This is a genomic window from Thermus sp. LT1-2-5, from assembly GCF_040363165.1.
In the GTDB taxonomy this organism is placed as follows: domain Bacteria; phylum Deinococcota; class Deinococci; order Deinococcales; family Thermaceae; genus Thermus.
The window spans coordinates 53,538-161,317 of record NZ_BSRG01000006.1 but is presented as its reverse complement, the minus strand read 5'-3'; the positions used below and the strand labels follow the sequence as shown (position 1 = coordinate 161,317).

The following is a 107,780-nucleotide window of genomic DNA, read 5'->3' as shown; positions in this document are numbered from 1 at the left end:
GCTTCTTCGTGGGCCACTTCTTCCTCCCCAAAGGGGAAGAGGCCCGGGTAGAGGAGTTTTTTTCGGCTCTCAAGCGGGAAGGGCAACGCCTGGGCGTGCGGCCCGTGCACTTCCGCCGGGGGGAGGTAGTGAGCGGGGTCTTGGGCCCCGTGGGGCGGCGCACCGAGCCCATCTTCCTCCAGGTGGCGGGGCTTTCCCCGGATGGGGATGGGCCCTTGTGGGAGCTTGGGCTTCGCCTCGAGGCCCTCTTCCCCGTGCACGTGGTTTCCCTTTCCACCCACAGCGTGGTCTACAAGGTGCGGGGGGCGGCGGAGCTATTAAAGCGCTACTACCCGGAGCTTTCCCGCCCCGAGTTCAAGAGCACCATCGCCTTGGGGCATAACCGCTACTCCACCAACACCCTTTCCACCTTTGAGCAGGTCCAACCCTTTGGGCTCTTGGGCCACAACGGCGAGATCAACACCATTGAGCGCCTGAGGCGGGAGATGGACTATTTGGGCATCCCCCGCACCGGGGGCTCGGACTCCCAGGACCTCAACCGCATGCTGGAGGGGCTTATCTACCGCTACGGCCTCTCCTTGCCCGAGGCTATGGACCTGGTCTTCCCCCCGGTGTTGGGGGAGGTGAAGGCCCTGCCCGAGGAGCTCCAGGACCTTTACCTGGCCCTCAGGCAGCGCTTCGGCCCCCTGGCCCAGGGGCCTGCCGCCCTGGTGAGCCGCCACCGGGACGAGGCGGTCTTCGCCACGGACGCCATGGGCCTAAGGCCCCTTTGGCAGTTTGAAACCCCCTACGAGATCGTCTTCTCCTCCGAGCGGGGCGTCTTTAACGCCGAGGAGTTCGTCAGCGAGCCCAAACCCCTGGCCCCGGGGGAGAAGGTCTACCTGCGCCTCACCCCCGAAGGCCCCAAGGTCCTGCCCTTTGACCGCCACCAGCGCCAGGTTTTGGAAAGGACCCTGGCCCGCACCCCGCTGCAGGGCTACCGGGTCCACCTGGCCGGTCCCATCCGCCAAGCCCCGCCCCCCGTGGCTGGGGGAAGCGGGGTGGAGGTGGAGGAGAAGCCCGCCCCTCCCCCCTTGGGCCTGGAACGGGCCTTCGGCTGGGACCGCTGGGACGGGGCTTACCTGGAGGCGTTGGCCAAGACGGGCAACGAGCCCATCGGCTCCTTGGGCTACGATGGCCCCCTGGCTGCCTTGAACCCAGAAAAGCCGAACCTGGCCGAGTTCTTCAAGGAAACCGTGGCGGTGGTGACCAACCCCGCCATCGACCGGGAGCGGGAGATCGAGCACTTCTCCACCCGCACCCTCCTGGGCCGCCGCCCCTTGCCCGATGGGCGGGGTGGGGGAGAGGTGGTGGAGCTCCTCGTACCCATCGTCCTCGAGTCCGACCCCGGCTTGGCCGAGGCCTTCGGTACCCTGACCCTGGCCGAGGTGCGCGCCCGCTTCCGGACCAAGACCCTGGTGCCCCAGTTCACCGTGGAAGAAGGCCTCCTGGCGGGGCTCAAGCGCCTGGAGGAGGAGGCGGTGAAGGCGGTGGAGGAGGGGGCCGAGGTCCTTATCCTCTCCGACCGGGAGGCCTTCCACGGGGGGGTGTGGATCGATATCGGCCTGGCGGTGGCGGCGGTGAACCGGGCCCTCCTCAAGCGGGACGCCGAGGGCATCGCTCTACGGCGGCGCACCTCGCTTCTCGTCCACTCCGGAGGGGTGCGCAACCTGCACGACGTGGCCTTCCTTCTGGGCCTGGGGGCGGAGGCGGTGGCCCCTTGGCTTCTGGAGGAAAAGGCCCGGGCCCTGGAGGGGCGAAAAGGGGTGGCCAACGCCCTCGAGGCCCTGCGCAAGGGCCTGGAGAAGGTCATCTCCACCATGGGCATCCACGAGCTCCGGGGCTACGGGAGGATCTTCAGCGCCATCGGGCTTAAGCCTGAGCTGGCGGAGTACTTCGGCACCCGCAACTTCCTGGGCTCGGATGCGGCGGGCTACGGCTTCCTAGAGCTGGAGCGCACCCTTTTGGAGCGGGAAGGCTTCCTGCGGGCGGAAAAGGTGCTGCCCGCCAAGGACTTCCGCTTTAACCCCAGGATCTACAAGGCGGCCCAGGAGGTGGCCTCGGGCCAGGCCCCTTACAGCCACTTCCAGGAGAAGGTGCACTCCCTGGAGCGGGAAAGCCCCGTGGCCGCCCGGCAGCTCCTGGAGGTGCGCTTCCCCGAAAAAAGCGACGTTTCCCCGGAGGAGGTGGACCTCTCCGTGGGGGGGCACTCCCTCCCCTTCCTCATCAGCGCCATGAGCTTCGGCTCCCAGGGGGAGGCTTCCTTCCGCGCCTACGTGGAGGCGGCCAAGCGCCTCAATATGCTCTGCATTAACGGGGAAGGTGGGGAGATCCCCGACATGCTGGGCAAGTACACCCATTGGCGGGGGCAGCAGGTGGCCTCGGGCCGCTTCGGCGTCCACGCCTACATGCTCAACTCCGCCAGCGTCATCGAGATCAAAATCGGCCAGGGGGCCAAGCCGGGGGAAGGCGGCCACCTGCCCGGCAAGAAGGTCTCCGCCAAGGTGGCCGCCGCCCGCAACGCCGTGCCCGGGGTGGACCTCATCAGCCCCTCCAACAACCACGACCTTTACTCCATCGAGGACCTGGCCCAGCTCATCGAGGAGTTGAAGACCGTTAACCCCAAGGCCCTGGTGTCCGTGAAGGTGCCGGTGATCCCCGGCATCGGCACCATCGCCGTGGGCATCGCCAAGGCGGGGGCGGACGTCATCACCCTCTCCGGCTTTGAAGGGGGCACGGGGGCGGCCCGGCTCCACGCCCTTAAGTACGCCGGCCTTCCGGTGGAGCTGGGGGTGCGGCGGGCCCACCGGGCCTTGGTGCGGGCGGGCCTAAGGGACAAGGTGGAGATCTGGGCCGATGGTGGGCTCAAGACCGCCTATGACGTGCTCCGGATGGTCCTCCTCGGCGCAGACCGGGTGGGGATGGCCACCATGGCCATGGTGGCCATCGGCTGTACCATCTGCCGCGGCTGCCAGCTGGACACCTGCCACGTGGGCATCACCACGCAGATAGAGACGGTGGAGGAAGCCCTGGCCCACGGCCTCAAGCGCTTTGTGCCCCAGGACCTGGACCGGGCGGTGGAACACCTGACCCGTTTCTTTGGGGCCATGGGCGAGGCCCTAAGGGAGATGGTGGCCGCCTTGGGGGCCCGTTCCCTAAGGGAGCTTCGGGGACGCTCGGACCTCCTCTACCAGCGGGACCACCTAGAGGAGCTGGACCTCAGCTACTTCTTCGCCCCGGTGGAGGAGCCCGAGTGGCTCAAGGACACCTCGGCCCACGTGCTTCGGAAGCCCCTGAACCAGCTTACCCGCACCATCACCGAGGTGGTCATGGGGGCGTACGCCCAAGGGGGGAGGCGGCTTTTGTTCCAGGAGGGTCCCGTGGACTCCACGGACCGGGCCCTGGGCGCCCATTTGGCAGGGGAGATCGCCCGCAGGCGGCTATACGGCAAGGGCTTTGACGCCGAGGTGGAGCTCCGCTTTGACGCCGGGAGCATCGCTGGGAATGGCCTGGCTGCCTTCAACGTGGACGGGATGAAGGTGGTGGTGGAGGGCGGGGCCCAGGATGGGGTGGCCAAGAGCGCCTTCGGCGGTACCGTGGCCGTGCTCAAGGGCAGGAACCCTTACGGGGCCTACGTGGACGGTTCCGTGGGCAAGAGCTTCGCCTACGGGGCCATCGGCGGCCTCCTCATCGTGGAGGGGGTGGCGGATAGCCGCTTCTGCATCCGGCTTTCCGGGGCGGACGTGGTCTTGGGCGGGGAGCCGGAGCGCCCCTTGCGGGACGATTTGGGCAACCTGGCGGCCCGGGCCCAGGCCAAGGGCTTCGCCTTTGAGTACATGACCCGGGGTAGGGCCCTCGTCTTGGGGGACCCGGGGCCTTGGATCTGCTCCGGGATGACCGGCGGAAGGGTTTACCTGCGCCACTGGCCGGAGATGGGCCTTACCGAGGAGGCCATGAAGCGCCGCCTGGCCAAGGGGGCCAAGGTGGCGGTGAAGCCCCTGGACGCCCGCGGGGTGGAGGACGTGCGGGAGCTCCTTTCCGCCTACATCGCCGTGCTCCAGGAGGCCAAGCGGGAGGAGAAGGCGAAGCGCTTGGCCAAGCTTTTGGAGAACCCGGCGGAGCACTTCCGCATGGTGGAGCCGGTGAACCAGCAGGTGGAGCAGGGGGTGAGCACGGAGTAGCGCAGGTCTTGGACCCCCCGGGGCCGGGGGGTTCTCTTTTTCCGGTAGAGGCGGTACATTTGTCCCGTGGACCCCGGGGACCTGCTTGCCCTCCTAAAGCGCCGCACCGGTTTCACCGAAGCCCATGCCCGGCTTTTGGCCGAGCTGGGGCAGGTGATGACCCCCATCGCCCCTGAGGTGGCCTTGGCCTTTTACGACTACCTGGGGCGGGACCCGGAGCTTTCTGAGATCCTCCACGCCGTGCCGGGGAGGGTGGAAAGGCTTTACGGCACCTTCGCCCGCTGGTACGGCGACCTTTTCTCCGGCGCCTATGACCGCGCCTACGCCGAGGGGCGTAGGCGCATCGGCCTGGTGCACGCCCGGCTCGGCATCGGGCCTAGGGCCATGATCCCCGCCATGGGCATCGTGCAGGAGCTTTCCCTAGAGCACCTGCGCACTGCCCTTAGGGGCCCCGAGGTTTTTGCGGCGGTGGAGGCCTTTGAGAAGATCATCGCCATAGAGATTGGGCTTATCGAGGAAAGCTACCTCGAGGCCCTCTCCCTGGGGCTGTCCCTGGGTTACCGGGACCTTAAGGAGGCCCTGTCCCAAGGGGCGGCGGCCCTGCTTTCCTAAGGCTCCTTGGCCAGGTCGTTGAAGCGCACGTGCTGGGCGTGGAACTGGAGCTCCACGGTGCCGGTGGGGCCGTTCCGCTGCTTACCCACGATGATCTCCGCCACCCCCGCTTTCTCCGAGTGGGGGTTGTAGTACTCGTCCCGGTAGATGAACATGACCAAGTCGGCGTCCTGCTCGATGGAGCCCGATTCCCTTAGATCGGAGAGCATGGGGCGCTTGTTGGGCCTGGCCTCCACCGCCCGGGAGAGCTGGCTTAGGGCGATCACGGGCACGTTGAGCTCCCGGGCCAAGGCCTTGAGGCCGCGGGAGATGGCGGCGATCTCCTGCTGGCGGTTTTCCCCTTGCTTGCCCCCCCCGGGCCCGGACATGAGCTGCAGGTAGTCGATGATGAGGAGCCCCACCCCGTGCTGGTTTTTGAGCCGCCTGGCCCGGGCCCGAAGCTCCATCAGGGTGAGGTCGGGGGTATCGTCGATGTAGATGGGGGCTTCGGAGAGGCGGCCCGCCACGTCCACCAGTCGGGAGAAGTCCCGGTCCGAGAGTTGCCCTAGGCGTACCCGGTTCATGTCGATGCGGGCCTCGGAGCACATCATGCGCAAGGTGAGCTGGGCCGCAGGCATCTCCAGGGAGTAAATCCCCACCCCCACCCCCTCCTTCAAGGCGGCGTGCTGGGCGATGGTGAGGGCGAAGGCGGTCTTGCCCATGGCGGGGCGGGCGGCGATGATGTTGAGGGAACCCGGGGACAGGGTGCCGATGAGCTGGTCTAGCTCCTTGAAGCCCGTGCGCACTCCGGCCACCTCGCCCTTGTTCTGGAACAGGGCCTCGATGTGCTCGAAGGTCTCGTGGACGAGTTCCCGCATGGCCCGGGCCTCGGTGTCCGTCTGGGTCAGGGCCACCTCCAAGATCTTTTTCCCGGCCGTGTCCAGGATCTCGTCCAGGCTGCCCGCCTCCTCGTAGGCCAGGCGCATGGCCTCCCCCGCCGCTTGGATGAGCTTGCGCAGGGTCCACTTCTCCGCCACGATGCGGGCGTAGTGCTCGGCGTAGGCGGCGGTGGGGGTGGCCTCGGAAAGCTGCACCAGGTAGCTTAGCCCCCCCACGCCCTCTAGCTCGTTGCGGCGGGAAAGCTCCTCCGCCAGGGTCACCAGGTCCACGGGCTTGCCCTGGTTCCTCAGGGCTTGCATGGCGGTGTAGATCCGGCGGTGGGCCTCGGCGTAGAAGGCCTCGGGGGAGGGAAGGAGGCCTTCCAGTTCGTCCAGGACGTCCGAGTCCAGGAGGATGGCCCCGAGGACGCTCTGCTCCGCCTCGAGGCTATGGGGGGGAATACGCCCTTCGGGATAACCCGGCAACTGGCCCATAAGCCTTACCAGGCTACGCCCAACCCCCCGCCGGGCGCCAGGGGACTTCCCTTGGGGGAAGGATTGCCTCTTTTCCGCTTCTCAGGGGGGCGGGGTAGGGTAGGGATGTGCCCTGGCTTGCCTTTTTTCTTCTCCTCACCGCCTGCCGGGCCCAGGAGCTACCTCCCGACTACGCCCTCTTGCAACGAGGGGGCGTGGCCGAGCTCCGCCAGGTGGCCCTGGCGGGGGAGGGGTACGCCCGGATGCTGGCCGGCTGGCGCCTGGTGGAGCGGGAGGAGGTTCCCTTAGGGGAGCGGGCGGAGTACGCCTGGCGCTACGCCCTCTTCTTGGAGGGGGCGAGGGCCTTTGCCCCGGGCTGGGAGGCCAAGGCGGCCTGGCGGGTGGCGGCGCCCCTTCTGGAGGCGGCCCGGGACCCCCGGGCCTTTTCCGCTTGGGAAAGGCTTCTTCCCGAGGAAGAGGCGGTGGCGGCCCTCCTGAGGCTTGGGGCGGGAGAGAGGCTTTGGGAGGCTTTGTTCCGGGGTCGGGCCTACGAGGCGCTCCTGCAAGTCCTGCCCCCAGGGGCGAGGCCGGACCTGAGGGCCCAGGCTCTTTTCCGCCTGGGCCGGTACCGGGAGGCCCTTGCTTCCTACCAAGCCCGGGCCGAGGCGGACCCCCGGGGGTTTTTGGGGCTGGGCTACGCCCTTTGGCGCTTGGGCCGAAGGGAAGAGGCCTTGGCCGCCTTCGCCCGCTACCCCCACCCAGAGGCCCGCTACGCCCAAGGTAGGGTCCTGGAGGAGCTGGGCCGGGTGGAGGAGGCCTTGGCCTTCTACCGGCAGAGCAACCCCGAAGGGCTTTGGCGGGCCACGGCCCTCTTGGAGCGGCTCGAGCGTGCGAGGGAAGCCCTTCCCCTTTACCTGGAACTCGCCCGCACCCCAAGCCCTTACGCCGACGACGCCGCCTTGCGGGCCTATCTCCTGGCGGGGGCCCTGGGGGATGCCGGGGCTCGAGAGGCGGCCTGGAACCTGCTGGAAGGGGGCCTGGGCCTCCTGGCGGGCAAGGCCCCTAAGCCCCCGCCTCCCCCGCCCCCTGCGCCCCCTCCGCCGGAAGCGGCCCGGGTGGAGGCGCTCCTTCGGGCGGGGGAGGAGGCCTGGGCCCAGGGCGAGGTCCGCTACCTCCTTTGGCAGAGGCTCGAGGCCTGGCCCCACCTGGTTCCCCTCTTCTACCGCTTGGGCTTGTACCGGGAGGGCATCCGGGCCGCCTGGCCCACCACCCTTGCCTACCCCCGGGCTTATCGGGCTTGGGTGGAGGCGTACGCCCTTAAGGAGGGGCTAGACCCCGACCTCCTCTTTGCCCTCTTGCACGTGGAAAGCCGCTTTGACCCCCAGGCGGTGAGCCCCACGGGGGCCTTGGGCCTGGCCCAGTTCCTAAGGAGCACTTGGGCCGACGTAGCCCGGATGCTGGGGGAAGCCCCGGCGGACCCCTTTGACCCGGAAAGCGCCATCCGCTACGCCGCCCGCTACCTGCGCTGGCTCTTGGATAGGTGCGAGGCCTTGGGTTTAGCGGACATGGAGCGGCTCGCCTGCGCCATCACCGCTTATAACGGGGGCATCGGCTACACCTCCCGGGGCTTGGCCCGGGAGGGGAGCTTTTTCGCCTTCCTCCGCTTCCAGGACCGGGACGAGCCACGGGAGTACCTGGGGAAGGTCCTTTCCGCCTACGCCGCTTACCGGGCTATTCCTTAGCCTGGCGGAGCCCCTGCTCCGTCCAGGCGATGAGGGGTTTCAGGGCGAAGGGGGCGAAGAGGGTGGTGAAGACCACCATGAAGAGCACGATGGCGTACTCCTCCTCGTTCACCGCCCCCGCCGCCAGGCCCAGGGCGGCTACAATGAGCCCCACCTCGCCCCGGGGGGCCATGCCCACCCCCACGGTGAGGGCGCTCCGCACCCCTTGGGTGAGGGCGCCCAGGAAGCCCCCCAGGACCTTACCCAGGATAGCGATGAGGGTCACCACGCTCCCCGCCACCAAAACAGCGGGGGAGAGGAGGGCGGAAAGCTCCAGCCGTACCCCCACCATAGCGAAGAAGATGGGGGCAAGAAAGCTTTCTACAGCGAAGATGGGCTCTTCCAGGCGATACTTCTCCCGGATCTCCGAAAGGAGCATCCCTCCTAGGAAAGCCCCCACGATGGGGGCCAGGCCGATGCTGGCAGCCAAGGCGGCCATGCCCACCCCAAGGGCCAGGGCGAAGCCCAAGGGGCTTCCCACCGGCAGGCGCTCCAAGGGGAGCCGGACGAAGAGGGTGGAGAGAAAGATGGCGGCCCCCACGAAGAGCACGGAGAGAAGGATGAGGGTGAGGATGGCTCCGGTTTCCACCTGCCCGGTCTTGGCCACCCCGTTGACCACGGCCAGGACGATGAGCCCCAGCACGTCGTCGATCACCGCCGCCCCTAGGATGATGCGGGCGTAAGGGCGGGCAAGGACTCCTAGTTCCTGCAGGACCCGGGCGGTGATGCCCACGCTGGTGGCCACCAAGGCGGTGCCCAGGAAGAGGGAGGGTAGGGTGGCAAAGCCGATCTGTAGGCCAAAGAGGTACCCCCCGAGGAAGGGAAGGATCACCCCTAAGATCGCCACCAAAAAGGCCTCCTTGCCCACGGCCAGGATGTCCCTGAGCCTCGTTTCCAGCCCCACCATGAATAGGAGGAAGATGGCCCCGAGCTCCGCTAAGAACTCCAGGATCTCCCCTTCGTGGACTAGGCCCAAAAGAGAAGGCCCCACCAGAACGCCCGCCAGGACCTCCCCGATGACCACGGGTTGGTTCAAGCGCCGGAAGAGGAAGGCCATGACCTGGGCGGCCAAGAGGAGGTAGAAGACCTCTAAGAGGTGCTCTGCTCCGTGCATCAGAACCCCCTTAGGAAAAGCTTCAGAAAATCGCTCCGGGTGAGGATGCCCACCACCTTGTTCTCCCGGTCCACCACCGGCAGGTGGCGCACCTCGGTGGTGAGGAGGACTTCTAAGGCTTTCCCCGCCGGGTCCTCCGGGTGAACGTGGGGCAAGTCCGTGCGCATCACCGCCTTCACCGGGGTCTTCTGGTAGCGGCGGTAGATTTCCTGCAAGAGGCGCTCGTCCACCCATTCCCCGAAGAGTTGGAGGGCTTCCACATCGGAGAAGGGGATGTTCTCGGGCCGCGGTAAGAGTTCTTCCACCTGAAGAAGCCCCAGGAGGTGTCCTTCCCGGTCCACCACCGGCAGGCTCCCGTAGCGCTTTTCCAGGATGCGCCGGGCCGCCTCCTCCAACGTAGCCTCGGGCCCAATGGTATCCGGGCCTGGGGTCATGAGCTCAGCTACCCTCATGGGCCCGAGTTTACCAACGCCGCCACCTCCAGGCCAAGCGGGGTGCTAGGAGGACGCCGTAGACGAAGCCTCCCAAATGGGCCCACCACGCCACGCCCGGGAGGCCCAAAAGCCCTTGGAGGAGCTGGAGGAAGGCCCAGTATCCCAGGTAAAAGCTGGCGGGCAGGGTGACAAAAAAGGGGAGGAGGATGAAGAGCACCGACACCACGTAGGCCCGGGGGAAGAGGACGTAGTAGGCCCCAAGCACCGCAGAAACCGCTCCGCTGGCCCCGATCATGGGCACGGAGGAAAAGGGGGTGAAGACTCCTTGGGCTAAGGCGGCAGCCACCCCGCCCAGGAGGTAAAAGAGGAGGAAACGCCCGTGGCCCATTCGGTCTTCCACGTTGTCCCCGAAGACCCAGAGGAACCACATGTTGGATAGGATATGAAAAAAACTCCCGTGGAGGAACATGCTGGTGAGAAGGCGGTAGCCCTCTCCCAGGGGGTCAGCGAAGAAGAGGGCGGGGATAAAGCCCAAGGCATAGGCACTTTCCTCCAGGCCCACGGAAAGCTGCCAGAGAAAGGCTAGGGCGTTGGCGAAAACCAGGCCCTTGACCACGAGGGCGGGCCTTCGCGCCTGGTTGATGTCGTAGAGGGGAAACAAGCCTAAGGCCTCCCGGCTTTGGGTTCCTGGCGGTAGGGTAGGGGCACGTACTGGACGCTGGGCTTACCGCCTTGGGCTTGGGGATAGAGGTCCATGAGCTCGTAAACTTCCAGGGGCATTTCCGTGGATACGTTGAGCCCCAGGGCCCGGGCCTGGGCCACGTCGATGGGGTAGTCGTGGGTCCAGGTTCCTTGGGAAAGAAGGTGGGCTGCCTCCTCCGCCTTCTCCTCGGGCATGCGCTTGAGGAGAAGGTTCTTCACCGTGGCCTTCACCTGCTTGAGGGCCTTTTCCGCCACGTCCGCCAGGATTAGGGTTTGGTCGTCTATCTCCGAAAGGGGCTTTTTCTCCAAAACCTTGAGGATGCTCGCCGCTGGGTACTGGCCGAGCTGGGGGTCCACCGGGCCTAATACGGCGTTTTCATCCATGACGATCTCGTCTGCGGCCAGGGCGATGAGGGTGCCCCCAGACATGGCGTAGTGGGGGACGAAGACGGTCACCTTGGCCGGGTGGCGCAAAAGGGCCTCGGCGATCTGTTCCGCCGCCAGGACCAGGCCCCCTGGGGTATGGAGGATGAGGTCGATGGGCATGTTCTTGTCCGTGAGGCGGATGGCCCTTAGGACCTGCTCTGAGTCGTCGATGTTGATATAGCGGCTGATGGGGATGCCCAGGAAGCTCACCGCCTCCTGGCGGTGGATAAGGGTGATGACCCGGCTTCCCCGTTTCCTCTCCAGCTCGGCGATTTTGCGGGCCCTGGCCCCCAGGAGCATCTGCTGTTGGAAGTAGGGGGAGAGGGCCGAGAGGATGAAGAAGAGCCAGAAGAGTTGGAAAAAGATGTCCATGGTTGACCTCCGAGAAGGAGTCTACCAAGGAACTTAGGGTAAAGCGCCTATCCAGGCCTCGAGGGCGCCATGCGCTTGGACTTTGGCGCTTTGGGGTAGAAGCGTTCCCCAACCTCGGGGGCGTAGCGGATCAGGAGGGCGCCCAAGGGGATGGAAAGGAGCACCAAAAGCACCGCCACCTGGGCCACCAGGGGGTAGCCTTGGGCCAGGGCCAGGCTTCCCAGGACCAGGTTGAACTCGCCCCGGGGCACCAGGTAGAGGGCGCTATAAAGCCGCCGCTTGCGCCCAAGCCCCGCCCGTGCCCCGCCCAGGTGGTTGAGGGGCAGCTTGAGGACGAGCCCCAGGACCACGAGCCCCACCGCCAAGGGGGTGAGGCCCTTGAGGAGCTTGAGCGCCTCCGCCCCCACCACCAGGAAGAAGAGGGCTACCCCCAGGTCACGCACCGGGCCAAAGAGGTGCTCTAACCGCTCTCGGAGGCCAAGCCCGGCGGCGATGACCCCGGAGAGGAAGGCCCCCACACCTTCCGAGGCCCCAACGGCGTGGAAGAGGAGGGCGGTGCCGGCGGTGAAGGCGGCGCCCAAGAGGAGGACGAGCTCGTCAGAGAGCCCTTCCATGAAGCGGACGAGCCTTGGGCCCAGGTAGCGGGCAAAGAGGAGGTAGAGGGCGGCCAGGGCCACCCCGCCCAGGAGGCCTCCCGCCCCGTGCCCGCCCAAAAGGGCCAGGAGGAGGGCCACCACCAGGTCCTCCAGGACCAAGACCCCCAGGACCGCCTCGCTTTCTGGGTTGGCGGCCCGGCGCAGGTCGATGATGAGCTTGACGATCACTGCGCTGGAGCTCACGTAAAGCACGCCCGCCAAGAGGGCAGCGCCCCTTAGGTCAAGCCCAGCGAGAAGCCCCAGGACAAACCCCAAGGGCAGGGCCAAGGCGTCGTAAAACCCGGCCCGGGTGACCTTTCCGGAAAGCTCCTTGAGGCGGTCCGGGCCGAACTCCAACCCCACGGAGAAGAGCAGGAGCAAAAGCCCCAAGGAGGGCAGGGGCTCGAGCTCCTCCACGGGAAGCCTTTCCCCCACTAAAAGCCCGGCGAGGAGGTAGACGGGAAGGGGTGGGAAGCCGAAGCGGTGCACCAAGGCAGCCCCCAGGGCTAAGAGCCCGGCGGCCAGGGCGAAGGCTTCCACCGAGGGGTGCATTAGAGGCTCCTCTTCAGGGCTTCCACCGCCTCGCGGCTTCCCGCCACCACCAGGGTGTCCCCCACCTCCAGGGTGACCTCGGGGCCCGGGTTGGGGATTAGAGGGGCCCCGGGCCGGTCCACGGCCAGGAGGTGGGCCCCGGGGGGCAAGGGAAGCTCCCCCACCTTCCGGCCTGCCAGCCTCGAGCCAGGGAGGACCTTGATCCACTCGATCACCTTGGCCCCCAGCTTGCTCTGGGTGTCCCCCACCGCCTCGGGGTGGAAGAGGACCCCGGCCAGGATGGCTCCCAGTTCCCGGGCCTCCTCGTCGGTGAGGTCCAGGGTGGCGGTGGGCTCGTCCTCCTCCCCGGCCTCGAAGTACTGGAGTTCCCGCTTGCCCGAGTGGTGGACCACGATGACGAGCCGATCCCCGCTTTGCACAGTGACGGTGAACTTGCGCCCCACGCCGGGGAGCACCACCTCTTCCACCTTCATCGTGCCCTCCTTGGGGAAAACTGCACCGCCAGGGTGCGCCCCGCCACCAGGCTCAGGATCCCCAGGGTCCAGAGGAAGAGGTCCAAGCCCGAGAGCTTTTCGGCAAAGAGGAGGAGGAGAAGCTCCCGCAAGGCTAGGGCCACCCCGATCTCCATCAGGACCTCGAGGCGCACCCGTTCCAACTCAAAATATTCCACAAAGACCCGGACAAGTTCCAGGACGATGATCAAACTCAATACGTTGGTGACGAGCTCTTTAAGGCCCAGACGCACCGTGGGTTCGCTAAGGGTAAGGCCGAGCTCCAAAAAGGTGCGCCCCACCCCCACGAAGAGGCCCACCAGGAGGGCCACCACCACCAGGTTGAAGACCAGGCGGGTGGCCCCCCGGTAAAGGGCGAGAAGGGTTTCTTGCATGGCTAGAGGAGGAGGTTGAAGACCCGCTCCGCCCGCTCGTGGTGGGGGGGTTGCGGGTTCTTAAGGGCGGGGTCCAGCTCCTTGAGGGTGCGGGCGTAGGCCACCACCAAGGCTCCAGCCAGCTCGGGGAGGAGCTGGCGCACGTCCTCCGCCACCTCTAGGTCCAGAAGCGGCAAGGCGGCCAGGGCGTCCAAGACGGGCTTGAGCTCCAAGGTGGTGTCCATCTGACGAAACTCCTTCAGGGTTTCCTGGAGGCCCTTGGGGATGGGAAGGTCAGGCTCAAGGATGAGGTCCCGGCCGTTGTACTTGGCGTTCCGCTCCGCCACCACCAAGAGGTCGTAAAGCTTGTTGCGGAGGAAGTCGGAAAGCCGCTTGAGGTCGTTTTTGTCCACGTCTAGCCCCGCCGCCAGGCGGAAGAGCCTTTCAAACTCCGCTACCTTCATCAACATGGTTATCCCTCCATGTGCTAGGATAAAAGATTGCGTGTAGATTTATCAACTTTATTGATAAAGAGATACCCCGCCGTAAGGCGGGGCATCCCCTAGGCTTCCTGCACGGGGATCTTCACCGGGGGTTCCGCAGGGCGCTTCTCCCGCGGGATCCGCACCTCCAAGACCCCTTTGCTCAGGCGGGCCGTGATGCCCTCCTTCTTGGCGTCCTTGGGCAGGAGGTAGGCGCGGTAGATCTTGCCGTAGACGATTTCGGAGAGGTGTTTGGTGCGCTTTTCCTCCTGCTTTTCCCCCTCAATCACCAGCTGGTCCCCCTCCAGGCGCACCTCCAGGTTTTCCGGGCCGAGGCCCGGCACCTCCACCTTGAGGAGGTAGTGGTCCTCGTGCTCGGAGAGCTCCGAGAGGGGCTCCAGAGTTTCCACCTCCTGGAAGGCCTTTTCTAAGGCTTCTTCAAAGGCCTTGCGCACCCGGTTCCTGCCAAAGGGCCAAAGCTTTTCCAGCATCCTCCACCTCCCTCAGGCCAGATAGGGCCTCAGGCGCTCCTCGAGGACCCGCTTGGGGCTCGCTCCCACCCAGGTGGCCACCGGGTGGCCCCGTTGGAAGAGGACCAGGGTGGGGATGCTCCTTATTCCATAGCGGGCGGCGAGGCCGGGGTTCTCGTCGGTGTTCACCTTCACCACCTTGAGCTTGCCGGCCTGCTCCTGGGCCAGGGCTTCCAAAACGGGGGCCACCATGCGGCAGGGCCCGCACCAGGGGGCCCAGAAGTCCACCAGGACCAGGGGCGCCCCCGCCACCTCTTCTTGGAAGCGTTTCTCGTCCGCCGCCACGATCCAGGGCAAGGGGGCTTTGCAGGCCCCGCAGACCGGGACCTGGCCGGGCGGGGGCGTCCCTAACCGGTTTTTGGCGCCGCACTTGGGGCAGACCGCCAGCACGGCTACTCCTGCCAGCCTCCCCGGAGGAGCTTTTCCGTCTCCTCCTTGTGCCGGGTTTCCTCGGAGAGGATCTCCTGGAGGTCGTTGGCCAGGCCGTAGTCCCCGAGGGCTTCGGCCTGCTTCATCCGCTCCACGTAGCGGGCAATGGTCTCCTCTTCCGCCCGTAGAATGGCCTCCAGCATGGCCCGGGGCGTGGTGGCCTCGGGCACAGGGGCGGGCACCGTGGTGGGCTTGCCTCCAAGGGCGGCGATCTTGTCCGCCAGGAACTGGGCGTGGCGGAGCTCGTCTTGGATTTCTGCCAGGAAGAACTCCTTCAGCTCCCCCCTGTGGATGCCCGTTACGGTGGCGGCATAGGTGACGTATTGGATGATGGCCTGGTACTCGTGGGCGAGGTCCTGGTTGAGGCCTTGGATGAGGCTTTCCTTGTCCATGCTTCACCTCCTAAGGATGAGGGGTGGCCCCCCTCACTAGGGTTAACTAGCGTACGTTCCCCGTCTCCAACTTCTTCGCCTTTAGGTCCAAGAGGCTGAACTCCCCTTCGGAAAGGTCCCCGGGGACCACCACCCAGCTCGCCCCCAGCATCTCGTGCTTCTGGCCCTTGCCGGCCACGATGGCCAGGAGGGGGTTGTGGGTCTTGATGAGGTGGGCCACCTCGTGGGAACCTCCCTCGCCCAGGCCCTTGTGGTAGGGCATGGTGTGGAAGAGGAAGATCCGAGGGTAGTCCTTGAGCTCCCAAAGGGTTTTTAGGTGGTACTCCGCCACCCAGGCGGGGTAGCGCAGGGCCTCGTGCTCCTCGGGCTCGCCGTCGTCGGCGATGGTCCCGCCCATCCCCGCCACCAGGTAGGGGCCCTTCCAGAAGGTGAAGGTTTCGTGGACGCTCCGCATCTCGGGGCGGACCAGCTCGATGTTGGCCGCTTCCCGCAAGTACTCCCAGATGGGGGCGTCCTCGGGGCCGGGGATGTAGGCGGTGGGCAGGTGCGCCTCGGCCAGGATCCGGAAGAAGGTGGCGTAGTCCCGGCTTTTCGCCGTCTTGGGCATGAGGTTGCCGATGACGGCGATGGCGTCCGCCCCCGTGTCCGGGGCCACCTTAACGAACTTTTCCAAGGCCTCGAGGTCGCCCATGGGGTTAGAGGTAGCGAGGATGTACCGAACCGTGCGCCGCATACCTCACCTCCTCACTCCACCTGGACCTGGATCTTCTTAGGCCGCGTGGCCTCCGCCTTGGGTACCAAAAGGTGCAGGACCCCGTGGCGGAACCGGGCCTGTACCCGGGAAAGGTCGTAGGTGCTGGGGACGTTGAAGCTCCGGGCGAAGGTGCCGTAGGGGCCTTCCAAGCGGTGGTAGGTTATTCCTTCCTGCTTTTCCAAGGGGCGCTCCGCCTTCACGGAGAGCACGCCCTCCTCCGCCACCACCTCCACCTTCTCGGGCTCCACCCCGGGGAGGTAGACGAGGAGGTGGAGCCCCTCGGTGTCCTCCACCACGTCCACGGGCGGGGCGTAGACCCTAGGCCCTTGCCCTTGGGGCGAAAAGGCCCGCGCTAGCCTTTCCTGCAACTCCTCCAGCTCCCTGAAAGGATCAAACCGAACCATACCTCACCTCCTTACCACCTCAAGAGCGCGGCCATCCCCCCGCGCTCAAGAAGCCGTTTTTCCGCCTCGCCGCGCACGAACTCCAGCTTGGTGGCGTAGCCGGCGGCGAGCTCGGGCAACACCACGGCCAGGGGCTTGGCCTCTGGCCGCCCGCAGGCCGAGAGGGCCTTGGCCTCCTCGGCGAAGTAGGAACCATCGCAGGCGTAAACCCCCTGGTCCAGGGTCCAGGGAAGGACCCAGACCTCCACCCGCCCCTCCTGCACCCTCTCCAGCACCTCGGGGCCGAACACCGCCTTGGGATAGGCTTCCTCCAGGTGCTTTAGGAGCTCTACCTCTTTGGCCCGCTCGATGGCCACAAGCTCCGGCTCCAGCCGCTTCAGGACCTGGCCCGGGGTGGCGTTGGGGTGGGGGAGGGAGGGGAGGAGGGCCACCGCCTTCTCCTTCAGGCGCTTGGGCAGGTAGCCCAAGAAGAGCTTGGTGTGCTCCTCGGGGCCCATGAGGACGAGGCGGGTAAAGCCTCGAGCCTCCACCAGCTTTTCCAGCTCATGGGCCAAGGCCTTGTAGAAGCGTTCCTCCCAGGCCTCGAGGCGCTTGGCGAAGAGGTCCTGCCCCGCCCCGCCCCGGGAGATGCCCGCCAGGTTGAAGCGGCGCCCCGGGGCGTCCAGGGAAAGGCGGCGCCAGGCCTCGGTGTCCAGGGCCAGGAAGGCGTCGTGGACCTCCTCGATCTCCCCCAGGAAGACCTCGAAGACCCGCCAGCGCTCCTGGTCCACGTAGACCACGCCGTAGCGCTCGTACTCATCCAGGGCGTAGACCAGGGGCAAGAGGAAAGGCTCGCCCCAGTGGGCCAAGGCCCCGTCGGTGAGCAGGCGGTTTTCCTTCTCGTCCAGGAAATGGGTCCTCACCCCGCTCACCAGGGGGAGCTCCACCTGAAGGAGGAGGACCTCAAAGAGGTCTTCCCCGGCGAAGAAGACCGCGGTCTTGGCCTCCAGGACCTGGTTCTTCAGGACCTCCAAGACCCTTTCCGACAGGTCCTCCGGCACCTTGAGGGCCTTCATGGCGTCCTTGGCCCGGAGGGCGTAAGCCCGGGAGGCGTTTTCCGGCTTGGCCGGGTTCACGTCCAGGTACAGGGAGAGCACGGGACCTTCCGCCTTGCCGATGACCTCACGTAGCCTTTGGATTTCTGCCTTGGTGATCATAGGTTCCCTCCGATAAGCGCCACCGCTTTCCGCACCGCTTCCTGGTTCAGCCTTTCCTCCTGGCCGAGCCGGGTGAAGAGGGCTTCCAGCTCGGGGTCAGGAAAGGTGCTCTCCAGGTAGTAGGTCCGGTCAAACCCCTCCTCGGAAAGGAGGCGGAGCATGGCCTCAAAGCCTCCCTCCTCCGCTTTGGGGGCGGGGGGCAGGGAGGCCCCCCGCTTCCGCAGGGCCTCGGCGATGGCCTCGGCGTGCGCCCGCTCCCGGGAGGCCACCTCCTGGAGGAGGGCCTGGATGTGGGGGTAAGGGACGCTTTCCGCTGCCCGCTCCGCCCGCAGGGCGTCTAGGAGCTCGTCTTGGTAGGCCTGCCTGAGCACCTCCAGCGCATCCATACCCTACCTCCTTTAGGCCTGCACCCGCTCCGGGGTGCGGAAGACGAGACCCTGGGGCGTGGCGTCCACCACCACCTTGTCCCCTTCCTTCACCTCCCCCGCCAGGATCCTCTTGGCCAAGGGGGTTTCCAGCTCCCGCTGAATCACCCGCTTCAGGGGCCTGGCGCCGAAAACGGGATCGTAGCCCCTTTCCGCCAGGAAGTCCTTAGCGGCCTCGGTGAGCTCCAGGCTGATGCGCTTTTCCGCCAGCCGGGCCCGGAGGTTTCCAAGCTGGATCTCCACGATGGCCCGGATCTGCTCCCGGGAAAGCGGCCGGAAGACCACGATCTCGTCCAGGCGGTTCAGGAACTCGGGGCGGAAGTGCTTCTGCAAGACGGCAAAGACCTCCTCCCGGATCCGTTCGTAAGGCAGGCCCTTTTGGATGCCCTCCAGGATCAAGGGGCTCCCCAGGTTGGAGGTGAGGATGATGACGGTGTTGCGGAAGTCCACGGTGCGCCCGTGGCTGTCCGTGAGGCGTCCGTCATCCAGGATTTGCAGGAGGATGTTGAAGACGTCAGGGTGGGCCTTCTCGATCTCGTCAAAGAGGATGACGGTGTAGGGACGGCGCCGCACCGCCTCGGTGAGCTGGCCCCCTTCCTCGTAGCCCACGTAGCCGGGCGGGGCCCCGATGAGGCGGCTCACCGCATGCTTTTCCATGTACTCCGTCATGTCGATGCGCACCATGGCCTCCTCGGTGTCGAAGAGGGTGGCGGCCAGGGTCTTGGCCAGCTCCGTCTTGCCCACCCCGGTAGGCCCCAGGAAGAGGAAGCTCCCGATGGGGCGGTTGGGGTCCTTGAGCCCGGCCCGGGCCCGGCGGATGGCGTCGGCCACCGCCTGAATGGCCTCCTCCTGGCCCACCACCCGCTTGTGGAGCTCCTCCTCCAGGCGCAGAAGCTTCTCCCGCTCCCCTTCCAAAAGCCGGGAAACGGGGATCCCCGTCCAGCGGGAGACGATCTCGGCGATGTCCTCCTCGGTGACCTCCAGGCGCACGAACCTGGCCCCCCGAAGCTTCTCGGAGAGGGCCTCCACCTCGGCCTCGAGGCGGGGGAGTTCGCCGTAGCGCAGCTCCGCTGCCCGGTTCAGGTCGTACTGGCGCTCGGCCATCTCAATCTGGCGCCGCACCTCGTCCAGGCGCTGTTGCGCCTCGCGGAGCTTCTTCAGGATCTCCCGCTCCGCCTCCCACTCCGCCCGCAGCTTCTCTATTTCCTTGGTGAGCTCGGCGATCTCCGCCTCGATGGCCTTGAGGCGCTCTTGGGAGTCCGGGTCCTTCTCCTTCTTGAGGGCCTCCCTTTCTATCTCCAGCTGGAGCTTCTTCCGCTCCAGGGCGTCGATCTCTTCCGGGGCGCTCTCCAAGGCCATGCGGAGGCGGGCCGCCGCCTCGTCGATGAGGTCGATGGCCTTGTCGGGGAGGCGCCTTTCCGGGATGTAGCGGTGGGAAAGGACCGCCGCCGCCACGAGGGCGGGGTCGGAGATGCGCACCCCGTGGTGGACCTCATACTTTTCCTTGATGCCCCGGAGGATGGAGATGGTGTCCTCCACGCTGGGCTCGTCCACGTAGACGGGCTGGAAGCGGCGCTCCAGGGCGGGGTCCTTTTCGATCTCCCGGTACTCGTCCAAGGTGGTGGCCCCGATGAGCCTGAGCTCCCCCCGGGCCAAGGCGGGCTTGAGCATGTTCCCGGCGTCCACGGCGCCTTCCGCCTTGCCCGCCCCCACCACGGTGTGGAGCTCGTCGATGAAGAGGATGATCTCCCCTTGGGACTGCACCACCTCCTGGATCACCGCCTTCAGGCGCTCCTCGAACTCGCCCCGGTACTTGGCCCCGGCCAGGAGGGAGCCCATCTGCAAGGAGATGATGCGCTTGCCCTTGAGGCCCTCCGGCACATCCCCCTTGACGATGCGCTGGGCCAAGCCCTCCACGATGGCGGTCTTCCCCACGCCGGGTTCGCCGATGAGCACGGGGTTGTTCTTGGTGCGGCGGAGGAGGATCTGGATCACCCGCCGGATCTCCTCGTCCCGGCCGATCACGGGATCTAGCTTCCCCTCGGCGGCCATCTGGGTCAGGTCAATGCCGTACTGTTCCAAGGCGTTGTAGGTGCTTTCCGCATGTTCCGTCTGCACGGTCTTCCCTCCTCTTAGCTCTTGCAGGGCTTTCTTTAGGGGTTCTAAGCCGGGAAGCCCGGGGGTGGCCTCGCCCAGGGCCAGGACCAGGATGTCCAGGGCCACGAAGCGGTCCTTGAGCTCCGCCATCAGGGCCTCGGCCCGGTTAAAGGCCCCGGAGAGGCGGCTGGTGAGGTACTGCCCTCCTTCCGCCCCTTCCACCTTGGGCAGCCGGGCGAGCTCTCGTTCCTGGAGCTCTTTGAGCGCTTTGGGGTCGGCCCCCGCCTTCTCCAGAAGGCGCCAGGCAAGGCCCTTGGGGTCCTTAAGGAGGACCACCCAGAGGTGGGGCAGGTCGATGGCCTGGTGCTTCATCTCCCGGGCCAGGACCTGCGCCTGGGCTAGGGCTTCGCGGGCGGCTTGCGTCCAGCGTTCCAGGTTCATACCCCTTGCCTCCTGCTAGCCTAAGCGTATCACTTGACATGCATATTGTCAAGAAGATTGAAAAGAGAGAAACGAAAATGAGGCGAAGCCGGCGTCAAGGATTGGCGGGGAAGGGAACGCTTTGTCTGGAGTTTAGCAGAAAAGGGGCGGTAAAGATGTCCCGGGGCCTAGCGCCTTTCCAGGATCTCCACCACCAAGGCGGCCCCGATGAGGTTGGCCCCAAGGTCCTTGCGGATGCGCTCGGCCTTGGCCATGCGGTGGAGGTCTTCCCGCCGGAAGTACCAGGTGCCCGCCATCACCACAGGTTCCACGAAGCCGATCTCCACGTAGGCCCGCACGGCCCCCAGGGAGAGGCCGTACTCCGCCAAGGCCTCCAGGGAAAGCCACTCGCTACGCGCGAGCATAGTACGCCTCCGCTAGCTTTTTCCAAAGGGCTTCCTCCTCGGGGCTAAGGCGTTCGGGGATGGTGAGGCGCACCTCCAGGTACAAATCCCCCCTCCCCGAGGGGCCAGGGAAGCCCTTCCCCTTTAGCCGTAGCTTCCGGCCCGCCTGGGTCCGGGGCGGGATGGTGACCTCCACCGGGCCTTCCAGGGTTTCCGCCCGCACCTTGCCCCCCACCACGGCGATGGGGGCGGGGACGTCCAAGGTGGCGTAGAGGTCGTTCCCCTCGAGGCGGAAGGTGGGGTGGGGGAGGAGGCGCACGTGAAGGAGGAGGTCCCCCGGGGGCTCCCCGGGCCCGCCCATGCCCGGCACCCGGATCACGCTCCCTTCCTGCACCCCCGGGGGGATACGCACGGAAACCCGGCGGCCACCCACCTCCAAGACCCGTTCCCCCCCGTGGAAGGCCTCCTCCAGGGTGAGGGGGAGCTCGGCCCGCACGTCCCGGCCCCGCCTCCGGCCCCTGCGGCCAAAGAGCCCCCCACCGAAAAGCTCTTGGAAGAAATCGGAGAAGTCCTCCACGTCGAAGCCGGAGAAGTCGTAGCCGCCGGGGGGAGGGGGCGGCGGGGGCGTGGTGGTGCCGTAGGTATCGTAAATTTTCCGCTTTTCCGGGTCGGAGAGGACGGCGTAGGCCTCGTTGATCTCCTTGAACTTCTCCTCTGCCTCGGGGCTTTTGTTGACGTCAGGGTGGTACTGGCGGGCCAGGCGCTTGTAGGCCCTTTTGATCTCCTCCTGCGTGGCGTTTTTGGGGACGCCCAGGATGGCGTAGTAGTCCTTCATGGTCTACTCCACGCCCTCTTCCTCCGGGCTCTTCTCCTCGCCCACCGCCACCCGGGCCGGGCGCACCAGGGCCTCTCCCAGGCGGAAGCCCCGCTGGAAGACCCGGGCCACCTTGCCCGGCTCCCCGGGGAGCAGGCCGATGGCCTCGTGGTAGCGGGGGTCGAAGGCCTGGCCTTCCCCGGGCACCTCCTCCACCCCGAGCCCAGCCAGGATGCGGAAGAAGCCTTCCCGCACCGCCTTGACCCCCTGGAGGATGCTCTCCGGCCTGGCCTCGGCGAACTCCAAGGCCCGCTCCAGGTCGTCTAGCACGGGGAGCAGGGCCCGCACCGCCTTCAAAACCCCTTCCCGCTCCCGAAGCCTGAGCTCCTCCTCCATGCGCTTGCGGTAGTTGTCAAAGTCGGCGAGGAGGCGCAGGTACTGGTCTTTAAAGCGCTTGAGCTCCTCCTCGGCGGCTTGGAGCTTTTCCTCCAGGGCCAAGGCTTCCTTTTCCACCGCCTGGAGGTCGCGCTCCAGGGTGTTTTCGTTCCGTTCCTTCTCCATCCTGCCTCCTGGGGTGCTGGGCCCCGCCCCTAAGGGCGGGGCCCCTTAGGGCTTGGCCTTAGTCGGCCGGCTTGTACTCGGCGTCAATCACGTCGTCCGGGCCTTTGCCGCCGGTTGTGGCCCCCTTCTCGTAGGCCTCCACCGCCTTGAGGAGCTCCTCGGTGGCCGCCTTGAGCTCGGGGTCGGGGGCGTCCCGTTCCACCAGTTCCTTGGCCTTCTGGATGGCCGCCTCGAGGCGGGCCTTGGCCTCAGGGGTGCCTTGCTTCTCGGAGAGGACCCTTTCCGCCTGGATGCGGGCGGAGTCCAGGGTGTTCTTGAGCTCGGCGTGCTCCTTGCGGCGGCGGTCCTCCTCCGCGTGGCGCTGGGCCTCCTCGATCATCCTTTGGATCTCCTCCTCGGAGAGGGTGGTGGTGTTCTGGATGGTGATGGAAGCCTCCTTACCCGTGGACTTCTCCCGGGCGGTCACGTGGAGGATGCCGTTGGCGTCGATGTCAAAGCAGACCTCAATCTGGGGTACCCCTGCGGGCATGGGCGGGATGCCTTCCAGGCGGAAGCGGCCCAGGCTCTTGTTGTCGGCGGCCATGGGGCGCTCGCCCTGGAGGACGTGGATCTCCACCGCGGTCTGGTTGTGCTCGGCGGTGGTGAAGATCTCGCACTTGCGGGTGGGGATGGTGGTGTTCCGGGGGATGAGGACGGTCATCACCCCGCCCTTGGTTTCCACGCCCAGGGAGAGGGGGGTGACGTCCAGGAGGACCACGTCCCGCACCTCGCCCATGAGGACCCCGGCCTGGATGGCGGCCCCCATGGCCACCACCTCGTCGGGGTTCACGGAGCGGTTGGGCTCCTTGCCCAGAAGCTCCCTCACCACCCGTTGCACCGCGGGCACCCGGGTGGCCCCGCCCACCAGGATCACCTCGTCAATCTGGCTGGGGGAAAGCCCGGCGTCCTTCAGGGCCTGCTCCACCGGGCCCCGCAGGCGCTTCAGGAGGGGTTCGATGAGCTCCTCGAACTTGGCCCGGGTGAGCTTCTTCTCCAGGTGCAGGGGGGTCTTGCTGGCGGGGTCCAGGGCGATGAAGGGGAGGCTGAGGGTGGTCTCCGTCATGCTGGAGAGCTCGATCTTGGCCTTCTCCGCCGCTTCGATGAGGCGTTGCAGGGCCTGGCGGTCCGCCCTGAGGTCCACCCCGTACTCCTTCTTGAACTCCTCCGCCACCCAGTTGACGATGGCGTGGTCCATGTCGCTGCCGCCCAGGTGGGTGTCCCCGGAGGTGGCCTTCACCTCGAAGACCCCCTCGCCGATCTCCAGGATGGTGACGTCAAAGGTGCCGCCGCCCAGGTCGAAGACCAAAACTGTCTCGTTACCCTTCTTGTCCAGGCCGTAGGCCAAAGCGGCGGCGGTGGGCTCGTTGATGATGCGCAAGACCTCGAGGCCCGCGATGCGCCCGGCGTTGGCCGTGGCCTCCCGCTGGGCGTTGTTGAAGTAGGCGGGCACGGTGATCACCGCCTTGGTGATCCTCTCCCCGAGCTTCTTGGAAGCGTCCTCCACCAGCTTGCGGAGGATCATGGCGCTGATCTCCTCGGGGGTGTAGAGCTTCCCCTTCACCTCCACCCGCACGCCGCCGTCGGGCCCCGGGACCACCTTGTAGGGGACCCGCTTGGCCTCCTCCTGCACCTCCTCCCAGCGGCGGCCGATGAAGCGCTTGATCTCAAAGATCGTCCCTTCCGGGTTCAAGACCGCCTGGCGCTTGGCCATGCGGCCCACCAGGGTTTCCCCGTCCCGGAAGGCCACCACGCTGGGAGTAACCCGCTCCCCCTCGGCGTTTTCCAGCACCACGGGCTTGCCGCCCTCCATCACGGCGATCACGCTGTTGGTGGTGCCCAGGTCAATGCCCACTGCCTTAGCCATACCTCACCTCTCAACCCTAAGCATAAAGGGCCCCATAAGGATTAGTCAAGAGAGTTGAGCAAGGTTATGTCATGGTGCCGCGGGCTACCCTGAAGCCTGGCCTTGCGTGTACCCTAGAAGAAGACATGTCCCGGTTTCCGTTGAACTTCCTGGTTTTCGTCCTGGGCTTGCTCCTCTTGGCCTGGGCCTTCAGCCTGGCGGGTACGGTGGGGGGCGGTGGGGGGGCGGTGAACTACACCACCTTCCTCGAGGACCTGCAGGCGGGCCGGGTCAAGGAGGTGGTGGTGCGGGCCGGGGACACCCGCATCCAGGGCACCTTGGTGGACGGGTCCTCCTTCACCACCTACGCCGCAAGCCCTCCCGACAACGCCACCTTAGAGTCCTGGACCCGGCGGGGAGTGAGCGTGCGGGTAGAGCCGCCTCAGGGGCAAAGCCCCCTGGGCTTCCTCTGGCCCCTGTTGCTGGTGGGCCTTCTCATCGGGGCGCTTTTTTACTTTTCCCGCACGGGCAGGGCCGGCCCTTCCGATTCCGCCTTTAGCTTCACCAAAAGCCGGGCCAAGGTGCTCACCGAGGCCCCCAAGGTGACCTTCAAGGACGTGGCGGGGGCCGAGGAGGCCAAGGAGGAGCTCAAGGAGATTGTGGAGTTCTTGAAAAACCCCGCCCGCTTCCACGAGATGGGGGCCCGCATCCCCAAGGGGGTGCTTCTGGTGGGCCCTCCGGGGGTGGGGAAGACCCATATCGCCCGGGCGGTGGCCGGGGAGGCCAAGGTGCCCTTCATCACCGCCTCGGGCTCCGACTTCGTGGAGATGTTCGTGGGGGTGGGGGCGGCCCGGGTGCGGGACCTCTTTGAAACCGCCAAGCGCCACGCCCCCTGCATCGTCTTCATCGATGAAATCGATGCGGTGGGCCGCCGGCGGGGGGCCGGGGTTGGGGGCGGGAACGACGAGCGGGAACAGACCCTGAACCAACTCCTGGTGGAGATGGATGGGTTTGAGAAGGACTCCACCATTATCGTGATGGCGGCCACCAACCGCCCCGACGTCCTAGACCCCGCCCTTCTCCGTCCGGGCCGCTTTGACCGCCAAGTGGCCATCGACGCCCCGGACGTTCGAGGGCGGGAGCAGATTTTGCGCATCCACGCCCGGGGTAAGCCTTTGGCGGAGGACGTGGACCTGGCCCTTTTGGCCAAACGCACCCCTGGCTTCGTGGGGGCGGACCTGGAGAACCTCTTAAACGAGGCCGCCCTGCTGGCCGCCCGGGAAGGGCGGAAGAAGATCACCATGAAGGACCTGGAGGAGGCGGCGGACCGGGTGATGATGGGTCCGGCCAAGAAAAGCCTGGTCCTCACGCCCCGGGACCGGCAGATCACCGCCTACCACGAGGCGGGGCACGCCTTGGCCGCCCACTTCCTGGAACACGCCGACGGGGTGCACAAGGTGACCATCGTCCCCCGGGGGCGGGCCTTGGGCTTCATGATGCCCCGGCGCGAGGACATGCTCCACTGGTCTAGGAAGCGGCTTCTGGACCAGATCGCCGTGGCCTTGGCGGGGCGGGCGGCGGAGGAGCTGGTGTTTGAGGACGTCACCACGGGGGCGGAGAACGATTTCCGTCAGGCCACGGAGCTGGCCCGGCGCATGATCACGGAATGGGGCATGCACCCTGAGTTCGGCCCCGTGGCCTATGCGGTGCGGGAGGACACCTACCTCGGGGGGTACGACGTGCGCCAGTACTCCGAGGAAACCGCCAAGCGGATTGACGAGGCGGTGCGCCGCCTCATCGAGGAGCAGTATGCCCGGGTAAAGCGCCTCTTGGAGGAAAAGAGGGAGGTCCTGGAGCGGGTGGCGGAAACCCTTCTGGAGCGGGAAACCTTGACTGCCGAGGAGTTCCAAAGGGTGGTGGAGGGCCTTCCCTTGGAGGAGGATAAGCCCGAGGAGCGGGAGGAAAAGGAAGCGCCCCGGGTGGTGCCCAAGATCAAGCCGGGCGGGGCCTTGGGCGGGGTCTAAAGGATAAACCCAGGGGGCTTGTGCCCCCTGGGGGAAGGGAATACCTACTTCTTGACCTTCTCCTTGAGGGCCTTCCCCGGCTTGAAGGCGGGGTACTGGGTGGCGGGGATCTTGATCTTCTCCTTGGTGCCGGGCTTCACGCCGGTGCGGGCCTTCCGCTTGCGCACCTCAAAGGTGCCGAAGCCGGTGAGCTGCACCTTGTTGCCGGCGGAGAGGGCCTCTTCCACCTTGGCCAAGAAGGCGTCCACCGCCGCCTTCACGTCCTTCTTCTTGAGGCCCGTGGTGGAGGCCACCTGGTCCACCAGATCCGCTTTGGTCACCGTTTTCTTTGCTGCCATTCTTCACCTCCTTCCTCTTTTCCCTTCCGCAGGGACTATATCACGCCTGAAAGCTTTTGCGCAATAGCCTGACCTATTTCTATCACTATATATAGCAATGTGTGATAACGGAAGCATTGGCTCTAGCGGTACTCGGGGGGGAGAAGTTCCCGTACCCTGGCCTCTATCTCCCGGGTCAGGTTTTCTAGCTCCTGGCGGGAAATCCGCTCCGCCCTTGGAACGAAAATGGGCTTGCCGTAGACCACCCGGATGGGCCGGCGCAGGCGGAAGAGCTTGCGGCCCACGGGCCAGGCCCGGTCGGTGCCCACCACCGCCACCGGCACCACGGGGCTTCCCGTGCGCAGGGCGATGGCCGCCACCCCGGTCTTGAAGGGCTGGAGCTTGCCGGTGCGGCTGCGGGTGCCCTCGGGGAAAATGCCGAAGGCCATCCCCCTTTCCAGGGCGCGGAGGGCGCTTTTGATGGCGAAGAGGTCGCTTTGCCCCCGTTCCACGGGGATGGCGTAAAGGTGGGGAAGGAGCCAGGCGAGCAGGGGGAGGCGGAAGACGTCGGCCCGGGCCAGGAAGCTCACGGGGCGCTGCACCCCGGCCCCGATGGCGATGGGGTCCAGGATGGAGAGGTGGTTGGCGGCCAGGATCACCGGGCCTTCCTGGGGCACGTGTTCCGCTCCCTCCACCCGGTAGCCGAAGAGGGTGTGCAGGAGGAAGCGGGCCAGGTACCAGGCGGCCCGGTAGACGGGGTTAGGCTTTGCGGCTTCCACGAGGTTAGTCTAAGGCGGCCAGGGCCCGGCCCGCCTCCAGGTGGGCAAGGCGCAGGGGCTCGGGCAGGCGGAAGCGGGTGGGCAGGCGCTTCACGAAGGCCAAGGCCTCCTCCAGGCCCACGCGGTGGCCCGGGGAAACGTAAAGGGGCTTTACCCCGGTGCGGCTCCGGTAGGCGTAGCCGATGGGGCGGCCGTCGGGGGCAAGGAGGCGCACGGCGCTTCCCGCCTCTTGGGGCAAGGGCCCTTCCAGACGGCCGAAAAGAAGGCTCTTGGCCACGCCGATGCTGGGGAGGTCCAGGTGGACCCCGAGGTGGCTGGCGATGCCCAGGCCCCGAGGGTGGGCGATGCCCTGGCCGTCCACCAGGAGGACCTCGGGGGGCTCGGGAAGGGCCTTGAGGGCCTCCAGGTAGGCGGGGGCCTCGCGAAAGGAGAGGAAGCCAGGCACGTAGGGGAAAAGGGACTCTTCCGGCACCCGGCCTTTGCCCACGAACAAGGGGCCCTGTTCCAGGTGGTAGAGGAGGGCCACGGCCACCAGAGGTTTGCCCCGCTTGTGGGAGGCGTCCAGGGCGGCGAGGCGCTTTTTGCCCTCTAGGCTTCCGGAAAGGACCACCCGCTGGCGGAGCGCCCGCTGCAGGGCCATGGCCGCCTCGAGGCTCTCTGGCCTAGGGAAAGGCGGCACCTCCATCAGGTGATCTCCCGAAGCCTTTCCAGAACCTCCTGGTCCGAGGGGTCGGCGCCGTAGAGGAGGGCCAGGTAGTAGGCGGTCCAGGCCAGGCGGTACCAGAGGGCCATGGCCTGGGCCAGGCGGCTTCCCTCTGGGGGAGGCACCTCGGCGATGGCGTCCACCCGGGTTTCCAGGATCTCCTTGGCGAGCCCGGCCGCTTCTCCTCCGCCCAGGAGGACCGCCGCCAGGGGGTCGCCTTGCTCGTGGCGGGCCTCGAGGCCGGTGAGGAAGAATTCCAGGGCGCTAAAGGGAGGGGTGAGGGAGAGGCTTTTGCCGATGCGGGCGAAGAGGCTTTGCGCCGCCTCCTCCAGGGGGCGGAAGAAGGGGCTATAAAAGAGGGGTAGCCGCTCCAAGAGGGTGTAGGCCAGGAACTTGGCGGGGTTTTCCTCCAGGGGGATCTCGGGGGTGAGGCGGCGCCTTTCCGCCAAAAGGGCCTCGTCCACCTCCCTTAGGGCCGCCTCCTCTCCCGTGGCCAAGAGGAGGAAGCGCAGGTAGCGGTAGGGGCTCAAGGGGCTTGGGGGCAGGTGGACGTCCACCCCGGGGCGGAAGCCCACCCGCACCACCCTGACCTGCCCCGACTCCGCCAACACCCCCATGGCCGCCGCCTCCCCCAGGTCGTAGCCCCCTTCCAGGAGGAAGAGGGTGCCGGTTTCGGTCCAGTCGGGAAGGCCCAAGGCCTTGGCGGCGAAATGGGCCTCCCCGTAGGCCAGGGCGGCGTAGGGAGCGGGGTAGGCCTCCTGGGGCACGGGCCCGGAGCCCACCAGGTCCCTGAGCTCCAGGGCTAGCCCCTGGCGGTCCACCAGATAGGTTTCCTCGCGGTCCAGGTCGCGCATACCCCTTATGCTAACCCCCATGCGGCCCTGCCCGCCCAAACCCGTGGCCCGCATCTGGGGGGGAAGCGCCTTGGGCTATGGCCCGGGGATCGGCGAGGTCTGGCTTTGTGAGGAACCCCTTTTGGTGAAGCTTTTGGACCCCGTGGACTGGCTTTCCGTCCAGGTCCACCCGCCCCACGGCTACGCCCTTCCGCTGGAGGGCAAGCCTGGCAAGTACGAGGCCTGGTACGTGCTTGCGCCGGGGGAGATCGTCTACGGGTTTTCCCGCCCCGTGACCCGGGAGGAGGTGGCAGAAAAGGCGCAGGCGGGCACCCTGGACGAGGTCCTAAACCGGGTGCGGGTGGAAAGGGGCCAGGTGGTCTACCTCCCCGCAGGGGTGGTCCACGCCCTGGGGCCAGGGGTGCGGGTTTATGAGGTCCAGACCCCCTCGGACCTCACCTACCGCCTGTACGATTACGGCCGCCCCCGGGAGCTCCACCTGGAGAAGGCTCTCGAGGTGGCCCTTCTAGAGCCCACCCCCATCCCCGAGGCGGCTTCTGAGCCCGTGGAGGGAGGGGAAAGGCTCCTGGCCACCCCCTTTTTCCACCTCTTCCGCTACCCCTTGCGGGGGCGGCTTTGCCTCCGCCCCGACGCCCCCCTGGTCCTCACCCTCCTGGAGGGGGAGGCGCGGCTTGGGGAAGAGGCCCTGAGCCCCCCCGCCACCCTCCTCCTGGCGGCGGGGGAGGAGGCCGCCTTGGAGGGGGAGGGAGTCTTCCTCGGGGCTAGCCCGAAAGGCGGCTAAAGAGGTCCTGGAGCTTAGGAGAGGGCCCTTCCCCAAGCTCTTCCCAAAGCCGCTTGCGGTAAGCTTCCAAAAACCGCCGGGCCCGGGCCCTTTGCCCCCTCTTCAGGCAGGTTTCCACCAGGAGGGTAAGGGCCTCCTCGTCCAGGGGGTCTAGCTCCAAGAGGCGCTCCAGGTAAGGGGGCTCGCCCTGCTTGAGGAAAAGGGCCCGCACCCGGTGGAAGACCTCCTCCCGCCTGCGGTCCAGAAGGGGGTGGTCTAGGCCGGGGAAGAGGGGCTCTTGGTAAAGGCGTAGCGCCTCCTCGGCCCTCCCCTCCGCCAAGGCCCTTTCTAGGGCGAAGAGGTCTGCCTCCACCCGGGAAAGGCCCGCCTCCAGGAGGTAGGTGGGCACCCCCCAGGGCTCCAGGACCTTCCTGAGCCGAGCGAGCCAGACGTTGAGGTTGTTGAGGGCGGCCTCCTCGGAGAGGTCGGGCCAGAGGGCGAAGGCCACCTCCTCCCGGGGAAGGCCCAGGAGGAGGAGGGCGAAGACCTCCTTGGCCTTGCCCTTGAGGGCCACGGGGCCCAAGGGGCCCTCCAGGCGGAACCGCCCCAGGACCTCCACCCGCAAGGGGGGGATCTCCCCGTGGCGGAGGAGGATGGCTTCCCGGGGGCCCAGGCGCAGGACCTCCTCCAGGGGGTAGGCCCGGGCGAGCTCGGGGCGGTGGCGCGGCAGGAGGGAGAGGGGGAGGAGGCCGGGGAGGATGCGGGTCCCCACCTGGGTGAGCTTGAGGAGGGCGTCCAGGTCCTCTTCCTTTCCCATAAGGCGGTAGCGGGCGGCGTGCCAGTAAAGCCGCTCCTCCCGCTCCTCGGGGTAGGGGGGGAGGAGGCTTGGGTCGCGCTTGAGGAGGGCCAGGGTGAGCCTGGGGAAAAACCCTTCTAGCCCCTCCACCAGGCTTGGGTCTCCCCGAAGCTCCGCCAGAAGCGCCCTGCCCCGGGCCACCAGGTACGGGTTTTCCCAGAGCTCCGCCTGGGCCACGAGGCGGGCGAGGGCCTCGGCGTCCCCCTCCAGGTGGGCGAGGAGCAGGGCGGCCTCGAGGGCGGCCAAGGGGTTCCCGGGAGCCTCCTTGGCCCGCTTCAGGTACGCCCGGGCCCGCTCCCTTTCCCCCAAGAGGAGGTAGAGCCGCCCCAGGTCCCGCAGGTGGCCGGGGAGGTTGGCGTGGGTGTAGCTAGGGGAAAGCCCAAGCTCCTCGAGGGCGGCGATCCGCCCCAGGAGGTCCCCTTGGAGCTCGAAGCGCAAGAAGGCCAGGTTGGTGAGGGGGGCGGCGCGGTAAGGGCTACCGGGGGGAAGGCGCCTTAGGGCCTCCTCCAAAAGCCCCGCAGCCTCCAAGGGCTTTCCCTCCTCGTAGGGCACGCGGGCCACGTCGTTGAGGAAGCGCCCCGCCAGCTCTCCCGATACCCGGTCTAAAAGGGCCAGGCCCCGCTCCAAGTAGGCCCGGGCCCGGGAAAGGTCCTTCCCCAGCCGGGGCTCGGCCAGGTAGTAGGCGAGGTGCCCTAGGGCGATGAGGGCGATCTGCGGTTCCTCCTGCAAAAGGCCTTCCAGAAGGGAAAACCCCTCCTTCCTGCCGCACTGCAAAAGCGCCTCCCCCAGGCGTAGCCTGGCCCTGGCGCCCCCCGTTCGCAAAAGCCCTTCCCAGGCCAGGAGTCGCTCCGCCGGGAGGTTGATCTGGAGGGGGTTTTCCAGGAGGGCGAGGAGGTCCTCCCTAAGCCCCGAGGCGGCGCAGGCCTCCGCAAGGAGCTCCGGGGGAAGCCGGGTTCCCGCCTCCCGCACCGCTTTCTGCACCTCGGGGAGGAGGCTTCTTAGGGCCATCTCCCGCATGAGGTCGTGAAGGCGGAAGCCCTCGGGGGTGAGGCGCAACAGGCCTTTTTGGAAGAGGCTTTCCGTGGCGGGGGTGGCGTGGGCCTGGGGGAGGACGGGAAGGGCGGCGAGGAGAAGCCCTTCTCTGAACTCGGCCTCGCTCAGGCTTTCCCTTAGGCCCTGCAGAAGGGCCTCCGCCTCCGGGGGCCGCCCCGTGAGGGCGGCGAGGAAAAGGGGTAGGGGCCACCCTCCCGTGGCCCGGTGGGCCTCCTCCCACCCCTCCCGGCCCCCGAAAAGGGCTTGGGCCTCCTCGGGGGTAAAGGCGAGGTCCTCGGGCCCCAAGCGCACCAGCCTCCCCTCGGCCAGGAGCTTGGGAAGCTCGGGGTAGGGTAGGGGTTTGCGGCTGGCCAGGACCAGGAGGCAGGGCAGGGTGCGGAGGAGGGGGGAGAGGTTCTCCTCCCCCGTGAGGTCCTCCAGCACCACCAGGGTGGGCGCCTGCCGGAGGGCCTCGAGGACCGCCCCCCAGGGGGCGCCTTCGGGCAGGCCCAGGCCCCGGGCCAAAAGCACTCGGGGCTCCCCCAAGAGGGCGCTTCCCCACAGGGTGCGCATCCCCAGCCTTGCCGCCAGTTGCCCGGCCAACACGCTCTTGCCGAAGCCCGCCGGCGCCTGCAGGTGGAGGACAAAGCCCACCTCCTCGGGCAAGCGGTCCAAAAGGCGGCCCCGCTCCAAGTACACCGGGCTTTGCCAGGAAAGGGCCATGCTTGCCCCCCATTCTAGGAAACCCGTTCCCATCTTCCAAGCCTCACCCTTGACCGAACGCCCCTTCCCGCCCAACACTAGGGGGCATGGACCGCGCCCACCTGGACCTCAGGCCCTCGGGCCCCTTGCGGGGGGCCTTAAGGGTGCCCGGGGACAAGTCCGTGACCCATCGCGGCCTCATGCTTCTCGCCCTAGCGGAGGGAGAGGGAAGGCTCCTTTACCCCCTCAAGGCCGGGGACACCCTCTCCACCGCCCGGGTCCTCGAGGCCTTGGGGGCGGAGATTGCCGAGGAAGGCCCCCACTTCCGGGTGCGGGGCCGGGGCCTGCGCCTGAAGGAGCCCGAGGACGTCTTGGACTGCGGCAACGCCGGGACGCTCATGCGCCTTGTCCTGGGGATCCTGGCCGGGCAGGAGGGGCTTTTCGCCGTCCTGACCGGGGACGCCTCCCTGCGCCGCCGCCCCATGGGGCGGGTGGTGGAGCCCTTACGGGCCATGGGGGCCAAGGTGGAGGGGCGGGAAGGGGGAAAGAAGGCTCCCTTGGCGGTGCGGGGGGCGCCCTTGCAGGGCATCCCCTACACCCTTCCCGTGCCCAGCGCCCAGGTGAAGAGCGCCCTCCTCCTCGCCGGCCTCTTTGCCGAGGGCGTTACGGAGGTGGAGGAGCCCCTGCCCACCCGGGACCACACGGAAAGGCTTTTCCGCCACTTTGGCCTGCCCCTTTGGGTGGAGGGGAACCGGGTCCGGACCCGCCGGACGGACCCTTTCCCCGCCCGGGACCTGGTGGTGCCGGGGGACTTTTCCTCCGCCGCCTTTTTCCTGGTGGCGGCCCTCATCACCCCTGGCTCGGAGGTGGTGGTGGAGGGGGTGGGCTTGAACCCCACCCGCACCGGGCTTTTGCGGGTCCTTTCGGACATGGGGGCGGATCTGGAGTGGCGGGTCCTGGAGGGGGAGGCGGGGGAGCCCGTGGGCTACATCCGGGCCCGGTATAGCCCCTTAAAGGGGGTTTCCGTGGACCCCGCCCTCATCCCCCTCATGGTGGACGAGGTGCCCATCCTGGCCGCCGCCGCCGCCTGGGCGGAAGGGGAGACCTTCATCCCCAACCTTTCCGAGCTCCGGGTAAAAGAGTCGGACCGGGTGCGGGCCATCGCTCACAACCTGAGGGCCTTGGGGGTGGAGGTGGAGGAGGGCCCGGACTGGCTTAGGATCCAAGGCGGTGGGGTGCGCGGCGGGGAGGTGGAGCCCTTCCACGACCACCGCATCGCCATGGCCTTCGCCGTGGCGGGCCTCCCCGTGGGGGTTAGGGTTTGGGAGCCGGAGTGGGCGGAGATCTCCTACCCGGGCTTTTTCCGGGACCTCCTTGGGCTATGCGGGGCATCGTGACCCTCGATGGGCCTTCCGCCTCGGGGAAAAGCTCCGTGGCGAGGCGGGTGGCGGAGGCCCTGGGGGTGCCCTACCTTTCCAGCGGCCTCCTCTACCGGGCGGCGGCCTTCCTGGCCCTGAGGGCCGGGGTGGACCCTAAGGACGAGGCCGGGCTTCTTCGGCTTCTCCAGGCGCACCGGGTGCGCCTGGTGCCGGGGCGGGAAAACCGGGTTCTGGCGGATGGGGAGGACCTCACGCCCTTCCTTCACACCCTCGAGGTGGACCGGGTGGTCTCGGAGGTGGCCCGCCACCCGGGGGTGCGGGCCTGGGTGAACGAGCGGCTCAAGGAGGTGCCCCCGCCCTTCGTGGCCGAGGGCCGGGACATGGGCACCGCGGTGTTTCCCGAGGCCCCCCACAAGTTCTACCTCACGGCAAGCCCCGAGGTGCGGGCCAGGCGGCGGGCCCAGGAGCGGCCCGAGACCTATGAGGCGGTGTTGCGGGACCTCTTGGCGCGGGACGAGAAGGACCGGGCCCAAAGCGCCCCCGCCCCCGATGCCCTCGTCCTGGACACCAGCGGCATGACCCTGGACGAGGTGGTGGCCTGGGTCTTGGCCCACCTGAAGGACTAGCCATGGTGCCGGGGGCCAAGGCTAGGCCAGTGCAGGAGTTCCTCAACGTTCTCCTCTTCCGCCCCCTGGCCCACCTCCTGGTGCGCCTCCTCCTTCCCACCCCGGTGCGCCCTCCCCACCTGGTCCTCCTCCACACGGGCCTGGTCCTCCTCGCCGCCGGGCTCCTTTACCGGGGCGAGGACCTTTGGGCAGCCTGCCTCCTCCAGCTCAAGACCGTGCTGGACAACGCCGACGGGCAGCTTGCCCGGCTTCGGGGGGAGGTGAGCGCCTTGGGCCGCTATTTGGACACGGAGATGGACCTCCTGGGCAACCTCGCCCTCTTCCTGGCCCTGGCCCTGCGCACGGGGGAGGGGGAGAAGGCGTTCCTCGCCTTTGTCGTCTTCACCCTGGTCCAGTCCTTTGACTTCAACCTGGAAAGGCTTTACCGGGAGGCGCGGGGGCTTCCCCTTCCCGAGGAACCCCCGGACCCCGAAACCCCCCTTCTCCGCCTCCTTCGGGGCCTTTACGCCCGCCTCTTCCTCCCCCAGGACCGCGCCATCCGGGCCTTGGAGCTTTCCCTACAGAGGCGCTTGGGCCTGGACCCCTTGCGCTTTTGGGACGAGGGGGCCTTGGCGGGGGTGGTGAACCTGGGGCTTAGCACCCAGCTCTTCTTCCTCGGGGTGTTCCTCCTCTTCCACCAGCCTGCGGCCTACCTCACCTTCGTCCTCCTCCAGGCCCTGTATCTTGGCCTTGGGTACGTATGGAGGATCGCCCGCAGTATCCCATCCCCACGGTGGGGGCCCTAGTGGAGCAGGGGGGTAAGGTGCTCCTGGTGCGCACCGCCAAGTGGCGGGGCCTTTGGGGGGTACCGGGGGGCAAGGTGGAATGGGGGGAGAGCCTGGAGGAGGCCCTCAATCGGGAGTTCCGGGAGGAAGTGGGGCTTCGCCTGAGTGCAGCCCGCTTGGTTTTGGTGCAGGAGGCCATATTCAGCCCGGAGTTTTACCGGCCCACCCACATGCTCCTCTTCAACTACATTGCCCAGGCCGAGGGGGAGGTGAGGCCCAACGCAGAGATTTTGGATTGGGCCTGGGTAGCGCCGCAGGAGGGGTTGCGGTATCCCTTGAACACCTTTACCCGGGCGCTTCTGGAGAGGTATCTGGGATGAGGGTCGCCTTGGTCACGGGAAGCGCAAAAGGCATTGGCCGGGCCATCCTCTTGGCCTTGGCCAAGGAGGGGTTCCACGTGGCCGTGCACTACCGCACCTCCCAGGGCCTGGCCGAGGCCACCCGGGCCGAGGCGGAGGCCTTGGGGGTGAAGGCCATCACGGTGCGGGCCGACCTCACCCGGGAGGAGGAGGTGGCGGGCCTCGTGGAGGAGGTGCGCTACCACCTGGGGGGGGTGGGGGTCCTGGTGAACAACGTGGGGGATTACCTCTACAAGCCCATAGAGGAGGTTTCCTTGGAGGAGTGGCGCTGGATTATGGACACCAACCTCACCGCCACCTTCCTCCTCACCCAGAAGGTTCTCCCCCTTATGGTGGCCCAGGGGTATGGGCGCATCGTCAACCTGGGCTACGCCGGGGCCACCCACCCCATCGCCCGGCCCCACATCACCCCCTACGCCATCGCCAAGATGGGGGTGGTCCTTTACACCAAGGCCATCGCTAAGCGCTTTGCCTCGGCGGGGATCACCGCCAACGTGGTGGCCCCCGGGGTGGCGGAGAACTCCGTTTCCAAGCCCCTTCAGGAGATCCCCATGGGGCGGCTCGCCCTCCTGGAGGAGGTGGCCCGGGCGGTGCTCTTCTTCGTGCGGGAGCCCTACCTCACGGGGCAGGTCCTCGAGGTGGCGGGGGGGTGGAACCTGTAGGATGGGCTTCGTGGACGGGAACGCCCCTGACCCCAAGTACTGGGAAAAGATGCGGCTCGTGGCCGAGGTCCTGAAGGCGGTGGAGGGCCCCATCTACATCGCCACCCACGTGGACCCCGATGGGGACGCCATCGGGAGCTCCTTGGGGCTCTATAGGGCCCTCAAGGCCTTGGGCAAGGACGCCCGCTGGGTGGCCGAGCCCCCCCGCTTCCTCCGCTTCCTCCCCAAGGAGGAGGAGTACTCCGACCCCGTGGACCAGCTTCCCCCCGGGGCCACCTTGGTGGCCTTGGACAGCGCCGACCCCTCGAGGGTGGTGGGGGTGCCGGTGGAGGGGTTCGTCATCAACATCGACCACCACGGCACCAACCCCCGCTTCGGCCAGCTTGCCGTGGTGGACCCCTCCAAGGCGGCCACGGCCCAGATGGTCAAGGACCTCATCGACCTTCTGGGGGTGGCCTGGACGGCGGAGATCGCCACCCCCGTGCTCACCGGCATCCTCACGGACACCGGCAACTTCCGCTTCGCCAACACCACCCCCGAGGTGCTCAAGGTGGCGGCGGAGTTGGTGGGCTACGGGGTGAAGCTGGCCGAGCTCACCGACCGCCTGCAGTTCCGCCCCCCCTCCTACTTCCGCCTTATGGGCCAGGTCCTCTCCACCGTGGCCTTCCACTTCGGGGGGCTTTTGGTCACGGCCCACCTGCCGGAGGAGGCCAAGCGGGAGGAGGAGGACTCCGACGACTTCGTGGGTCTGATCCGCTACGTGGAGGGGAGCGTGGTTTCCGTCTTCCTGCGCAAGCGGGAGGAGGGGGTGAAGGTGTCCATCCGCTCCCGGGGCGGGGTTTCCGCCCAGAACATCGCCCTGAAGCTGGGAGGCGGGGGGCACGTGCCCGCCGCCGGGGCCACCTTGAAGGGGGTGGACCTGGACCGGGCCTACGAGCTGGTGCTGGAGGCGGTCCAGGAGGAGCTCAGGCGGGCGGGGTACCTTTAACCGCTTAGGCCCCGTACTTCAATAGCCGCCCGGCGTGGGCCAGGAGGAGGGGCATGAGCTCCACCCCACGCAGGTGCCCTAGGCTTCCTCTTAGCGCCTCTCCCTCCGTGAAGCGCCTGGCCTCGTCCCGCCGCAGGTAAGGCCCGTGGAGGAGGAGGGGCACGGGGTGCCAGGAGTGGGCCTTTAAGAGGGCGGGGGTGGAGTGGTCCCCGGTGAGGGCCAGGACCACAGGCTTTAGGGCGAGGAGCTCCGGCAAAAGGGCGTCAAAGCGCTCGATCTCCGCCACCTTGCCCCAGAAGTCCCCGTCCTCCCCTTTGGCGTCCGTCTTCTTGAAGTGGAGGTAGAAGAACTCGTACCGCTCCCAGTGCTCCTTGAGGGCCTTGAGCTTCCCCTCGTGGGCGTCCCCCTCCCCCTCCACGGGGAGGACCTCCATGCCCACCAAGGCGGCGAGGCCCTTGTACATGGGGTAGCTGGCGATGGCGGCCGCCTTCAGGCCGAAGACCTCCTTTAGGCTCGGGAAGCGGGGTTTCTTGGAGGCGCCCCGGAAGAGGGCCCCATTGAGCCGGGGCTCGTCCTTTAGCACCTCACGGATGCGCTCGGAGAGGAGGTTGACGATCTGGGCGGTCTTGGCGGAGGCCTCGTCCAGGGCCTTGGCTGCCAAGGGGGGAAGCCCCGCCTTCTGGGGGTCGGTGTCCGTCACCCCATCGGAGAGGCCTTCTCCCCGGAGGATCACCAAGAAGCGGTGCTCGCTTTCCGTGTAGAAGTGAACCTCCACGTCCGTTATCCGGGGGATGGCCTCCTGCAGCTTGGCGATGACCCTTCGGTTTTCCTCGGTGGACGGCCTTCCCGCCCGGCGGTCCACCACCTTCCCTTCCTGGTCCAAGGTGGCGAAGTTGCCCCGAAGGGCCACATCCCCTTCCCGGAAGTCCGCCCCCAGGCCCAAGGCGCTCAGGGCGCCCCGGCCCACCACGAAGCGGAAGGGGTCGTAGCCGAAGAGGGCCAGGTGGCCGGGCCCTGAGCCCGGGGCGAGGCCCGTATACACGGGGGTGAGAAGGCCCAAGGCGCTTTCCTCGGCCAGGCGGTCTAGGTTCGGGGTCTTGGCAGCCTCCAGCTCCGTGGGTCCTCCCGGCTCCAAGGGAAGCCCCCCCACGCCGTCTAGCACCACCAGGAGGATCTTGCCGCCAGGTTGGTGGAGTTCCTGGAAGATGGGAAAAAGCTCCATGGCGCCATTTTACTGGGGTAAGATGGGCGGGTATGGCGAAGGAGAAGGGCCTAACCCCGCAGAGCCAAGACTTCAGCGAGTGGTACCTCGAGGTCATCCAAAAGGCGGAGCTGGCCGACTACGGGCCGGTGCGGGGCACCATCGTGGTCCGCCCCTATGGCTACGCCATCTGGGAGAACATCCAGCAGGTCCTGGACCGCATGTTCAAGGAAACGGGCCACCAAAACGCCTACTTCCCCCTCTTCATCCCCATGAGTTTCCTGAGGAAGGAGGCGGAGCACGTGGAGGGGTTTTCCCCGGAGCTGGCCGTGGTGACCCACGCCGGGGGGGAGGAGCTGGAGGAGCCCTTGGCGGTGCGCCCCACCTCGGAAACGGTCATCGGCTACATGTGGTCCAAGTGGATCAAGAGCTACCGGGACCTGCCCCAGCTCTTGAACCAGTGGGGGAACGTGGTGCGCTGGGAGCTGCGCACCCGGCCTTTCCTGCGCACCAGCGAGTTTTTGTGGCAGGAGGGGCACACCGCCCACGCCACCCGGGAGGAGGCGGAGGAGGAGGTGCGCAGGATGCTGGGGGTCTACGCCCGCCTGGCCCGGGAGTACGCCGCCATCCCGGTGGTAGAGGGGATGAAAACGGAAAAGGAGAAGTTCGCTGGGGCCGTCTACACCACCACCATCGAGGCCATGATGAAAGACGGCAAGGCCCTCCAGGCGGGCACGAGCCACTACCTGGGGGAGAACTTCGCCCGGGCCTTCGACATCAAGTTCCAGGACAAGGACCTGCAGGTGAAATACGTGCACACCACGAGCTGGGGGCTTTCCTGGCGCTTCATCGGGGCCATCATCATGACCCACGGGGACGACCAGGGGCTCATCCTCCCTCCCCGGCTCGCCCCCATCCAGGCGGTGATCGTGCCCATCTACCGGGAGGAGAGCCGGGAGAGGGTCTTGGAGGCCGCTTACGGCCTCAAGCGCCGCCTGGGGGAGGCGGGGGTTCGGGTCCACCTGGACGACCGGGATCAGTACACCCCGGGCTACAAGTTCCACGAGTGGGAGCTCAAAGGGGTGCCCTACCGGGTGGAGCTTGGCCCCAAGGACCTCGAGGCGGGCGAGGCGGTGCTGGCAAGCCGCCTCGGGGGGAAGGAGAGGGTTTCCCTGGAGGCCTTGCCTGCCCTATTGCCGAAGAAACTAGAGGAGTTCCACGAGGCCCTGTACCAAAGAGCCTTGGAATTCCGCCAGGCCCACACCCGCAGGGTGGACACCTACGAGGAGTTTAAGGAGGCGGTGCAGGAGGGGTTCGCCCTGGCCTTCCACTGCGGGGACAAGGCCTGCGAGAGGCTCATCCAGGAGGAGACCACCGCCACCACCCGCTGCGTGCCCTTTGAAGGGGAGCCGGAGGAGGGGGTTTGCGTGCGTTGCGGAAAGCCCGCCGCCTACGGCAAGCGGGTGGTGTTCGCCAAGGCGTACTGAGATGCGGGTCGTAGGGCGCAGGGTCTACTGGCGTTGGTACGGGGAGGTGCTGTTGGAGGGGGGCGTTTTCCTGCGCATGTCGGGGGATGTGGCCAAGTGGCTTCGGCCCGGGGACCGGGTACGCCTTGCCACCGGGTTCAAGAAGCCCCTCTTGGGCTTTGACGAGTATGCCCTGGAGGGGGCCTTCCCCATCTGGCCCCCCTTTAGCCGGGACCTGGTACACGTGCGGGAAAGCCCCTTGGGCCAGGAGGTCTACCGCTACCGCCTGCGCGTGCGGGAGGCCACCTACGAGGGGGACTTTGAGGCCATCGCCGAGCTGGAGCAGTTCCACTACGCTTCGGAGAAGGAGGTGGTGGCCCTTTGGGTCTGCACCCAGTGCCACAAGACCCTTCTCGCCAACGCCAAGCCCCTTTGCGACTGCGGCGGGGAGGCGCGGCTCAAGGAGATCCGGGGCTCCACCCCAGCGAGCCGCTTTTTGGTCCTGGAGCTTGTGGAGCGCCTCCCCTTCGAGCCCAAAATCCTGGGCTACCTGCGCCTGGACCCTCCCATCCCCCGCATGCACCGCAAGACCCCAGAAGGGGTGGAGCGGGACATCCGGGAGAAGATTTTCCCCAGGGACTGGTTCCACCCCACCTACGAGGGGGGAAGGGACTGGGAGGCGGCCCTGGACCGGGTCCACACCGCCGCCGCCCGCATCGCCCGGGTGGTGGTCCACCCCGATTACCGCTCGGAGGGCTTCGGCGGCCTTTTGGTGCGCATGGCCCTGGAGTGGGCCCGGGAGCGGGGAGCCCCGGAGGGGAGGCGGGAGAAGCACCTGGTCTACACCGTCGCCCAGATGGCCCGCTACCACCCCTTTTTTGAGAAGGTGGGCTTCCGGTATCTCTTCGATACCGCCTCGGGGCGCCCCGTGCTCTTTTACCCTTTGACCGAGGAGGCCCAGGCCTATCTGGAGCGTTTCCTTCAAGAAGACCCCCTGGCCCGGGCCCATGGGGGGCGGCTCTTCCAGCCCCGGTTTGGCCGGGTGGAGGGCCTAAAGGGGCCCATACGGCTCCAAGGGGTCCACAAGGCCTACCGGAGCCACCTGGACCTCAAAGGGCTCTCTCCGGAGGTGGCGGAGGCCTTGGCCGCCTTTGGGGTAAAGGCCCGGGTGGTGGAGCGGGCGGTCTTGAGGGGGGCGGAGCTGGAGATCCCCCCGGGGAGCCTGGCGGTCCTGGCGGGGGCGAGCGGGGCGGGGAAGACCACCCTGCTCCGCCTCCTTTTGGGCGAGCCCCCGGACCTGGGCCAGGTGAGGGTGCCCCCGGGGCGGCGGGTAGCCTACATCCCCGGGGAGCGGGAGGTGGAGCTGGGGGAGGAGGCGGTCCTCGAGGCGGTCTACCGGAGGCTAGGGGACGTGGGAGCGGCCATCGAGGTCTTGAACCGCGTGGGGCTTTCCGACGCCGTGCTTTACCGGGCCAAACCTAAGGAGCTTTCCACGGGGCAAAGGGAGCGCTTCCGCTTGGCCCTCCTTCTTGCCCATCGGCCAGACCTCCTCCTCATCGACGAGTTTGCCGCCCATCTGGACGTGCCCACCGCCCGCCGGGTGGCCTTGGGCTTGGGCAAGCTTTGCCGGGAGGCGGGGATCACCCTGGTGGCCGCCACCCACCGCCCGGAGGTCATCGCCGCCTTGGACCCCGACCTTCTGGTCTTCGTGGGCTACGGGGGGCTCACCACGGCACCTCGGAGAGGTCCACGAACATGACCCGGCCCTTGCGCTGCGGGACCCATAGGGGCTTCTCGTACCGGAAGGCGTTTTCCAGGACCCAGGCGTAGAGGGGAGCCCCTTGGGCGTAAGCCCGGAGAAAGGCTTCCTCGGCCAGGTGCTTTTCCCCGTGGGCCAGGAGCTCCTCCACGCTAAAGGGGCCTTCCACCCCCACCAGGTCCGCCTGGCCGATGAGCCTGCCCTGGGCGATGATGCCCAAGGGCCCTCGGTGGCGGGCGTAGCGCTTGCGGATCTCCCAGGTCTTCTTGCCGTCCACGATGAGGCTAGCGTAGGGCTCGCGCACGATGAGGCCGATTTTGGGCCTTTCCACCCTCTCATTGTAGAGTGGAGGGCGTGGGTTGCCCCAGGGAAGGGCAAAAGGCGAAGAAGGCGCGGGCCTTGGAGATCCTCAAGGCCCTCAAGGCGGCCTATCCCGGTGCCCGCACGGAGCTTAGGCATAGTAGCCCCTTCCAACTGCTGGTGGCCACGGTCCTTTCCGCCCAGGCCACGGACAAAAGCGTGAACGAGGCCACCCCGGCCCTCTTCGCCCGCTTCCCCGACGCCAGGGCCCTGGCGGCGGCCACCCCGGAGGAGGTGGAGCCCTATATCCGGCGCATCGGCCTCTATAAGACCAAGGCTAAGAACCTGGTGGCCCTGGCGAAGCGGCTTGTGGCGGAGCACGGGGGGGAGGTGCCGCAGGACAAGGAGGCCCTCATGCGCCTTCCCGGGGTGGGCTGGAAGACGGCCACGGTGGTCCTGGGGGCCGCCTTCGGCATCCCCGGCATCGCCGTGGACACCCATGTGGCCCGGGTAAGCCGGAGGCTTTGCCTCACGGAGGCCAGGCGCCCGGAAAAGATCGGGGCCGATTTGGAGAGGCTTTTCCCCAAGGAGGACTGGGTCTTCGTCCACCACGCCCTGGTGCTCCATGGCCGCTACGTCTGCACGGCGCGGAAGCCCCGCTGCGCCGCTTGCGTCCTCGCTCCCTTTTGCCCAAGCCGGGAGGATTAGGCCAAGGAGGTTTTCGGTGAAGGGGATCTCCCCCGCCTACCGTTTTGTGTTGGCAAGTTTCCTCTGGTCCTTCGGGGGCAACTTGGTCTATTTTTTTCTCAACTTCCACCTCGAGGCCCTGGGCTACACCCGGGCCCACATCGGCTACGCCCAGGCCCTGCTCCTCCTCGTGGGGGTGGTCTTCGCCTTGCCCCTGGCCTACCTCATCCCCCGCCTGGGCTACCTGAGAAGCCTCTACATGGCCTTTTTCCTGGCGGTGGGAAGCGGCCTTCTTCTGGGCCTTGGCCTTTTGGTCTTCCCCGCCCTAGGGGGGTATGGCCTGGCGGGGGCGCTGTTGCAGGGGGCGTCGGCGCCCCTCATGGCCCGGCTTGTACCCCCAGAAAGACGGGTGGCCCTCTTCAGCCTGCAGGCGGCCCTAACCACGGCGAGCGGCTTTTTCTCCACCCTGCTCGCTGGCTTCCTCTCCGAGTGGGTGGGGGCGCGGCACGTGCTCCTCTTTGCCCTTCCCTTCTTCCTCCTGGCGCTGCCCTTGCTACGGGGCTTGCCGGAAGGGGAGGGGAGGCTTCCTAAGCTTCGCGGGCGCTTTGGGGTGTGGCTTAGGCTTTTGCTACCCCAGGTGGTCATCGGCTTTGGGGCGGGGCTCGTCATCCCCTTTTTGAACCTTTACCTGAAGGAAAAGTTTGGGCTCACCTACGGGGCCACGGGGCTTGTCTTCGCCCTTTCCTCCTTGGCCACGGGGGGGGCGATGCTCCTCCAGCCCCTTTTGGTGCGCATGGTGGGGAAGCTCGGGGCTATCGTCTGGGTGCAGGCCCTTTCCCTTCCGTTTCTAGCCCTTTTGGCCTGGGCCCCCTGGCTTCCCGTGGTCACCGTGGCCCTCTTGGTGCGGGGGGCCTTGATGAACGCTGCTGGGCCCGTGTACGCCGCCTTGGTGATGGACTACCTGCCCGAGGAGGAGCGGCCGGGCTTCTTCTTGCTGGAGTCGGGGCTTTGGAGCCTCCTCTTTGCCCTGGCCAGCGCCCTTTCCGGCAAACTCCAGGCGGCCATGGGGCTTGCCGCTTTCCATTACCTCTTCGGGGCCACCTTGGCGCTTTACGCCTTGGGCATCGCCCTATGGCCCTGGGCCTTCCAGCAAAAGGCCCCGCCCACGGGCGGGGCCTCGGGGGGAAAGAGCGGCTAAGGTTGGGTGTAGGAGTTGGCATCCGATGCCGCCTCCAGCTCCAGGGCGAGGCGGCGGTCTATGAGGTCAAAGCCAAACCCTTGGGGAATGGGATCCGCTGCCAAGAGCTGGTTTAGGGGCTTGTCCGTGCCCAGGGCTAACGCTTGCCAGCCTACCAGGTCCCCGCTGGTGGGCTTTAGGGCGCTGAGCCCGGCCACGCCCGTGGGATCGGGAAGGGCGTAGGTGCTCCCGCTCAAGGCTCCTTGGCTCACGAAGTGCTGCCAACGGGAGCTCGTGGGCCAGGTCAGCTCCAAAAGATAGCCCCTCAGGCTGATCCCTGCGGAGAAGCCGCTTGCGGAAAGGCCCTGGAAGGTGGGAAGGTCTCCTGGGACCGGTGGGGACACGCTGGGGCTAAAGGTGAGGCTTGGGGCGCTGAGGTTCACCGTGGCGGGGAGGCTCGAGGCGGGAATGCGCCTTAGGGCTGCGCTGTTGCCGCTGAAGGTCAGGACTTGGTAAAGGTCGTTTGGATCCGCGCTGGGTTTGGGGAAGGTGTTGCCCGAGCCTAGGGACACGTTTACCTCCTTGCCCAGGAGGTTGGCTTGGGCGGGGTTGGCGGTGCCAAAGGTGGCGCTCACTGGGCTCACGCTGATCTGGGGAATGCTCGTGGTGGTGGGGGTGATGGTGAAGAAGCCCCGTCCGAAGTAGTAGGTACCGCTCACTTCTCCGAAGATGGCCACCTCTCGGTTCGGGCCCACGGGGACGCGGAAGGAGTTATCGATGTCGTTGACCACGTTGTCTCCTCCCTCGTCCAAGAAGGGTGCCCCGCTTGTGGCCGAGTAGGCCGCGGCCGATCCTCCGTTGAAGTCCTGGCTGCTGGTGTTGTCGTCGGTTTGGTTAAGGTTGGCCTCCGGGCCCGCGTAGGCGGAGGGGCAGCGGGCCTTGAAGGCGGTGGCCTCCGCCAAGGTGAGCTCGTAGCTCAGGGCAAGCACCGTGCCGCTTAAGGTGCCGAAGTAGGGGCAACGAAAGACCACGGTGTAGCGGTCCTGCCCCGCGGGGACGGTGAAGGTGTAGGTCCCAGGCCCGCTTTGGCTCAGGGGCTGGAAGGAGCCATTTCCCACCCGGTAGGCGGCGGCGGTGGCGTTGATGGGTTCGTTCAAGCCGTTCACCAACGCCACCTGGACCTGGGTGCCGCTGGGGCCACCCCCGTTGCAGGCAGCGAGGACGAGGGTGCCTCCAAGGGCGAGGGCCTTCCAAAACCTTGCCGTCTTCCTCTTCATTCGGGATCACCTCCCGGCCCTTAGGGGAGCAAAGGGGGCGTGAATGGGGCCTGAACGGGGGATGAATAGGGGATGAATAGAGGAGCGGTAGTATAGGAACATGCGCCTTCTCCGCACCCTGGGCGGGCCAGAGCTGGAGGGGGTGGGGTTTGGCCGGGAGAAGCCCCTGCTCCTGTTGGCCTATTTAGCGGTGGAGGGGCCCAAGCCGCGCCGCCATTTGGCGGAGCTCTTTTGGCCTCGAGCCCGGGACCCCCTCAACAGCCTGGCCGTGGCCTTGGTGCAGCTTCGGCCCCTTGGGGTGGTGACGGGGGAGGAGGTCTTGGCTGCCCGGGTGGACCTTGACCTTCCCTTGGTGTTTCAGGCCCTTAGGGAAGGGAAAGTGGAGGAGGCCTTGCGCCTATACCGCGGGGCTTTTCTGGAGCGCCTTACCCTAAAGCTCTCGGAGGAGCTCGAGGAGTGGGTGTGGCGCAAGCGGGAGGAGGTGGCGCGGAAGGTGGCCCGGGGGGTCAAGCGGGCGGCTTTGGGCCTGGCGGCCTTGGGCTTTGTGGAGGAGGCAGAGGTCCTTTGGGAGCGCCTCCTTTCCCTGCCTGGGCTTCTTGAACCGCCTCGCTTGCCCCGCCTGGATAAGCTCCTTCTGCCCGAGGAGGAGCGGCGGGCCTTTTTCCGCCTATACCTAGGCGGGGAGACGCCCGGAGGGGAAACCCTTGCCCGCCTGAGGCTCCGAGGCCTTGTGGACGCCAAGGGAAGGCCCTTGCTGAGGCCTCCCTTGAGCCTCGAGGCCCAGGAGGAAGCCCTGGAACTGGCGCGGGGGCGTCCCCTGCGGGAGGCGGTGCACCTCTACCGCCTTGCCCCTTCCTTACTCCGGGGGGAGGACCTATCGCGGGCGGTGGAGGCGTTTGTGGCGGAGGCGAAGGCACTTCTTCCCCGCAACCCCAAGGTTGCCTTGGACCTTCTGCGGGACGCTCCTGACCTTCCCCCCCTTCGCCTGTTGCGCGTCCGGGCTTTGGAGCGGCTTGGGCGCTTCCGGGAAGCCCTGGAGCTCTTGGCGGACCTTCCCGAAAGCGAGGAAGTGCGCCTTTTGAAGGGCATCATCGCCTTTCGGCTAGGGCGGCGCCAGGAGGCCTGGCAGGCCCTGGAGGGCATAAGGGGGGTTTCGGCGGAGGCCTGGAACCTTAGGGGGTACCTGCTCCTCGGGGAGGGTAAGCCCCTGGAGGCGGCGGAAGCCTTTGCTCGGGCGGCGGTGCGTTTCCTGGCTCAGGGGGAGGAGGAGCGCTACGCCGGGGCTTTGGGCAACCGCGCCCTGGCCTTGGCCGAGGGCCAAGCGGCCAGGGAGGCGGTGGAGTGGGCCTTCCAGGAGGCCCTTTCGGGGGCTAAGGGAACCTTGGCCCGGGCCCGGCTGCTTCTCAACCTAGGGGTCTACCGGGAGCGGCTCGGCGATTTTGCTGCTGCGGAAAGCCTCTACCGCGAGGCCCTGGACCTGGGGGAGGAGGGGGGTAGCCTCGAGGTTCTGGGGCGAGCCTGGAACAACCTGGGAGCCCTGTACCACCGCCAGGGGCGACGGGAGGAGGCGGAGGAAGCCTACCGCAGGGCCCTTCTCCTGGCCCAGGAGGCGGGGGAGATGGTGCTGACGGCCGCGGTCCTGGCCAACCTGGGGGAGCTACGGGGGGAAAGGACCTTTTTGGAGGAGGCGGTGGCCCTCCTGCAAGAGATCGGACACGAGTCCCTTGCTGAGCGGTACCGAGAGCGCATGGTTCGCCTCGCGCCGTAGAATTCTCCTATGGAGACTAAGCCTGCACCCGAGATGCCCTGGGGCCTGGTGGGAGGGCTGTTGCTCCTTTTGGGTGGTGCCCTTCTCTTTACCCTGGGCCTTCTTAGGGAAAGCGCCACACCCCTTCCCCCGGGGGTCCTCCATCCGCGCAGGGCTTTGGTGGGCGAGGAGGTGCGCTTCGGCATCGGGGACATTTCCCCGGAAAGGGTTCGGGTCACCGTGGACGGCGTGGAGGCGCCCGTGGTGGAACGGCGGCCCGGGGAGGTGCGCTTCCGCGTCCCCCAGGTGCCCGGAGGGAAAAGACGGGTTGTGGCCCGGGGAAGCCCTGCGGTGGAGGCGGAGCTTGTGGTCCTGGGCCGGGTGGTGCGGGAGGAGGCCCTTCTCTTCCTACCGGAGGAGAAGCCCCTCCGCCTGCCCCCAGGGTTCCAGGTGGTGGAGGAGCAGCGCCTAGGGGAGTGTGGTCTGCGGCTTTATCGGCTTAGGGTGGAGGGCCTTCCCCTGGGTTTGGCCCTGGAGGCCCTCGAGGCTCAAGACCCCGCGTACAAGGCGGATCCGGAAAGCCTTTGGTCCTTGGACCAGGAAGGGGCGGGGATCGCCGGGGCGAGGGGCTTTTGGGCTAGGGGTGTTCGGGGAGGGGGCGTGACCGTGGCGGTACTGGATACAGGGGTAGAGCCCTTCCCCGGGGGACGCTTCCTGCCGGGATACGATTTCGTGGAGGGCGATCCCCTTCCCCAGGACGGCTTTCCCGGTGGACACGGCACGCAGGTGGCCTCCTTGGTTTTGGAGGTGGCGCCGGAGGCCAGGATCCTGCCCCTAAGGGTGTGCGACGAGCGGGGGGTGTGTCGGGCGAGCCGCGTGGTCCAGGGGGTGTGCTACGCCTTGGCGGGGCCTAGACCCCTAGTCCTCAACCTGAGCCTGGGCGGGGAGACGCCGGTGGAGGTTCTGGAGGCTGTGTTGCGCCGGGCCTTGGCGGAGGGGGTGGGGGTGGTGGCGGCGGGAGGCAACCAGGGGCCCCAGGGGCCGGCCCACTACCCCGCTGCCTTGGATCTGCCTGGGCTTTTGGCCGTGGGGGCGTTGGATGCGCGCTTAGAAGGGCCTGCTCCCTTCAGCACCTGGGGTGCGTACCTGGACCTCCTCGCTCCAGGGGAGGGGGTGGCCTGCCGGGGGCCGGGCGGGGTGGGGGCGGTGTGCCGAGGAAGCTCCTTTGCCGCGCCTTGGGTTGCGGGTGCTTTGGCCCTTCTGATGGAGGAGAGGCCGGGTATGGACCCCAAGGGATACGAGGATCTTTTGAAGGCTTGGGCCCGGCCCCTTCCCTATCCTCCTGAGGCGGTGGGAGCAGGGGCTTTGCGGCTCCCTTAGACTTTTGGGTATGCGCACGAACCTTAGCGTGGAGGAAGCCTTAGAGCTGGTTTTGGCGGAGGCTCGAGGGGAGCTAGGGGTGGAGGAGCTTCCCTTGCGGGAGGCCTACGGCCGGGTCCTGGCCGAGGACCTGGCCTCCTTGGTGGACCACCCGGACCAGGACGACACCGCCATAGACGGCTACGCCTGTCGGGAGCGGGATACCCTTGGGGCTTCCCCGGAAAACCCCGTGCGCCTGAGGGTCATCGGCGAAGCCCCGGCGGGCAGGCCTTTTGCGGGAAGGGTCGGGGAGAAGGAGGCGGTGGCGGTCTACACGGGGGCTCCGCTTCCCTCCGGGGCCGACGCCCTGGTGCGGGTGGAGGACACCAGGCGGGAAGGGGACCACGTCCTCCTCTTCGCCCCGGCGAGCCCCAAGGACATCAGGCCCAAGGGGGACGACCTGAAGCGGGGGGAGGTTTACCTGCGGCGGGGCGACCTCCTCACCCCCGGGAGGCTCGGCCTGGCGGCGGCCATGGGCTACCCTCGCTTAAAGGTCTTCCGCCGGCCCAGGGTGGGGATCCTCTCCACGGGGGACGAGGTGGTGGAGCCGGGGGAGGCCTTGCCCTTTGGCGGGGTGTACAACTCCAACGCCTACAGCCTGTTGGGGTTGGTCCTCGAGGCGGGAGCCGAGCCCGTCCTCCTGGGCAAGGTGGCGGACCGCCCTGAGGAGGTTCTGGCCCGGCTGGAGGGGGCGGGGCCCTTGGACCTCCTCCTCACCTCGGGCGGGGTTTCCATGGGGGAATACGACGTGGTGCGGAGGGTCTTGGAGGAGCGGGGCGAGGTGGTCTTCTGGAAGGTGAAGCAACAGCCTGGGGGGCCCCTGCTCCTGGCCCGGCTTGGGGAGCTCCCGGTTTTGGGCCTTCCGGGAAACCCCGTGTCCAGCATGGTCACCTTCTTCCTCTACGGCAGGCCCTTCCTCTTCCGGCTCCAACGGCGCAATGACCCCCCGTACCGCCCCCTCAAGGCCAAAGCCCTTACCCCCTTTAAGGGGGCCAAGGGCAAGAAGGTCTTCCGCCGGGGGGTGCTCTCCTTTGAGGGGGGGCTTGCGGTGCGCACCACGGGCAACCAAAGTAGCGGCGTCCTCCGCTCCATGGCCTTCGGCAACGCCCTGGTGGTCCTCCCCCCGGACCAGGACGCCCCCGAGGGTGCGGAGGTGGAGGTCCTTCCCTTGACATTCGTGCTCTAGTTCACTAGACTTAAAAAGTTTACGGGCTTTACCCCTCTCCTTTTCGGGCGCGGGTGGGGCCCGGGAAGCGAGTGAGAATGGAGTTCAAAGACTTTCCCCTGAAGGAAGAGATCCAGGAAGCCTTGGCCCGGCGGGGCATCACCGCCCCAACCCCTATCCAGGCGGCGGCGTTGCCCTTGGCCCTGGAAGGCAAGGACCTCATCGGCCAGGCCCGTACGGGCACCGGCAAGACCCTGGCCTTCGCCCTGCCCATCGCCCAGGCCCTGGAGCCGAGCCCGGTGCGGGGGCGGAAGCCCAGGGCCCTGGTCCTCACCCCCACCCGGGAACTGGCCCTCCAAGTGGCGGGGGAGGTGAGCGCCGTGGCCCCCCACCTGAAGGTGGTGGCGGTCTACGGGGGTACCGGCTACGCCAAGCAAAAAGAGGAGCTGGCCCGGGGAGCGGACGTGGTGGTGGCTACCCCGGGGCGGGCCCTGGACTACTTAAAGCAAGGGGCTCTGGACCTTTCTGAGGTGCGCATCGCCGTCTTGGACGAGGCGGACGAGATGCTTTCCATGGGCTTTGAGGAGGAGGTGGAGGCCATCCTTTCCGCCACCCCGGCGGAGCGGCAGACCCTCCTCTTCTCCGCCACCCTGCCTTCTTGGGCCCGGAGGCTCGCCGAGCGGTACATGAAGGCCCCCGTGGTCATCAACGTGGTGCGGGAGGAAGGGGTCACCTACCAGGAGGAGGCCATCCTGGCCCCAAGCGACCGCCTGGCCCTCCTTTCCGATCTCCTCTACGTGAAGGCGCCGAAGCGGGCCATCGTCTTCACCCGTACCAAGGCGGAAACCGAGGAGGTGGCCACGGGGCTTCTGCGCCTTGGGCACCCTGCCCGGGCCATCCACGGGGACCTTTCCCAGACGGATCGGGAGCGGGTGATGCGGGCCTTCCGCGAGGGGGAGGTGCGGATCCTGGTGGCCACGGACGTGGCGGCGCGGGGTCTGGACATCCCCGAGGTGGATCTGGTGGTCCACTACCGCTTGCCCGACAAGGTGGAAACCTACCAACACCGCTCCGGCCGGACCGGGCGGGCCGGGCGGGGGGGCGAGGTGGTGATCCTCTACGGCCCCCGGGAGAAGCGGGAACTCGCCGAGCTGGAGCGGGCGGTGGGGCGTACCTTCAAGCGGGTGAACCCCCCCACCCCCGAGGAGGTCCTGGAGGCCAAGTGGCACCACCTCTTGGCGCGGCTGGCCCGGGTGCCGGAGCGGGACTACAAGCCCTACCTGGACTTTGCCGGCCGCCTCTTCGCCGAGGGGCGGGTGGAGGTGGTGGCGGCCCTCATGGCCCTTCTCTTGGGCGGGGCGCCCAAGGAGAAGAGCCTCCTTACGGGAGAGGAGGGCTGGCTCACCTTCAAGGCCACGGGGCCCAGGCTCACCCTGCCCCGGCTGGTGGCGCTTTTAAAGGAGAAGGGCCTCGAGGTGGGAAAGATCGCCCAAGGAGAGGAAGGGTTCTACGTGGACCTCCGTCCCCAGGACCTGCCCCGGCTGGCTGAGGTGCAGGGGCTCAGGCTGGAAAGGGCCAGGCGGGTGGAGGCCCTGCCCGAGCCTCCACCTAACCGACGTCGGGTGCGGGGTTAGGCCCCTTGAGGGACAAGGCTTGGCCCGCCACCATCAGGTACACCGCTTCTGCCGCTTCCGCCAAACGGGCGTTCACCTCCCCCAGGAGGTCGCGGTAGCGGCGGGCCAAGGGATGGGCAGGGACGATGCCCATACCCACCTCGTTGGACACGGCGATGACCCGCTTGCCGCTACGGTGTACTGCCTGTAGGAAGCGCTCGGCCTCCGCCAAGGGGTCCAGGCCCTTTTCCAGGAGGTTGGACACCCAGAGGGTAAGGCAGTCCACCACCACCGTGGGGTGGCGGGCCTTCCCTAGGGCTTCCGCCAGGGCGATGGGCTCCTCCAGGGTTTCCCAGGTGGGGGGGCGCTCCTCCTGGTGGCGGCGGATCCGCGTAGCCATCTCCTCGTCCCGGGGCTCGGCGGTGGCGATGAGGCTGGCGTGGGGGCCAGCGAGCCTTTGGGCGAAGCGGCTCTTGCCGCTTCTTGCCCCTCCCAGGAGGAGGACGAGGCCGGGCTCAGGGGGCGGGTCGGGAAGGCCGGGGCTCACCCCCTTTGGTGCCCCTTGGGCAAGCCCCAGGCTCCGGTGGAGGTGGGTGAGGTCCAGGTGGGCCTCGAGGGCGTCCGCCAGGGCGTCTAGGGCGTCTTCCAGGGCCTGCGCCTCCCGGCCGAAGAGGGCCCGTTGCACCCCGGGGTTTTCCAATAGGCCGTGGAGCCAGGTGGCGAGGAGGCTTCCCTCCTGGTGGAAGAGGGGCAGGCCCTCCCCGTGGTGGATCTCGTAGCCCCGCACCCTTAGCCCGTTGAGCCGGGCCCAGTACCCACTGAGCCCCGCTATGGCCACCTCCTTCCCCTCCACCCGCTTTTCCCGGCGCATGCGCACCCGGTAGGGGAGGAGGCCAAGCCCAGGGAAGAACCCCTTTTCCTCCACCCCCTCCTCGTCCAGGATGGCCTCGGCCAGCATCTCCGCCCCGCCGCAGACGGCGAGGAGGGGCCTGCCCGCCTCCAGGTGGCGCCGGAGGAGGGGCAGGAAGCCCCGGAGCCAGGGGAGGTCCCGGGCGGGGAGGCGGCTTCCCGGAAGGATCACGAGCTCGGCCCCTTCCGCCTCCTCGGGGCTTCGGGCGTAGACGGGGCGGGCCAGCTCGGCAAGAGGCCAGAACTCGTCCAGGTTGGAGGCGTGGGGGTAGCGGAGGATGGCCACCTTGGGCCCATCCCCGGCCCTAAGGCGGTGGCGGAACCCATCCTCCTCGGGGAACTCCAGGGGGAGCATGGGAAGGGTTCCCAGGACCGGCACCCCCGTCCAGCCCTCCAGGAGGCGGTAGGCGGGGGTGAGGAGGGAGAGGTCCCCCCGGAACTTGTTGAAGGCGAAGCCCACAAGCCTCTCCCGGTGCTCCCCCAAAAGGGCCCAGGTGCCGTAAAGGGCCCCCAAAGCCCCCCCTTGGTCCACGTCCGCCACCAGGAGGGCCTTGGCCCCGGCCCACTCCGCCACGCCGAGGTTGGGGAGGTCGGGCCAGAGGTTCCGCTCCACCGGGCTTCCCGCCCCCTCCAGCACCAGGAGCTCGTACTCCGCCAAGAGGCCCTCCAGGGCCTCCCGCACGGGCGCCTCCAGGTGGGCCTTCCGCTCCCTCCAGGGCAGGGAGGAGAGGAAGGGGTCCACCTGGCCCAGGACCACCACCTGGGCCCCCTGCTCCCCGAAGGGCTTCACCAGGATGGGGTTCATCCGCACCTCGGGCTCCACCCCCGCCGCCAGGGCCTGGAGCCACTGGGCGGTGGCCAGCTCCCCGCCCCGGGCCACCCGGGCGTGGTTGGCCATGTTCTGCGCCTTGAAGGGGGCGGCCTTGAGGCCGAGGCGGCGGAAGTGGCGGAGAAGCCCGGCGGCGAAGAGGCTTTTCCCCACCCCGCTTCCGGTGCCCCAGATCGCAAGGGCCTTAGCCCGCAAGGCGCACCTCCAACGTTCTAGCCTCGGCGCGCCGCTTTTCCAGGCTCATAGATGGGTACCGCCTCCCGCAGGACCCCAGCCAGGAAGGGGAGGGCCTTTCGCTCCGCAAGCTCCTTGGGGGTGAGGACCAAGGCCTTCACGGGCGCAAAAGCGTCTTGGAGGAGCTCCGACACCCGCCCGATGCGCTCTAGGCAGGGAGGTTTCCGCCACCCCCAAGAGGTCCAGGTCGGAGCGGGCCTCCGCCGCGCCCCGGGCGTGGGAGCCGAAGCGGTAGAGCCCTTCCAAAGCGAAGGCTTCCTTCAGCCGCTTCGCCGCCTCCTCCAGGTAGGCCCGAAGCTCCGCCCGCACGCCCTTAGTCTACCCGAGCTGCGGCGAGGACCTGCTTTAGGGCCAGGAGGAGGGCCTCGATGGCCTCCTCCTTTTGGGCGGAAAGGCGGAGCCACTCGGGAAGCCCGAAGCTGGTGCAGTCCCGCACCCGGAGGCCCCTTTCCCTCAAGGCCAAGGCCACCTCCGTGGCCCTTCCCACCCGCACCAGGAGGAAGTTGGCGGGGCTTTCCCGCACCTCGAGGCCGAGTCCCTTGAGCCCCTCCGCCAGGAGGCGCCGCAGGCGGAAAAGCTCCTTTTTGCTCTCCTCCAGCCAGGCCTGGGCCTCGAGGTCCAGGTGGCCGAGGAGGAGAGCCTCCCCGTAGACGGAAACGGGCCAGGAGGGGGCGAGGTGCTGGAAGCGGGTGAGGTCCAGGGGGGCCACCAGGTAGCCCGCCCGCACCCCCGTGAGGCCGTGGGCCTTGTTGGGACTATAAAGCCGGAAGGCTTCCCGGGGGAGGGGAGGGGGGTTTTCCGTGAGGGGATGGTAGGCGAGGTCCAGGACCAAGGCCCCGCCCGCCCGCTTGGCCGCCTCCTCCAGGAAGGGGTAGACCTCCCCCGTGGGGTTGTTGGGCACGCAGAGGAAGGCCAGGGAGCTCTTGGGGAGGAGGGCGAGGAACTCCTCGGGGCTTTTGGCCTCCCAAAGGGGGAGCTCCAGGGCCCGCGCCGCCCGGGCGTACTCGCTGAAGGTGGGGGGAAGGAGGAGCATGGGCCCCCGCAGGTAGCTCCAGCGGGCCAGGCGGTGGATGAGCTCGCTCGTCCCCGTGCCCACAGCCACGTTCTCGGGGGCCACCCCGTGGGCCGCCGCCAGGGCCTCCCGGAGCCTGCGGTAGAGGGGGTCGGGGTAGCGGCTCGGGTCCGCTCGCTTCAGGTGGGCGAGGATCACGGGGTTGGGCCCAAGGGCGTTGGCGTTGGTGGAGAAATCGTAAAGGGGCTCGGGGCCCCCGTCGGGCCCCCCGTGGATGGGCCTTAGCACGTCGTCCAGCATGCTCCCCATGGTAGGGAAGAACCCGGGGCGAGAATGGGGCCTGGGCTAAGGGTGAAGGCGCGGCGGGCAAGGAGGGGCCCTGGAGCAGGCAGCCCCGGCTAGGCGCCTACCCGAGCTCCCCGGCCAGGGCCAAGAGGAGCCCCACCCCGTAGCCCAGGCTCCCCGCCAGCCAAAGGGCTCGGCGCGTGTGGGAGGGTGTGGGGGAGGGGGCCTCGAGGTTCAGGGCGTAGACCCCCCGCTTGCGGAGCCGCACCCTAAGCCGAAGGGCCAAAGCGGCCATGGGGAAGCCGGCGTTGGGGGAGGGGGTCTTCCGGGCCTCCCGCCAAAGCCGGGGCCAAAGCCCTGGGGGGCAGAGGAGGAGGGCGGTGAGCCGTGCCGGGAGGAGGTTTAGGAGGTCGTCCATCCGGGCGGCGAAGGCTCCCTTGGCCCCGTGCTCCGGGTAGCCCCACATGGCGTCCGCGGTGTTGGCGTAGCGGTATAGCGCCGCCCCGCCTAGGCCCCAAAGGGCGTAGTAGAGGAGGGGGGCCACCAGGCTATCGGAGAGGTTTTCCGCTAGGCTTTCCAGGGCCGCCTCCCGCACCTCCTCCGGCGAGAGGTCCTCCGTCCTGCGGCTTACGATGCGGGAGAGGCGCTTGCGGGCCTGGGGGAGGCCCTCGGCTAGCGCCCTTTCCACCCCAAGCACCTCCTCCAGGAGCATCCGGAGGCTAAAGAGAGGCTTCAGGAGGAGGCCCAGGAGAACCCACCCCAGGGCCAGGGGGCGGAGGAGGAGGTCCAGGAGGAAGGCGGGAAGGGCAAAGAGGAGGGCCCCCAGGGTCCAGTAGAAGGCCCCGGAGCCAAAGCCCCGAACCCGCTTCCAGGCCCAGGCCAAATACCGCCCCATCCAGACCACGGGGTGGAGGCGGGCGGGGGGCTCCCCCAGGAGGGCGTCCAGGAGGAGGGCCAGGAGGAGGCTCACAGGAGCTCGGCGTAAAGCCCCACCACCGGCCCCACCACCAGGAGGGCGGGGGAAGGGAGGCCTGTGCCCAGGTCCGGGAGGTCCCGGATCCGTCCCAGCCGCACCTCCTCCCCTGGCCAGCCCACCCGGGCCAGGAGGGCCAAGGGGGTTTCGGGGGAGAAGCGTTCCAGAAGCCGCTCCTTGAGCCCCGCCAGGGCGTGGAGGGGCATGAGGAGGACCAGGGTGTCCGCTTGGGGCAGGGGAAGGGTGGGGTCGTGCCCCGTGGCCACGGCGAAGCTCTTGGCCAGGCCGCGGAAGGTGAGGGGTAGGCCCAGGTTGCTCAAGGCCCCCACGGCGCTCGTTACCCCAGGGATCACCTCAAAGGGGATGCCCGCCCGCCGGAGGGCCAGGGCCTCCTCCCCGCCCCGGCCGAAGACCATGGGGTCTCCCCCCTTGAGCCGGGCCACCACCTTCCCGGCCCGGGCCAGGGCGATAAGCCTTTCGATGATGGCCTCCTGGGGGGTTTTTTCCCCGTACCCCTCCTTGCCCACAGGGATCCTCTCCCCCTTGGCCAGGGCCAAGACCCCGGGGTGGACCAATCGGTCGTGCAGGACCACCTCCGCCTCCTCCAGGGCCCTGAGGGCCCTTAGGGTGAGGTGCTCGGGCCCCCCAAATCCCGCCCCCACCAGGTAGACCTTGCCCCTCATCCCCGCCTTCTCGGGAAGAGGCGGTGGAGCCTATGGTGGAGGGCGTCCAGGTCCTGGTAGAAGGCTTCCGCCTCCGCCCGTAGGGCTTGGAGCCGGGCCAAAGCGGCCTCGCTCGCCAGGAGGAGCCCCCGCCAGTAGGGCTCCTGGGGCTCTTGGGCCGCCCTCTCCTCCAGGCGGAGGAGGGCCTCCCGCAGGGCGGCCTCGAGGGCGGGGAAGGTTTTGGCCTCGGCCAGCTGCCGGATCTCGGGCCGTTCCTCGAGGACGGGGGCGAGCTCCTCCCGCTCGTGGGCGAGGTCGTGGGCTTCCTTCTCCAAAAGTTCTCCTAGGGCAATCCTAAGGGCCGAAAGCTCGTGGCATGCCATCTAGATCACCTCCAAAAGTCTGGGCGCAAAGATCTCGCCCCCCTCCAGGTGCGCCTTCCGGAAGGGGAGCACGTCCTTGGGTTCCATGCCCCCGTAGACTACCCCCTCGGGGTAGGCCAGGAGGATGGGCCCCTTGCCGCACCGCCCCAGGCAAGGGGTGGGGGTGAGCTGCACCCAGGGGCCGAGGTCCTTAAGCCCCTCCTCCAAGGCGCGGAGGAGGGCCAGGGCCCCGGCTTCCCGGCAGGCCTCCCCCGTGCAGAGGAGGAGGTGGGTGAAGGGCCCGTGGGGGTGGCGCCCCGGGGCGAAGAGGGCGTGGCGCAGGGCGCGCAGCCCGGCGATCTGCGCCTCCCGCCGGGGAGCAAAGCGGCCCACGGGGAAGCGGAAGCGGCAGGTGTCGCAGGGGGCGTAGCCCCCCTCTAGGGCCTCCCGGTAGCGGTCCACCAGGGCCTCGAGGAGGGCGGGATGGCCCATGAGGGGAGGGAGCACCTCCAGGGCAAGCCCCTCCGTCCGCCTTAAGAGGCGTTCTTCCACCACGCCGCGGAAGAAGAGGTGGGGGAGGAGGTAGACCCGCCGGGGCCTAAGCCCGGCGAGGCGCAGGAGGGCCTCCCGGGGGGTAGGGCGGGCCTTGGCGGCGTAGGCGGGGAGGGTGGGGATGCCCGTGGCCTCCTCCAGGAGGCGGGCCAGGGCGGCCCCCTCCGCGTTGGCCCCGGGGTCCGAGCCCCCCCGGAGGACTAGGAGGGCGGCGTCTTGGGGAGTAGCCCCCCGCCGGCGAAGCCGCTCCGCCCAAAGCGCCACCAGGGCAGGGTGGGTCCCGAGGGGCCGGGCTAGGCGGAAGCGGGCCTCGGGGTAGCGGGCCCTTGCCGCCTCCAGGGCTAGGGGCAGGTCCGCCTTGAGGTGGCCGGCCCCCAGGAGGAGGAGGGGGAGGACCACCCCGCCTCCCCTTGCCGCCAGGGCCAGGGCGGCCTCGAGGAGGGTGGGCCGGTCGTGCTCGATGAAGCCCAGGTGGACCTCCGTCCCAAGCCGCCGCGCCAGCCCCTTGGCCAGTCCCCGGGCCAGGGCCTGGGCCCTTCGGTCGGGGGAGCCGTGGGCGGCGAGGAGGATCACGGCAGGGCCTCCTCGGGGATCCGCAAGGGGAGGACCCCCAGGGCCAGGGTGAGGTTGCCCCGCTTGGTCTTTTCCACGAGGAGCCTCGCCCCCTCCGCCAGCACGGCCGCTTCCGCCACGCCCCATAGCCCCGTGTGCCGGAAGACCACCTCCGAGGGGTTGGGGATGGGCTGGGCGTTCAGCACCTCAGGGGGGTGGAAGCGGAGGGGAAGCCCCAGCTCTTGGGCGATGGCCAGAAGCCCCGCCTCGTCCTGCTTTAGGGTGGCGGTGGCGAGTCGGGCCAGGGCCTCGAGGGCAACCCCCCTTTCCTCCAGGAAGCGGAGGACCTCCTGCCGGATCTCCTCCAGGGGGGTCCCCCGGTTGCAGCCGATGCCCAGGACCAGGGCGGGGGGGTGGGCGAAGAGGGCGGGGACGGGGAGGGGAAAGGGCTTCCTCACCGTGAAGAGGACCATGCCCTCCACCCCTTCCGGCTCCGGCCTGGAAAGGAGGCGCAACGTGGGGTAGCGGGCCAGGGGGCTCAGGTCCACGCAGTCGGAGTAGAAGCCCACGGGCCTCCCGTCCACCAGCAGGGCGGAGACGTCCTTTAAGGGCCTCCAGTCCGGTACCCTCGCCGCCAGGGCCTTGGCCAGGAGGTCGGGGGCGGGGAGCGCCAGGCTGTCCGTGCCCGTGGTGAGGACCGCCTCGCCCTCCAGGGCCTCCGCCAGGTAGCGGGCGAGGGGGTTGGCCCCCCCGAGGTGCCCGGCGAGGAGGGGGACGAAGTAGCGTCCCCTGAGGTCCACCACCAAAACGGCGGGGTCCACCCGTTTGTCCAGGATGAGGGGGGCGATGGCCCTCAGGACGATCCCCGCGGCCATGACGAAAACGTGCCCGTCGTGGAGGGCCCAGGTCTTGGTGAGAAGATCGCGGATGGGCTCGTCAAAGAACCGGGCCTCCACGAGCCCCCGGTACTTCCCCGCCGCGTAGAGGGTGCTCCCGGGCAGGGCCCGGTGCACTGCCTCCGCCACCTTGAGCCCCGGCAGGGTGAGGGTGTACACCGCCACCCGCTCCGGCCGCAGGGGGCCCACCTCAGCCATCCCGCCTCCGCAAGGAAAGCCCTGGCGTCTCCCCCGGCAGGGGTTCCCCCGTTTCCAGGTCGTACTTGAGCCCGTAACCCCTTGGGGTGAGGAGGGTGCCCTCAAAGAAGCGGCTATAACGGTTCCCGATGACCACGGTGGTGAGCATGCCCGCCTCCGCCTCCTTGAGCCCCGCCAGGGTGGTGAGGGTCACCTCCTCCCGCTTCCGGTAGGCGCTTTTGACCAGGGCGGCGGGGGTTTCCGGGGGGCGGTACCGGAGGAGGATCTCCGCGCTTTTTCCAAGCTGCCAGGTGCGCCGTTTGCTCTGGGGGTTGTAGAGGACAACCACGAAGTCCCCTTGTCCTGCGGCGTGGAGGCGCCTTTCGATGAGGGGCCAGGGGGTGAGGAGGTCGGAGAGGCTGATAAGGCAGGTATCGTGGGCCAGGGGGCTTCCGAGGAGGCTCGCCACGGCGTTGGCCGCGGTGACCCCAGGGATCACCTTGAGGAGGAGCTCCTGCTCCTTCCAGGCGAAGTGGCCTGGCAAGCCCACCCCCCCGTCCACCCGGTGGAACCCCCTCTCCTCCATGAGCTCTAGCACGGGGGCGGCCATGCCGTAAATCCCGGGGTCTCCCCCCGAGACCAGGGCCACCCGCTTGCCGGAAAGGGCCCGCTCCAGGGCCTCTTCCGCTCGGTCTAGCTCCTCCGTCATGCCCTTGCGCACCACCTCCTTGCCCTCCAAAAGCCCCATTTCCTCCAGGAGCTTGATGTAGGTGCTGTAGCCGATCACCACCTCTGCCCCTTGCAACGCCTCCTTGGCCCCTAGGGTGAGGCCCGGAAGGTCGCCGGGGCCCACGCCCACCAGATAGAGTTCTCCCATCTTCACCTCCTGTAGCGGTGCCGGAAGTCCGGGTCGTAGAGCCGGCTCCGCACCCCCCTTGCCCGCAAGGCCTCCCCCACCAGGAAGACGGTGGTGTCCCGGGCGGGGAGGCGAGCGAGGCCCAGGAGGTCCGTGAGCCCCACCTCCTCCCCCGCCTGCCCCACCCTGTGCCCGAAGAGCACGGGGGTGTCCGGGGCCAGGCCCGCCTCCAAAAGCTCCCGGGAGAGCCGCCTCGGGTGCATGCCCGAGAGGTAGATGGCCAGGGTGAGGCCCTTGGCCGCCAGGCTTTTGGGGTCTTGGCCCTCGGGGACAGGGGTCCGCACCCCAAGCCGGGTGAAGGCCACCGCCTGGGCTACCTCCGGGGCGGTGAGGGTAAGGCCTGCCCGGGCCGCCAGGGCGAAGGCGGCGGTGACCCCAGGCACCACCTCCACCCGCACCCCCAGGGCCTCGAGAGCCTCCTTCTCCTCCAGGAGGGTCCCGTAGAGCCCGGGGTCCCCCGAGTGGAGCCGCACCGCTTTCCCCTTTCCCGCCTCCTCCCCCAGGAGGGCTACGATCTCCTCCAGGACCATGCCCTTGGAGTCGGCGAGCCGCGCCTGGGGGGCCAGGGCCTTGAGGGCCTCCTCGGGGAAGAGGCTACCCGTGTAGAGGACGAAGCGGGCTTCCTTCAGGAGCCTCGCCCCCTTCACCGTGAGGAGCTCGGGGTCCCCCGGCCCCCCGCCCACCACGTGGACTACCCTTTCCATTCTTCCTCCTGAACCTCCCAAAGCCCCACCAGGGTCCAGTAGTCCCGGCTCACCCCTTCCGCCTCCTCCAGGGGAAGGACCTTTTCCCCTTCCAGGCCGAGCCGCAGGAAGGCAAAGCCCCTCCGTCCGGGGAAGGCCCGCCGCAGGGCGGCGAGGTCCTTGGCCTTGTAGACGAAGACGCTCTGGAAGCGGGCAAGCCCCTCCGGGTCTACCCCCTTGAGCCCCGTAACCGCGGCGAACCCTCCCTCCCCCAGGGCGATGGGCCGGAGGACCCGGGCGGCGGCCAACTGGTGGGCGCTGATGCCGGGGACGGCCTCCACCGCGATGCCTTCCAGGTAGGGGAGGAGGTTCAGGGGGGAGGCGTAGAGGAGGCTGTCCCCCAGGACCAGGTAGCCCCCCTCCCCGTGGCGGGCCAGGGCCTCGAGGATGGTCCTCGCCGCCTCCCGCCGCGCCGCCTCCCGGGCCTTGGGGTCGTGCCCTGTGAAGAGGGGGAGGGGGACGAGGGGCTTGCCGGGGGGGATGTGGGGCCGGGCTATCCGCAGGGCCAGGGGCTCCCGCCCCTCCTCCTGGGGGTAGAAGAGGACGGGGAGGCGCTGGATGAGGCGGAGGGCCCGCAGGGTGATGAGCTCGGGGTCCCCGGGGCCCACGCCCAGGAGGTAGAGCCTCATGCGCCCTCCTTGGTGGCGGCGAGGAGAAGGGTGGGGTTTTGCGCCTCCAGGCGGCGGTAGGGCCCCAGGGGCACCACCCGGCTCGCCTGCACCTGCACCCCCTCCACCCCAAGCCCCCTTTCCCGGAAAAAGGCGTGGGCTTCCAAGAGGTTTTCCAGGGTGATGGCCGCCACCACCAACCTCCCCCCAGGCCGCAAGGCCCTTAGGCTTTCCTCCAGGATCCCCCGCATCTCCCCGCCGCTTCCCCCCACGAAGACGGCATGGGGGGCGGGAAGGCCCCTTAGGGCCTCGGGGGCCTCCCCCCGGACCAGGACGAGGTTGTGGGCGCCGAAGCGGCGGGCGTTTTCCTCGATGTGGGGCCAGGACTCGGGGTTTTTCTCCACGGCGTAGACCTGGCCCCAAGGGGCGAGCCGCGCCGCCTCGATCCCCACGCTTCCCGTGCCGGCCCCGATGTCCCAGAGGATCCCGTCCGGGGGAAGGGCGAGGAGGCCCAAGGCCAAAAGCCGCACCTCCCGTTTGGTGATGAGGCCCCGCTTGGGCACCCGCTGCTCAAAGGCCTCGTCGGGGAAGAAGCCCAGGCGGGGAGGGAGGGGGCCCTGGGCCTCCAGGATAAGGACGTTGGGGTCCAGGAAGCGCTCTTGGACCACGGCCTCGAGGCTCGGGAAGCTCCGTACCCGCTCGTCCTCCTCCCCGAGCCTTTCCGCCACGTGGGCCCGGAAGGGCCCGACCCCCATGGCCAGGAGGGCCTCCGCGATCCGGGCGGGGGTGTTCTCGGGGTCGGTGTAGATCACGGAAAGGGGGGAGAGGGAAACCTCCAGGAGCACCCCCCCAAGGGGCCTGGCGTGGAGGGAGAAGAAGCGGGCCTCGTCCCAGGGGAGGCGGAGCCGGGCGAAGGCCTCCTGGAAGGCGGTGGGGGCGGGGTGGATCTCCGCCTCGGGGAACCGCTCCAGGACCCTCTTGCCGATGCCGTGGAAGAGGGGGTCCCCCGAGGCCAGGAAGGCCACCCTCTTCCCCGCCCGCACCCGCGCTTCCGCCTCCCGGAGGAGGGGCTCCAGGGGGCCCTTCAGCGGGAGCTTCTCCCCCGGGTGTTCGGGGAAGTGGGCCAGGTGCCGCGCCCCCCCGACGAGGACTTCCGCTTCCTCCACCCGCCGCAGGGCCAGGAGGCTCATCCCTTCCCGGCCACGGGCACCTAGGCCGATGAGGTAGACCACGGCTAACCCCCCCGGTAGGCCTTGGAGGTGTCCACGCCTCCATCGGCGGCGAGACGCAACAGGGCGTGGAGCGCCGCCACCACCAAGGTGGAGCCCCCCTTGCGCCCCTCGGTGACGATCCAGGGTACGGGGGCTTCCATGAGGGCCCGCTTGGCCTCGAGGACGTTCACGAACCCCACGGGCATTCCCAGCACCAGGGCGGGCCGCGCCCCCCGCCGGACCGCCTCCACCAGGGCCAGGAGGAAGGTGGGGGCGTTGCCCACCCCCACGATGGCCCCTTCCAGAAGGCCCCTTTCCTCCGCGTACCGCACCGCCGCCTCGGCCCGGGTGCCTCCGGTGGCCTTGGCCCTTTCCACCACCTCGGGGTGGGAGAGGAGCTCCACCACCTCGTTGCCGAAAAGGCGGAGGCGCTCAGGGTTGAGGCCGCAGGCGATCATGCGGGCGTCCACCAGGATCCGCGCCCCGGCCATGAGGGCCTTGAGCCCCGCTTCCACCGCCCCTGGGCTAAAGCGGGTGAGCTCCTTGTACTCGAAGTCGGCGGTGGCGTGGATCATGCGGCGGACGATGGGCCACTCCAGCTCGGAGAAGCCGTGGAGCCCGGCTTCCTCGTCCACCATGCTGAAGCTTTCCTCTTCTATGGCCCTGCCCTTTTCCGTCATCTGGTGGGCTGGGTTCCTTTGGGCCTTGATCAGGTCATCCACGGTACACCTCCCGGTCCGGCCAAGCGGCGAGGCACCGCCCCTCGTCGAAGTCCGTCAGGGCCACGCTCACGAAGGGGCGCGGGCCAATATAGGCCTGGAGCTTCTCCTGCGCTAGGCGCACCAGGTTCAGGAAGAAGCGGTCAAGCCCTTCCTCCAGGGCGAGCTCCAGGAAGCGGCGGGCGGTGGCGGCCCCTTCCGCCTCCTTAAGGGCCCGAGGGCTTGCCCCCGCTTCCTTGAGGAGGCCCAGGAGCATGGGTAGGTTCACCTCGCCGCCCGCGGCGTGGGTCATAGTCTTGCCGTCGGCCATCTTGGATACTTTTCCGATCATCCCCACGATCCGCACCACTTCTATCCCCACCTTCCGCGCCGCCCTGAGCACATCCCCCACGAAATCCCCCATCTCTATGAAGGCCATCTCGGGAAGGTGGGGAAGGAGCCTTTGGGCGAAGCGCTCGCTTTTTCCCCCGGTGGTGGCGGCGATCTCCAAAAGGCCATTGGCCCGCGCCACCCCCACCGCCTGGACCACGCTCATGCGGAAGGCGCTGGTGGAGTAGGGCTTTACCACCCCCGTGGTGCCAAGCACGGAGAGGCCCCCCAGGATCCCAAGCCTAGGGTTGAGGGTTTTTTTGGCCAGCTCCTCCCCTCCAGGGATGGCGATGGCGATGGCCAAGGGGCGGTCCGTCGCCTCCCGCACCGCCTCCCAGATCATCCGCCGGGGCACGGGGTTGATGGCGGGCTCCCCCACGGGCACCCCGAGCCCGGGCTTGGTCACCACCCCCACCCCTTCGCCCCCCTCTATTTGGTCTGCGCTGGCGAAGCGCACGTAGGCCTGGATCTCCGTCCCGTGGGTCACGTCGGGGTCGTCCCCGGCGTCCTTGATCATCCCCACCAAAACCCCATCCCCCTTCCGCTCCAGGCGGAAGACCTGGAAGGGCTGCCGCCAGCCTGCGGGAAGCCAGATGTCCACCACCTCCGGGGCCTCCCCCAGGAGAGCCAGGGCCGCGGCCTTGGCCGCGGCAGCGGCGTTAGCCCCCGTGGTGAAGCCGATGCGGCTTCCCTTCTTGTCGCGGGGCGGGGGGTAGGGGTGGCTCATGCCGGGCGCAGGGCGTAAAGCCTCAAGGAGACTAAAAGCCCAAAGAGGCCCAGGCCCAAGGGGAGGGCGAGGGCCTCGAGGTCCAGGGCCAAGAGTTCAGCCGCGGCCAGGAGGAAGGCCACCGCCACCACTGTCCAGCCCAGGAAGCGGCTCGCCCGCCTGGCCCGCTCCGAGTCGTGGGCTAGGTTCTGCAGGCGGCTTGCCAGGAACCCGTCCACCCCGTCCACCAGGAGCATCCCCAGGGTGAAGAGGAGTCCCAGGCGCAAGGGGGAAAGTTCCGCAGAAAGGGCCAGGGCGGAGAGCTGGCTAGCTGTTTCAAACCCCAAGCCGAAGAGAAGGCCGAGGAGGAGGGGGTGGAGGAGGGGAAGGCGGGCAGGCGCCCTTTCCTCGGGTCTGAGGAGGCGGTACAGGTTAAGCCCTCCCACCAGGAGAAGGAGCAGGGGGGGGAGGTGGAGGGCCTCCAGGTCCACCCGTTCCAGGAGGGCGGCGGCGGGGAAGGCCAGCAGGGTGACCACCCCACCGTGCCCCAGGGCGAAGAGGACGCCGTTATAGGGGGAGGGGCGCACCCGGGAAAGCCCGTCCACTGCAGCCAGGTGGTCGGGGTCCACGCCGTGGCGCATCCCTAGGGCCACGGCCAAAAGATCCAGGCCCGTCATGGGGTCCCTCTATGTGTACGGGAAGCTACAGGCCTAAGCCGAGGACCAGGTTCTCTTCTCATCCTTGCCTCCTTTCGCCCCTGCTCGGGGGCAGGTGAGGCGCGGGCTAGGGCGGGTGTTCGGGCTTCCGGCCAATGAGGAGGGGCCTTAGGTATGGGCCGGTTACCGTTGCGGCACAGCGCCGGACTTTCACCGGTCTTCCCCCTTTTATGCCCCAAGACATCCGGGCCTTGGGGCGCCCTAGCCGCACGGGCCCCGCTAAGGGGCTTGCCCCTGTTTTACTTCGGCGGAGGTTCCCCGTCAATGGTTGGTGTCAAGACCTTCCCCAGGACCCTTTGGGGCCAATCCACCACCACGGCGCTTCCCAAGGGCACGAGGCTGTCTTCCCCCAGGGCCCGGAGCACCGCCCGCACCACCCCCCCGTGGGTGAAGAGGAGGGCTGACCCCTTTAGCCCTTCCAGGAAGCGGAAGACCCTTTCTTGAAAGGCCTCGAGGCGCTCCCCCTCTGGGGGCGCAAACCCTTGGAAGCGGAGGAGGGCCTCCTTGTGGACCGCCTCCAGTTCCTCCCAGAAAGCCCCCTCCAACGCCCCGAAGTGGATCTCCCGCAGGGCGGGGCTAGGAATGGGGGCGAAACCCGCCAGGGCCGCCGTTTCCAGGGCCCGCTTGAGGTCCGAGCTAAAGGCGGGCAGGGGCGGGAGGAGGCCCCTGAGGGCCCTCGCCTGCTTCCTCCCCAAGGGCGTGAGGGAGAGGTCGGTCCAGCCCAAGAGCCTCCCCTCCCGGTTCCAGAGGGTTTCCCCGTGGCGCACGAGCCAGAGCTCCACGGGAAGAGTGTATAGTAAGGGCCATGGATCGGGGTATTTTGGAGGAGGCCCAAAAGCGTATGGAGGAGCTCACCAAGCCGCCCCGTTCCCTGGGGTACCTGGAGGAGGTGGCGGTGCGCCTGGCCGCTATCCAGGGCCGGGTGAAGCCGGAGCTTGGCCGGGGGGCGGTGGTGGTGGCCGCCGCCGACCACGGGGTGGTGGCGGAAGGGGTTTCCGCCTACCCCCAGGAGGTCACCCGGCAGATGGTCCTGAACTTCCTCCGGGGCGGGGCGGCCATCAACCAGTTGGCCCTGGCGGCGGACTGCGAGGTGTACGTGCTGGACGTGGGGGTCAAGGGGGAGCTTCCCGACCACCCCCGGCTCCTCAAGCGCAAGGTGCGGGAGGGGACCCGTAACTTGGCGGCGGAGCCCGCCCTCACCCGGGAGGAGGCGGAAAGGGCCCTCCTGGCGGGGCGGGAGGCGGCGCGGCGGGCCCTGGCGGAGGGGGCCACCCTCCTCGCCGCCGGGGATATGGGCATCGGGAACACCACAGCCGCCGCCGCCCTCACCGCTGGGCTCTTGGGCCTTGCCCCTGAGGAGGTGGTGGGTCGGGGGACGGGGGTGGGGGAGGCGGGGCTAAGGCGCAAGCGGGAGGCGGTGGCGAGGGCCCTCGCCCGCCTTCGCCCCGGGATGGACCCCTTGGCGGTGGCGGCGGAGCTTGGGGGCCTCGAGCTCCTCGCCATCGCCGGGGTGTACCTGGAGGGCTACGCCCAGGGGGTGCCCCTGGTCCTGGACGGCTTCCCCGTGACCGCTGGGGCCTTTTTGGCCTACCGCCTGGAGCCCGGGCTCCGGGACCACCTCTTCGCCGGCCACCTCTCCCGGGAGCCCGGCCACCGCCACCTCCTCGAGGCCCTGGGCTTGAGGCCCCTCTTGAACCTGGACCTGGCCCTGGGGGAGGGGACGGGGGCGGTCCTCGCCATGCCCCTCCTCCGGGCTGCGGCCCGCATCCTGCACATGGCCACCTTCGCCGAGGCGGGGGTTTCCCGGGGCCTGTAGGTGTTGCGGGCGCTTCTCGCCGCCTTCTCCCTCCTTTCCGTCCTCCCCGTGCCCGTGCCGCTCCAGGCGGAGGACTTCCGCCGCGGGGTGGCCTTCTTCCCCCTGGTGGGCTACGCCCTGGGGGCTTCCCTCGCCCTCCTCGCCCTCCTTCCCTTGCCCCCGGGGCTTTTGGCGGCCCTCCAGGCGGCCTCCCTCCTCGGCCTCACGGGGTTTCTCCACCTGGATGGCCTTCTGGACGCCGCCGACGCCCTTTTGGGCCACCGCCCCCGGGAGGAGAGGCTTCGCATCCTCAAGGACCCCCACCTGGGGCCCTTCGCCTTCGGGGTGGGGGGGCTTTACCTCCTCCTCCTCTGGCAGGCCCTGGGGGCGGGGCAAGACCCCCTTTTCCTCCTCCTCTTCCCGGGCTTCGCCCGCTTCGCCTGCCTGCCCTTCCTCCACCGCTACCCCCTGTTGGGCCCGGGGATGGCGGCCGCCATACGGGGGGGGCCCTGGGGGCTTGCCCTCCTCTTGGCCCTCCCCTTTCCCCTCCTCTTCCCTCTGCCCGCCCTTTCCGCCCTCCTCGCCGCCTTCCTCGTGGCGCGGCTCGCCCTGGCCCGGCTCGGGGGGGTAAACGGGGACATCCTGGGGGCCATGATCGCCTTGGCGGAGCTCTCTTCCCTGCTAGGCTATGCCCTATGGAAGAGCCTCGGCGTCTAAAGCCCTACGCCAGGCCCCAGGGGGAGCGGCGGGGGCTTCTCATCGTTTACACCGGGGATGGCAAGGGGAAAAGCACCGCCGCCTTCGGCCTGGCCCTGCGGGCCCACGGCCGGGGCCTGCGGGTGCGGGTCTTCCAGTTCCTCAAGCACGCCACCGCCCGCTTCGGGGAGCATAGGGCCCTTGCCCTCCTCGGCATCCCCATCGAGGGCCTAGGGGACGGCTTCACCTGGAAGAGCCAAGACCTTGCCGCCTCCGCCCGCCTGGCCCAGGAGGGCTGGGAGAGGGCCAAGGAAGCCCTCCTCTCCGGGGCCTACGACCTGGTGATCCTGGACGAGGCCACCTATCCCCTGCGCTACGGCTGGATCTCCTTGGAGGAGTTCTTGGGGGCCCTCCAGGCCCGCCCCGCCCACGTGCACGTGGTGGTCACGGGGAGGGGGGCGCCGGAGGCCCTTTTGGCCTTAGCGGATACGGTCACGGAGATGCGCAAGCTCAAGCACGCCTTCGACGCGGGCGTGCCGGCCCAAAGGGGGATCGAGCACTGATGCGCCTGGTCTTGGCGGCACCCCACTCCGGGACGGGGAAGACCACCGTGAGCCTCGCCCTGGCCCTGGCCCTTAGGGAGCGGGGCCTTCGGGTCCAGCCCTTCAAGGTGGGGCCCGACTACATCGACCCCACCCACCTGGAGGCCGCCTGTGGCCGCAGGCCCTACAACCTGGACGGCTTCTTCCTGGACGAGGCGGGCCTCCTCGCCCTCTTCCGCCACGGGGCGAGGGGGGCGGACTTCGCCCTGGTGGAGGGGGTCATGGGCCTTTTCGACGGCAAGGACCCCTTGGGGAGGGTGGGCTCCACGGCCCAGGTGGCCAAGCTCCTGAGGGCGCCCGTGGCCCTGGTGGTGGACGCCAAGGGCATGGCCGGCTCCATCGCCGCCTTGGTGCGGGGCTTCCGCGACCATGACCCCGGGCTTCGCCTCGTGGGGGTCTTCGCCAACCGGGTGGGCTCGGCGCGCCATGCGGCCCTTTTGGAGGAGGCCTTGGCGCCCTTGGGCCTGCCCCTTCTGGGCTGGCTGCCCCAGGACCCCGCCCTCGCCCTGCCCGAGCGCCACCTGGGCCTCGTCCTGGCGGGGGAGGTGGAGCTCCCCTTGGTGGCCCTGGGGCGGGCCTTCCGGGTGGACCTGGAGGCGGTCCTCCGCCTGGCGGCCTCTGCCCCGCCCCTTCCCGAGGCACCGCCTTTCCTGCCCGAAAGGCGCCCGCCTCGAGCCCGGGTGGCCTACGCCTGGGACAAGGCTTTCCGCTTCTACTACCCCGAGGCCCTGGAGCTCCTCGAGGCCTTGGGGGCCGAGCTCCTCCCCTTTAGCCCCCTGGAGGACGAGGCCCTGCCCGAGGCGGAGGCCCTCCTCCTCGGGGGCGGCTACCCCGAGCTCTTCGCCGAGAGGCTTTCGGAAAACCGGGCCCTCAGGGAGGCCATCCGCCGCTTCCCCGGGCCCGTGGTGGCCGAGTGCGGGGGGTATATGTACCTCTCCCAAGGCCTTTGGGTGGGGGAGCGCTTCTACCCCATGGTGGGCCGGGTGCCCGGGGAGGCCACCATGGCCGAAAGACCCGTTCTGGGCTACCGGGAGGTGGAGGCCCTGCGGGATAGCCCCGTGGCCCGGGCGGGGGAAGCCTTCAAGGGGCACGAGTTCCACTACGCCCGGCTTCCTCCCTCCCCAAGCCCCGCCTGGCGCCGGGTGGGGGGGGAGGAGGTGGAGGGGTACACCGACGGGAGGGTGCTGGCGAGCTTCGTCCACCTCTACCTTCCCGCCCGGATAGGGGGGGCGGAGCGGCTTCTGGCCTGGGCGGAGGGTGGGGGCAAGCACTTTTAAAAATAAAGTGGCCCCATACCCTTGGAGTATGGAGCTAGGCCTGTACACCTTTGGCGACCGGACCCTGGACCCCGAGCTGGGCCGCCCCCCCACGGCGGAGGAACGGCTAAGGCGCCTTTTAGAGGAGGCGGAGCTGGCCGAGGAAACGGGCCTCGCCCTCTTCGCCGTGGGGGAGCACCACCGGGAAGACTATGCGGTGTCGGCCCCGGCGGTGGTCCTTTCCGCCATCGCCGCCCATACCCGGAGGATCCGGCTGGCGAGCGCCGTGGTGGTCCTTTCCTCGGACGATCCCGTCCGGGTCTTCCAGCAGTTCGCCACCCTGGACCTTCTTTCCGGGGGGCGGGCGGAGCTTTGGGTGGGGCGGGGCTCCTTTGTGGAGTCGTTCCCGCTTTTTGGCTATGATCTGCGGGATTACGAGGCCTTGTTTGAGGAAAAGCTCGCCCTTCTCCTGAAAATCCGGGAAGCGGAGAGGGTCTACTGGCCTGGGGGGCGGTTCACCCAGCCCATCCCCGGCCTGGGGGTGTACCCGAGGCCCAAGCAGAACCCCTTGCCCCTCTTCGTGGCGGCCGGCGGCAGCCCTGAGTCCGCGGTGCGCGCCGGGCGGCTTGGGCTTCCCTTGGTCCTCGCCGTCATCGCTGGGAGTCCCAAGCGCTTCCTGCCCTTCGTGGCGCTTTACCGGAAGACCGCCCAGGAGCACGGCCACACCCCCAGGCTCACCCTGGCCGCCCACGGCTTTGTGGCCGAGGAGGATGGGGAAGCCTTCCGCCTCGCCGCCCCCGCCTTCTTGGCGGTGATGAACAGGATCGGGCGGGAGCGGGGGTGGCAGCCTCTGACCCAGGAGTATTTCGCCTGGTCCCGGGGCCTCGAGGGGGCCGACTTCATCGGCGACCCCCTTCGGGTGGCGGAGAAGGCCCTTTACTGGTACGAGCTCTTCCGCCCCGAAAGGCTTGTCCTCCAGCTCACCGTGGGTACCCTGCCCCACGCCAAGGTTCTGCGGGCCATCGAGCTTTTAGGGGGCGAGGTCCTGCCCCGGGTGCAAAGGGCCCTCGCTACACCCCCTGCCGCAGGATAGGGAGGAGCTCGGGCCGCACCAGCTCGGGGGGCGGGGTCTTCCCTTCCCGGAGGAGGGCGCGCACCTTGGTCATGCTGATGGAAAGCCGCCGTTCCCGGTGGGCTTCCGGGCAGGTCCTTTCCGAGGCGATGCCGCCGCACAGGGGGCAGTGGAAGACGGCCCCCACCCGGAGGATCTCTATCCCTAAGGGGGGAAGCCGGTCGAAGATGCGGTGGGCGGCATAGGGGTCGTAAAAGTCCCCCACCCCGGCGTGGTCCCGGCCCACCAGGAAGTGGGTGGCCCCGAAGTTCTTCCGCACCAGGGCGTGGAAGACCGCCTCCTTGGGCCCGGCGTAGCGCATGGGGGTGGCGAGGCCAAAGAGGGCCACCCGGTCCTGGGGGAGGAACCCCTGGAGGAGGGCCTCGTAGGCCCGGAGGATCACCTCCGTGGGGAAATCGTCCGCCTTCTTGGCCCCCAGGATGGGGTGGGCCAGGACCCCGTCCCCCAGCTCCAAGCCCAGCCGGATGAGGTACTCGTGGGCCCGGTGGGGGGCGTTGCGGGTTTGGAAGGCCACCACCGTGCGCCAGCCCCGCTCCAGGAAGTGGGCCCGCGCCTCCTCCGGGGTCTTCTCCAGGGGGCTGCGGGCCCGGGGTTTGAGCACCTCCACCCTGCCCCCAAGGGCGTAAGGCCCCTTGGCGTAGAGCCGGGCCACCCCGGGATGGGCTTCGCTCTCCGTGCCGAAGACCGCCTTGGCCAGGCGCTTAAGGTCCAGGGCGTAGGCGTCCGTCACGTGCAGGAGGGCCACCCGCTCCCCTTGGTGAAGGAGGGCCAGGGTGTCCCCCGGGCCCACCCGGGGCCTCTCGGTCGTCTGCAGGAGAATGGGGAGGGTCCAGACCTCCCCCGTGGGCAGGCGTAGGGTTTCGGCCACGCTCAGGGCCTCCTCCCGGGTCATGAAGCCCCGGACGGGGGCGAAGGCCCCCGTGGCCAGGTTCTCCAGGTCCAAGCGCTCGTCCTCGCCGATCTCTAGGGTAGGAAGGGTTTCCACCACGGGCTACCTCCTTAGCGCGAGGGGTTCGGGGGCCTCGAGGACCCGCACCGCCTCGCCCAAAATCCAAAGGGCCGGGGCCTTCACCGACACCTTCCCCTGGGCCACCTCCCCAAGCCGGGCCGGGATGCGGCGTTCCTTGGGCGTGGTGGCCTGCTCCACGAAGAGGGTGGGCTCCAAAGGGTCTCGGCCCAGGCGGAGGAGTTCTTGGGCGATCCAGACCCGCCGCCTCACCCCCATGAGCACCACCAGGGTGGGGGCTTGGGCGAAGGGGGTGAGGTCGGGGTAGCCGCCCCCCTCAAGAACCGCTGAAACCGCAGCGAAGCCGTGGGCTAGGCCCCGGTGGGTGAGGGGGAGGCCCGCGCTGAGCACGCTGCTCACCCCTGGCACCACCTCCACGGGGATGCCGTGCTTGAGGAGGAAAAGCGCCTCCTCCCCGCCCCGGCCAAAGACCATGGGGTCCCCGCCCTTGAGCCGCACCACGAAGGGGTAGCGGCGGGCGTAGGCGAGGAGGAGGCGGTGGATGGCCTCCTGCTTTCCGCTTTCTCCCTCCTCCTTGCCCACGTAGACCTTCTTCCCCGGGATGAGGTCCAGGATGCGCCCATCCACCAGGCGGTCGTGGAGGACCACGGGAGCCTTTTGCAGGAGGCGGTAGGCCTTCAGGGTGAGGAGCTCGGGGTCGCCCGGGCCTGCCCCCACCAGGTAGACCTTAGCCATGGACCACCCCCTGGTAGATGAGTTGCCCCCCGATGAAGAGGAGCCAGAGGAGGAGGGCAAGCCTCAGGGGCTCCTTGGGCAAGCGGGTGGCGGAGAGGGCCCCCAAGGTGGCGCCCAGGACGCCCCCGGCGGCCAGGGCCAGGAGGAGGCCAAGGTCCACCTGGCCGAAGAGGAGGTGCACCCCGCTCCCTAAGAGGGCGAGGACCAAGCCGAAGAGGAGGTCCGTGCCCACCACCTGCTGGGGGGAAAGCCGGGTGGCGTAGAGAAGGAGAAGGGTTCCCAAGGCCCCCGCCCCGGCGGAGGAGAAGCCCACCTCGAGGCCAATCCCAAAGGCGGCGGGGGGAAGGAGCCCGGGCCTTTCCTGCCCCAGGACATGCCTGCGGAGGCTCCGCCAGATCCCTAGGGCCGCGGAGACCACCACGGTGAAGCCCACCAAGAGGAGGACGAGGTCCTTGGCCCCCTTGAGCCCCGTGAGGAGGAGGCTCCCCAGGAGCACCCCCGGCACGCCCCCCAGGAGGAGGCGCCCGAGCGCCTTGGGGGCCACCTGGCGGCGGGCAAGGTAGACCGCCCCCGCCGGAACCTTGACCAGGAAGCCAAAGAGGAGCGCCGTGCCCACCGCCGCCTCCGGGGGAAGCCCCAGGGCCAGGATGAGGAGGGGGGCGGTGACGGTTCCCGCGCCCACCCCCGTGACCCCGATGGCGAAGGCGATGAGGAAGCCTAGGAGAAAGGCCATGCTACCCCTCCTTCCCGTGGAGGTGGATGCCGCACTCCAGCTTCCCCTTGCCCGCCCAGCGCCCCGAGCGGGGGTCCGTGGGGTCCAAGGGCTTTGCGGTGCAGGGGGCGCAGCCGATGGAGAGGTAGCCCTGGTCGTAAAGGGGCAGGTAGGGGAGGTCCTGGACCGCCAGGTAGGCGAAGACCTCCTTGAGCGTCCAGTCGTAGAGGGGGCTCACCTTCCTCAATCGGTGTCCTGAGGGGAGGAGGGCTTCCTCCAGGGGCTGGAGGTGGGCCCGGGTGGGGGACTGCTCCCGCCTAAGCCCGGTGAACCAGGTATCGTACCCTTCCAGGGCCTGGAACAGGGGCTCCACCTTGCGGATCTGGCAGCAGCGGTGGGGATCGGTTTCGTAAAGCCGCCCGTAGCGGGCTTCCTGCGCCGCCCGGGAGAGGGCGGGGGTGAGGTTTACCAGGCTGAAGCCCAACCGCCTTTGCAGCTCGTCCCGGTAGGCGTAGACCTCGGGGAAGTGGTAACCGGTGTCTAGGAAAAGGACAGGGATATCGGGCTTGGCCTCCAGGAGAAGGTGGAGCACCACCACGTCCTCCGCCTGGAAGCTGCAGGTGAAGCAGGGGCTATTGCTTTGGGTCAGGGCTTCCTTCACCAGGGTCTGGGCCGCCTTCACCTTGTCCATGCCGTCACCTCCTCGGCTAGGGCCTTCTCGGCCTGGGCTATGGCCTGAGTTAAACCTTCCTTAGGGTCTAGGTCCAACGCTTCCAGGGCCTGGTCCACGATGCGGTACCAGAGCTGTTTCCGTTCCTCAAAGCTCGGGATTTGGGCGATTTTGGGCCGGAGGGTGCGGAGGAAGGCCACAAGCTCCCCATAGGCCTCGGGAAACAGTTGGGCCAGCCGTTCCTTGAGGCGCACGGCCAAAGCGGGTGCGGCCCCTGAGGTGGAAAGGGCCACGAGGAGCTCCCCGCGGCGGAGGACGGCGGGGAGGATGGCGCTGGCGTTTTCCGGATCGTCCACGGCCACGAGGAAAACCTGCCGCCGCTCCGCCTCCGCCTTGACCCGGGGATGGATGGCCTTGTCCTTGGGGTGGCTTACCACCAGGAAGTAGCCCTGTAGGTCCCCTTCCCGGTAGCCCCGCCGGAGCCAGCGGATCCTCCCTTCCCGTTCCAGGGTCGAGAGGCCCCAATCGTCCTCCTCCGCCAGGACCGTGACCCGGGCCCCGGCCTGGAGGAGGGCCTGGAGCTTGGCCCCGGTTTCGGGCCCTCCCGCCAGGAGGAGGACGGGGCGGTCCCTGAGGTCTAGCATCAAGGGGAAATAGGTCATACCGCCTCCTGGAAAAGGGCCTTCTTGAAGCCCTGGAGCATGCTGCCCAAGCGCTCGGTTTCGTCCACATAGAAGGGCTTCACCCCCCACTCCCTTAGGGCGTCCGCGGTGACGCGGCCCACGGCCACCGCCTTTACCCGGGCGTTGAGGGTTTCCCTTAGCGCCTCGGGGTCCGCTGCCCCTTCGAAGAGGAACTCCACCTGAAGGGCAGCCACGAAGGCCACCGCCTCCACGGCTCCCTCTTGGATCGCCGCCTCCAGGGCCCGGATGCCCTGGGGGTTGGGCAGATGGCGGTAGGGCATGAGGGGGAGAACCCTGTACCCCCGTTGCACCAAGGCCCCTTCCAAGAGGGGGAGGGGCTTGCCGTAAAGCTGGAGCGCCGCCTTGCCGGGGCCCGGGGGGAGGAGGGGGATGAGGCTTGGGCTCGTGCCGTCCCCCGTGGCCTGAGGGGGCAACCCCTCCTCCCGCAGGACCCGGGCCGCCTTGGCGCCCCGGGCCAGGCGGTGGGCTTGGGCTAGGGCGGCCTCGAGGCCCAGGCCCAGGGCCCTACCTCCCTCCAGGAGGTCCCGCACCCCCACCCCGGTGGTGGCGAGGAAGAGGTCCACCCCTTGCGCCAGTTCCCGGAGGTGGTCCTGGTACTCGGGCACGGGTACCTTTTCCGTGCTCTGGGCGGGGAGGAGGAGGGGAGTGAAGCCCAGCTTTTCCGCCAAGGCTTTGAACTCCTCGCGCCGCCTTAGGCCGGCGTAGGCGATACGCATGGCCACCCCCTAGACGGCGCACTCCCCGCGCCCAAGCAGCACGCTAAAGGCCTCCCCTTCCGCCCCCAGGTCCTGGTAGAACTCCGGGGCCTCTGCGTAGGGCGGGACCTCCTGGAGGTCCTGGAGGAGGGCCTTAAAGGAGGCCGCCCCCACGCGGTCCAGGTAGGCCTGGAAGCTTTCCCCGTTTTGCCGCTCCGCCTCGTAGCGATTTAGGATCCGCTCCACCGCCTCGGGAACCCGGCGGGCGGGGATGCGGCCCACCACCTGGCCGAAGCGGGCTTCTCCCTCCCGGGTGCGCCCGCCCAGGAGGAGGACGTAGTGGGGCACCTCGCGGTCGTCCACCTTGCGGCTGGAGCCGTAAAAACCGAGGTCGGCGATGTGGTGCTGGCCGCAGGAGTTGGGGCAGCCGGAGATCTTGATGCTGATGGCTTTCACCCCCGGGTCCCGGGCCAGGGGCAAGGCCTCCAGCCTTTCCCCTAGGGCTTGGGCCAGGCCTCGAGAGCGGGTGATGGCCAGGTTGCAGGTGTCGGCCCCGGGGCAGCGGGTGATGTCCAGGAGGGTGTGGGCCTCGGCGTGGGCAAGGCCCGCCTGGAGAAGGGCCTCGTAAAGCCCCCCGAGAGCCTCCTCCGGGACGAAGCGGAGGAGGAGGTTCTGGCTGATGGCGCTCCTAATCTCCCCGGCATAGGTTTCCGCGATCTCCGCCAGGGCCCGGAGGCCCTCCGGGGTGATGTCCCCCAAGGGGAGGCGCACGGTGACGGTGTAGAAGCCCTCCTGCTTTTGCCGGAAGAGGTTCGTGCGCCGCCAGGCGTCGAAGCCCGGGGCGAAGGAGAAGGGCTTTTTGGGGGGGGTGGGGAGGCGGGGGGGTGGGGCGTCCTCGGGAGGGGTCCAGGCCTCGAGGTCCTTCCCGCTCGCCGTGAGCTTCACCGCCCGCCTTTCCTCCCGCACCGCTTCCCGGAAGGCGGCGATGCCCCACTTCTTCACCAGGAACTTGAGCCGGGCCTGGGTCAGGACCTTGCGGTTCCCGTAGCGGTCAAAGAGGCGGAGGATGGCCAGCATGGTGGGGAGGAGCTCCTCCTCGGGCGTGAAGGGCTCCAGAAGCTCGGCGCTCATGGGGGCCGCTCCCAGGCCCCCGCCCACGTAGATGCGGAAGCCCCGCTTTCCCCCTTCCACCGCCGCCACCACCCCGATGTCGTGGATGGGGGTGCGGGCGTGGTCCGTGGCGCACCCCTCAAAGGCCACCTTGAACTTCCGGGGCAGGTTCTGCCCCACGGGGTGGCGGAGGAAGTAGCGGTAGGCCCGTTCCGCATACGGGGTGACGTCGAAGGGCTCCTCCGGGGAAACCCCGGCGTAGGGGCAGCAGGTGATGGCCCGGATGGAGTGGCCGCAGGCCTCCCGGGTGGTGAGGCCCACCGCGTTCACCGCCCGGAGCACCTTGGGCACGTCCCGGCGGTGCACGTGGTGGAGCTGCACCGCCTGGCGGGTGGTCACGTGGGCCAGGCGATTTTCCGTGTAGCGCTCGGCCACCTCCGCCAGGACCCTTAGGCCCTCCGGGGTGATGCGGCCCACGGGGAGTTTGATGCGGATCATGTGGTGCTCGGGGCGTCCCCGGATCCCATAGATGCCGTTCTTGAGCCGAAAGACCCGGAAGTCCTCGGGGTCTTCCTCCCCCGCCTCGAGGCGGGCGATCATGGCCTCGAGGTAGCGGATCTCCGCCTCCACCGCTTCGTCCTGCTGGATCTCCCTTACCCCTGCCATCTTGCCTCCCTCCCCCGGCCTCGGGGGTTACCCAGGAAGATATACCATTGAGTCTGTAAAAGTCAAGGGTATAGGGAACCGAGCCCTAGCCCTCCGAGGGGGAACGGACGGGGGTTAGGGGGACGCAAGAGGAGGGGTCCCTGCGGGGGTTCCCGCTAGGCGGAGGCCGAGGCCGCTTAGGGCTACGCCCAAGGCTAGGGCCCCCCACCGGGCCGGGATGGGGAGGGCTTGGCCCAGGGTGTCCCCGAGGAGCTGGAAGAGGGGCGCCAAAAGGAGGCCAAAGAAGGCCAAGGGCCAGGGGGCGAGCCAAGGGGGGAGGAGGGCGGCGAGGAGGAGGAGAAACGCCCCGGCGAGAAGGAGCAAAAAGGCCGCCACGGCCACGGCCAGGCCCAGGTGCATGGGATCATATTCGGGCCGGAGAAGGTAGAAGGCCACCCAGGCGGAGGGGTTTAGGAGGAGGGCCAGGAGGAGGAGGCGGGGTAGGGGCAGGTGCTGGGCCAGGCGGCTTAGGCCAAGCCCGAGGCAGGCTCCTGCCAAAAAGGCGGCGGCGCAAAGGAGGAGTGGGGTAAGCCCCAGGGCGGCCACGGCCACCACGCCCAGGTGGAGGCCCCAAAGGAGGAGGGCGAGGGCGAGGTAGGGGCGCATGGGTTTCTTCTAGTGTAGCCTTTCCCCCTTTTCGGGTTGGGGGGCGTGGTATAGTCGAAGGGCAGGCTAGGGGTGCCCCAATGGAGGGGCTGAGAGCTGGGTTTTTCCCAGCAACCCTTGGAACCTGATCCGGGTAATGCCGGCGGAGGGAAGCCTATGCGGAAGACCCTAAATCCCCCAAAACCCAACCTCCCTTGGGCCGCGTGGGCCTTTCCGCTGGCCTAAGGGGGTGAGCGGTTGCGCGGAAGGCTTTACCTGGTGGTGACCCCAAGGCCAGGGTGGTCCATGGAGATGACCCTGGACCGCACCGAGCGGGCCCTTGGGGGAGGGGTGGAGGTCTTGCAGCTTCGGGCCAAGGACTGGGAGGCGAGGCCCATCCTGGAGCTGGGCGAGCGGATGCTGGCCTTGGCCAGGCGCTATGGGGTCCCCTTCTTCCTCAACGACCGCCCGGACCTGGCCGCCCTCCTGGGGGCGGACGGGGTGCACCTGGGGCAGGGGGACTTGACCCCAATGGAGGCGCGGCGCTTCTTTCAGGGGTTCATAGGCCGCTCCACCCACGCCCCGGAGCAGGCCCTAAGGGCCCTGGAGGAGGGGGCCGATTACCTCTCCGTGGGGCCGGTGTGGGAAACGCCCACCAAGCCGGGGCGGAAAGCGGCGGGGCTTGGCTACGTGCGCTGGGCAGCGGAGAACCTAGGAGAGAGGCCCTGGTTCGCCATCGGCGGGATTGACCTCACCAACCTGGACCGGGTCCTCGAGGCGGGGGCGAGGCGCATCGTGGTGGTGCGGGCCATCCTGGACGCCCAGGACCCCGAGGGCGCGGCCAAGGCTTTCCGGGAGCGGCTTTATGGTGTGGCTTAACGGCGAGCCTAAGCCTCTGGAGGGGAAAACCTTGAGGGAGGTCCTCCAGGCCTTGGGCGTGGAGCTGGAAAGGGTTGCCGTCCTCCTCAACGAGGAGGCCTTCCCTGGGGCCGAGGTGCCGGAGCGGCTCCTGAAGGAGGGCGACGTGGTGGAGGTGGTGGCCCTGATGCAGGGGGGCTAGATGGATACCTGGAAGGTGGGCGAGGTAGAGCTCAAAAGCCGCCTCATCCTGGGCTCGGGCAAGTTCAAGGACTTCGGGGTGATGCGGGAGGCCATAAGGGCGGCGGGGGCGGAGGTGGTGACGGTTTCCGTAAGGCGGGTGGAGCTCAAGGCTCCGGGGCACGTGGGGCTTTTGGAGGCCCTGGAGGGGGTGCGGCTTCTCCCCAACACCGCTGGGGCGAGGACGGCCGAGGAAGCGATGCGCCTGGCCCGGCTAGGCCGCCTCCTCACCGGGGAGCGCTGGGTCAAGCTGGAGGTCATCCCCGACCCCACCTACCTCCTCCCCGACCCCATAGAAACGCTAAAGGCGGCGGAGAGGCTTCTGGAGGAGGGCTTTTTGGTCCTGCCCTACATGGGCCCCGACCTGGTCTTGGCCAAGCGGCTTGCCGCCTTGGGTACGGCCACGGTGATGCCCTTGGCCGCCCCCATCGGCTCGGGTTGGGGGGTGAAGACCCGGGCCCTTCTGGAGCTCTTCGCCCGGGAGCGCCCAAGCCTCCCCCCGGTGGTGGTGGATGCAGGGCTTGGCCTTCCCTCCCACGCGGCAGAGGTGATGGAGCTGGGCCTGGATGCGGTCTTGGTGAACACGGCCATCGCCGAGGCGGAAGACCCCGTGGCCATGGCCGAGGCCTTTAGGCTTGCGGTGGAGGCGGGAAGGAAGGCCTATTTGGCGGGGCCCATGCGGCCCAGGGAGGCGGCGAGCCCCTCGAGCCCCACGGAGGGGGTGCCCTTGGGGAGGCCAGGGTGAAGGCCGAGGTGGCCGTGGTGGGGGCGGGGATCATCGGGGCCCTCACGGCCTATGAGCTGGCCAAGCGGGGGCTTCAGGTGGTCCTCCTGGACGCGGGCAAAGAGGGGGCCGCCACCCGGGCAAGCGCCGGGATGCTCGCCCCCTACCCCGAGGGGCTGAGCGGGGAGCTTTTGCAGGCGGGCCTCTACGCCCTCCACTACTACCCCGAGCTTTTGGCGGAGCTTCGGGAGGAGGGTTTCTCCGTAGAGGCGGGTTTTTCCGGCACCTTTGTGGTGGCCCTGGGGGAGGGGGAAAAGGCGGCTTGGCAGGCGGAGGAGGCCCCGCCCTACCCGGTGCGGGGGGGGCTCGGGGCCAGGCGTTTTCCCGGGGGCTATGTCCACGCCGCGGCGCTGCGGGAGGCCCTCCTCGCCCTCCTGGCCCGAAGGGGTGTCCCCCTCTGGCCCGTGGAGGTGGAGGCGGTGGGGGAGGGGAGGGTGGCCTTCCCAGGGGGCGCGGTGCAGGCCCGGTACGTGGTCCTCGCCGTGGGGGCCTGGGCCGCCCGCTTCGGCCTAGGGGTGCGGCCCCTTAGGGGGGAGGCCCTCCTCCTCCAGGGCCCTCCTCCCCCCGGCCCCCTCTTCGCCGGGGAGGGGTACCTTCTCCCCCGAGAAGGGGGGGTCTACGTGGGGGCCACGGCGAGGGAGGGCTGGGGAGCGGGGGTGGATCTTTTCGGGCTTAGATGGCTTGCCGACTACGCCCACGAGCGCTTTCCCCTCCTGGCCGAGGCTCGGTTGAGGGGAGCGGTTTGGGGCTATCGGCCCATGGGGGAGGTCTTTGTGGGCGAGGCGGGAGAAGGCGTGTACGCGGCGGTGGGGCACGGCCGAAACGGCGTGCTCCTCGCCCCTTGGACGGCAAGGAGGCTTCTTGCCCTCATGGGGGTGGAAGGATGACGCAACTGGAAGCGGCGAGGAAGGGGATCATCACCGAGGAGATGGCCTACGTGGCGGAGCAGGAGGGGGTTTCCCCCGAGTTCGTGCGGGAAGGGGTGGCCTCGGGCCGGATCGTCATCCCCCGCAACAAGAACCACGCCACCCTGGAGGACTTCAAGGGCATCGGGGAGGGGCTTTCCGTAAAGGTGAACGCCAACCTCGGCACCTCCTTCGATTACGTGGACGTGGAGGAGGAGGTGGAGAAGGCCAAGGTGGCCATCCGCTACGGGGCGGACACCCTCATGGACCTCTCCACCGGGGGGGACCTCGAGGCGATAAGGCGGCGGATCCTCGTGGTGGCCACCGTCCCCTTGGGCACCGTGCCCATTTACGAGGCGGAGTTCCGCGCCGCCAAGCGCAAGAACTTCTTCGATATGTCCGCAGACGAGCTCTTTGAGGTCATCGAGGCGCACGGGAAGGAGGGGGTGGACTACATCACCGTGCACGTGGGGGTGACCCTGAAGAACCTGGAGATCTACCGGAATAGCCCCCGCACTACGGGCATCGTGAGCCGGGGCGGGGGGCTCATGGCGGCCTGGATGCTCCACCGGGGGGAGGAAAACCCCCTCTACGCCCGCTTCGACGACCTCTTGGACCTCGCCCGCACCTACGATATGACCCTCTCCCTGGGGGATGGCCTGAGGCCCGGCTCCCTGGCGGACAGCACCGACCGGGCCCAGATCGCCGAGCTTTTGACCATCGGGGAGCTGGTGGAACGGGCGCGGCGGGCCGGGGTCCAGGCCATGGTGGAGGGCCCCGGGCACATCCCCTTGAACGAGGTGGCCACCAACGTGCAAATCCAGAAGAAGCTCACGGGGCATGCCCCCTTCTACATCCTGGGCATGCTCCCCGTGGACACCGCTGCCGGCTTCGACCACCTCGCCGGGGCCATCGGGGGGGCTTTGGCGGGCTGGATGGGGGCGGACATGCTCTGCTACCTGACCCCGGCGGAGCACCTGGGCCTGCCCACGGTGGAGCACGTGAAGGAGGGGGTGATCGCCTTCAAGATCGCCGCCCACGCCGCGGACGTGGCCCGGGGGAACCCGAGGGCCCTGGAGCGCAACCGGAGGATGTCCGAGGCCCGCTACCGCCTGGACTGGGAGGCCCAGTTCGCCCTGTGCCTCTTCCCCGAGGAGGCCCGGCGGCTCAAGGAGGAGCGGGGAAGCCGCACCAAGGCCTGTAGCATGTGCGGGCCCTTCTGCCCCATGAACCTGGTGGAGGCGGTGCTGAGGGGCAAGGGGCGGCTGGAGCTTCCGGTAGCCTAAAGCCATGGACGTGCTTTCCCGCTTGGAACGCCTGCCCTTGGGCAGGCCCCACTACCGCTTGCTCTTCCTGCTGGGCCTGGGCTGGGCCTTGGACGCCATGGACGTGGGCCTCATTAGCTTCACCCTGCCCGCCTTGTCGCGGGAGTTTGGCCTAAGCCCGGTCCAGGCGGGGCTTTTGGGAAGTGCCGGGCTTTTGGGCATGCTCTTGGGGGCGGCCGCGGGGGGGAGGCTTGCCGACCGCTTGGGGCGGAAGGCGGTGGTGGGGTATAGCCTCTTCCTGGCGGGCTTGGGAAGCCTTCTTACCGCCTTGGCCCCGGGCCTTGGGTGGGTCTACTTCTTCCGCTTCCTCACGGGGCTGGGGCTTGGGGCTGAGCTGCCCGTGGCGGCGAGCCTCATGGGGGAGTTTAGCCCCAGGGCCCACCGGGGTCGCATGGTGGTCCTCCTGGAGGCCTTTTGGGCGGTGGGGTGGCTCCTTGCCGCCTTGGCGGGCTACCTCCTGGTCCCGGGCCTGGGTTGGCGGGCGGCCTTCCTCGTGGGGGCCCTTCCCGCCCTCTACGCCGCCTACCTGCGGCTTTCCCTGCCCGAGTCGCCCCGCTGGCTCGTGGCCCAGGGGCGTCTGAAGGAGGCGGAGGCCTTGGTGGTTGCCTGGGAAAAGGCCTTTTCCCATCCTTTGCCCCCGCCTTCCCCCGTCCCCTCCCCCAGGGCATACCCCTACGCTGCCCTTTTCCGCCCACCCCTCTTGCGCCGCACCCTTTTCCTCTCCCTCGCTTGGTTTGCCCTGAACGCCGGCTACTACGGGGCCTTTATCTGGCTTCCTTCCCTTCTCGTGGCCCAGGGGTACACCCTGGTGCGCTCCCTGGAATATGTCCTCCTCATCACCCTGGCCCAGGTGCCGGGGTACTTGGCTGCTGCCTTCTTGGTGGAGCGCCTGGGGCGCAGGCCGGTCCTGGTGGCCTTTTTGGCCTTCTCCGCCCTCGCCGCTTACCTTCTCTCCCGGTCCTCCTCTCCCGCGGAGGTGCTTCTTTTCGGAAGCCTCCTCTCCTTCTTCAACCTGGGGGCTTGGGGGGCCATTTACGCCTATACCCCGGAGCTTTTCCCCACCGCCTTGCGGGGAAGCGGGGCGGGGCTGGCCGCCGCCGTGGGCCGGGTGGGGGGGATTCTGGCGCCCTACGCCACCGGGGTCCTGCTTCCCGCCTTGGGGCCGGGGGGCGTGCTGGCCCTCCACGGGGGGCTTCTCCTCCTGGCGGGGCTTTTCGCCTTCGGCGTGGGGGTGGAAACCCGGGGCAGGCCCTTGGAGGAAGGATGAGGGTAGCCCTTACCATCGCCGGCTCGGACTCGGGAGGCGGGGCGGGGGTGCAGGCGGACCTCAAGACCTTTTTCCGCTTCGGGGTCTACGGGGCGAGTGCCCTCACCCTGGTCACGGCCCAGAACACCCTGGGGGTGCGGCGGGTGCACCTTCTCCCCCCGGAGTTGGTCTACGCCCAGATCCAAAGCGTGGCCGAGGACCTCCCCGTCCACGCCGCCAAGACCGGGGCCTTGGGGAGCGGGGAGATCGTGCTGGCGGTGGCGGAGGCGGTGGTCCGCTTTGGCCTGAGGCCCTTGGTGGTGGACCCGGTGATGGTGGCCAAGGGGGGGGACCCCCTTCTCGCCCAGGAGGCTGTGGCGGCCCTGAAGGAACGGCTTTTCCCCCTGGCGGACCTCATCACCCCGAACCGCCTCGAGGCCGAGGCCCTCTTGGGCGAGCCCATCCCCACCCTAGCGGAGGCGAAGGAGGCCGCCAAAGCCCTCTTGGCCTTGGGGCCCAGGGCGGTCCTCCTCAAAGGGGGGCACCTGGAGGGGGAGGAAGCGGTGGACCTCCTGGCTACCCGGGGGGGGGTGCGGGCCTACGCCGCACCCCGGGTGGCCACCCGGAACACCCACGGCACGGGCTGCACCCTTTCCGCCGCCATCGCTGCCCTCCTGGCCCGGGGCAGGCCCCTAGAGGAGGCGGTGGCGGAGGCCAAGGCCTACCTCACCCGCGCCCTTAAGACGGCGCCTCCCTTGGGCCAGGGCCACGGCCCCTTGAACCACTGGGCGTAGGAGGAAGGGGTAAAAAGATTTCCGCCCTCCTTTCCGAGGGCGGAAGTTTTGTGTCCTGCGCTTGGTGCGCCCGGAGGGATTCGAACCCCCGACCTAGGGCTTAGGAAGCCCCCGCTCTATCCTGCTGAGCTACGGGCGCCCACGCCCTTGGGATTTTAGCACCCCCCAAGGGGGAAGGCAACCGCCCCTTGCCAGGTATAGTTTTTCGCGGGGATGTGGGGCGTTCCATAAGCGCTCCTTTATGCTCCAACGCCCCGGGCTTCCTTGCGCTTTGGCGTGGGGAAGCCTACCCTGGAGGGAACCATGACCCAGACCCAGGACCTCGTGGCCCTTTCGGTGAACGCCATCCGCTTCCTGGCCATGGACGCCGTGGAAAAGGCCAAAAGCGGCCATCCCGGCATGCCCATGGCCATGGCGCCCTTGGCCTACCTCCTCTACCGGGAGGTGATGCGGCACAACCCCCTAGACCCCACCTGGCCCAACCGGGACCGTTTTGTCCTCTCCGCCGGGCACGGTTCCATGCTCCTTTACGCCACCCTTCACCTCACGGGGTATGACCTTTCCCTGGAGGAGCTCAGGCGCTTCCGCCAGTGGGGCTCCAAGACCCCGGGCCACCCCGAGTACGGCCACACCCCGGGGGTGGAGGTGACCACGGGCCCCTTGGGCCAGGGGATTTCCACGGCGGTGGGCCTAGCCTTGGCGGAAAAGAAGCTCGCCGCCGAGTTTAACCGCCCTGGCCACCTTGTGGTGGACCACTACACCTACGTCCTGGCCTCGGACGGGGACCTCATGGAGGGGGTTTCCTCCGAGGCGAGCGCCTTGGCAGGACACTGGAAACTATCCAAGCTCATTGTTTTCTGGGACGATAACCGCATATCCATTGACGGCCCCACGGACTTGGCCTTCAGCGAGGACGTTCTCTTGCGCTACCGCGCCTACGGCTGGCAGACCCTAAGGGTGGAGGACGCCAACGACCTGGATGCCCTCCGCCATGCCCTCAAGCTGGCCCAGCTGGACGAGCGTCCCACCCTCATCGCCGTGCGGAGCCACATCGGCTACGGCTCGCCCAAGCAGGACTCCCACAAGGCCCACGGGGAACCCCTGGGCCCGGAGGCGGTGGAGGCCACCCGCAAAAACCTCGGCTGGCCCTACCCCCCCTTCGTGGTCCCCGAGGAGGTCTACCGCCACATGGACATGCGCGCCCAGGGCAGGGCCTGGCAGGAGGCGTGGGAACAGGCCTTAGAGGCTTACGCCAAGGACTTCCCGGAGCTATACCAAGAGCTTCGCCGCCGTCTTCAGGGGGAGCTTCCCCCTTTGCCGGAGGAACCGCCCGCCTTTGACAAGCCCGTGGCCACCCGGGCGGCGAGCGGCAAGGTGCTGGACCTCCTCGCTTCCCGGGTGCCGGAGCTGGTGGGGGGTAGCGCCGACCTCACCCCTTCGAACAACACCAAGGCCGCAGGCATGGAGGACTTCTCGGCGGACACTCCCACGGGCCGCTACCTGCACTTCGGGGTGCGGGAGCACGGCATGGGAGCCATCCTGAACGGGCTCAACCTCCATGGGGGCTACCGGGCCTACGGGGGGACCTTCCTGGTCTTTTCCGATTACATGCGCCCCGCCGTGCGCCTGGCCGCCTTGATGGGAACGCCCACGATTTTCGTCTACACCCACGACTCCATCGCCCTGGGGGAGGACGGGCCCACCCACCAGCCCATAGAGCACCTTATGAGCCTCCGGGCCATGCCGGGGCTTTGGGTGATCCGGCCCGCTGACGCCCACGAAACCTTCTACGCCTGGCAGGTAGCCTTGCGGCGCAAGGATGGCCCCACCGCCTTGGTCTTCACCCGGCAGGCGGTGCCCCTCCTTTCCCCGGAGAAGGCCAAGGGGCTTCTCCGGGGTGGGTACGTTCTGGAGGACGCCGAGAACCCTCAAGGGGTCATCGTGGCCACGGGGAGCGAGGTCCACTTGGCCCTGAAGGCCAAGGAGCTTCTCGAGGAGCGGGGCGTTGGGGTGCGGGTGGTGAGCCTGCCCTGTTTTGAGCTTTTCGAGGCCCAACCCGAGGACTACCGCAAAGGGGTCCTGCCCCCGGGCCTGCCCGTGGTGGCGGTGGAGGCGGGAGCCTCCTTGGGCTGGGAGCGCTACGCCCACAAGGTGGTGGGACTGGACCGCTTCGGGGCCAGCGCCCCTTACCCCGAGGTCTACGAGCGGCTGGGCTTCACCCCGGAAAGGGTGGCGGAGGCGCTTTTGGCATTGGTGTAGGCAAAGGCCTTTTACCCCTTAACGGGTAGGGGAGGGGTCACTTACCTTCTTTCCTATGGAGGGGTTCCTGCGTTTTTTTCCCCGGGCGGAGGGGGTCATTTATCTCTTTGCCGGGCTCTTGGTGACCTTGGGAGCGGCGTACCTTCTGATGGGTTCCGTGGTGGAGGGGGTAGGCATGCTCTTTAGGCACGAGGGGCACAAGCTCGCCGTTTTCTTGTTGGATCGTGTGCTTCTCGCCCTTATGATGGCGGAGATCCTCTATACCCTGGTGCGCTTTGCTAAGGAGGGGCAACTCCAGGTGGAGCCCTTTCTCATCATCGGCATCATCGCGGGGGTACGTCGCATCTTAGTGGTCACCGCAGAGGGGCTTCAGAAATTCCCCTTTGCCCTGGACCATCCTGGCTTCCAAGCCGTGTTGGCGGAGCTCTTTCTCCTTTCCCTTATGATCTTGGTCCTGGCAGCGTCGTATCGCTTGGTCCACCGTTAGGGGTATAGTCTCCTTGTGCGCTTTGCGGCTTCCATCCTCACGGCGGACCTGGCCAGGCTTAAGGAGGAGATCCAGGAGGCGGAAAGGGCGGGGGTGGACTGGATCCACCTGGACGTGATGGACGGGGTCTTTGTCCCCAACCTCACCTTTGGTCCCATCTTGGTGGAGGCGGTGCGTCGGGTCACCACCTTGCCCTTGGACGTCCACCTCATGATCGTGAACCCGGAGCGCTACCTCGAGGACTTCGCCCAAGCGGGGGCGGACCACATCACCGTCCACTTCGAGGCCACCTATCACCCCCACCGGGCGGTGCAGCGGGTGAAGGAGTTGGGGAAAAAGGTGGGGCTTGCCGTCAACCCCGGGACTCCCCTCGAGGCCTTTGAACCCCTTCTGCCCGAACTGGACCTGGCCCTCCTCATGAGCGTGAACCCGGGGTTCGGGGGGCAAAGGTACATCCCCACCGCTACGGAACGGCTTCGGCGGCTTCGGGCCATGCGGGACCGGGTCAATTCTGCCTGCCTCCTGGTGGTGGATGGAGGGGTGAACCGGGATACGGTGAAGGAGGTCCACGAGGCGGGCGCCGACGTGGCGGTGGCGGGAAGCGCCCTCTTCAACGGGCGGCCCGTGTCGGAAAACCTAAGCGCCTTGCGGAAAGCTCTGGAATAAGTTAGGGCCCCGCCTTTAGGCGGGGCCTTTTTGGTCGGGGAGGCCGGATTTGAACCGACGACCACACGCACCCCAAGCGTGTGCGCTACCAGGCTGCGCTACTCCCCGGCGCGCAAGGGTTAGTGTAGTGTGCGAGGCCGGTGGCGTCAAGGGGTGGGTGGAACGAGAAGCCCTCTCTGGTTTTGGTCTAAAAAGTCCAGATTTGGGCGGGGTAAAAGGCGGTTCATTCTTGTATTCAGAGAAAGCGCCAGGTAAACTACGGTGTCAAGGTGTTCTGGCTAGGCGAGCGAATTTTCCCCTTCCGGGGGGTGTTGTTTTTCGGGAACACCTACGGAGGCCCGTATGAGGGAGGCGGTGATCCTCGAGGCGGTGCGTACCCCCATCGGCAAAAGGAACGGGGCCCTTAGGGCGTGGCGGCCCGATGCCCTCTACGCCGAGGTCCTGAACGCCCTCCTGGCGCGAAGCGGACTGGACCCTGCCTGGGTGGAGGACGTGGTGACGGGGTGCGTGACCCAGGCGGGGGAGCAGGGGGCGAATGTGGGGCGGCTTGCCGTCCTCCTTTCCCGCCTGCCCAAGGAGGTGCCGGCGGTAACGCTAAACCGCATGTGCGGCTCGAGCCAGCAGGCGGTGCACTTCGCCGCCCAGGCCATCGTTGCCGGGGACCTGGACTTCGCCATCGCCGGGGGGGTGGAGAGCATGACCCGGGCCCCCATGTTCTCGGACATCGGGGGCGGGTTTCACACCCTAAACCCTGCCCTCTTCGACAAGTACGAGCTGGTGCACCAAGGGGAAAGCGCCGAGCGCATCGCCCGGCTTTTTGGCTTTTCCCGTAAGGACCTGGACGAGTGGAGCCTCCTTTCCCACCGCCGGGCGCAACGGGCCACGGAGGAGGGCCGCTTCGCCCGGGAGATGCTTCCCCTCACCGGCCTGGATGCGGAGGGAAGGCCCTTCCTTTTGACCCGCGACGAGGGCGTCCGCCCCGACACCAGCCTGGAACGGCTCGCCGCCCTCAAGCCCGCCTTCCGGGAAGACGGCCTCATCACCGCCGGGAACAGCAGCCAGATTTCGGACGGGGCGGCGGCCTTGCTCCTGGGCGAAAGGGAGAAGGCCCTGGCCTTGGGCCTTAGGCCCCGGGCCCGCTTCCTGGCCCGGGTGGTGGTGGCGGGGGACCCCACCTTGCAGCTTCTGGAGATCCTCCCCGCCACGCGGAAGGCCTTGGCGCGGGCTGGGCTTGCCCTAAGCGACCTGGACGTGATCGAGGTGAACGAGGCCTTCGCCAGCGTGGTCCTGGCCTTTCTCAGGGAGTTCCGCCCCGACCCCGAGCGGGTGAACCCGAACGGGGGGGCCATCGCCCTGGGCCACCCCTTGGGGGCCACGGGGGTCATCCTCATGACCAAGCTCCTCCACGAGCTGGAAAGGCGGGACGGGGAGTTCGGCCTGCAGGTGATGTGCATCGGCCATGGCCAGGCCACGGCCACGGTGATCCAAAGGTTATAGGAGGGGTATGAAAAGGAGCGCTTTGGTAACGGGCGGGGCCTCGGGGCTCGGGCGGGCTGCCGCCTTGGCCCTGGAGGCCAGGGGCTACCGGGTGGTGGTCTTGGACCTGAGGCGGGGGGAGGACGGGCTTCGCTACGTGGAAGGGGACGTGCGGTCGGAGGCGGACGTGGCCCGAGCCCTGGCCCTAGCGCAGGAAGAAGGGCTCCTCTTCGCCGTGGTGAACGCCGCGGGCATCGGCCTGGCCAAGAGGATCCTGGGCCGGGAAGGACCCCACGACCTGGAGAGCTTTCGCAAGGTGGTGGAGGTGAACCTGGTGGGCACCTTTAACGTCCTCCGCCTGGCGGCCTCGGCCCTGCGGGAGAACGCGCCCGATGGGGAAGGGCAGCGGGGCGTCATCGTGAACACCGCCAGCGTGGCGGCTTACGAGGGGCAGATCGGCCAGGCGGCCTACGCCGCCAGCAAGGGGGGCGTGGTGGCCCTCACCCTCCCCGCCGCCCGGGAGCTGGCCGAGTGGGGCATAAGGGTGGTGGCCATCGCCCCGGGCCTCTTCGATACCCCCCTTCTTGCGGGGCTACCCGAGAAGGCCCGGGCCTCCTTGGCGGAACAGGTTCCCTTCCCCAAACGCCTGGGCCGCCCGGAGGAGTACGCCCTCTTGGTCCTGCACATCCTGGAAAACCCCATGCTGAACGGGGAGGTGATCCGGCTGGATGGCGCCCTGCGCATGGCCCCCCGGTAGGGTCCTGGACCTCAGCCGCCTCCTGCCGGGGCCCTTGGCGGGGAAGCTCCTTATGGAGCTGGGCCTTCCCGTGCTCAAGGTGGAGCCCCCCACGGGGGACCCCTTAGAGGCCCTGGCCCCGGAGGCCTACCGCTTCCTGAATGCGGGGAAGGCGGTGTGGGTCCTGGACCTGAAGACGGAGGAGGGGCGGGAGGCCCTGCTGGGGCTTGTGGCGGAGGCGGCCATCCTCCTCGAGGCCAACCGCCCCGGGGTCATGGAGCGGCTGGGCCTGGGGCCGGAAGTGCTTCTGGAGCGCAACCCCCGCCTGGTCTACGCCCGGCTCCGGGGCTACCCGGAAGGGGATGACCCCGGGCACGACCTCACCTACCTGGCGGAGGCGGGTCTTTTGGGCCGCTTTCCCTGGCGGGCCTTCCAGTTCGCCGACCTGGCCGGGGCCTACGCCCTGGCCCTGGCCGCCTTGAAGGGCCTCCTCCTCGGGGGCGGGGTCTATGAGGTGGCCCTCTCCCAGGCGGTGCGGGCCATGGCCTACCCGCCCATCCCCTTTTTGGACGGCTCCGTCCTCTGCTACGGGGTCTACCCCGCGAAGGAAGGGGAGGTGGCCCTGGCCGCCCTGGAGCCCCACCTTTGGGCCCGGTTTTGCCAGCGGGCGGGGCTTCCCGAGCTCCTGGGGGCCGCCTTCAGCCCCGCTTCCCCGGAGAACCCCGCCTACATCAAGCTCCTCGCCTTCTTCGCCCAACGGCCTGCCCCTGCCCTCGAGGCCTGGGCCAAGGCGGAGGGGCTTCCCCTGAGGCGGGTGCGGGGCTAGACCCACCGGGCGAAACGGGGCTTGACCCTCTTGCCTGGGTATACTCGGGGCCGTGCTGGGGCTTTACCACGCCGCCCGGGCCCTGGGCCTGAGGCCCGCCCTGTTGGAGTCCTTGGGGCCCCGCACCCCCTTTTCCCGGCTTTCCCTCCTGGGGGTGGGGCCGAGGCACCGCCTCGAGGTCCTGGAGGGCCGGCTTTACCTGGACGGGAGGCGGGTGGGGGAGGCCCTGGACCTTTTCCGCTACCTGGAGAAGGGCTTGGGCAAGGGCTTTTTCCCCGCCTGGATCGGCTTTTTCGCCTACGAGTTTGCCCGCCACCTGGGCCTTCCCGCCCATCCCCCCCTTCCCGGCCTCCCCGAGGCGGCCTTCTTCTACTACCCCGAGGGCTACGCCCTCCTGGAGGGGAGGCTCGTGGCGCGCCCTTCCTTCGCCCTGCGGCCCCTCCCCTACACCCCGCCTTCCTTGCCCCAATACCCCTTGGTTTCCGACTTCCCCCGGGAGGCCTTTTTGCGGGGGGTGGCGGAGGTGAAGGAGCGGATCCGGGCCGGGGTGGTCTACCAGGTGAACCTTTCCCACCGCTTCCGCCTCCTGGGCCCCGTGGACCCCCTCCTCCTCTACGCCCGCCTCCGGCGCCTCAACCCTTCCCCCTTCATGGGCCTGTTGGAAGGGGAAGGGTGGGCGGTGGTTTCGGGAAGCCCGGAGCGGCTTTTCCAGAAGGTGGGCGGCCGCCTCCTCGCCCGGCCCATCGCCGGCACGCGGCCCAGGGGGAGGACGGAGGCGGAGGACCTGGCCCTGGAGGAGGATCTCCTCTCCTCCCCCAAGGAGCGGGCGGAGCACGCCATGCTGGTGGACCTCCTGCGCAACGATCTGGCCCGGGTGGCCCTCCCCGGCACGGTGCGGGTGCGGGAGCTTTTCACCGTGGAGCGCTACGCCCACGTGATGCACCTGGTGTCCGAGGTGGAGGGGTACACCCCCGCCCCCTTGGGGGAGGTCTTCCGAAGCCTCTTCCCCGGGGGCACCATCACCGGGGCCCCCAAGGGCACGGTGATGGCCGCCATCCGGGAGCTGGAGCCCGTGCCCCGGGGGGCCTACACGGGAAGCCTCGGCTACGTTTCGGGCCGGGGGGCGGACTTCAACATCCTGATCCGCTCCTTCCAGAAGGTGGGGGAGGAGGTGCTCTTCTCCGCCGGGGCGGGGATCGTCATCGCCTCGTTGCCCGAGCGGGAGTACGAGGAAACCTTGCATAAGGCGCAAAGCCTCCTCCTGGCCCTGGAGCGGGGCAGGCCCGGGGCGAGGCCCCTTCCCCCCAAGGCCAACGCCTCCTGGCGCCCCCCGCTCCCCTCGAGGCGGCTTCGCGCCCGGGTGCTCTTCCTGGAGAACCGGGACTCCTTTAGCTACAACCTGGTGGACTACCTCCGGGCCCTGGGGGCGGAGGTGGCGGTGGTGGACCAGGAGGAGGCCCCGGACCTTTCCGGCTTCACCCACCTGGTGGTGGGCCCGGGGCCCAAGGACCCCTACACGGCGGGCCGCATCCTGGAGTGGACGGAAAGGGCCCTGGCAGAGGGCATCCCTATGCTGGGGGTCTGCCTGGGCCACCAGGCCCTGGGGGTGGTCCTGGGGGCGGAGCTTTACCGCGAGGCCCCGGTCCACGGGGAGGGCCACGCCGTCTACCATGGGGGGGAGGCCCTCTTTAGGGGCTTCCCCAACCCCTTGCCCTTCGCCCGCTACCACTCCTTGGCCCTAAGGCGCCTTCCCCCTTCCCTCCGCCTCCTGGCCTGGACGGAACACGGCGTGCCCATGGCCCTTTGGGACGGGCGGAAGGCCTTTGGCGTGCAGTTCCACCCCGAAAGCATCCTCTCCCCTTGGGGCATGGAGCTTTTGGCCCGCTTCTTGGAGGTGGCATGAGGCTCCTCAACGGTGAACCCTTGGCCGGCCCTTGGCTCGAGGCCTTCTTCTACCACGGGGCGAGCGTCTTCACCACCTTGCGGGTGGAAAGAGGCGCGCCCCTTTGGCTGGAGGCCCACCTCTCCCGCCTCCGCCGCCACGCCCAGGCCCTGGGCCTCCCCTACCCGGGGGACGGGGCTTTCCTGGAGGACTTGCAAGCCCTTCTGGCCCACTTCCCGGGCGTTTCCTGCCTGCGGGTGCGGCTCACCGTGGGGGAGGGGGTAAGGCTGGCGGAGGCCAGGCCCTACACCCCTCCTCCCCTGAGGGCCTACCGGGAAGGGGTGAAAGCGGTCCTCACCCCCTACCGCGTCCACCCGGACCTCGCCCCCTACAAGACGGGCAACTACCTGCCCTACCGCCTGGCCCAAGGGTGGGCCGAGGCGCGGGGAGCCTTTGAGGGCCTCCTCCTGGACGCCTGGGGGCACGTGGTGGACGGAAGCCGCACCAGCCCCCTCCTCTTTCGCCAGGGCACGCTGTACCTGCTGGAGGGGGGCCTCGAGGGCATCACCCGGGAGGAGGTGGCCAAGAAGGCCAAGGAGCTTGGCCTGGAGGTCAAGCGGGCCTTCTTGCGCCCTGGGGAGCTTTCCGGCACCCTCCTCCTTGCGGGAAGCGGGGTGGGGCTTTTGCCCGTGGGGAAGCCGGAGGAGGCCCTTCTTCCCCTCGTGGAGGCTTTCCTTCCCGCCTGCTATACTGAATAGCGGTACCGCCAGCCCAAGGCCTTGGGCTGGTGCCCCTTTTTACCCGGAGGGATGCGCATGAAGAAGCCGGTTTACCTCACTCCCGAAGGTTACAGGCGCCTTCAGGAGGAACTTCACCACCTGAAGACCACCAAGCGGCAGGAGATCTCTGCTGACTTTGAGCAGGCCCTGGAGGAGGGCGACCTCAGGGAAAACGCCGGATACGACGAGGCGCGGCGGGCCATGTGGCAGAACGAGGCCCGCATCGCCCAGCTGGAGGACCTCCTGGCCCGGGCGGTGGTGGTGGAGGGGAACGGCACCTACGAGGAGGTGGCCCTAGGCTGCCAGGTGGAGTTGGAAACCGAGGCGGGGGAAAGGCTTTCCTTGGCCATCGTGGGGAGCCACGAGGCGGACATCTTCAGCGGCAAGATCTCCGACGAGTCCCCCCTGGGCCAGGCCCTTTTGGGCAAAAAGGTGGGGGACGTGGTGGAGATCCGGGGCAAGAAGGGCGCCCAGGTCTACACGATCCTGGAGATCAAGCCCCTATAGGAGGCTTGCGCTCCTTAGAGGGCCCAAAGCCTCCTCCACGTGGTGCTTGAGGGCAAGGAATAAGCGGTCCAAGGGGGCTTCTTTCAGGTAGGGCAATGCCTCCCCGCCTGGGAGGTGGAGGATGGCGCGAAGGGCCTCCACCCCCTTTTCCCCCAGGTACACCCCCTCCGCGGCGAGCCGCCCCTCCTTGAGGTGAAGCCCCGGGCCCAAGAGGTTGGGGGCAAGCCCTCCCGCCTTCACCACCCGCCACCCCGCCCAGACCAGGGGGAGGAGGGGGTTTTCGTGCTTGGCGATGCCCCGGAGGCCGGAGACGAAGAGGGGGTAGATCTTGGCGGCGGCCTCGGGGGAGGCCAGGCGGTAGGCGAGCTCCGCCAAAAAGGAGGCGTAGAGGTAGCGGCGGGGCTCTTCCAGGCCGAAGAGCTTGCCCAAAAGCTCCGTCTGGGTCAGGGTGGGGAGGCCTTCCTTTTTGGCGTAGACCTGAAAGCGCACGTGGTGGAAAAGGGAAAGCCTCCCGGAGCGGCCCGTGGGCCTTAGGCCCTTCTTGGCCACGGCCTCGAGGCTCCCCTTGGGCGTGACGAAGCGGAGGAGAAGATCCCCCTGGGGCAGGGCCTTCCGCCCCACCACCACCCCCTCCTCCAACCGGTAGCGTTCCACCTTTCCAGTGTATGCTGAAGGCATGGAACGGAGCCTTCGGGACATTTTAGAGTGGGTGGTTTTGGGCCTTTTGGTGGTGGTGGGGGTCCTTCTCGCCCTGTGGGTAGGGGGGTGGGTGTTCAGCTTCTTGGGCAAGGTTCTCCTCGCCCTTTCCGGTCTTATCTGGACCCTTCTCCTTTACGCCATTCCCCTCCTCATCCTGGCGGGCATCGGGTACGGCGTGGTTTACTTCCTGCAAAAGCGAAGCGCAGCTTAATCCCTGGATCGGGAGTGGTGGGGAAGGGGCATGGGGGCCATATAATGCCCCCATGCGGCTTTTATTCATCGGGGACGTGATGGCCGAGCCCGGTCTACGGGTAGTGAGCCTCCACCTGCCGGACATCCGGGATCGCTACGACCTGGTCATCGCCAACGGGGAAAACGCCGCTAAGGGAAAAGGCTTGGACCGGCGTTCCTACCGCCTTTTGCGGGAGGCTGGGGTGGACCTCGTCACCTTGGGCAACCACGCCTGGGACCACAAGGAGGTGTACGAGCTTTTGGAGAAAGAACCCGTGGTGCGGGCCCTCAACTACCCTCCGGGCACCCCGGGGCGGGGCTGGTGGCGGCTTAGCGCCAACGGGGAAAGCCTCCTCTTCGTCCAGGTGATGGGCCGGGTCTTCATGGACCCCCTGGACGACCCCTTTCGCGCCTTGGACGCCCTTTTGGCCCAAGAGAAGGCGGACTACGTCCTGGTGGAGGTCCACGCCGAGGCCACCAGCGAGAAGATGGCCCTGGCCCACTACCTGGATGGGCGCGTGGCCGCCGTTTTGGGCACCCATACCCACGTGCCCACCCTGGACGCCATGCGGCTTCCCAAGGGGACGCTTTACCAGACCGACGTGGGCATGACCGGTACCTACCAGTCCATCATCGGCGGCGAGGTAGAGACCTTCCTGGCCCGCTTCCTCACCGGCCGCCCCCAGCCCTTCCGCGCCGCCCAGGGCAAGGCGCGGCTACACGCCACGGAGCTCGTTTTGGAGGGCGGGAAGCCCGTTTCCATCAGCCCTTACGTGTGGGAGGAGCCGTGAGCGATCCCTTTGAGCTTTTGAAGGCGGAGGTGGACCTCCTGGGCCGCCTACTGGGAGAGGCCATCCGGAAGGTTTCCGGGGAGCGGTTTTTCGCCTTGGTGGAGGAGGTGCGCCTTTTGGCCAAGGGGCGGCGCCAAGGGGAGGCGGGAGCGGGGGAAGCCTTGTTGCGGCGGGTGGAGGGCCTTTCCGTGGAGGAGGCGGAGGCCTTGGTGCGGGCCTTTACTCACTACTTCCACCTGGTGAACCTGGCGGAGGAGCGGCACCGGGTGCGGGTGAACCGCCTGCGGGCCCAGGCGGAAACCCCCGAGAACCCCAGGCCCGAGGGCTTCCTGGCCTTGGCCCAGGCCCTGAAGGCCCGGGGGCTTTCCCTAGAGGAGGCGGAGGCGCACCTGAACCGCCTAGAGCTCGTCCTCACCTTCACCGCCCATCCCACGGAAACCCGCCGCCGCACCCTGCGGCACCACTTGGAAAGATTGCAGGAGGAGCTGGAGAGGGAAGAGCGGGAGCGCCTTGCGGCCCGGGTCGCTTTGCTGTACGCCACGGAGGAGGTGCGGAAGGCGAGGCCCAGCGTGGAGGACGAGATCAAGGGGGGGCTCTACTACCTGCCCACCACCTTGTGGGAGGCCGTGCCCAAGGTGGTGGGGGGCCTCGAGGCCGCCTTGGAACGGGTCTACGGCCAGCGCCCCCGCCTGCGGAGCCCAGTGCGCTTCCGCAGTTGGATCGGCGGCGACCGGGACGGGAACCCCTTCGTCACCCCGGAGGTCACCGCCTTCGCCAGCCGCTACGCAAGGGAGGTGGCGCGGGGCAAGTTTCTGGAGGCCCTCGAGGGCCTGGTGCGGGACCTCTCCCTTTCCGAGGCCCGTCTTCCCGTTTCTAAGGAGGTGCGGGAAGGCGGGGAGGGCATAGAACGCTTCCCGGGCGAGCCCTACCGCCGTTATTTCGCCGCCCTTTACCGGGCCTTGGAGGGGGGCTCCCTTTCCACCGAGGAGCTTTCCCGGGCCTTGAAGGTGGCGGAAAAGGGCCTGGAAGGGGTGGGCCTCGCCCAGGTGGCGGAGGTCTTCTTGAGGCCCCTGGAGGCGCGGCTTTCCGCCTTCGGCCTGGAGCTTGCCCCCTTGGACCTAAGGGAGGAGTCGGGGAAGCTTTTGCAGGCGGCGGCGGAGCTTTTGCGCCTGGGCGGGGTTCACGCCGAGTTTTTGTCCTTAGCCCCGGAGGAGCAAGAAGCCCTCCTCACCCAAGAGCTCAAGACCCCGCGCCCCCTCATGCCCGTGGGGGCGGCGCCGGAAGGGGAGGCCTTGCGGGTGGCCTTGGGGGCCCTTAGGGCCTGGGGGGACAAGGGGGCCCATGTGGTGTCCATGACCCACCACCCCGCCGACCTCCTCGCCGTCTTCCTCCTGGCCCGGGAGGTGGGGCTTTACCGCCCGGGGAAGCCCCTCCCCTTCGACGTGGTCCCCCTCTTTGAAACCCTGGAGGACCTAAACCGGGCCCCCGAGGTCTTGCGGCGCCTCCTGCGCAATCCTGTCTTCCGCGCCCATGCGGAGGGGCGGGGTGGGGTGGAGGTGATGATCGGCTACTCCGATTCCAACAAGGATGCGGGCTTCCTCATGGCCAACCTGGCCCTGTACCAGGCGCAGGAGGCCCTCCACGCCGTGGGGGAGGCGGAGGGCATCCCCGTCTTCTTCTTCCACGGCCGGGGCACCTCCACCGCCCGGGGCGGGGGACCGGCGGGCCGGGCCATCGCCAGCCTCCCCCCCAGGAGCGTGGGGCCTCGCCTCCGCCTCACGGAGCAGGGGGAGGCCCTGGCGGACCGCTACGCCCACCCGGACCTGGCGGTGCGCCACCTGGAGCAACTCCTCTTTCACTTCGCCCAGGCGGCCTTGGGAGAGGGGGTGGAGCCCAAGCCCGAGTTCCGCCAAGCCCTGAAAGAGGCGGCACAAAGGAGCATGGAGCGCTACCGGGCCCTCCTCCAGAGGGAAGGCTTCTTCGCCTTTTTTGAGGCCTTTACCCCCATCCGGGAGATTGGCGAGCTTCCCATCGCCAGCCGCCCCGTGTACCGCCACGGCCGGGTGCGGGATATCCGGGACCTGCGGGCCATCCCTTGGGTCATGGCCTGGACCCAGGTGCGCCTCCTTCTGCCGGGGTGGTACGGGCTATCCGCCTTGGAAGCGCTACCCCTTCCCCTCCTTCAGGCCATGTACCGGGAGTGGCCCTTCTTCGCCGCCACCTTGGAAAGCGCCGCCATGGCCTTGGCCAAGGCGGACCTGGGGATCGCCGCCTTGTACCTGCGCCTGGTGCCCGAGGGGCTATGGGGCTTCTTCCAGCACCTGGCGGAGGAGTACCAAAGGACCGTGGCCCTTTTGCAGGCCATCTTTGCGGCTCCCCTTCTCCACAACCAAAGGACGTTGGAGCGGCAGATCAGCCTCCGGAACCCCTACGTGGACCCCATCAACTTTGTCCAGGTGGAGCTCCTCCGCCGCTACCGGGCCCCTGGGGGTCGGGAGGAGGAGGGCTTACGGCGGGCGCTTCTCCTTTCCCTCCTTGGGGTGGCGGCGGGGCTCAGGAACGCCGGTTAGGCAGGTATGATGGGGGCGATGGAACCCCTTGGCCACCACCAGGACCAGCGGGTGGGCGTCTTTGTGGACACCCAGAACCTGTACCATTCCGCCCGGGACTACTACGAGCGGAACGTCAACTTTGAAAGCCTTCTCCGCTATGCCGTGGGGGGGCGGCGCCTGGTGCGGGCCACGGCCTACGTGGTGGAGAAGGAGGGGGACACCTCCGCCTGGCCCTTTATTTACAAGCTTTCCACCATCGGCTACCGGGTGCGGCGCATGTACCTCACGGTGAAGGAGGTGGGGGAGGGCGGCAAGCCCATATACGAGGGGAACTGGGACATGGGCATCGCCGCGGACATGGTGCGGCTCATGCCCTACTTGGACGTGGTGGTGTTGGGAAGCGGGGATGGCGACTTCGTGGAGATCCTCGAGGTCCTCATGGAGCGGGGCATCCGGGTGGAGGTCATCGCCTTCCGGGAAACCACCTCCCAGAAGCTCATCGACGCCGTGGACCGCTTCGTCCACCTCCCCGACATCCCTAACCCCTTCATGGAGCCCAGAAACGCCGGATGACGGAGCTAGACCTCTACGACTACCACCTCCCCCCCGAGCAGATCGCCCAGGCGGGGTTGGAGCCTCGGGACGCCGCCCGGATGATGGTGGTCTACCGGGAAGGGCCCTTTGCGGTGGACCATCGGCGGGTGCGGGACCTCCCCGAGTTTTTGCGCCCGGGGGACGTGTTGGTCTTCAACGAGAGCAAGGTGATCCCCGCCCGCCTCCTGGCCCAGAAGCCCACGGGGGGCAGGGTGGAGATCCTCTTGGTGCGGGAGAAGGCTCCCGGGCTTTGGGAGGCCCTCTTGGGGCCAGCCCGGAAGGCGCCCGTGGGCACCCGGCTAGAGCTTCTTTCCCCAAAGGACCTAAGGCCCGTGGCGGGCCTAAAGGCGGAGGTGGTGGGGGTGGAGCCCGATGGGGTGCGGCTTCTCCGCTTCCAGGGGGACCTTGCCGCCCACTTGGAGGCGGTGGGGGAGGTGCCCCTTCCCCCCTACATCAAGGCCCGGGTTCCCTTGGAACGCTACCAGACGGTCTACGCCAAGCGCCCGGGCTCCGTGGCCGCCCCCACGGCTGGCCTCCACTTCACCCCGGAGCTTTTGGCCCGCTTGGAGGGCATGGGGGTGGAGCTTCGCTTCCTCACCCTCCACGTGGGCCCCGGCACCTTCCGCCCCATTAAGGGGGACGTGGAGAAGCACGAGATGCACGCCGAGCCCTTCGAGATCCCCGAGGCCACCGCCATAGCGGTGAACCGCGCCCGGGCCGAGGGGCGCCGGGTGGTGGCGGTGGGCACCACGGTGGTGCGGGCCCTGGAGAGCGCTTGGCGGGAGGGGAAAGGGGTGGTGCCGGGGGCGGGGGAAACGAGGCTCTTCATCCGCCCGCCCTACACCTTCCGGGCCATAGACGCCCTCTTCACCAACTTCCACCTGCCCCGCTCCACCCTTCTCATGCTGGTGGCCGCCTTCTTGGGGCGGGAGCGGACCCTGGAGGCCTACCGCCTGGCGGTGGCCGAGGAGTACCGCTTTTACTCCCTGGGGGACGCCATGCTCATCCTTCCCCGCCCCGAAGCCCCTTGAGCCAGGCCCAGGCGGCCTCGGCCTCGAGCAGGGTGGGCCTGCGCTCGGGGGCGAACCAGGCGAGGAGAGGGGCCAAGGCTTCCGGGTCCGGGGGGCTTGGGTCCGGCGAGAGCACCAGTTTGTGGTCCCCGTCCAAAAGGGCCACCATGCCCAGGAGAAACCCTTCCGCCTCGGTGCCCGGAGGCAGGGGTGGCCCCAGGTAGCAGGCGTCCACCTCCTCCCCGTCGGCGGGGTTGACGAGGCCGGGCAGGAAGCCGTAGTTCACCGGGGCCGGGGCGTCCTCGCCCAGAAGGACGAGCCTTCCCCCCTTGTAGGCGTAGCGCAAGGGGCTTCCCTTGCTCCATTCCACTACCATGCGAAGCCGCTTCATCCCAGGTTTAGGAGGAGCCGGGCCACGGTGAGGTAGATGAGAAGCCCGGAGATGTCGGAAAGGGTGGCCACCAAGGGGTTGGAAACCAAGGCGGGGTCCACCCCAAACCGCCTCAGGACCACGGGGAGCATGGCCCCCACCAGGTTGGCGAAGAGGACCAAGAGGAAGAGGGCAAGCCCCACCACCGGGGCCAAGGCGGCGTGCCCGTCCAGGACCACCTTGCCCAGGAGCAACAGGGCCAGGGTTAGGCCGAGGAGGCTCCCCACCACCCCTTCCTTAAGAAACACCTTCCGCCAGTCCTTGAGGTCCAGGTCCCGGGTGGCCAGGGCGCGGATGATGAGGGTGGCGGACTGGTTCCCCGTGTTCCCCCCGGTGCCCAGGAGCACGGGCACGTAGAAGGCCAAGGCGGTCACCGCCTCTAGGAGGTTTTCGAAGCCCTGGAGGATGGAGCTCGTGACCATCCCCGTGAGGATGAGGATGACGAGCCACCGCACCCGGGCAAGCCACAGGGTGAGGGGGGAGGCTTGGCTGTAGACCAGATCGGGCACGTCCACGGCGGCGAGCCGGTGGATGTCCTCGGTGGCCTCCTCCTCCAGGACGTCCAGGACGTCGTCCACCGTGACGATGCCCACCAGGCGGCCCTCCTCGTCCACCACCGGCAAGACGGTGAAGTCGTAGTCGGCCATGAGGCGGGCCACCTCCTCCTGGTCGGTGTCCGTGCGCACGTGGATCACCTTGGGGTTCATGATCTCCCGCACCCGGGTCCTGGGGTCGGCCACGATGAGGTCCCTTAAGGAGAGCACCCCCTTGAGCCGGCCCGCCTCGTCCACCACGTAGAGGTAGTAGACGGTTTCCGCATCGGGGGCTGCCCGGCGCAGGAAGCGGAGGACCTCCTCCACCGTCATCCCCTCCCGCACCGCCACGTACTCGGGGGTCATGAGGCCGCCCGCCTCGTCCTCCTCGTACTGGGTGAGCTCCTCCACCTCGGCCCGGGTCTTGGGGTCCAGGGCCTCCTTGAGCTTGCGGGAGAGCTCGGGGTCCTCCTCCTCCACCGCCTGGAGGGCGTCCGCCAGGTCGTCCAAGGAGAGCTCCTCCAAAAGCTCTTGGGTACGCCAGGGAGGCAGGGTTTTGAGGTACTCCGCCTGGGCTTCGGGGGAGAGGTTGGAGAAGACGTCCGCCGCCTTGTCCTTGGGGAGCAAGGTCAGGAGGACGTAGCGGTGTTCGCCCTTAAGCTCGTCCCAAAGGGCCAAAAGGTCCTGGGGATGGACCTCTTCCAGGAGGCTTTTGAGCTTGAGGGTGTCGCCGTCTTCCAGGGCTTGGAAAAGGGGGGAAAGGGTGGTTTCCACAGGCGGCCTCCTTTCCGGCTGAAGGCCGCCTGGGGGCGGCCCTCAGCGCCTAGGACTCGAGGGCAAGGGCCCTAACATAACCTTTTCCAGGGTATTCCCTGGCTAGGGTCCCGTCAACCTAGCCCGCTAGAAATGTAGGAAAAATTGAGGTTGACACGCTCAAGGGGCATGGCCTATCCTGGAGCCCGGCCTGGGGGCCGTGCACACCATGTTTGCCCAGCTAGCGGCGCGCTTACAAGAAGCCATAGATCGGCTCCGGGGCCGGGGCCGGATCACCGAGGAGGATCTGAAGGCCACCTTGCGGGAGATCCGCCGGGCTTTGATGGACGCCGATGTCAACCTGGAGGTGGCCCGGAGCTTCGTGGAGGGGGTGCGGGAAAGGGCCCTGGGCCAGAAGGTCTTGGAAAGCCTCACCCCCGCCGAGGTCATCCTGGCCACGGTGTACGAGGCCCTAAAGGAGGCCTTAGGGGGCGAGGCCAAGCTTCCCGTCCTTAAGGACAAGAACCTCTGGTTCCTGGTGGGGCTTCAGGGCTCGGGCAAGACCACCACCGCCGCCAAGCTGGCCCTGTACTACAAGGGCAAGGGGCGCCGCCCCCTCCTGGTGGCCGCCGACACCCAGCGCCCCGCCGCCCGGGAGCAGCTTCGGCTCCTGGGGGAGAAGGTGGGGGTTCCGGTCCTGGAGGTGGCGGATGGGGAGTCCATAGAGTCCATCCGGCGCCGGGTGGAGGAAAAGGCCCGCCTCGAGGCCCGGGACCTGGTCTTGGTGGACACCGCTGGCCGCCTGCAGATTGACGAGCCCCTCATGGCCGAGCTTTTCCGCCTCAAGGAGGCCCTGCGCCCTGACGAGGTCTTGCTGGTCCTGGACGCCATGACCGGGCAGGAGGCCTTGGGCGTGGCCAAGACCTTTGACGAGCGCATCGGCGTCACGGGCCTCATCCTAACCAAGCTGGACGGGGATGCCCGGGGCGGGGCGGCGCTATCCGCACGGCACGTCACGGGCAAGCCCATCTACTTCGCCGGGGTTTCCGAGCGCCCGGAGGGCCTGGAGCCCTTCTACCCTGAAAGGCTTGCCAGCCGCATCCTGGGCATGGGAGACGTGGCCACCCTGGCGGAGAAGGTGCGGCAGGCGGGCCTCGAGGCGGAAGCCCCCAAGGCCGCCAAGGACCTCACCCTGGAGGACTTCCTCAAGCAACTGCAAAACCTCAAGCGCCTGGGCTCCTTCTCCGAGATCTTGGGCATGCTTCCGGGGATGGGGAAGGCCCTTCAGGGGGTGCAGGTGGACGATAAGGCCATCAAGCGCCTCGAGGCCATCGTCCTCTCCATGACGCCGGAGGAGCGCAAGGATCCCCGCATCCTAAACGGTTCCCGGCGCAAGCGCATTGCTCAAGGCAGCGGCACCACCGTGCAGGAGGTGAACCGCTTCATCAAGTCGTTTGAGGAAACCAAGGCCCTGATGAAGTCCCTGGAGAAGCGCAAAGGCCGGGGACTCATGGGAATGTTCAGGAGGTAGACAAGGCATGGTCAAGATCAGGCTTTCCCGGTTCGGCTCCAAGCACAACCCCCATTACCGCATCGTGGTCACTGATAGCCGCAGGAAGCGGGACGGGGCGTACATTGAAAGGATCGGCTACTACGACCCCCGCAAGACCACCCCCGACTGGCTCAAGGTGGACGTGGAGCGGGCCAAGTACTGGCTTTCCGTGGGGGCGCAACCCACGGACACCGCCCGCCGGCTCCTGCGCCAGGCGGGGGTCTTCCGGCAGGAGGGCTAGGCGCTTTCCCTGGCTTTGGGCGGGGCGGGAGCCCCGCTTGTTTCCTTTACCATGGAGGCATGAAGGACCTGGTGGAGTACCTGGCCAAGAGCGTGGTGGACCACCCCGAGGCGGTGCGGGTGCAAGAGCGGCGCACCCGAGAGGGCCTGGTGTACCTGGTGGAGGTGGCGCAGGAGGACAAAGGGCGGCTCATCGGCAAGCAGGGCCGAGTGATTGAGGCCATCCGCACCCTGGTGCGGGCCTACGCCAGGCGCAAGGTGGGGGTGGAGGTGCGCTAAACTAAGGGCATGCGCCTGGTGGAGATCGGTCGCTTTGGTGCCCCCTATGCCCTCCAAGGCGGCCTAAAGTTCCGGGGGGAACCGGTGGTGGCCCACCTGGAACGGGTGTACGTGGAAGGGCACGGCTGGCGGGCGGTGGAGGACCTCTACCAGGTGGCCGGGGACGTGGTGGTCCACCTGGCGGGGGTTACCACCCGGGAACTGGCGGAGGCCTTGGTGGGCCTTCGGGTCTACGCCGAGGTGGAAGACCTCCCCCCCCTAGAGGAAGGGCAGTACTACTACTTCGCCCTCATGGGCCTTCCCGTTTTCGTGGGGGGCGTTCAGGTGGGGGAGGTGGTGGACATCCTGGACGCCGGGGCCCAGGACGTGCTGGTGGTGCGGGGGGTGGGGGAGAGGCTTCGCGACCGGGCCGAAAGGCTCATTCCCCTGCAGGCCCCCTACGTGCGGGTGGAGGGGGAAGGGATCCACGTGGAGCCCATCCCTGGCCTTTTTGATGAGGAGGCTTAGAGGAGGTTTTCCTCTGGGGGTTGGTGGCTGAGGCCCAAAAGCTGCTTAAGCTTCAAGGCCGCCTCCACACCTTGGGTGCCGTAGTTGTTGTTGAAGATCACGAAAACCTTTTCCGCCCGTTCTGCCAAGGTTTGTGTGGCTTGGGCTAGATCCTGGAGTTCTTCCTCAGAGTACCGCCAGTTAAAGCGCTCATAGGGCTTGGTGTGGGGGCCTTTCCAGGTTTCGGCGTTTCGGCCGTGGCACCGGAGTACGCTCACCGGGTGGGTGGGCTCCAGGACCCTCGGCGGGGCCTCGGGGTGGGGCGGGGCGTCCACGCTCACGTGGATGAGCCCAAGCCGCAATAGCTCCTTCTTGACGAACCCCCAGGCGGAGTACCACTTGGGGTTGCGGAACTCCACCGCCACCCAGTAGCCCTTCGTCCTCTCCGCCAGGCGCTCCAGGTACTGGAAGCTTCTGGGCTTGGGCTCGGTCCAGGGGGGGAGGCCGAAATGGAGGTAGCCCAGCTTGCCCGCCCGCCTCAAGGGTTCCAAGGCGGCGAAGAAGCGGTTCCACGCCTCCTCCACCACCTCTTCCGGCACCTCCCGCTGGGCTAGGTGCCCTTCCTGGCGCGGCAAGAGGGTGCGGAGGTCTTTGGGAAGGGTTTGGGCCTCGAGGCCATGCCCGGTGAAAGCGGAATAGGCCTTCACGTGGAAGAGGAAGCCTTCCGGCGTCCTTTCCGTCCACTTTTGCACCACCTCGGGGCGGGGAAGGGCGTAGAAGGTGCTGTCCACCTCCACGGTGTCAAAGTGCTGGGCGTAGTAGCGTAGGCGTTTTTCCGGGTGGCTCCTCACCTCGGGGGGGTACCAGCCCGAGGCCAAGAGGGTTTCGTCGGTCCAGCTTGCGGTGCCCACCCGGATTTCCGCCATACCCTCATGGTAAGGGATAGAGGCTAAAGGGGCTTGGCTGCAGTAATCCGGGCGTAGAAGGCGTGGGTGAGGGCGATGGCCAAGGCGTCCGCCAGGTGGCTTGGGCTTGGCGGTTCCCGTAGGCCCAGGATCCCCCGGACCATCAGGGCCACCTCTTCCTTGGCGGCGTGGCCGTGGCCGGCCAGGGCCTGCTTCACCTGCATGGGCCCGTAGGCGTAAACCGGCACCCCCGCCTCAAAGGCCGCCACCAGCACCGCTCCCAAGGCCCAGCCCACCTTGTAGGCGAGCTCGTTTTGCCGGTAGAAGAACTGCTCTTCCACCGCCAAGGCCTCGGGCTGGAAGCGAAGGAGGGCTTCCTTGACCCGGGCGTGGATGCGGCCCACCCGCACCTCCGCCTTCTCCTTGGGGGAGGTCTTCACCACCTCCCCGTGGAGAAGGCGGGCTTTTAGGGCACCCCTCCCTTCCACCGCCACCACCCCGAGGCCCAGGTGGGTGATCCCGGGGTCCACGCCCGCTACCACCACCTTAGTTGCCCCGTTTGGGCGGGTAGTCCCCGTCCCCGTAGCGGATAAAGGCGGGGATGTCAAAGTTGTAGGGGTCGGCGTGGGTGGGGAAGTCCACGGGGCGGATGGGCTTGGGCACCACGGTGCTCTCACCGAAGCCGGCGGCAATCAGGATGACCCTGAGCTCGTCCTGGGCGCGGTCGTCGTAGGTGACGCCGTAAAGGATGTCCACGTCCTCGTTGCCCGTGGCTTCCCGCACCCGCTCCACCACCTCCGCCGCCTCCATGAGGGAGAGGTCTTCCGAGCCCACCACGTTGAGAAGAAGCCTTTTTGCCCCTTCGATGGAGCGCTCCAGGAGTGGGCTCATGGTGGCGGTCTTGGCCGCCTCCTCCACCCGATTTTCCCCACGGCCGGCCCCGATGCCCATGAGCACCTGGCCCGCCCCTTCCAAGAGGGCCTTGACGTCGGCGAAGTCCACGTTGATGAGGCCGGGCAGGTTGATGACGTCGGTGATACCCTTCACGCCGTGGTAGAGAACCCGGTCGGCGATGAGGAAGGCGTCTTTAAGGGTCATCTTCTTGTCCACGGCGGAGAGGAGACGGTCGTTTTGCACCACCACCATGGCGTCCACCCGCTCCTTGAGGCGCTTGATGCCCTCCTCCGCCGCCTTGAGCCTTTTGGGTCCCTCAAAGCTAAAAGGGCGGGTGACCACGGCCACGGTGAGGGCCCCCAGGCGCTTGGCGATCTCCGCCACGATGGGGGCGCTTCCTGTCCCGGTGCCGCCCCCCATGCCCGCGGTGATGAAGACCAGGTCTGCCCCGTCCAACGCCTCGGCGATGAGGTCCTCCGCCTCCTGGGCCGCCTTTTCCCCGATCTCCGGGTTGGCCCCTGCCCCCAGGCCCCGGGTGAGCTTCTCGCCCAGCTGGATGCGCACGTCGGCCAGGCTCTTGGCCAGGACCTGGGCGTCGGTGTTGGCGGCGATGAACTCCACCCCCTGAAGCCCCGCCTCAATCATGCGGTTCACGGCGTTGTTCCCCGCCCCCCCAAGCCCGATGACCTTGATGACCGCTCCTTCCATCTCTGCCCCCTCTCCTCAAATCATGGCTAAAATAAGTTGTTCAAGATTTCCTTGATGCGGGCCCAAAGCCCCTCGGCCTTGGTGGTTTCCTCTTTCTTTTCCCGTTTTTGTGGGCGCTTGGGCTCCGCCGCTCGGGCGGGCAAGGTGGCCCCGTGGCGCACCAGGCCCACGGCGGTGGCGTGGGCGGGGGTGGCCACCACGTCGGTGAGCCCGGATACGCCTTGGGGTTTGCCCAGGCGCACCGGGAGGCCGTACTGCTGCCGGGCCAACAGGTCAAAGCCCCGCAGGAGGGCCGTGCCCCCGGTGAGGACCACCCGGTTCACCCGGATCTCCAGGGGCCCTAGGGTTTCGTCCACGGACTGGCGGGCCAGATGGAGGATTTCCCGAAGCCTGGGCCGGATGATGCGGGCCAGTTCCGGGGCCGGCACCTCCCCCAAGGAGCCCCCTTCCTGGTTGATCTCCAGGACCAGCTCGGGGTCGGCCAGTTCCGGAAGCGCCGCTCCGTACTTCCGCTTCACCCTTTCCGCCTCCTCAAAGGGGATCTTGAGGAGCTGGGCGATGTCTTGGCTCACGTGGTCCCCCCCGAGGGGCAAGACGGCGGAGTGGGCGAGCCTTCCCTCCCGGAATATGGCCACGTCCGTGGTACCCCCGCCCACGTCCAGGAGGAGGATGGTCATGTGCTCCTCTTCCGGGGAAAGGACGCCGAGGCCGCTGGCCAGGGGTTGGGCCACCAGGGCCTCCACCTCGAGGCCCGCCGCCTCCACCGCCCGGCGCAGGTTGGCCAAGGGACCCCTTCCGGCGGCGATGAGGTGGACGTCCACCTCGAGGCGCACCCCCGCCATGCCCACGGGGTCCCGGATCCCCTCCTGGCCGTCCACCTTGAACTCCAGGGGCAGGGCGTGGAGGAGCTCCAGCTCGGCGTCGAAGGGGTAGGCCTTGGCCTGCTCCACGGCCCGCTCCACGTCGGCCTCGGTGATGCTCTGCCCCCGGCGGATGGCGGCCAGGCCGTGGCTGGTGACGCTTTTCAGGTGGGGCCCGCCCACGGAAAGGACCACCCGCTCCACCTTGACCCCCGCCACCCGTTCCGCCTGGTGGACGCTTTGGCGGATGGCCTCCGTGGTGCGCTCCAGGTTCACCACCACGCCCCGCCGCAAGCCTTGGGAAGGGGCGGTGCCTTCCCCGATGATGTCCAAGACGCCATCGGGGGCCAGCTCCCCGATGACGGTGGTGACCTTGCTGGTGCCGACGTCCAATCCTGCGATAATCATGGGCGTAAACTCACCCCCCAAGAATACAGGTACACGTGGCCCTCGGGCCAGGTCGCTTGGGCATACTCTAGCAGAAGTTCGGCGCTTGGGGCAAAAAGGGTGGTGCCGGGGAGATCCACGTAAAAGCCCGCCGGGGTGTACCGGAGCCGCTTGGCGCCCTTGTAGGCCTTGGCCAAGGCCAAAAGCGCCTCCTTGGGAAGGGGCCCCTTCCCCTCCACCTGCGGCCCCGGGGCGTAGGGGGCCCCGCCGGGCAGGAGGGTGCCGTCTTGCGCCAAGGCGGCACCGTCCGCCAGGGGCAAGAAGGGCTCCCGCTCCCGCACCAAGAGGCGCACCACCCCAGGCTTGGGCTTTTGCAGGCGCGCCTCCGCCACCCAGGGGTCTTTGCGGAGGGGAGAAAGGTGCGAGGGGCGGACCCAAAGCCAGGGGGCGCCGGGGTAAAGGCCGGTCTTGGCCAAAACCGCTTCCTCCTTTAGGTGGCGCAGGCCCACCACCTCCACCTTTTCCACGGGGAAAAGGACCAGGCTTGCCACGTAGAGGGTGGCCAGGAGGAGCAGAAGGAGAAGGGCGCGCACTAGCCTCATCTTACCCCCATGGTCTTACCCCGGGCCTAACCTTCACGGCCACACCTCCCACTCCAGCTCCAAGGGAAGCTCTTCCCGGATGCGCTCCACGAGGGCCAGCACGTCCTTGGCGCTGGCCCGCCCCAGGTTGACGATGAAGTTGCCGTGCTCGAGGGAAACCATGGCGTCCCCCACCCTGAGGCCCTTTAGGCCCCGCTCGTCGATGAGACGGCCCGCCGACTGGCCCGGGGGGTTCTTGAAGGCGCAGCCGGCGCTTTTCCGCTTGGGTTGCCCCTTGCGGGCGGCGTCCACCTCGGCCATGCGCTTCAGGATGGCTTCCCGTGGGCGTTCCTTGAGCCTAAGGCGCACCCGGGTCACGATGCCCCCGGGGGGCAGGTGGCTTTGCCGGTAGCCGAAGCCCAGCTCTTCGGGCCGGTAGAGGTGGAAGGCCCCGTCGTGGAAGATCTCCACCGCCTCGAGGGCGTCCGCCATTTCGCCGAAGCGGGTGCCGGCGTTCATCTTCACCGCCCCGCCCACCTGGGCGGGGATGCCGAGGAGCCCTTCCAGCCCGGAAAGCCCAGCCCGGGCCGCCTCTTGCACCAAAAGGGGCAAAAGCGCCCCCGCCCCCACCCAGCCCGTTAGGTCGTAGGCCTGGAACTCCCCCGCCAGGCGGATGACCCGTTCGGGCACCCCCTCGTCCAGCACCAAAAGGTTGGAGCCGTTACCCAAAACCCGGTAGGGGGCCTCGGTGGCCCGCTTGAGCTCTTCCCGGGTTTCCACCGTCCAAAGCTCCGCCGGGCCACCCACGCCCAGGGTGGTGTAGTCCTTGAGGAGCACCCGTTCAACCCTCATGGACGAGCCTCCGGGCGAGTTCCGTCACGTCCCCTGCGCCCAAAGCCAGCCAGAGGTCCTCCGGGCCCGCCGTGGCCTTGGCGTAGGCCAAGGCCTCCCCGGGGGAAAGGAAGCGAGCCTCCTGGCCGAGGGCGGCGAGCCTTTCAGCGATCCTTTGCGACAGGGCTTCCGGGGAAACCTCTCCCTTCTCCCCGGCGGTGTAGACGGGAAGGACCACCACCTCTTCCGCCTCCAGGAGCGCCTCGGCGAAGGCCTCCCAAAGCTCCAGGGTGCGGAGGAGGCGGTGGGGTTGGAAGAGGACCCGAACCCTCCGGCCTAGAAGCCGCGCCGCCTGGAGGGTGGCCCGCACCTCCGTGGGGTGGTGGGCG

112 protein-coding genes, 2 tRNA genes and 2 riboswitches (2 of these 116 cut by a window edge) are annotated in these 107,780 nt (G+C 68.3%); of the genes, 49 read left to right on the top strand and 65 right to left on the bottom strand.

Going from position 1 to position 107,780, the window contains the following annotated elements; translation table 11 throughout:
• Nucleotides 1-4,220, top strand: the 3' portion of a protein-coding gene (locus ABXG85_RS07950) for a glutamate synthase-related protein (RefSeq protein ID WP_353513181.1). 259 nt of this gene lie to the left of the window's left edge; the window shows 4,220 of its 4,479 coding nt (coding positions 260-4,479); its start codon lies off the left edge, out of view; its stop codon occupies nt 4,218-4,220.
• A 66-nt stretch (nt 4,221-4,286) separates the two neighbouring features.
• Nucleotides 4,287-4,832 carry a protoglobin domain-containing protein gene (locus ABXG85_RS07945; protein WP_353513180.1) on the top strand — a complete coding sequence of 182 codons (546 nt, stop codon included), beginning with the start codon at nt 4,287-4,289 and terminating at the stop codon, nt 4,830-4,832.
• On the opposite strand, the gene dnaB is transcribed toward ABXG85_RS07945, so the two are convergent.
• Nucleotides 4,829-6,184: a replicative DNA helicase gene (gene dnaB / locus ABXG85_RS07940; RefSeq protein WP_353513179.1), complete on the bottom strand. Its 1,356-nt coding sequence runs from the start codon at nt 6,182-6,184 to the stop codon at nt 4,829-4,831. The two genes, ABXG85_RS07945 and dnaB, sit on opposite strands and share 4 nt — an antisense overlap.
• Before the next feature lie 107 nt (nt 6,185-6,291).
• On the opposite strand from dnaB, the gene ABXG85_RS07935 reads away from it, so the two are divergent.
• Nucleotides 6,292-7,905 carry a transglycosylase SLT domain-containing protein gene (locus tag ABXG85_RS07935; protein WP_353513178.1) on the top strand — a complete coding sequence of 538 codons (1,614 nt, stop codon included), beginning with the start codon at nt 6,292-6,294 and terminating at the stop codon, nt 7,903-7,905.
• Here ABXG85_RS07935 and ABXG85_RS07930 read toward each other — a convergent pair.
• The 20 genes from ABXG85_RS07930 to dnaK form a co-directional block, all read right to left on the bottom strand.
• Nucleotides 7,895-9,058: a cation:proton antiporter gene (locus ABXG85_RS07930; protein ID WP_353513177.1), complete on the bottom strand. Its 1,164-nt coding sequence runs from the start codon at nt 9,056-9,058 to the stop codon at nt 7,895-7,897. The genes ABXG85_RS07935 and ABXG85_RS07930 overlap by 11 nt on opposite strands.
• Nucleotides 9,058-9,510, bottom strand: a complete 453-nt coding sequence (locus ABXG85_RS07925) for a CBS domain-containing protein (RefSeq protein WP_353513176.1) — start codon at nt 9,508-9,510, stop codon at nt 9,058-9,060. The genes ABXG85_RS07930 and ABXG85_RS07925 overlap by 1 nt, the downstream gene beginning before the upstream one ends.
• Nucleotides 9,511-9,520: 10 nt before the next feature.
• Complete coding sequence (locus tag ABXG85_RS07920) at nt 9,521-10,153, bottom strand: rhomboid family intramembrane serine protease (protein ID WP_353513175.1); 633 nt, start codon at nt 10,151-10,153, stop codon at nt 9,521-9,523.
• A 2-nt stretch (nt 10,154-10,155) separates the two neighbouring features.
• Nucleotides 10,156-10,992 (bottom strand): SDH family Clp fold serine proteinase, encoded by an 837-nt coding sequence (locus ABXG85_RS07915; protein WP_353513174.1) that lies wholly within the window; start codon nt 10,990-10,992, stop codon nt 10,156-10,158.
• 47 nt (nt 10,993-11,039) lie between these two features.
• The gene (locus tag ABXG85_RS07910) at nt 11,040-12,179 is read right to left on the bottom strand and encodes a cation:proton antiporter (RefSeq protein ID WP_353513173.1); all 1,140 of its coding nucleotides are present in this window, start codon (nt 12,177-12,179) and stop codon (nt 11,040-11,042) included.
• Nucleotides 12,179-12,652: a cation:proton antiporter regulatory subunit gene (locus ABXG85_RS07905; protein ID WP_353513172.1), complete on the bottom strand. Its 474-nt coding sequence runs from the start codon at nt 12,650-12,652 to the stop codon at nt 12,179-12,181. The genes ABXG85_RS07910 and ABXG85_RS07905 overlap by 1 nt, the downstream gene beginning before the upstream one ends.
• The gene (locus tag ABXG85_RS07900; protein ID WP_353513171.1) at nt 12,649-13,065 is read right to left on the bottom strand and encodes a phosphate-starvation-inducible PsiE family protein; all 417 of its coding nucleotides are present in this window, start codon (nt 13,063-13,065) and stop codon (nt 12,649-12,651) included. The genes ABXG85_RS07905 and ABXG85_RS07900 overlap by 4 nt, the downstream gene beginning before the upstream one ends.
• A 2-nt stretch (nt 13,066-13,067) precedes the next feature.
• Nucleotides 13,068-13,514, bottom strand: coding sequence for a DUF1931 family protein (locus tag ABXG85_RS07895; RefSeq protein ID WP_353513170.1), 447 nt, complete (start codon nt 13,512-13,514; stop codon nt 13,068-13,070).
• 92 nt (nt 13,515-13,606) lie between these two features.
• On the bottom strand, nt 13,607-14,017 hold the full coding sequence (locus tag ABXG85_RS07890) for an Hsp20/alpha crystallin family protein (protein ID WP_353513169.1): 411 nt from the start codon (nt 14,015-14,017) through the stop codon (nt 13,607-13,609).
• Between the two features lie 12 nt (nt 14,018-14,029).
• Nucleotides 14,030-14,446 (bottom strand): thioredoxin, encoded by a 417-nt coding sequence (gene trxA, locus ABXG85_RS07885; RefSeq protein WP_353513168.1) that lies wholly within the window; start codon nt 14,444-14,446, stop codon nt 14,030-14,032.
• A 2-nt stretch (nt 14,447-14,448) separates the two neighbouring features.
• Nucleotides 14,449-14,877, bottom strand: coding sequence for a ferritin-like domain-containing protein (locus ABXG85_RS07880; protein ID WP_353513167.1), 429 nt, complete (start codon nt 14,875-14,877; stop codon nt 14,449-14,451).
• 46 nt (nt 14,878-14,923) lie between these two features.
• Nucleotides 14,924-15,610 carry a metallophosphoesterase family protein gene (locus ABXG85_RS07875; protein ID WP_353513166.1) on the bottom strand — a complete coding sequence of 229 codons (687 nt, stop codon included), beginning with the start codon at nt 15,608-15,610 and terminating at the stop codon, nt 14,924-14,926.
• Nucleotides 15,611-15,621: 11 nt separating this feature from the next.
• Nucleotides 15,622-16,035, bottom strand: a complete 414-nt coding sequence (locus tag ABXG85_RS07870) for an Hsp20/alpha crystallin family protein (RefSeq protein WP_353513165.1) — start codon at nt 16,033-16,035, stop codon at nt 15,622-15,624.
• Nucleotides 16,036-16,046: 11 nt separating this feature from the next.
• The gene (locus ABXG85_RS07865) at nt 16,047-17,231 is read right to left on the bottom strand and encodes a VLRF1 family aeRF1-type release factor (protein WP_353513164.1); all 1,185 of its coding nucleotides are present in this window, start codon (nt 17,229-17,231) and stop codon (nt 16,047-16,049) included.
• Nucleotides 17,228-17,617 (bottom strand): ferritin family protein, encoded by a 390-nt coding sequence (locus ABXG85_RS07860; protein WP_353513163.1) that lies wholly within the window; start codon nt 17,615-17,617, stop codon nt 17,228-17,230. Before ABXG85_RS07860 ends, ABXG85_RS07865 begins: the two co-directional genes overlap by 4 nt.
• 12 nt (nt 17,618-17,629) lie before the next feature.
• Nucleotides 17,630-20,194 carry an ATP-dependent chaperone ClpB gene (gene clpB, locus ABXG85_RS07855; RefSeq protein ID WP_353513162.1) on the bottom strand — a complete coding sequence of 855 codons (2,565 nt, stop codon included), beginning with the start codon at nt 20,192-20,194 and terminating at the stop codon, nt 17,630-17,632.
• 167 nt (nt 20,195-20,361) lie between these two features.
• Nucleotides 20,362-20,598, bottom strand: a complete 237-nt coding sequence (locus ABXG85_RS07850; protein ID WP_353513161.1) for a chaperone modulator CbpM — start codon at nt 20,596-20,598, stop codon at nt 20,362-20,364.
• The gene (locus ABXG85_RS07845; RefSeq protein WP_353513160.1) at nt 20,585-21,412 is read right to left on the bottom strand and encodes a DnaJ C-terminal domain-containing protein; all 828 of its coding nucleotides are present in this window, start codon (nt 21,410-21,412) and stop codon (nt 20,585-20,587) included. The genes ABXG85_RS07850 and ABXG85_RS07845 overlap by 14 nt, the downstream gene beginning before the upstream one ends.
• A 3-nt stretch (nt 21,413-21,415) precedes the next feature.
• A complete protein-coding gene (gene gprE / locus ABXG85_RS07840; RefSeq protein WP_039456540.1) occupies nt 21,416-21,952 on the bottom strand; it encodes a nucleotide exchange factor GrpE in 537 nt (178 codons plus the stop codon).
• 58 nt (nt 21,953-22,010) lie between these two features.
• Nucleotides 22,011-23,855, bottom strand: a complete 1,845-nt coding sequence (dnaK, locus tag ABXG85_RS07835) for a molecular chaperone DnaK (protein ID WP_353513159.1) — start codon at nt 23,853-23,855, stop codon at nt 22,011-22,013.
• Nucleotides 23,856-23,980: 125 nt separating this feature from the next.
• Here dnaK and ftsH point away from each other — a divergent pair, with 125 nt between their 5' ends.
• On the top strand, nt 23,981-25,858 hold the full coding sequence (gene ftsH, locus ABXG85_RS07830; protein ID WP_353513158.1) for an ATP-dependent zinc metalloprotease FtsH: 1,878 nt from the start codon (nt 23,981-23,983) through the stop codon (nt 25,856-25,858).
• Nucleotides 25,859-25,902: 44 nt separating this feature from the next.
• On the opposite strand, the gene ABXG85_RS07825 is transcribed toward ftsH, so the two are convergent.
• The 4 genes from ABXG85_RS07825 to ABXG85_RS07810 all read right to left on the bottom strand — a co-directional run bounded on the left by ABXG85_RS07825 (nt 25,903) and on the right by ABXG85_RS07810 (nt 28,511).
• Nucleotides 25,903-26,196, bottom strand: a complete 294-nt coding sequence (locus ABXG85_RS07825) for an HU family DNA-binding protein (RefSeq protein ID WP_353513157.1) — start codon at nt 26,194-26,196, stop codon at nt 25,903-25,905.
• Nucleotides 26,197-26,318: 122 nt separating this feature from the next.
• Nucleotides 26,319-26,954 carry a lysophospholipid acyltransferase family protein gene (locus ABXG85_RS07820; RefSeq protein WP_353513156.1) on the bottom strand — a complete coding sequence of 212 codons (636 nt, stop codon included), beginning with the start codon at nt 26,952-26,954 and terminating at the stop codon, nt 26,319-26,321.
• 4 nt (nt 26,955-26,958) lie between these two features.
• Nucleotides 26,959-27,639 (bottom strand): endonuclease V, encoded by a 681-nt coding sequence (locus ABXG85_RS07815; RefSeq protein WP_353513155.1) that lies wholly within the window; start codon nt 27,637-27,639, stop codon nt 26,959-26,961.
• Nucleotides 27,639-28,511: an SIS domain-containing protein gene (locus ABXG85_RS07810; protein WP_353513154.1), complete on the bottom strand. Its 873-nt coding sequence runs from the start codon at nt 28,509-28,511 to the stop codon at nt 27,639-27,641. The genes ABXG85_RS07815 and ABXG85_RS07810 overlap by 1 nt, the downstream gene beginning before the upstream one ends.
• Nucleotides 28,512-28,530: 19 nt before the next feature.
• Here ABXG85_RS07810 and ABXG85_RS07805 point away from each other — a divergent pair, with 19 nt between their 5' ends.
• Nucleotides 28,531-29,292: a class I mannose-6-phosphate isomerase gene (locus tag ABXG85_RS07805; RefSeq protein ID WP_353513153.1), complete on the top strand. Its 762-nt coding sequence runs from the start codon at nt 28,531-28,533 to the stop codon at nt 29,290-29,292.
• On the opposite strand, the gene ABXG85_RS07800 is transcribed toward ABXG85_RS07805, so the two are convergent.
• The gene (locus tag ABXG85_RS07800) at nt 29,273-31,882 is read right to left on the bottom strand and encodes an AfsR/SARP family transcriptional regulator (protein WP_353513190.1); all 2,610 of its coding nucleotides are present in this window, start codon (nt 31,880-31,882) and stop codon (nt 29,273-29,275) included. The two genes, ABXG85_RS07805 and ABXG85_RS07800, sit on opposite strands and share 20 nt — an antisense overlap.
• Before the next feature lie 86 nt (nt 31,883-31,968).
• On the opposite strand from ABXG85_RS07800, the gene aroA reads away from it, so the two are divergent.
• The 6 genes from aroA to ABXG85_RS07770 are packed head-to-tail and all read left to right on the top strand — an operon-like array spanning nt 31,969 to nt 36,699.
• Nucleotides 31,969-33,258: a 3-phosphoshikimate 1-carboxyvinyltransferase gene (gene aroA, locus ABXG85_RS07795; RefSeq protein ID WP_353513152.1), complete on the top strand. Its 1,290-nt coding sequence runs from the start codon at nt 31,969-31,971 to the stop codon at nt 33,256-33,258.
• On the top strand, nt 33,243-33,866 hold the full coding sequence (cmk, locus tag ABXG85_RS07790) for a (d)CMP kinase (RefSeq protein WP_353513151.1): 624 nt from the start codon (nt 33,243-33,245) through the stop codon (nt 33,864-33,866). Before aroA ends, cmk begins: the two co-directional genes overlap by 16 nt.
• A gap of 2 nt (nt 33,867-33,868) precedes the next feature.
• Nucleotides 33,869-34,651: a CDP-alcohol phosphatidyltransferase family protein gene (locus tag ABXG85_RS07785; protein ID WP_353513150.1), complete on the top strand. Its 783-nt coding sequence runs from the start codon at nt 33,869-33,871 to the stop codon at nt 34,649-34,651.
• Nucleotides 34,606-35,010 (top strand): NUDIX domain-containing protein, encoded by a 405-nt coding sequence (locus ABXG85_RS07780; protein WP_353513149.1) that lies wholly within the window; start codon nt 34,606-34,608, stop codon nt 35,008-35,010. The genes ABXG85_RS07785 and ABXG85_RS07780 overlap by 46 nt, the downstream gene beginning before the upstream one ends.
• Entirely contained in the window at nt 35,007-35,711 is a 705-nt protein-coding gene (gene tmpR / locus ABXG85_RS07775) for a bifunctional dihydropteridine reductase/dihydrofolate reductase TmpR (RefSeq protein WP_353513148.1), read from the top strand. The genes ABXG85_RS07780 and tmpR overlap by 4 nt, the downstream gene beginning before the upstream one ends.
• A 10-nt stretch (nt 35,712-35,721) precedes the next feature.
• Nucleotides 35,722-36,699: a DHH family phosphoesterase gene (locus tag ABXG85_RS07770; protein WP_353513189.1), complete on the top strand. Its 978-nt coding sequence runs from the start codon at nt 35,722-35,724 to the stop codon at nt 36,697-36,699.
• Between the two features lie 4 nt (nt 36,700-36,703).
• Here the strand turns inward: ABXG85_RS07770 and ABXG85_RS07765 are convergent, their stop codons facing one another.
• Nucleotides 36,704-37,921, bottom strand: a complete 1,218-nt coding sequence (locus ABXG85_RS07765) for a 2,3-bisphosphoglycerate-independent phosphoglycerate mutase (RefSeq protein WP_353513147.1) — start codon at nt 37,919-37,921, stop codon at nt 36,704-36,706.
• 32 nt (nt 37,922-37,953) lie between these two features.
• Here ABXG85_RS07765 and proS point away from each other — a divergent pair, with 32 nt between their 5' ends.
• The gene (gene proS / locus ABXG85_RS07760) at nt 37,954-39,387 is read left to right on the top strand and encodes a proline--tRNA ligase (RefSeq protein ID WP_353513146.1); all 1,434 of its coding nucleotides are present in this window, start codon (nt 37,954-37,956) and stop codon (nt 39,385-39,387) included.
• Between the two features lies 1 nt (nt 39,388).
• Nucleotides 39,389-41,125, top strand: coding sequence for a GNAT family N-acetyltransferase (locus ABXG85_RS07755; RefSeq protein ID WP_353513145.1), 1,737 nt, complete (start codon nt 39,389-39,391; stop codon nt 41,123-41,125).
• Here ABXG85_RS07755 and ABXG85_RS07750 read toward each other — a convergent pair.
• Entirely contained in the window at nt 41,091-41,456 is a 366-nt protein-coding gene (locus tag ABXG85_RS07750) for an ASCH domain-containing protein (RefSeq protein WP_353513144.1), read from the bottom strand. The two genes, ABXG85_RS07755 and ABXG85_RS07750, sit on opposite strands and share 35 nt — an antisense overlap.
• A 14-nt stretch (nt 41,457-41,470) precedes the next feature.
• Between ABXG85_RS07750 and nth the strand changes: the two genes are divergently transcribed.
• Both nth and ABXG85_RS07740 read left to right on the top strand, forming a co-directional pair.
• Nucleotides 41,471-42,133 (top strand): endonuclease III, encoded by a 663-nt coding sequence (gene nth, locus ABXG85_RS07745; protein ID WP_353513143.1) that lies wholly within the window; start codon nt 41,471-41,473, stop codon nt 42,131-42,133.
• A gap of 16 nt (nt 42,134-42,149) precedes the next feature.
• Nucleotides 42,150-43,310: an MFS transporter gene (locus ABXG85_RS07740; protein ID WP_353513142.1), complete on the top strand. Its 1,161-nt coding sequence runs from the start codon at nt 42,150-42,152 to the stop codon at nt 43,308-43,310.
• On the opposite strand, the gene ABXG85_RS07735 is transcribed toward ABXG85_RS07740, so the two are convergent.
• Nucleotides 43,307-44,566 (bottom strand): hypothetical protein, encoded by a 1,260-nt coding sequence (locus tag ABXG85_RS07735; protein ID WP_353513141.1) that lies wholly within the window; start codon nt 44,564-44,566, stop codon nt 43,307-43,309. The genes ABXG85_RS07740 and ABXG85_RS07735 overlap by 4 nt on opposite strands.
• Nucleotides 44,567-44,666: 100 nt before the next feature.
• Here ABXG85_RS07735 and ABXG85_RS07730 point away from each other — a divergent pair, with 100 nt between their 5' ends.
• The 4 genes from ABXG85_RS07730 to ABXG85_RS07715 all read left to right on the top strand — a co-directional run bounded on the left by ABXG85_RS07730 (nt 44,667) and on the right by ABXG85_RS07715 (nt 50,531).
• A complete protein-coding gene (locus ABXG85_RS07730; protein ID WP_353513140.1) occupies nt 44,667-46,334 on the top strand; it encodes a tetratricopeptide repeat protein in 1,668 nt (555 codons plus the stop codon).
• Between the two features lie 9 nt (nt 46,335-46,343).
• Nucleotides 46,344-47,693: a S8 family peptidase gene (locus ABXG85_RS07725; RefSeq protein WP_353513139.1), complete on the top strand. Its 1,350-nt coding sequence runs from the start codon at nt 46,344-46,346 to the stop codon at nt 47,691-47,693.
• A gap of 10 nt (nt 47,694-47,703) precedes the next feature.
• Complete coding sequence (locus tag ABXG85_RS07720) at nt 47,704-48,918, top strand: molybdopterin molybdotransferase MoeA (RefSeq protein ID WP_353513138.1); 1,215 nt, start codon at nt 47,704-47,706, stop codon at nt 48,916-48,918.
• A gap of 77 nt (nt 48,919-48,995) precedes the next feature.
• The gene (locus tag ABXG85_RS07715) at nt 48,996-50,531 is read left to right on the top strand and encodes a DEAD/DEAH box helicase (RefSeq protein WP_353513137.1); all 1,536 of its coding nucleotides are present in this window, start codon (nt 48,996-48,998) and stop codon (nt 50,529-50,531) included.
• On the opposite strand, the gene ABXG85_RS07710 is transcribed toward ABXG85_RS07715, so the two are convergent.
• The 16 genes from ABXG85_RS07710 to ABXG85_RS07635 form a co-directional block, all read right to left on the bottom strand.
• Nucleotides 50,506-52,443: a cobyric acid synthase gene (locus ABXG85_RS07710; protein ID WP_353513136.1), complete on the bottom strand. Its 1,938-nt coding sequence runs from the start codon at nt 52,441-52,443 to the stop codon at nt 50,506-50,508. The two genes, ABXG85_RS07715 and ABXG85_RS07710, sit on opposite strands and share 26 nt — an antisense overlap.
• A gap of 45 nt (nt 52,444-52,488) precedes the next feature.
• A complete protein-coding gene (locus ABXG85_RS07705; protein WP_353513135.1) occupies nt 52,489-52,791 on the bottom strand; it encodes a nucleotidyltransferase domain-containing protein in 303 nt (100 codons plus the stop codon).
• A 4-nt stretch (nt 52,792-52,795) separates the two neighbouring features.
• The gene (locus tag ABXG85_RS07700; protein ID WP_353513134.1) at nt 52,796-53,794 is read right to left on the bottom strand and encodes a pyridoxal phosphate-dependent aminotransferase; all 999 of its coding nucleotides are present in this window, start codon (nt 53,792-53,794) and stop codon (nt 52,796-52,798) included.
• Nucleotides 53,795-53,900: 106 nt separating this feature from the next.
• Nucleotides 53,901-54,749 (bottom strand): adenosylcobinamide-phosphate synthase CbiB, encoded by an 849-nt coding sequence (gene cbiB / locus ABXG85_RS07695; RefSeq protein ID WP_353513133.1) that lies wholly within the window; start codon nt 54,747-54,749, stop codon nt 53,901-53,903.
• Nucleotides 54,746-55,435 carry a uroporphyrinogen-III C-methyltransferase gene (gene cobA / locus ABXG85_RS07690; protein ID WP_353513132.1) on the bottom strand — a complete coding sequence of 230 codons (690 nt, stop codon included), beginning with the start codon at nt 55,433-55,435 and terminating at the stop codon, nt 54,746-54,748. The genes cbiB and cobA (ABXG85_RS07690) overlap by 4 nt, the downstream gene beginning before the upstream one ends.
• Nucleotides 55,432-55,797 (bottom strand): DUF3209 family protein, encoded by a 366-nt coding sequence (locus tag ABXG85_RS07685; protein WP_353513131.1) that lies wholly within the window; start codon nt 55,795-55,797, stop codon nt 55,432-55,434. Before ABXG85_RS07685 ends, cobA (ABXG85_RS07690) begins: the two co-directional genes overlap by 4 nt.
• Nucleotides 55,798-56,901, bottom strand: a complete 1,104-nt coding sequence (locus tag ABXG85_RS07680; protein WP_353513130.1) for a CbiX/SirB N-terminal domain-containing protein — start codon at nt 56,899-56,901, stop codon at nt 55,798-55,800. It lies immediately after the preceding gene.
• Nucleotides 56,898-57,974, bottom strand: coding sequence for a cobalt-precorrin 5A hydrolase (locus ABXG85_RS07675; RefSeq protein WP_353513129.1), 1,077 nt, complete (start codon nt 57,972-57,974; stop codon nt 56,898-56,900). The genes ABXG85_RS07680 and ABXG85_RS07675 overlap by 4 nt, the downstream gene beginning before the upstream one ends.
• Nucleotides 57,967-58,830, bottom strand: a complete 864-nt coding sequence (gene cobJ, locus ABXG85_RS07670; RefSeq protein ID WP_353513128.1) for a precorrin-3B C(17)-methyltransferase — start codon at nt 58,828-58,830, stop codon at nt 57,967-57,969. The genes ABXG85_RS07675 and cobJ overlap by 8 nt, the downstream gene beginning before the upstream one ends.
• 2 nt (nt 58,831-58,832) lie before the next feature.
• Entirely contained in the window at nt 58,833-59,573 is a 741-nt protein-coding gene (locus tag ABXG85_RS07665) for a cobalt-precorrin-4/precorrin-4 C(11)-methyltransferase (protein ID WP_353513127.1), read from the bottom strand.
• Nucleotides 59,561-60,241: a precorrin-2 C(20)-methyltransferase gene (locus tag ABXG85_RS07660; RefSeq protein WP_353513126.1), complete on the bottom strand. Its 681-nt coding sequence runs from the start codon at nt 60,239-60,241 to the stop codon at nt 59,561-59,563. Before ABXG85_RS07660 ends, ABXG85_RS07665 begins: the two co-directional genes overlap by 13 nt.
• Nucleotides 60,238-61,452, bottom strand: a complete 1,215-nt coding sequence (gene cbiE / locus ABXG85_RS07655; protein ID WP_353513125.1) for a precorrin-6y C5,15-methyltransferase (decarboxylating) subunit CbiE — start codon at nt 61,450-61,452, stop codon at nt 60,238-60,240. The genes ABXG85_RS07660 and cbiE overlap by 4 nt, the downstream gene beginning before the upstream one ends.
• Before the next feature lie 2 nt (nt 61,453-61,454).
• Nucleotides 61,455-62,153, bottom strand: coding sequence for a precorrin-8X methylmutase (locus tag ABXG85_RS07650; RefSeq protein ID WP_353513124.1), 699 nt, complete (start codon nt 62,151-62,153; stop codon nt 61,455-61,457).
• Nucleotides 62,146-63,246 carry a cobalt-precorrin-5B (C(1))-methyltransferase gene (locus tag ABXG85_RS07645; RefSeq protein WP_353513123.1) on the bottom strand — a complete coding sequence of 367 codons (1,101 nt, stop codon included), beginning with the start codon at nt 63,244-63,246 and terminating at the stop codon, nt 62,146-62,148. The genes ABXG85_RS07650 and ABXG85_RS07645 overlap by 8 nt, the downstream gene beginning before the upstream one ends.
• Nucleotides 63,243-63,902: a HoxN/HupN/NixA family nickel/cobalt transporter gene (locus ABXG85_RS07640; RefSeq protein ID WP_353513122.1), complete on the bottom strand. Its 660-nt coding sequence runs from the start codon at nt 63,900-63,902 to the stop codon at nt 63,243-63,245. The genes ABXG85_RS07645 and ABXG85_RS07640 overlap by 4 nt, the downstream gene beginning before the upstream one ends.
• A 93-nt stretch (nt 63,903-63,995) precedes the next feature.
• Nucleotides 63,996-64,159, bottom strand: a riboswitch (cobalamin riboswitch).
• Nucleotides 64,160-64,180: 21 nt separating this feature from the next.
• Nucleotides 64,181-64,723: a histidine phosphatase family protein gene (locus ABXG85_RS07635; protein ID WP_353513121.1), complete on the bottom strand. Its 543-nt coding sequence runs from the start codon at nt 64,721-64,723 to the stop codon at nt 64,181-64,183.
• Between the two features lie 23 nt (nt 64,724-64,746).
• Between ABXG85_RS07635 and cobT the strand changes: the two genes are divergently transcribed.
• From cobT to ABXG85_RS07610, 5 genes are read left to right on the top strand one after another with little or no spacing between them, the layout of a single operon-like run.
• Nucleotides 64,747-65,757 (top strand): nicotinate-nucleotide--dimethylbenzimidazole phosphoribosyltransferase, encoded by a 1,011-nt coding sequence (gene cobT / locus ABXG85_RS07630; RefSeq protein WP_353513120.1) that lies wholly within the window; start codon nt 64,747-64,749, stop codon nt 65,755-65,757.
• The gene (locus tag ABXG85_RS07625; RefSeq protein ID WP_353513119.1) at nt 65,758-66,453 is read left to right on the top strand and encodes an adenosylcobinamide-GDP ribazoletransferase; all 696 of its coding nucleotides are present in this window, start codon (nt 65,758-65,760) and stop codon (nt 66,451-66,453) included.
• Nucleotides 66,432-66,995: a cob(I)yrinic acid a,c-diamide adenosyltransferase gene (cobO, locus tag ABXG85_RS07620; protein WP_353513118.1), complete on the top strand. Its 564-nt coding sequence runs from the start codon at nt 66,432-66,434 to the stop codon at nt 66,993-66,995. The genes ABXG85_RS07625 and cobO overlap by 22 nt, the downstream gene beginning before the upstream one ends.
• Nucleotides 66,995-68,311, top strand: a complete 1,317-nt coding sequence (locus tag ABXG85_RS07615) for a cobyrinic acid a,c-diamide synthase CobB (RefSeq protein WP_353513117.1) — start codon at nt 66,995-66,997, stop codon at nt 68,309-68,311. The genes cobO and ABXG85_RS07615 overlap by 1 nt, the downstream gene beginning before the upstream one ends.
• A gap of 28 nt (nt 68,312-68,339) precedes the next feature.
• Nucleotides 68,340-69,383 carry an LLM class flavin-dependent oxidoreductase gene (locus ABXG85_RS07610; RefSeq protein WP_353513116.1) on the top strand — a complete coding sequence of 348 codons (1,044 nt, stop codon included), beginning with the start codon at nt 68,340-68,342 and terminating at the stop codon, nt 69,381-69,383.
• Here ABXG85_RS07610 and ABXG85_RS07605 read toward each other — a convergent pair.
• The 8 genes from ABXG85_RS07605 to ABXG85_RS07570 form a co-directional block, all read right to left on the bottom strand.
• Nucleotides 69,361-70,410 carry a sulfate adenylyltransferase gene (locus ABXG85_RS07605; RefSeq protein ID WP_353513115.1) on the bottom strand — a complete coding sequence of 350 codons (1,050 nt, stop codon included), beginning with the start codon at nt 70,408-70,410 and terminating at the stop codon, nt 69,361-69,363. The two genes, ABXG85_RS07610 and ABXG85_RS07605, sit on opposite strands and share 23 nt — an antisense overlap.
• A 3-nt stretch (nt 70,411-70,413) precedes the next feature.
• Nucleotides 70,414-71,124, bottom strand: coding sequence for a uroporphyrinogen-III C-methyltransferase (gene cobA, locus ABXG85_RS07600; protein WP_353513114.1), 711 nt, complete (start codon nt 71,122-71,124; stop codon nt 70,414-70,416).
• Nucleotides 71,117-71,857 (bottom strand): sulfite exporter TauE/SafE family protein, encoded by a 741-nt coding sequence (locus ABXG85_RS07595; RefSeq protein WP_353513113.1) that lies wholly within the window; start codon nt 71,855-71,857, stop codon nt 71,117-71,119. Before ABXG85_RS07595 ends, cobA (ABXG85_RS07600) begins: the two co-directional genes overlap by 8 nt.
• Nucleotide 71,858: 1 nt before the next feature.
• Nucleotides 71,859-72,527, bottom strand: a complete 669-nt coding sequence (locus ABXG85_RS07590; protein ID WP_353513112.1) for a phosphoadenylyl-sulfate reductase — start codon at nt 72,525-72,527, stop codon at nt 71,859-71,861.
• Nucleotides 72,515-73,168, bottom strand: a complete 654-nt coding sequence (locus tag ABXG85_RS07585) for a precorrin-2 dehydrogenase/sirohydrochlorin ferrochelatase family protein (RefSeq protein WP_353513111.1) — start codon at nt 73,166-73,168, stop codon at nt 72,515-72,517. The genes ABXG85_RS07590 and ABXG85_RS07585 overlap by 13 nt, the downstream gene beginning before the upstream one ends.
• Nucleotides 73,165-73,926 carry a uroporphyrinogen-III synthase gene (locus ABXG85_RS07580; RefSeq protein WP_353513110.1) on the bottom strand — a complete coding sequence of 254 codons (762 nt, stop codon included), beginning with the start codon at nt 73,924-73,926 and terminating at the stop codon, nt 73,165-73,167. The genes ABXG85_RS07585 and ABXG85_RS07580 overlap by 4 nt, the downstream gene beginning before the upstream one ends.
• Nucleotides 73,927-73,935: 9 nt before the next feature.
• Nucleotides 73,936-75,681 (bottom strand): nitrite/sulfite reductase, encoded by a 1,746-nt coding sequence (locus ABXG85_RS07575; RefSeq protein WP_353513109.1) that lies wholly within the window; start codon nt 75,679-75,681, stop codon nt 73,936-73,938.
• Nucleotides 75,682-75,795: 114 nt separating this feature from the next.
• Entirely contained in the window at nt 75,796-76,326 is a 531-nt protein-coding gene (locus ABXG85_RS07570; RefSeq protein ID WP_353513108.1) for a hypothetical protein, read from the bottom strand.
• A gap of 58 nt (nt 76,327-76,384) precedes the next feature.
• Nucleotides 76,385-76,494, top strand: a riboswitch (TPP riboswitch).
• A 69-nt stretch (nt 76,495-76,563) separates the two neighbouring features.
• Here ABXG85_RS07570 and thiE point away from each other — a divergent pair.
• The 7 genes from thiE to thiD are packed head-to-tail and all read left to right on the top strand — an operon-like array spanning nt 76,564 to nt 82,457.
• Nucleotides 76,564-77,184, top strand: a complete 621-nt coding sequence (thiE, locus tag ABXG85_RS07565; RefSeq protein ID WP_353513107.1) for a thiamine phosphate synthase — start codon at nt 76,564-76,566, stop codon at nt 77,182-77,184.
• A complete protein-coding gene (gene thiS, locus ABXG85_RS07560) occupies nt 77,171-77,365 on the top strand; it encodes a sulfur carrier protein ThiS (RefSeq protein ID WP_353513106.1) in 195 nt (64 codons plus the stop codon). The genes thiE and thiS overlap by 14 nt, the downstream gene beginning before the upstream one ends.
• Nucleotides 77,366-78,148, top strand: coding sequence for a thiazole synthase (locus tag ABXG85_RS07555; protein ID WP_353513105.1), 783 nt, complete (start codon nt 77,366-77,368; stop codon nt 78,146-78,148).
• On the top strand, nt 78,145-79,074 hold the full coding sequence (locus ABXG85_RS07550; RefSeq protein ID WP_353513104.1) for an NAD(P)/FAD-dependent oxidoreductase: 930 nt from the start codon (nt 78,145-78,147) through the stop codon (nt 79,072-79,074). The genes ABXG85_RS07555 and ABXG85_RS07550 overlap by 4 nt, the downstream gene beginning before the upstream one ends.
• Nucleotides 79,071-80,378, top strand: coding sequence for a phosphomethylpyrimidine synthase ThiC (gene thiC, locus ABXG85_RS07545; RefSeq protein ID WP_353513103.1), 1,308 nt, complete (start codon nt 79,071-79,073; stop codon nt 80,376-80,378). The genes ABXG85_RS07550 and thiC overlap by 4 nt, the downstream gene beginning before the upstream one ends.
• A 4-nt stretch (nt 80,379-80,382) precedes the next feature.
• Complete coding sequence (locus ABXG85_RS07540) at nt 80,383-81,684, top strand: MFS transporter (RefSeq protein ID WP_353513102.1); 1,302 nt, start codon at nt 80,383-80,385, stop codon at nt 81,682-81,684.
• A complete protein-coding gene (gene thiD / locus ABXG85_RS07535; RefSeq protein ID WP_353513101.1) occupies nt 81,681-82,457 on the top strand; it encodes a bifunctional hydroxymethylpyrimidine kinase/phosphomethylpyrimidine kinase in 777 nt (258 codons plus the stop codon). The genes ABXG85_RS07540 and thiD overlap by 4 nt, the downstream gene beginning before the upstream one ends.
• 62 nt (nt 82,458-82,519) lie before the next feature.
• On the opposite strand, the gene ABXG85_RS07530 is transcribed toward thiD, so the two are convergent.
• Nucleotides 82,520-82,596: transfer RNA gene (locus tag ABXG85_RS07530), tRNA-Arg, on the bottom strand.
• Nucleotides 82,597-82,760: 164 nt separating this feature from the next.
• On the opposite strand from ABXG85_RS07530, the gene tkt reads away from it, so the two are divergent.
• The 3 genes from tkt to rpe are packed head-to-tail and all read left to right on the top strand — an operon-like array spanning nt 82,761 to nt 85,869.
• Nucleotides 82,761-84,716, top strand: a complete 1,956-nt coding sequence (gene tkt, locus ABXG85_RS07525) for a transketolase (RefSeq protein ID WP_353513100.1) — start codon at nt 82,761-82,763, stop codon at nt 84,714-84,716.
• A gap of 55 nt (nt 84,717-84,771) precedes the next feature.
• Entirely contained in the window at nt 84,772-85,203 is a 432-nt protein-coding gene (locus ABXG85_RS07520; protein WP_353513099.1) for a phosphate-starvation-inducible PsiE family protein, read from the top strand.
• 15 nt (nt 85,204-85,218) lie between these two features.
• Nucleotides 85,219-85,869, top strand: coding sequence for a ribulose-phosphate 3-epimerase (rpe, locus tag ABXG85_RS07515; protein WP_353513098.1), 651 nt, complete (start codon nt 85,219-85,221; stop codon nt 85,867-85,869).
• 31 nt (nt 85,870-85,900) lie between these two features.
• On the opposite strand, the gene ABXG85_RS07510 is transcribed toward rpe, so the two are convergent.
• Nucleotides 85,901-85,977: transfer RNA gene (locus tag ABXG85_RS07510), tRNA-Pro, on the bottom strand.
• Nucleotides 85,978-86,211: 234 nt separating this feature from the next.
• Here ABXG85_RS07510 and ABXG85_RS07505 point away from each other — a divergent pair.
• Genes ABXG85_RS07505 through greA form a run of 6 tightly spaced genes read left to right on the top strand, consistent with a single transcriptional unit; the run spans nt 86,212 to nt 92,075 of the window.
• Entirely contained in the window at nt 86,212-87,366 is a 1,155-nt protein-coding gene (locus ABXG85_RS07505; RefSeq protein WP_353513097.1) for a thiolase family protein, read from the top strand.
• A 7-nt stretch (nt 87,367-87,373) separates the two neighbouring features.
• Nucleotides 87,374-88,102 (top strand): SDR family NAD(P)-dependent oxidoreductase, encoded by a 729-nt coding sequence (locus ABXG85_RS07500; protein WP_353513096.1) that lies wholly within the window; start codon nt 87,374-87,376, stop codon nt 88,100-88,102.
• Complete coding sequence (locus ABXG85_RS07495; RefSeq protein WP_353513095.1) at nt 88,074-88,907, top strand: CoA transferase; 834 nt, start codon at nt 88,074-88,076, stop codon at nt 88,905-88,907. The genes ABXG85_RS07500 and ABXG85_RS07495 overlap by 29 nt, the downstream gene beginning before the upstream one ends.
• Nucleotides 88,908-88,959: 52 nt before the next feature.
• Nucleotides 88,960-90,810, top strand: a complete 1,851-nt coding sequence (locus ABXG85_RS07490; protein ID WP_353513094.1) for a chorismate-binding protein — start codon at nt 88,960-88,962, stop codon at nt 90,808-90,810.
• Nucleotides 90,807-91,547 (top strand): aminotransferase class IV, encoded by a 741-nt coding sequence (locus ABXG85_RS07485; protein ID WP_353513093.1) that lies wholly within the window; start codon nt 90,807-90,809, stop codon nt 91,545-91,547. The genes ABXG85_RS07490 and ABXG85_RS07485 overlap by 4 nt, the downstream gene beginning before the upstream one ends.
• Nucleotides 91,548-91,604: 57 nt before the next feature.
• Nucleotides 91,605-92,075: a transcription elongation factor GreA gene (greA, locus tag ABXG85_RS07480; RefSeq protein ID WP_353513092.1), complete on the top strand. Its 471-nt coding sequence runs from the start codon at nt 91,605-91,607 to the stop codon at nt 92,073-92,075.
• Here the strand turns inward: greA and recO are convergent.
• The gene (recO, locus tag ABXG85_RS07475) at nt 92,070-92,729 is read right to left on the bottom strand and encodes a DNA repair protein RecO (RefSeq protein WP_353513091.1); all 660 of its coding nucleotides are present in this window, start codon (nt 92,727-92,729) and stop codon (nt 92,070-92,072) included. The genes greA and recO overlap by 6 nt on opposite strands.
• 22 nt (nt 92,730-92,751) lie before the next feature.
• Between recO and ABXG85_RS07470 the strand changes: the two genes are divergently transcribed.
• From ABXG85_RS07470 to queA, 5 genes are read left to right on the top strand one after another with little or no spacing between them, the layout of a single operon-like run.
• Nucleotides 92,752-92,985 (top strand): hypothetical protein, encoded by a 234-nt coding sequence (locus ABXG85_RS07470; RefSeq protein ID WP_353513090.1) that lies wholly within the window; start codon nt 92,752-92,754, stop codon nt 92,983-92,985.
• Nucleotides 92,986-93,037: 52 nt separating this feature from the next.
• Nucleotides 93,038-93,796, top strand: coding sequence for a TIGR00282 family metallophosphoesterase (locus ABXG85_RS07465; protein WP_353513089.1), 759 nt, complete (start codon nt 93,038-93,040; stop codon nt 93,794-93,796).
• Nucleotides 93,793-96,366 (top strand): phosphoenolpyruvate carboxylase, encoded by a 2,574-nt coding sequence (locus ABXG85_RS07460; protein WP_353513088.1) that lies wholly within the window; start codon nt 93,793-93,795, stop codon nt 96,364-96,366. The genes ABXG85_RS07465 and ABXG85_RS07460 overlap by 4 nt, the downstream gene beginning before the upstream one ends.
• Before the next feature lie 18 nt (nt 96,367-96,384).
• A complete protein-coding gene (locus ABXG85_RS07455; RefSeq protein ID WP_353513087.1) occupies nt 96,385-96,921 on the top strand; it encodes a LabA-like NYN domain-containing protein in 537 nt (178 codons plus the stop codon).
• Nucleotides 96,918-97,973: a tRNA preQ1(34) S-adenosylmethionine ribosyltransferase-isomerase QueA gene (gene queA / locus ABXG85_RS07450; protein WP_353513086.1), complete on the top strand. Its 1,056-nt coding sequence runs from the start codon at nt 96,918-96,920 to the stop codon at nt 97,971-97,973. The genes ABXG85_RS07455 and queA overlap by 4 nt, the downstream gene beginning before the upstream one ends.
• Here the strand turns inward: queA and ABXG85_RS07445 are convergent.
• Nucleotides 97,945-98,343, bottom strand: coding sequence for an ADP-ribosylglycohydrolase (locus ABXG85_RS07445; protein ID WP_353513085.1), 399 nt, complete (start codon nt 98,341-98,343; stop codon nt 97,945-97,947). The genes queA and ABXG85_RS07445 overlap by 29 nt on opposite strands.
• Nucleotides 98,340-99,689: a magnesium transporter gene (mgtE, locus tag ABXG85_RS07440; protein ID WP_353513084.1), complete on the bottom strand. Its 1,350-nt coding sequence runs from the start codon at nt 99,687-99,689 to the stop codon at nt 98,340-98,342. The genes ABXG85_RS07445 and mgtE overlap by 4 nt, the downstream gene beginning before the upstream one ends.
• Nucleotides 99,690-99,897: 208 nt before the next feature.
• On the opposite strand from mgtE, the gene ffh reads away from it, so the two are divergent.
• From ffh to rimM, 4 genes are read left to right on the top strand one after another with little or no spacing between them, the layout of a single operon-like run.
• Nucleotides 99,898-101,199 carry a signal recognition particle protein gene (gene ffh / locus ABXG85_RS07435; protein WP_353513188.1) on the top strand — a complete coding sequence of 434 codons (1,302 nt, stop codon included), beginning with the start codon at nt 99,898-99,900 and terminating at the stop codon, nt 101,197-101,199.
• 7 nt (nt 101,200-101,206) lie between these two features.
• Entirely contained in the window at nt 101,207-101,461 is a 255-nt protein-coding gene (gene rpsP / locus ABXG85_RS07430) for a 30S ribosomal protein S16 (protein WP_353513083.1), read from the top strand.
• A 59-nt stretch (nt 101,462-101,520) separates the two neighbouring features.
• Entirely contained in the window at nt 101,521-101,739 is a 219-nt protein-coding gene (locus ABXG85_RS07425; RefSeq protein WP_353513082.1) for a KH domain-containing protein, read from the top strand.
• A 9-nt stretch (nt 101,740-101,748) separates the two neighbouring features.
• Nucleotides 101,749-102,246 (top strand): ribosome maturation factor RimM, encoded by a 498-nt coding sequence (gene rimM / locus ABXG85_RS07420; protein WP_353513081.1) that lies wholly within the window; start codon nt 101,749-101,751, stop codon nt 102,244-102,246.
• Here the strand turns inward: rimM and ABXG85_RS07415 are convergent.
• The 7 genes in view from ABXG85_RS07415 to murC are tightly spaced (at most 33 nt apart) and all read right to left on the bottom strand, a layout consistent with a single transcriptional unit that may run on beyond the window.
• Entirely contained in the window at nt 102,243-103,151 is a 909-nt protein-coding gene (locus ABXG85_RS07415) for a DUF72 domain-containing protein (RefSeq protein ID WP_353513080.1), read from the bottom strand. The two genes, rimM and ABXG85_RS07415, sit on opposite strands and share 4 nt — an antisense overlap.
• Before the next feature lie 23 nt (nt 103,152-103,174).
• Nucleotides 103,175-103,675: a crossover junction endodeoxyribonuclease RuvC gene (locus ABXG85_RS07410; protein ID WP_353513079.1), complete on the bottom strand. Its 501-nt coding sequence runs from the start codon at nt 103,673-103,675 to the stop codon at nt 103,175-103,177.
• Nucleotide 103,676: 1 nt separating this feature from the next.
• The gene (gene ftsZ, locus ABXG85_RS07405; protein WP_353513078.1) at nt 103,677-104,732 is read right to left on the bottom strand and encodes a cell division protein FtsZ; all 1,056 of its coding nucleotides are present in this window, start codon (nt 104,730-104,732) and stop codon (nt 103,677-103,679) included.
• A gap of 26 nt (nt 104,733-104,758) precedes the next feature.
• A complete protein-coding gene (ftsA, locus tag ABXG85_RS07400; RefSeq protein WP_353513077.1) occupies nt 104,759-106,000 on the bottom strand; it encodes a cell division protein FtsA in 1,242 nt (413 codons plus the stop codon).
• Nucleotides 105,997-106,581 (bottom strand): cell division protein FtsQ/DivIB, encoded by a 585-nt coding sequence (locus tag ABXG85_RS07395; RefSeq protein WP_353513076.1) that lies wholly within the window; start codon nt 106,579-106,581, stop codon nt 105,997-105,999. Before ABXG85_RS07395 ends, ftsA begins: the two co-directional genes overlap by 4 nt.
• Nucleotides 106,582-106,614: 33 nt before the next feature.
• Nucleotides 106,615-107,412, bottom strand: a complete 798-nt coding sequence (locus ABXG85_RS07390; protein WP_353513075.1) for a UDP-N-acetylmuramate dehydrogenase — start codon at nt 107,410-107,412, stop codon at nt 106,615-106,617.
• On the bottom strand, nt 107,402-107,780 hold the 3' end of the coding sequence (murC, locus tag ABXG85_RS07385; protein ID WP_353513074.1) for a UDP-N-acetylmuramate--L-alanine ligase. It continues 962 nt past the right edge of the window; only the last 379 of its 1,341 coding nucleotides appear in the window; its start codon lies off the right edge, out of view — the gene reads right to left on this strand; the stop codon is at nt 107,402-107,404. The genes ABXG85_RS07390 and murC overlap by 11 nt, the downstream gene beginning before the upstream one ends.

Excerpts from the sequence above, each read along its gene's own strand:
- ABXG85_RS07785 (WP_353513150.1), top strand. The coding sequence starts at position 33,869 with ATGGTGCCGGGGGCCAAGGCTAGGCCAGTGCAGGAGTTCCTCAACGTT.
- thiC (WP_353513103.1), top strand. The coding sequence starts at position 79,071 with ATGACGCAACTGGAAGCGGCGAGGAAGGGGATCATCACCGAGGAGATG.
- ABXG85_RS07765 (WP_353513147.1), bottom strand. The coding sequence starts at position 37,921 with ATGGAGCTTTTTCCCATCTTCCAGGAACTCCACCAACCTGGCGGCAAG.
- ABXG85_RS07715 (WP_353513137.1), top strand. The coding sequence starts at position 48,996 with ATGGAGTTCAAAGACTTTCCCCTGAAGGAAGAGATCCAGGAAGCCTTG.
- ABXG85_RS07665 (WP_353513127.1), bottom strand. The coding sequence starts at position 59,573 with ATGGAAAGGGTAGTCCACGTGGTGGGCGGGGGGCCGGGGGACCCCGAG.
- cobJ (WP_353513128.1), bottom strand. The coding sequence starts at position 58,830 with ATGGGAGAACTCTATCTGGTGGGCGTGGGCCCCGGCGACCTTCCGGGC.
- ABXG85_RS07570 (WP_353513108.1), bottom strand. The coding sequence starts at position 76,326 with ATGCGCCCCTACCTCGCCCTCGCCCTCCTCCTTTGGGGCCTCCACCTG.
- dnaB (WP_353513179.1), bottom strand. The coding sequence starts at position 6,184 with ATGGGCCAGTTGCCGGGTTATCCCGAAGGGCGTATTCCCCCCCATAGC.
- cobT (WP_353513120.1), top strand. The coding sequence starts at position 64,747 with ATGGATCGGGGTATTTTGGAGGAGGCCCAAAAGCGTATGGAGGAGCTC.
- rpsP (WP_353513083.1), top strand. The coding sequence starts at position 101,207 with ATGGTCAAGATCAGGCTTTCCCGGTTCGGCTCCAAGCACAACCCCCAT.
- thiD (WP_353513101.1), top strand. The coding sequence starts at position 81,681 with ATGAGGGTAGCCCTTACCATCGCCGGCTCGGACTCGGGAGGCGGGGCG.
- ABXG85_RS07805 (WP_353513153.1), top strand. The coding sequence starts at position 28,531 with ATGCGGCCCTGCCCGCCCAAACCCGTGGCCCGCATCTGGGGGGGAAGC.
- ABXG85_RS07505 (WP_353513097.1), top strand. The coding sequence starts at position 86,212 with ATGAGGGAGGCGGTGATCCTCGAGGCGGTGCGTACCCCCATCGGCAAA.
- cobA (WP_353513132.1), bottom strand. The coding sequence starts at position 55,435 with ATGAGGGGCAAGGTCTACCTGGTGGGGGCGGGATTTGGGGGGCCCGAG.
- ABXG85_RS07900 (WP_353513171.1), bottom strand. The coding sequence starts at position 13,065 with ATGCAAGAAACCCTTCTCGCCCTTTACCGGGGGGCCACCCGCCTGGTC.
- ABXG85_RS07470 (WP_353513090.1), top strand. The coding sequence starts at position 92,752 with ATGGAACGGAGCCTTCGGGACATTTTAGAGTGGGTGGTTTTGGGCCTT.
- ABXG85_RS07640 (WP_353513122.1), bottom strand. The coding sequence starts at position 63,902 with ATGACGGGCCTGGATCTTTTGGCCGTGGCCCTAGGGATGCGCCACGGC.
- ABXG85_RS07810 (WP_353513154.1), bottom strand. The coding sequence starts at position 28,511 with ATGCGCGACCTGGACCGCGAGGAAACCTATCTGGTGGACCGCCAGGGG.
- ABXG85_RS07520 (WP_353513099.1), top strand. The coding sequence starts at position 84,772 with ATGGAGGGGTTCCTGCGTTTTTTTCCCCGGGCGGAGGGGGTCATTTAT.
- ABXG85_RS07870 (WP_353513165.1), bottom strand. The coding sequence starts at position 16,035 with ATGGTTCGGTTTGATCCTTTCAGGGAGCTGGAGGAGTTGCAGGAAAGG.
- ffh (WP_353513188.1), top strand. The coding sequence starts at position 99,898 with ATGTTTGCCCAGCTAGCGGCGCGCTTACAAGAAGCCATAGATCGGCTC.
- greA (WP_353513092.1), top strand. The coding sequence starts at position 91,605 with ATGAAGAAGCCGGTTTACCTCACTCCCGAAGGTTACAGGCGCCTTCAG.
- ABXG85_RS07580 (WP_353513110.1), bottom strand. The coding sequence starts at position 73,926 with ATGCGTATCGCCTACGCCGGCCTAAGGCGGCGCGAGGAGTTCAAAGCC.
- ABXG85_RS07465 (WP_353513089.1), top strand. The coding sequence starts at position 93,038 with ATGCGGCTTTTATTCATCGGGGACGTGATGGCCGAGCCCGGTCTACGG.
- ABXG85_RS07445 (WP_353513085.1), bottom strand. The coding sequence starts at position 98,343 with ATGAAGCGGCTTCGCATGGTAGTGGAATGGAGCAAGGGAAGCCCCTTG.
- ABXG85_RS07890 (WP_353513169.1), bottom strand. The coding sequence starts at position 14,017 with ATGCTGGAAAAGCTTTGGCCCTTTGGCAGGAACCGGGTGCGCAAGGCC.
- cobA (WP_353513114.1), bottom strand. The coding sequence starts at position 71,124 with ATGGCTAAGGTCTACCTGGTGGGGGCAGGCCCGGGCGACCCCGAGCTC.
- ABXG85_RS07425 (WP_353513082.1), top strand. The coding sequence starts at position 101,521 with ATGAAGGACCTGGTGGAGTACCTGGCCAAGAGCGTGGTGGACCACCCC.
- ABXG85_RS07845 (WP_353513160.1), bottom strand. The coding sequence starts at position 21,412 with ATGAAGGACTACTACGCCATCCTGGGCGTCCCCAAAAACGCCACGCAG.
- ABXG85_RS07860 (WP_353513163.1), bottom strand. The coding sequence starts at position 17,617 with ATGGATGCGCTGGAGGTGCTCAGGCAGGCCTACCAAGACGAGCTCCTA.
- ABXG85_RS07850 (WP_353513161.1), bottom strand. The coding sequence starts at position 20,598 with ATGCTCGCGCGTAGCGAGTGGCTTTCCCTGGAGGCCTTGGCGGAGTAC.
- ftsZ (WP_353513078.1), bottom strand. The coding sequence starts at position 104,732 with ATGGAAGGAGCGGTCATCAAGGTCATCGGGCTTGGGGGGGCGGGGAAC.
- ABXG85_RS07575 (WP_353513109.1), bottom strand. The coding sequence starts at position 75,681 with ATGGCAGGGGTAAGGGAGATCCAGCAGGACGAAGCGGTGGAGGCGGAG.
- ABXG85_RS07815 (WP_353513155.1), bottom strand. The coding sequence starts at position 27,639 with ATGGAGGTGCCGCCTTTCCCTAGGCCAGAGAGCCTCGAGGCGGCCATG.
- ABXG85_RS07485 (WP_353513093.1), top strand. The coding sequence starts at position 90,807 with ATGAGGCTCCTCAACGGTGAACCCTTGGCCGGCCCTTGGCTCGAGGCC.
- ABXG85_RS07415 (WP_353513080.1), bottom strand. The coding sequence starts at position 103,151 with ATGGCGGAAATCCGGGTGGGCACCGCAAGCTGGACCGACGAAACCCTC.
- dnaK (WP_353513159.1), bottom strand. The coding sequence starts at position 23,855 with ATGGCTAAGGCAGTGGGCATTGACCTGGGCACCACCAACAGCGTGATC.
- ABXG85_RS07730 (WP_353513140.1), top strand. The coding sequence starts at position 44,667 with ATGCGCCTTCTCCGCACCCTGGGCGGGCCAGAGCTGGAGGGGGTGGGG.
- aroA (WP_353513152.1), top strand. The coding sequence starts at position 31,969 with ATGGACCGCGCCCACCTGGACCTCAGGCCCTCGGGCCCCTTGCGGGGG.
- ABXG85_RS07895 (WP_353513170.1), bottom strand. The coding sequence starts at position 13,514 with ATGTTGATGAAGGTAGCGGAGTTTGAAAGGCTCTTCCGCCTGGCGGCG.
- ABXG85_RS07755 (WP_353513145.1), top strand. The coding sequence starts at position 39,389 with ATGCGGGTCGTAGGGCGCAGGGTCTACTGGCGTTGGTACGGGGAGGTG.
- ABXG85_RS07615 (WP_353513117.1), top strand. The coding sequence starts at position 66,995 with ATGCGCCTGGTCTTGGCGGCACCCCACTCCGGGACGGGGAAGACCACC.
- ABXG85_RS07825 (WP_353513157.1), bottom strand. The coding sequence starts at position 26,196 with ATGGCAGCAAAGAAAACGGTGACCAAAGCGGATCTGGTGGACCAGGTG.
- queA (WP_353513086.1), top strand. The coding sequence starts at position 96,918 with ATGACGGAGCTAGACCTCTACGACTACCACCTCCCCCCCGAGCAGATC.
- thiS (WP_353513106.1), top strand. The coding sequence starts at position 77,171 with ATGGTGTGGCTTAACGGCGAGCCTAAGCCTCTGGAGGGGAAAACCTTG.
- rimM (WP_353513081.1), top strand. The coding sequence starts at position 101,749 with ATGCGCCTGGTGGAGATCGGTCGCTTTGGTGCCCCCTATGCCCTCCAA.
- ABXG85_RS07800 (WP_353513190.1), bottom strand. The coding sequence starts at position 31,882 with ATGGCCCTTTCCTGGCAAAGCCCGGTGTACTTGGAGCGGGGCCGCCTT.
- ABXG85_RS07865 (WP_353513164.1), bottom strand. The coding sequence starts at position 17,231 with ATGATCACCAAGGCAGAAATCCAAAGGCTACGTGAGGTCATCGGCAAG.
- ABXG85_RS07540 (WP_353513102.1), top strand. The coding sequence starts at position 80,383 with ATGGACGTGCTTTCCCGCTTGGAACGCCTGCCCTTGGGCAGGCCCCAC.
- ABXG85_RS07910 (WP_353513173.1), bottom strand. The coding sequence starts at position 12,179 with ATGCACCCCTCGGTGGAAGCCTTCGCCCTGGCCGCCGGGCTCTTAGCC.
- tkt (WP_353513100.1), top strand. The coding sequence starts at position 82,761 with ATGACCCAGACCCAGGACCTCGTGGCCCTTTCGGTGAACGCCATCCGC.
- ABXG85_RS07555 (WP_353513105.1), top strand. The coding sequence starts at position 77,366 with ATGGATACCTGGAAGGTGGGCGAGGTAGAGCTCAAAAGCCGCCTCATC.
- clpB (WP_353513162.1), bottom strand. The coding sequence starts at position 20,194 with ATGAACCTGGAACGCTGGACGCAAGCCGCCCGCGAAGCCCTAGCCCAG.
- cobO (WP_353513118.1), top strand. The coding sequence starts at position 66,432 with ATGGAAGAGCCTCGGCGTCTAAAGCCCTACGCCAGGCCCCAGGGGGAG.
- tmpR (WP_353513148.1), top strand. The coding sequence starts at position 35,007 with ATGAGGGTCGCCTTGGTCACGGGAAGCGCAAAAGGCATTGGCCGGGCC.
- proS (WP_353513146.1), top strand. The coding sequence starts at position 37,954 with ATGGCGAAGGAGAAGGGCCTAACCCCGCAGAGCCAAGACTTCAGCGAG.
- ABXG85_RS07875 (WP_353513166.1), bottom strand. The coding sequence starts at position 15,610 with ATGCGGCGCACGGTTCGGTACATCCTCGCTACCTCTAACCCCATGGGC.
- ABXG85_RS07720 (WP_353513138.1), top strand. The coding sequence starts at position 47,704 with ATGCGCACGAACCTTAGCGTGGAGGAAGCCTTAGAGCTGGTTTTGGCG.
- ABXG85_RS07595 (WP_353513113.1), bottom strand. The coding sequence starts at position 71,857 with ATGGCCTTTCTCCTAGGCTTCCTCATCGCCTTCGCCATCGGGGTCACG.
- ABXG85_RS07930 (WP_353513177.1), bottom strand. The coding sequence starts at position 9,058 with ATGCACGGAGCAGAGCACCTCTTAGAGGTCTTCTACCTCCTCTTGGCC.
- ABXG85_RS07390 (WP_353513075.1), bottom strand. The coding sequence starts at position 107,412 with ATGAGGGTTGAACGGGTGCTCCTCAAGGACTACACCACCCTGGGCGTG.
- ABXG85_RS07735 (WP_353513141.1), bottom strand. The coding sequence starts at position 44,566 with ATGAAGAGGAAGACGGCAAGGTTTTGGAAGGCCCTCGCCCTTGGAGGC.
- ABXG85_RS07500 (WP_353513096.1), top strand. The coding sequence starts at position 87,374 with ATGAAAAGGAGCGCTTTGGTAACGGGCGGGGCCTCGGGGCTCGGGCGG.
- ABXG85_RS07780 (WP_353513149.1), top strand. The coding sequence starts at position 34,606 with ATGGAGGATCGCCCGCAGTATCCCATCCCCACGGTGGGGGCCCTAGTG.
- ABXG85_RS07660 (WP_353513126.1), bottom strand. The coding sequence starts at position 60,241 with ATGAGGCTCTACCTCCTGGGCGTGGGCCCCGGGGACCCCGAGCTCATC.
- ABXG85_RS07645 (WP_353513123.1), bottom strand. The coding sequence starts at position 63,246 with ATGAGCCACCCCTACCCCCCGCCCCGCGACAAGAAGGGAAGCCGCATC.
- ABXG85_RS07585 (WP_353513111.1), bottom strand. The coding sequence starts at position 73,168 with ATGACCTATTTCCCCTTGATGCTAGACCTCAGGGACCGCCCCGTCCTC.
- ABXG85_RS07880 (WP_353513167.1), bottom strand. The coding sequence starts at position 14,877 with ATGGACAAGGAAAGCCTCATCCAAGGCCTCAACCAGGACCTCGCCCAC.
- ABXG85_RS07700 (WP_353513134.1), bottom strand. The coding sequence starts at position 53,794 with ATGCTGGACGACGTGCTAAGGCCCATCCACGGGGGGCCCGACGGGGGC.
- ABXG85_RS07395 (WP_353513076.1), bottom strand. The coding sequence starts at position 106,581 with ATGAGGCTAGTGCGCGCCCTTCTCCTTCTGCTCCTCCTGGCCACCCTC.
- ABXG85_RS07905 (WP_353513172.1), bottom strand. The coding sequence starts at position 12,652 with ATGAAGGTGGAAGAGGTGGTGCTCCCCGGCGTGGGGCGCAAGTTCACC.
- ABXG85_RS07915 (WP_353513174.1), bottom strand. The coding sequence starts at position 10,992 with ATGGACATCTTTTTCCAACTCTTCTGGCTCTTCTTCATCCTCTCGGCC.
- ftsA (WP_353513077.1), bottom strand. The coding sequence starts at position 106,000 with ATGATTATCGCAGGATTGGACGTCGGCACCAGCAAGGTCACCACCGTC.
- ABXG85_RS07495 (WP_353513095.1), top strand. The coding sequence starts at position 88,074 with ATGGCGCCCTGCGCATGGCCCCCCGGTAGGGTCCTGGACCTCAGCCGC.
- gprE (WP_039456540.1), bottom strand. The coding sequence starts at position 21,952 with ATGGAGAAGGAACGGAACGAAAACACCCTGGAGCGCGACCTCCAGGCG.
- ABXG85_RS07610 (WP_353513116.1), top strand. The coding sequence starts at position 68,340 with ATGGAGCTAGGCCTGTACACCTTTGGCGACCGGACCCTGGACCCCGAG.
- ABXG85_RS07685 (WP_353513131.1), bottom strand. The coding sequence starts at position 55,797 with ATGGCATGCCACGAGCTTTCGGCCCTTAGGATTGCCCTAGGAGAACTT.
- ABXG85_RS07925 (WP_353513176.1), bottom strand. The coding sequence starts at position 9,510 with ATGAGGGTAGCTGAGCTCATGACCCCAGGCCCGGATACCATTGGGCCC.
- ABXG85_RS07725 (WP_353513139.1), top strand. The coding sequence starts at position 46,344 with ATGGAGACTAAGCCTGCACCCGAGATGCCCTGGGGCCTGGTGGGAGGG.
- cmk (WP_353513151.1), top strand. The coding sequence starts at position 33,243 with ATGCGGGGCATCGTGACCCTCGATGGGCCTTCCGCCTCGGGGAAAAGC.
- ftsH (WP_353513158.1), top strand. The coding sequence starts at position 23,981 with ATGTCCCGGTTTCCGTTGAACTTCCTGGTTTTCGTCCTGGGCTTGCTC.
- ABXG85_RS07675 (WP_353513129.1), bottom strand. The coding sequence starts at position 57,974 with ATGGCTGAGGTGGGCCCCCTGCGGCCGGAGCGGGTGGCGGTGTACACC.
- ABXG85_RS07590 (WP_353513112.1), bottom strand. The coding sequence starts at position 72,527 with ATGGACAAGGTGAAGGCGGCCCAGACCCTGGTGAAGGAAGCCCTGACC.
- ABXG85_RS07455 (WP_353513087.1), top strand. The coding sequence starts at position 96,385 with ATGGAACCCCTTGGCCACCACCAGGACCAGCGGGTGGGCGTCTTTGTG.